Here is a 111,438-nt window from a genome sequence, read left to right as displayed (position 1 = left end):
ACGGCAGGCCCGACACGGCGTTCCTGTTCGAGCTCCTGGTGGATCCGTCCCGCCGCGGATGCGGGTACGGCCGCGCCCTGCGCGCCGCGGTGGAGGAGGCGACGCGCGCGGCCGGGGCCCCCGCGCTGGCGCTCAACGTCTTCGGCGCCAACCGGGTCGCGATCGCGCTGTACGCGTCGGCGGGCTACGGCGTGACGGCGCAGCAGATGCGGAAGGCGCTCTGAGGCGGATAGGGCCCTCCCCCGCTGCGCCCGCCTGGCCGCTCCCCGTCGCATCCGCCCCCGACCCGGTCGCGCGCGCCCGGACCTGGCAGGGTCGATGGGCCGGGATCCACCGATCCGCGCAGATCCCCCGAGGAGCACCATGCCGCTGATCCGTTTCCTGTTCGTCGCCGTCCCCGTGATCCGCCGCTTCCTGCGCAGCCGCCAGGGCAAGGCCGCCATGGCCAAGGGCAAGGCGCAGATGGCGAAGCGCTCGCAGAAGCGCGCCGCCCAGCGCGGCTCCACCGGCCGCCGCTGAGTCCTCGGGCCGCTACGTCCCGGGCGCGAGCAGCGCCGCGATCACCAGCAGCACCGGGATCGACGCGACCGTCGTGATCAGCACGGTGTCGCGCGCGAGGACCACGCCGCGCTCGTAGCGCGACGCGAAGTTGAAGATGTTCTGCGCCGTCGGCAGGCCCGCGATCACGGTCGCGGCGAACGTCTGCGGCGCGTCCAGGTGGAACGCGAACCGCGCCAGCAGGAACGCGGCGAGCGGCATGACCACCGTCTTGATCACCGAGGCCACGACGATCTCGCCGCGGCCGGATCCCGGCGCGAGCGGCTTCCGCCCCACGAGCGACATGCCGAACGCCATCAGCACGATGGGGATCGCCGCGCCGCCGATGAGGCGGAAGGGCTCGTAGATCGCATCGGGGACCTGCAGCCCGGTGATCGCGATGAGGATGCCGAGCATCGACGCGATGATCATCGGGTTCCGCAACGGCTGCGTGAGGATCCCGACCACCGACGCGGACCCGCGGCTCGAGATGTCGAGGACGGTGAGCGTGGTCGGCGCGAGCACCAGCAGCTGGAGCAGCAGCACGGGCGCGACGAGCTGCGCGTCGCCGAGCACGTAGATCGCGACCGGCAGGCCGATGTTGTTGGCGTTGACGTAGCTCGCCGAGGCCGCGCCGATGGTCGTCTCCGCGACCGGCCGACGGAAGAGGATCCGCGCCACGACCAGGTAGAGGATCGCCGCGACGGCCACCGCGCTCGCCGACGTGAGCAGGAAGGCCGAGAACACGACGTGCAGGTCGGCCTTGGCGAGCACCGTGAACAGCAGCGCGGGCGTCGCGACGAAGAACGCGACCCGGTTGAGGGAGTGCTGGGCACCGGGACCGGCGATCCCCGAGCGGCCGACGCCGTAGCCCACTGCGATGATGAAGCCGATGATGGCGAAGCCGGTCAGCACCCCGATCATCCGACTCCCCTCGCCCGCGTCCTCCCACCCTACGGGCGAGGCGCGGGCTCGACGGACGCCCCGCGCCCCGCCCGTTCAGCGCCGGGACACCGCCGCGTCACGCGATCCGCCTAGCGTCGGCCCCGTCGCGCCCGCGACCGACCCGCACCCGCCGCCGCGCCTCCCGCGCCGCGCCCGCTCCACCAGGAACCCATGCGCCTCCGCACCCGCCGCCGCCTGTCCGCCTCCGTCGCGCTCGCGCTGGCCCTCGGGATCGCCGCCGGCGGATCCGCCCTCCCGGCGCTCGCCGCGACCGGCGACGGCAGCGGCACCGGCGCCGCGACCGGCTCGGGATCCGCCGACCGCACGTACTACAGCAGCAAGACCCCCTACGCCCCGCAGGGCACCCCGGCCGACCTCGCGCCCGCGCCCGCCGGGTTCGCGCCCGTCTACACGGAGTCGGTCGCGCGCCACGGATCCCGCGCGCTGTCGAGCTTCAAGTACGACTCGCTCACCACGCAGGTGTGGGAGCAGGCGCGCTCCGAGGGCGCGCTCACGACCCTCGGCGAGACGCTCGGCCCGGAGGTCCAGAAGCTCACGGCCGCGAACCAGAAGCTCGGCTACGGCAACCTCACCGGCCAGGGCGCCGACCAGCACCGCGGCATCGGCGCGCGCGTCGTCCAGCGGCTCCCCACCCTGTTCGCCGGGATCGACGCGGGATCCGACACCGTCGCGCTCGAGAGCTCCGGCGAGGCGCGCGCCACCGCGTCGGGCAAGGCGTTCGCGGAGGGGCTGAAGCGCGCGGATCCGCTCCTCGCGTCGCACCTGCCGAAGGACATCGCCAAGGATCCCGACACGCTCTACTTCCACAAGTCGGCCGCCAACGCCGACTACCAGGCGTACGAGGACGGGCCCGCGGTGACCGCCGCGGTCGATGCCATCTACGCCCAGCCCCGCAGCCACGAGGCCGCGCGCCGCCTGCTCGAGCGCATCTACACGCCCGCCTTCGTCGACCGCCTCGCGGCCGGGCAGTACCACTTCGTCGACGGCGGCGACGGCGGCACCCACGTCGACGACGAGCTCGACGCCGCGATGATGCTCTACAACCTCTACATCATCGCGCCCGACATGACGGAGGAGGTCAGCGTCGACTTCGACCGCTACTTCACATCGGCTGGCGCGGGCGACGACGCGGACACCGAGTGGTTCGCGTACCTGCTCGACGCGGAGGACTTCTACTCGAAGGGCCCGGCGTTCCAGGGCAGCGACATCACCTACCGGATGGCGACGCCGCTCCTCGACGACTTCCTCGACTCGATGGACGCGCGCCTCGCCGGGTCCTCCACGGCCGCGACCTTCCGCTTCGCGCACGCCGAGACGATCATCCCGTTCGCGGCGCTCCTCGGCCTGCCGGGCTCGACGCAGCCGGTGACCCCCGAGGCCCCGTACACGTACGCGACCAACGCGTGGCGCGGCGAGACCGTCACGCCCATGGCCGCCAACGTGCAGTGGGACGTCTACCGGGACGCGACCGGCCGCGCCATCGTGCGCATGCTCTACGACGAGAAGGCGATCCCGTTCCGCGCGGGCTGCGCGCCCATCGCCCCCGGGTCGCTGTTCTACGACGCGGGCGAGGTGCGCCGCTGCCTGACGGCCGTTGCCGTGGTGGATCCCGGGACGACCGCGCCCGGTGCGTCCGACCCCGGCGCGCTCCCCGGATCGCCGGCCGCGATCGCCGCCGCCGACGCCTCCGCCTCCGCCGCCCGAGGCGACACCCTCGCCGCCACGGGCATGTCGGCCGACGAGCTGCCGTTCCTCGCGGTCCTCGCGTTCGCGCTCGGCGCGGCGGGGATCACCGCGGTCGGCGTGGTGCGGCGGCCGCGGCGCGAGCGGCCCGCCGACGACCCCCGCTAGGCGGTCGGCGCGACCAGCCCCTCCATCACGTCGAGGAACCCGCCCCAGCCCTGGATCGTCATCTCACGCTGCTCGGGCGTGAACTCGCCCGCGCGCTGCGTCATGGTCATGCGCGTGGCGCCGCCCGCGACCTCCTCGAGGTCGACCGTGAGCGGCGCGCCCGCGGGCTGGTCGGGCCGGTCCGTCATCGTCATCGCGAGGCGCGACGGCCGGTCGAGCTCGACATACTCCCCCGCCCAGTCGATCGATCCGCCGTCGGGCAGGCGCATCACCGCGCTCCACGCGCCGCCGACGCGCACGTCCATGCGCAGGGTGTCGAGCGGCACGTCGACCGCGGCGGTGCCGAACCAGGCGGAGAAGTCGGCCGGCGTGATCCACGCGTCGAACACGCGCTCCCGCGGGGCGGCGAACGTGCGGGTGATGACGATGGGCTCGGACACGGCGACCTCCGGCGGCTCTGCGGGACGGGACAGGCCGCCGCCCCTCAGGGGACGACGGCCCTGCCGTGAGTCGACCAGCCGCGGGCGGCCGTGTCAACGGGTGATCCCGTCGACGGGGATCAGCGCTCGGGGCGGCCGTCCCGCGCGTCGCTCGACGGCACCGCGATCCGCGACGCGTCGTCGGCCGCGTCCGGGCCGGTCGCCTGCGCCGGGCTCGTGCCGGCGCGGACGCCCGCGCGCTGCTCCGCCTCGAGCCGCTCGGCCTCCTCGCCGCCCACCGCCTCGCCGCGGGCGACGAGCCCGGCGACGTCCGACAGCGGGATCTGCTTGAGCACCAGCGAGAGCACGAAGGCGATCGCGATGAAGGGCACGAGGTACCAGAACACGGGAGCCAGCGCGTCGGCGTACGCGTCCACGATCCCGTCGCGCACGGCGTCCGGGAGCCCGTTCAGCGTCTGCGGGTCGATGCTGCTGGCCGAGGCCGCCGCATCCCCGGGCGCCGCGCCCGCCCCGGCGAACACGGTCGTGAGGTTCTCCGTCAGGCGCGTCGTGAACAGCGTGCCGAAGACGGCCGTGCCGAGCGCGGCGCCCACCTCGCGGAAGTAGTTGTTCGTGCTGGTCGCCGTGCCGATCTGCGCGGCGGGAACCGCGTTCTGCACGACGAGGACCACCACCTGCATGATCAGGCCGAGGCCCAGCCCGAAGATGAAGAGGAACACGCAGATCAGCCACACGGGCGTCTGGGCGGTGAGCGAGGTCATCAGCACGAGCGCGAGCATCGTCAGCAGCGTGCCGACGATGGGGAAGATCCGGTACCTCCCGGTGCGGCTGATGAGGATGCCCGACGTGATCGACATGCCGATGAGGCCAACCATCATCGGCAGGAGCAGCAGCCCCGAGACCGCGGCGGAGGTGCCGGTGGACATCTGCAGGAAGGTCGGCACGAAGCCGATGGCCGCGAACATCCCGATGCCGAGCGCGAGGCCGATGGCGGTCGCGTTCACGAATACGGGGTTCCGGAAGAGGCTGAGCGGGATCACCGGGTCGTCCGCCCGCGACTCCGTGAACACGAACAGCGACGCCGCGACCACGAGCCCGAGGCCCCACGCCCAGGTGGCGAGCGATCCCCAGCCGTAGGCCTTGTCGCCGCCGAAGTCGGTGAAGAAGATGAGGCACGTCGTGGCGAGCGAGAGCAGCACGACGCCGGCCACGTCGATCCGCTTGGTCGCCCTCTTGCTCGGCAGCGTGAGCGTGATGAACGCCACGACGAAGGCCGCGATCCCGATGGGGATGTTGATGTAGAACGCCCACTGCCAGGTGAGGTGGTCGACGAAGAAGCCGCCGAGGAGAGGTCCGCCGACCGCCGAGAGGCCGAAGATGCCGCCGAGCGGGCCGAGGTACTTGCCGCGCTGGTTGGCCGGGACGATGTCGGCGATGATCGACTGCGACAGGATCATGAGCCCGCCGCCGCCGAGGCCCTGCGCCGCGCGGAACACCACGAACGACCAGAAGTCGCCCGCGAACGCGCAGCCGACGGAGGCGAGCGTGAAGATCGCGATGGCCGCGAGGAAGAGGTTGCGCCGGCCGAGCACGTCGCCGAACTTGCCGTAGATGGGCATGACGATCGTGGTGGCGAGCAGGTAGGCGGTGGTGATCCAGACCTGGTGGTCGACGCCGCCGAGCTCGCCGACGATGGTCGGCATCGCGGTGGAGACGATGGTCTGGTCGAGGCTCGACAGGAGCATGCCGGCGATGAGGGCCGAGAAGATGATCCAGATGCGCCGCTGCGTGAGCAGGAGGGGCGCGGGGGCGGTGGCGGTCATGGGGTCCGTTCGTGCTGGCGGGTGGTCGCGGTGGTGGTGGGATGGGCAATCTCGCGGAGGGCGTCGAGGCGCCGCCGCAGGATGAGCTGTATGGGATCGGCGTTGCCGGGGGCGAGGAACTCGCGCGCGCTCGCCCGGCCGAGGGCGCCCATGATCTGGACGACGACGGACGCGCGGAGGTCGCCGGCCGGCAGCCCCTCGCGGCGTTCGACGAGGAGCACGTCCTTCGCCTCGTCCTCGACGGCGGCCTCGAGGGCGCGAACGAGGAGGCCGGGCTCACGGCGGAAGGCCGCGTGCATGTCCTGCATCGAGGTGCCGTCGGTGTCGAGGCGGGCCCAGCGCTCGAGGCACAGGTCCGCGAGGTCGTCGAGGAGGGTCGGCGAGAGCGCGGGATCCTCGGGGTCGCCGGCCGCGACGAACGCCTCCTCGAGGTCGGCGGTGTCGACGCGTGCGGAGCGCCCGAAGAGCGCGTCCTCCTTCGAGGCGAAGTAGTTGAAGAAGGTGCGGCGTGAGACGCCGGCCTGCTCGCAGACCTCCTCGACCGTGAAGCCCGCGAGGCCGTGCTGCGCGGTGAGGCGTCGGGCGAGCGTCGTGAGCTTCGCCGAGGTCTCCACCCGGCGGCGCTCACGCAGTCCCGTTCCCGTTGCACTCGTCGTCACGGAGTGCATCTTTGCACTACTGCAGCGCGAGTGCAAATCAAGCGACGGGGGCGCCGCTGTCGACCCCGGCACCGATCGTGGGGATGGTGGCCAGCACCCGGCGACGCCACGCGGATCCGAGATCCGGGCGGGTCGCACCTCCCGGAAGGCCGACCCGATGAAGTCCGACGCACTCGCCCGACGGCACCGCCCCGGCAGCCCGATCGCGGTGACGCGATGAGACGCTCGACGGCGCGGTTCGTCGCCGCGTTCGTCGTCATGATCGCCTCGGGCGCCGGCCTGATCGCGGTCATCCCCTCCGCCCTCGGGGCGGGCGTCCCGCTCGACGGGTGGATCCCGATCGCGCTCTGCGCCCTGTTCGCCGCGAGCGCCCTCGCGGCGTTCCGGGTCCGCCCCGCCGGAGGAGCGCGATACGACTGAGCCCCGGCGTCGCGGCGCCGCGGCGCGCGACTCAGATGCGGAAGCCCTCCGGCCAGCCGTGGGACTCGAGGTAGGCGCGCACGCGCTCGACGTCGGCGTCCGACGGCATCTCGGAGGTGACGCCCGCGATGGCGGAGGCGACGTCGAGGCGGCTGGCGGGCAGCCCTCCCTCGGACGCGAGCCGGGCGCTCACCTCCTGCACCTCCTCGTCGCTGAGGCGGCGGCGCAGGAGCGCGAGCAGCGGCACGAAGTCCTGCTCGGGCAGGCCGGCCGGGTAGCCCGCGCGCAGCCACGCGACGACGCGGGAGACGAGGCCCGTGCGCTCGGTCGCGCGCGCGTCGGCGGCGTCCGGCTCGTGCAGGTCCTCCGGGGATCCGAGCGGCCAACCCGCGGCCGCCAGCCGCGCCGAGACGCGCACCAGGTCCTCGGGCATCGCCGGGCCGAGCAGCATCGCCTCGACGCGCTCGCGGAGCCGGCTCCTGCCGATCTCCTCGCCGGCCGCGTCCGCCTGGACCGCGTCGTCGACGAGCTGGTCGACCACCTGCTCGAGCTCCTCGGCGGTGAGGCTGCGGCGGAGGATCCCGAGCAGCGGCACGTAGTCCTGGTCCGGCACGCCGGACGGGTAGCCCGCGCGCAGCCAGCCGACGACGCGCTGGACGATGCCGCGGTCGTGGCGGTCGGGGACGGCGACGCCGGTCGTGCCGTCGACGGGCCCGCCGGCCTCGGATGCGCTGTCGGTCATCGTCAGCCCTTCGAGGTGAAGGTCGGGATGACGTGCTCGAAGCTCACCGACTGGCCGAGGCCCGTCGCGATGATGAGCGTGAGTCCCGCGACCACGGCGAGGACGACGACCGCGTAGCAGAGGGCGCCGACCGCCTGGAGGACGACGGGCGGCATGCGGCGCGCGGAGTCGGATCCGGCGACGCGGCCGCTGGTGTCGGGACTGGCGAGCGCGAATGACCGCACGCCGAGCGCGAAGAGGGCGGGCAGGCCCGCGCCGAGGAGGAGGGCGACGAGCGCGACCTGGCCGACCGCGGAGAGGAAGAGGGGGAGCATGGCGGGGTCCTTCAGACGTCGGCGGGCTGGGCTGCGGGGCGGGCGGTCTTCTCGTCGGACCACTCGTCGTTGACGTTGTGCGCGCCGACGTCGTCCTTGCGCGAGCGGACGTAGACGGTGATCGACACGGCGACGAGCACGAGCGTCATCGCGATGCCGCCCGCCGCACCGCCGATGAGGTGGCCGAGCCACCACATGACCGCGCCGACGAGCGCGGCGGCCGGGAGGGTGATGATCCACGCCACGACCATGCGCAGCGCCACGCGCCAGCGCACCTGCGCGCCGGGGCGGCCGACGCCGGAGCCGAGGATGGATCCGGTGGCCACGTGCGTGGTGGAGAGCGCGAAGCCGAGGTGGCTGGAGGCGAGGATGACCGCGGCCGACGAGCTCTCGGCCGCCATGCCCTGGTGCGTGTCGATCTCGACGAGGCCCTTGCCGACCGTGCGGATGATCCGCCAGCCGCCGATGTAGGTGCCGAGGGAGATGGCGAGCGCGCAGCTGATCTTCACCCAGAACGGCACGGACTCGGTGTCGGTCCAGCCGCCCGCCGCGATGAGCGCGAGCGTGATGACGCCCATGGTCTTCTGCGCGTCGTTCGTGCCGTGCGCGAGCGAGACGAGGGAGGCGCTCCCGATCTGGCCGATGCGGAAGGTGCGGTCGAGGCCGCGCCCGGCGAGGTTGCCGATGATGCGGAACACCAGCCAGGTGCCGACGGCGGCCACCGCCCCGGCGAGGATCGGCGACATGAGCGCCGGCAGGATCACCTTGCCCACGACGCCGTCGAGCTTGGATCCGTCGCCCGCCCAGTTCACGCCGTTCAGCCCGAGGCCCGCGAGCGTCGAGCCGATGAGGCCGCCGAACAGCGCGTGCGAGGAGCTCGACGGGAGGCCGAGCAGCCAGGTGAGCAGGTTCCAGACGATGCCGCCGATGAGGCCCGCGAGCACGATGAGCAGCAGCGCGGATCCGCCGCCCTGGAGCAGCGCCGGGTCGGGGGCGCCCGACTTGTCCTGGATCTTCACGACCGCGTTCGTGACGGTGAGCGCGACCTCGATGCTGAGGAACGCGCCCACCAGGTTGAGCACCGCGGAGAGCGTGACCGCGACCTTGGGCTTCAACGCGCCGGTCGCGATGGACGTGGCCATCGCGTTCGCCGTGTCGTGGAAGCCGTTGGTGAAGTCGAAGGCGAGCGCCGTGATGACGACGAGCACGAGGAGAATGAATGGATCCACGGCGATGATCCTGCGCCCTGCTCGCGTGTCCCCTCTACGGGGGACCGTCGGGTTCACCGGCTGTTCACCCGCGCCTAAGGAGAAGCCGGCCCCGGCCGCCGTCGCTCGAACCGACCCGGAGGACCCGCATGCCCGACACCCCGCCCGCATCCCCGGCCGTCGCGCTGATCCCCGTCGACGTCGAGCGCGACCGCGACGCGCTCCGGGTGTTCCTGACCTCGAACGCGTTCCCGTTCCACGTGCGGCCCCGGCCGACGGCCGCGGACGTCGAGGCGCGCATCTCCGACGGCGACTTCGACGGCCCCGAGCACGCGGCCCTGTGGGTCGAGGTCGCGGGATTCGGTCGCGTGGGCCTCGTCGTGCTCGACGACCTCGAGGATCCGGGCGTGCTGTTCGACCTGCGCCTCGCGGAGGCGGCGCGCGGTCGCGGGCTCGGCGTGCCCGTCGTGCGCGCGCTCACGGACCACGTGTTCGGCTCGTACCCGCACGTGACGCGCGTCGAGGCGCAGACCCGCGACGACAACCGGGCGATGCGCCGCGTGCTCGTGCGCGCGGGCTTCGTGAAGGAGGCGCACTACCGCGACGGCTGGCCCGTGGTGGGAGGCGAGCCGCGCGCGTCCGTCGGCTACGCGGTGCTGCGCCGCGACCACGAGTCGGGGACCACGACGCCGGTTCCGACGGACGACGAGGCGTAGCCCTCCCCGCTCGCGCACGGATGCTGCGTGGCCGCGCCGATCCACGCGCGGATCCGGCACGCGGGACACGATCCCGCGCCGATCCCGCGGATACGGTGGAGGCACCGCACGCCACCCGCACGATCGGAGGTCGATCCATGTCCAGCGCCGCACCCACCGCAGCCGTCATCGGCGAGCCCGAGGTCGTCGAGGACGTCGCGACCGTCGCCTCCTCCCCCGCCTGGCTCGCCCTCAAGGACGCCGCCGTCGAGCTCCAGCCCATGCAGGTCAAGGACGGCTCGATCCCCGACGCCGCGCACCACGCGGAGGCCGCGCGGCTGATCCAGACCATCCGCGACGCCGTCCGCACGCTGGCCCCGCTCTTCCCGCACGACGCCACCTACCTCGCGGCGCTCGACGTGGACTTCGCGCGCTGGGTCGACGCGGGCCTCGGCGTGCCCGACTTCCTCGACTCCCTGAACGAGTTCCAGCCGCAGCGCGACCGCGTGGACGGGATCCGGCACCTCGTCGTCTTCCCGATGACCACGCAGAACGGCAGCGCGTCCAGGCTCGTCGAGGCCGTGCTCATCGAGGTCGTCTGGCCGGAGTTCGTGGCCGAGCTGGAGGCGGGCGACTACGGCAACGCGCTGTTCGTCCCCATCCGCTTCGTCGACTTCACGCCCGGGTACGACACCAACTCCGCGGTGCTGTTCCCCGAGACCGTCGCGATGCGCGAGATCCCGACCTTCACGTGGGGCGCGATCTTCGCCGACCGCGAGGCCGCCCGCTTCCGCCGCGTGGTGCGTCACGCCGCCGAGGTCACGAAGCTCGAGCTGCCGGACGACGCCCGGCGCCTGCTCGACGACCAGCGGCTCGCGGAGGAGACCTTCGTGATGTGGGACCTCATCCACGACCGCACGCACATGCGCGGCGACCTGCCTTTCGACCCGTTCATGATCAAGCAGCGGATGCCGTTCTTCCTCTACTCGATCGAGGAGCTGCGCTGCGACCTCACCGCGTTCCGCGAGGCCGTCGCGATCCAGCGCCGGCTCGCCGCGGTGGATCCCGCCGAGCGCACAGCCGCCGACGACGCGCTGCTCGAGCGCGCCGGCATGGTGCAGCACGCGGTGATCTTCGACCGGATCTTCCGCTTCGCCATCACCGGATCCCGCGTCCGCAACTACGACGGCCTCGGCGGCCAGCTGCTGTTCGCGTGGCTGCACCAGCACCACGTGCTGCACTGGACCGACACGCGCCTCACGATCGACTGGGACGACGTCGCCGACGTGGTCGTGGCGCTCGCCGACCGCGTGAACGACCTCTACTGGCGCTCCATCGACCGGCCGAAGACCGCGCACTGGCTGGCCGCGTACGCGATGGTCACCGAGACGGTCACGCCGCACCCGGCATCCACCTGGGCGAAGGGACCTGGCGCGCTGCCGCTCGACGGGCCGCCGAAGGGCCTCACCGACCTCGTGCTCGACGACGAGTTCCCGCTCAGCATGTTCTTCGAGGCGCTGGAGAAGAAGATGCGCGACGTCATCGGATCCACCGCCGGGATCACGGGGCAGGCCGCGTGAGCGTCGACGGCCGCGTGGTCGTGGTCGCGGGCGCCTCGAGCGCCGCGGGTCGCGCGGTCTGCGCGGAGCTGACGGCGGCGGGCGCGCGCGTCGTCGCGGTCGGCACCGACGCGGGCCGGCTCGCGGAGGTCGACTCCGAGCGCCGCGAGGTCTGCGACCTCGCCGACCACGCGGCCGTCGTGGAGCTGGCCGGCCGGATCCGCGCCGACCTCGGCGGCGTCGACGGCCTGATCCACCTGGTCGGCGGCTGGCGCGGCGGCAACGGGCTCGAGGGCCAGACCGACGACGACTGGGACTTCCTGCACGAGCGGCTCGTCACCACGCTGCGCAACACCACGCGCGCCTTCGACGCCGACCTGCAGGCGTCCGACGCCGGCCGTCTCGCCATCGTCTCGTCCACGGCCGTGCAGCGCCCGTACCCGGGCGGCGCGAACTACTCGACCGCGAAGATCGCGGCGGAGACGTGGGTGCGCGCGGTCGACCGCGGGTTCTCGAAGGCCGGCTCCCCCGCCCGCACGACGATCTTCGTGGTCAAGGCGCTCGGCGGCCTCGAGCGGGCGCTCGCCCGGCGGGTCGCGAGGCTGTGGACGGCCGTGCCGCCCGAGCGGGACCTGATCGAGGGCTGACGCGGCCGTTGCTCTAGCACACGGGGATCGCCCCGGATTGGGCACGTCCCGACCTCCCGTGGGCGCCGACGCGCGGTATACGTTCACGTGGTGACACCAGCCGCCAGAACAGCCGAGCACGACGCCTTCGGCCCGTGGATCGACACCGTCCGCACCCTCGACGAGGTCCCCCGCCTGTACCGCCCGCACGGCGTCGACCCCTTCGCCGTCCGTCTGGTGCTCAAGGTCCCGCGCGACATCCCGCGCCGCGACACCGACCCGACGATGGACCTGTACGACCACCTCCTCGTCGTCGGCGACCGCGAGCTGGAGGTGCTCTCGCGCGACGGATCCGCGTACACCGCCCGGCGCATCCCCTTCGCCGACATCGTGGCCGTGCGCGACCGCGTCGACCTGCTCGACGGCCTGCTCACGGTGCACGCGGTCGACGGCCAGGCCCTCCGTGTCCCGTTCAACGGAGCGTCCGCCGACGTCGTCGTGGAGCTGACCGAGCTGCTGATGACGCTCGCGGGCGAGTCCGCCGGGGTGCCGCACGCACGCCCGTCCGAGACCCGCGGTGCGACGCCCCGCATCGACGTGGGACAGGACGAGGCCGGCGTCGCGGCGGCGTACTGGGACCTGGCGGCGCGTGATCCGCAGCTCCGCTACCTCTCGTCGCGCCCCCGCACGCCGCTCGTGCCCACCGCCGACGGGCTCATGGGCGCGCTGCAGCGGCTCCGGCCGATGAGCCTCGCGGGTGCGGTGGCGGCGTGCTCGCCGCGCGAGCTGCTGATCCTCACCCGCCGCGACCAGGTCCTCCGCCGCCGCACCGCGACGCTCTCGATCGACCGCCTCCGGATCCTCCGCCACGCCATCTCCAGCACGACCGCCGAGCCGCACCCGCGCTGGGTCGGCATGTCGACGGTGACGATCCGCGCGGGCGCCGCGTCCTTCGAGGTGGTCGCGGCATCCGCGGACGAGCTCGAATGCGACCTCGTCACGGGCGGCTGCTGAGATGCGATGACGGACGCCGTGATCCTCACCGGCACCGTCGGCGCAGGCAAGACCACGACGATGCACGCGCTCGGCGCCCTCCTCGCCGAGCGCGGGATCCCGCACGCGCTGGTCGACATGGACGCCGTGCGCCTGCTCCGCCCGGCGCCGCGCACGGATCCGTTCCAGCAGGAGCTGGCGCTCCGCAACCTCGGCGACCTGTCGCGCAACTACCGCGAGGCCGGGGCATCGGTCGTGATCGTGGCGGCCGTGGTGGAGCGGGCGGAGGACCTGGTCAGCTACGCGGCCGCGCTCGGCTCGCGTGATCCGCTGCTCGTACGACTGACCGTCGACGCCGGTGAGGTCCAGGCCCGCATCGAGGAGCGCCATCTCGACGATGCGCACGCGCTGGCCTGGCACTCGGCACGCGCGCCCGAGCTGGCCGCGATCATCGACCGCGCTGGCCTCGGCGGCCACGCCATCGACACCACGTCCCGCACCCCCGCCGAGGTCGCCGCGGTCATCGCGGACCGCGCCGGCTGGTGAGCGCGCCCTAGGGTCGAGTGATGGCCGACGACCTCCCCCTCGACTTCACCGCGCCCCTCTGGGCGTGGGAGGCACGTCGCGCGCTCTGGACCTTCGTGAGCCTGCCCACCGACCTCGGCCCGATGCTCCGCGAACTGGGCGAGGCGGGCCGCCGCGGCTGGGGATCCGTCCCCGTCCGCGTCCGCGTCGGCACCACGACCTGGCGCACGTCCGTGTTCCCCCAGGGCGACGGCACGTGGATCCTGCCGATAAAGCGCGCGATCCGCGACGCCCACGGCCTCGAGGTCGGCGACGACGTGCACGTCGACCTCGAGCCGCTGCCCTGATGCCGGATCTCATCCTCCGCCGAGCCCGCGTATGGACCTCGCCCGACGAGACCATCTCCGGGCCTCAGGACGTGCTGATCCTCGCGGGCCGGGTCGCGGCCATCGGCGCCGTCGCGTCCTCCCCGGGCATCGCGGAGCTCGACCTCGGCGGCCGCGTCGTCACCTCGGGCTTCTGGAACTGCCACGTCCACCTGACCGGGCGCGTCTGGAGCCGCGCGTCGCGAGCGCCCGCCGAGGTGCAGGATTCTCTCGACGACATGCTGCTGCGCCGCGGCTTCGTCGGCGCCGTCGACCTCGGCTCGCTCCCCCGCACCACGAACTCTCTGATCCGCCGCATCGAGCGGGGCGCGCTGCGCGGTCCGCGGATCGTCACCGCCGGCGTCGGGATCCGGCCGGTGCGGGGGATGCCCTTCTACATGAGACCGATGGTGCCCTGGTTCCTGCGCGAGATGCTGCCCATGCCCGCCACCCGCCGGGGCGCGCGGCGGGCGGTCGCGCGGCAGATCCGCGGCGGCGCCGGCGTGGTCAAGCTCTTCACCGGCTCCTACGTCACGCCCGAGCGCGTGAAGCCCATGCGCCGGGCATTCGCCCGGGCCGCGGTCGAGGAGGCGCACCGTCGCGGGGCCCGCGTGCTCGCCCATCCGTCCGACCGCCGCGGGACCGCCGTCGCGATCGACGCGGGCGTGGACGCGCTGGCGCACGTCCCCGACGACACGGAGGGAACCGAGGCGCTCCTCGCCCAGGCCGCCGCCCGCGACATGCGCGTCGTCCCGACGCTGCACATGTTCGCCGCGACCGTCCGCCCGGACGAGGATTACGTCGGCCCCATCCGCACGGCCCTCGGCGGGTTCATCGCGGCGGGAGGGCACGTGCTCTTCGGCACGGACGTGGGCTACATGCCCGAGCGGGACACAGAACCGGAGCTCCTCGCCATGGAGCGCGCCGGGATGTCGGCCGCCGACGTCCTCCGCTCGCTCACCGTCGAGCCGTCCGCCTTCCTCGGCGAGGACGTGGCGGGGACCGGTCGCGTCGAGGTGGGCGGACGCGCCGACCTCACCGTCCTCGACGTCGAGTCGGCGCAGCGGCCGGCCGACCTCGCTCGGATCCGCGCGGTGATACGGGACGGCTCCCTCACGTGGTCGGCCGGCTGAGCGCTCGCCGCGCCTAGCTGGCGGGCGGCGTGTACAGCTGGAGGTCGTTGCCCTCGCTGTCCTGGAACGGGAGGATGCGGCCCCACTCGTGGTCGCTGATCTCGCCGGTGATCTCGGCGCCGCGGGCCTTGATCTTCGCGAGCTCGTCCTCGATGGAGCCCTCCGGCGTGAACGAGATGACCGCCCCGCCGCTCGACGAGCCGCCCGCCTCCTCGCGCGCGTTGAGCCCGATCATCAGGCCGTCCGCGTCGATCTCGCTCCAGTCCGCGTCCTCGCTCGTGATCGTGAGACCGAGCGTGTCGCGGTAGAACGCCACCGCCCGCGTCATGTCCTTGACGGGCAGCCAGACCGTCGCCACCGAATCGACCATGGGATTCCTCCTCGCATCGAGGCCGGTCGGTCGACCGGCTCTCCATCCCGGTCTACTCCGGACCGCGCGCCGCCTCCGGCCCGGGCAGCGGATCCACGGCCAGCCGAGATGGTTGACAACCATCCACCATCGGCATATGGTTGCCTGCAGTCAACTACCCGGAGGATCATGTCCCAGCACCACCCGGCCACCGCGCCATCCGCGAAGGCCCCCCGCCGCACCGTCTCGGCCGACGGATCCATGTCGAAGCGCCAGGTCCTCGAGTCCCTGTCGGGCCTCCTGCTCGGCATGTTCGTCTCGATCCTCGCCGGCACCGTCGTCTCGACCTCGCTGCCGATCATCATCAGCGACCTCAAGGGCGACCAGTCCGGCTACACCTGGGTCGTCACCGCGACGCTGCTCGCCACCACCGTGAGCACGCCGCTCTGGGGCAAGTTCGCCGACCTCTTCAACCGCAAGCTGCTCATCCAGCTCGCCCTCGGCACCTTCGTGCTGGGATCCGCGCTCGCCGGCTTCTCGCAGAACACCGAGACGCTCATCGTCTTCCGCGTGCTCCAGGGCCTCGGCGCCGGCGGACTCGCGGCGCTGAGCCAGATCATCATGGCCGACATCATCAGCCCGCGTGACCGCGGTCGCTACGCCGGCCTCTTCGGCGCCGTCATGGCCGTCGGCACCGTCGGCGGCCCGCTCCTCGGCGGCGTCGTGACGGACGCGTTCGGCTGGCGCTGGAACTTCTTCATCGCCCTGCCGATCGCCATCATCGCGATCATCCTGCTGCAGGTCACCCTCCACCTGCCCGCGCACCCGAAGCGCAAGGTGCACGTCGACTACCTCGGCGCGGTCTTCATCGCGAGCGGCGTCTCGCTCCTGCTCATCTGGGTCTCGCAGGCCGGCAAGCAGTTCGAGTGGGCCTCGGGCACCTCGTACCTCATGGCCGGCGGCGCGGTCGTCCTGCTGATCGCCGCGGTCGTCACCGAGCTCAAGGTCGCCGAGCCGATCATCCCGCTCACCATGTTCCGCAACCGCACGTTCACGCTCTCCGTGCTCGCGAGCCTCGCGGTCGGCATCTCGCTGTTCGGCACGTCGGTCTTCCTCGCGCAGTACATGCAGCTGTCGCGCGGCGCCACGCCGACCCAGTCGGGCCTGCTGACGATCCCGCTCATGGCCGGCCTGCTCATCTCGTCGACCGTGTTCGGCAACCTGATCAGCCGCCGCGGCAAGTGGAAGGCGATCATGATCACGGGCGCCGTGCTCATCGTCGCCGGCACCTCGCTGCTGTCCACGCTCCGCTACGACACCGACTTCGTGCTCGTGGGCATCTACATGTTCGTGCTCGGCGCGGGCCTCGGGATGCTCATGCAGAACCTCGTCCTCGTCGTGCAGAACGCCATCGAGGTCAAGAACCTCGGCGTCGCCACCAGCGCGGTCACGTTCTTCCGCAGCCTCGGCGGCACCGTCGGCGTCTCGGTGCTGGGCTCGATCCTCGGCACGATCATCGCGTCGGAGATCACCGCGGGCATCACGAAGCTCGCCCCCGCCGACCAGGCCGCCGCCGCGCAGGCGCTCGGCTCCGGCGTCATCCCGCAGGTCTCGCAGCTCAGCCCGGCCGTCCGCGTCGTGGTCGAGAGCGCGTACGGCGTGGGCATCGGCGACGTGTTCCTCTACAGCGTGCCGCTCGCGATCGTGTCGCTCATCGCGGTCATCTTCCTGCCCAACGCGCAGCTCGGCAGCAAGAACGCCGTGCAGCTGAAGAGCGACAAGGCCGCGTCGTCCGACGCCCGCGAGGTGCACCGCACCGACGCCGAGGACGCGCTGATCGGCGCGTCCGCCGGGGCCGTCGCGCTCACCCCCGCCGGCGAGGCGAACCCGACCGGGTCGATCCGGCTCCCCGAGGCCGAGGACGCCGGGGTCGACGCCCGCCGATGAGCGACGTCGACCGCTCCCCCGTGGGCGACGCAGCGGGTGACATCCCGGACGTCGCCGACGGGGCCGCCGAGGGGATCGCCGCCGGCATCGCCGAGGTGGAGGAGCAGATGACCGCCCTCGCCGCGCGCATCCGGGCGACGACCCGGGAGGCCGCTGCCAGGATCCACCCGGAGCTGCCGCCGATCGGCTACAAGATGCTCCGCGTGATCCGCCGCTGCGGCGCGGCCCACGCGAGCGCCGTCGCCGACCAGCTCGGGGTCGATCGCAGCGTGGTCAGCCGGCAGCTCCGCCAGCTCCAGGAGCTGGGGCTCGTGGAGGTCGGCGCAGACGCGCAGGACGGCCGGGTGCGCGTGCTCGCGCTCACGCCGACGGGCCGCATGGGGATCGAGGCGGACGACGCCCGGGGCGGCAGCCGCCTGATCCGCGGGCTCGGCGAGTGGACGCGCGCCGACCTCGACGCGTTCGCCGGCTACCTCGCGCGGCTCAACGCGGGGGCGTCGTCGGACGCCGTGCCCGGCCCGCTCGCCTGCGGCACAGACGCCGACGCGGCCGCCGAGGCCCCGTCCGCGTCCGTGCACGCGGCCTGACGCCGGGCGGGACGGCTCAGAGGATCACGACGCGCCGTCGGACGGGGATGCGCTCCCCGACCGGCGGCGCGTCGTCGCGTCCGGGGCGCAGTGCTGGATCACCCCTCTTCCTCTGCCAGTCCACGGGCGAATCCATCCAGCGCTCGCACCAGTCGCACCTCGTCGGCGTAGATGCCCCGCGAGATGAGCAAGCAGCTGTCTCCGACCTGCGACGCGTGGGGTTCGAGGATCGGGAGGACGATGATCGCGCCGAGGCCACGACCCACTGCCGCCACCGTGGCCGCCTGAGAGCGCTCCTCGTCTGCGTCGACGAGACCGTACGATGCGGCGGGGAGGCTCAGGAAGAACTCCGTGTAGCGGTCGAGGTCGAGGAGGGCTCCGACTTCCGGATCCCATCGAGGAGGTATGACCTCGCGGATGGCGGCGGAATCGCCCGCCTCCGCGGCGAGCCGGGTCGCGTGCAGTCGGTCAGTTCCTCCTGCGTGCCAGGCGATCGCCTCCAGCCAGTGACGTCGCACCTGCTGCCCGACCTCGACGCCGGCGACACCCTCGAGTCGAGCGGCAGGTGCTGCGGGCCAGCGAGACGGCGGGATCCCCGTGTCCGGCAAGGCCCAGACGTCACGGATGTACATGAGCTTCACGAGCCCGTCATCGTCGACGACGATCGACGGTCCGGACGCCGGCGAAGAGCGCATTCCTTCCTCGTTCAGCATCTCACGGGCCTCCCCACGAGCTCGCGGCTCTCGCCCTCGGGACCGTCGAAGACGAAGTCGACGCTCATCCGAAGGACGCCGTCGGCCCGGCCGAGTAGCAGACCCGGCCGTTGACCCCCACCACATGCGCAGTCAACGGGACGACCGCGACGCCTGGACCGACGAGCGTCGCAGCGGCCTGAGCAGACCAGGCGCCGCCGCTCGGCCCATCCCACGGGAACGTGTGAGAGGAGAACACCGACACGGCGTTCACGCGCCATGTCTTCTCAGCGACGGTGAAGGGGACTTTGTAGCCGGTCGTGACAGCCAGAGTGTCGTTGGACAGCTTGGCCGCGTTGACGAACGACGAGCCGCAGTCTCCCGGAGCGACGTTGTCGAGCACCGCCTGCCTCCTGGCTTCCGCGGAGACCGGCACGCTCGTCTGGCGCCCATCCGAGTTCGTCACGATGCGGTAGCCGTGCGCTTCGGCGACCGACGAGTCGGACCCGCGGAAGGACATGGGTGCACTCGCATAGGTGCCGGCGATGGGGGTCTCATCCCGGCTGGCGGCTTGGGCAGGAAGAGCCACGCAGGTCGATGCGGCGATGGCGGCCAGCGCCACGACGGTGGCGGCGCTTCGTAGACGGGCTCGCGATTCCATGGTGATCTCCTTTGATCAGGTTGCGGCGAGGGCACCAATATGACGTCCTGGCCGCCTGATCCGGCGATCCGTCCACAGGTGCCCGCAGGTCGCCACGACATCCCGCGCCTACTCCCATGCGACAGCTAATCGCCGCGGGTGGCCGGTCCGCCGGTGCGCCGGGGCTCTCCGCCGATCGCCGCGTGCAGGGCCTCGAGGGCCGGCAGCGCGCGGGCGATGGCGCGCCGCTCGTCGGCCGTGAGGCTGCGGAGCGCGCCCACGAGCACGCCCTCGGCCGAGCGGTCGAAGGTGCGCAGCAGATCCCGCGCGTGATCTGCGAGGCCCACCTCGGTGCTGCGGCCGTCGCCCTTCGCGAGGCGCCGGTCGACGAGGCCGTCCCGCTCCATGGCGAGGACGAGGTTGCTGATCGTGGAGCGCGCGAGGCCCAGCCCGCGGCCCAGCGCGGTGGGCGTCGCCCAGCCGGTGGTCTCGAGGCGGCGGAGCACCTCGACCTGCGCGTCGGGCAGGTCGGGGAGGTCGGCCGCGCTCCGCGACGCGTTCATGAGGCGGCGGCGGAAGGGTCCGAGCTCCGAGCCGAGGCGGCGGGCGACCGCCGCGAGCTCGGCGTCGGTCGGCTCGGAGGGCATGCCCCGAGGATACCCAGGCAGGTGCGCTTGTAACAAACGTATTCCGGTGTCAGGATCGTATGCATGGAGAACATCACCACGAGCGTCGAGCACCCCGTGCCCGCTCAGGACCTCAGCCCCCTCGTCGGACACCGTCTCATCTACACGTACGCCAACGGCTGGCAGTACGAGATGTACGTGAAGAACGCCACGACCATCGACTACCGCATCCACTCCGGCATGGTCGGCGGCCGCTGGGTGAAGGACCAGACGGTCGACCTCGTCGCCCTCGCCGACGGCGTCTTCAAGGTCTCATGGAACGAGCCGACGGGTACGAGCGTCGTCGTCAACATCATCCCGGCCGCGCGCGTGCTGCACGGCACGATCTTCTTCCCGCGCTGGGTCGAGGAGGACGGATCGAAGACGGTGCTCTTCCAGAACGACCACCTCGACCAGATGCGCGCGCACCGCGACGCGGGGCCCACGTACCCGATCTACGTCGTGCCGGAGTTCGCGCACATCACCCTCGACGAGTTCGTGGGCGCGGACGACGAGACCGTCGTCGACACGGCGCCCGGCGACCTCCCGGCCGGGTTCGCCGACCGACGCAACTGATGGCCCGGGCCGCCGGCCGGGTCGCCCCGCTCGAGCTCGACCACGGCGGGCTCACCCTCCGCGGTTGGGAGCACGGCACCGTGCGGCCCGGGGCTCCCGCGGCGCTCCTCGTGCACGGCTTCGGCGACTCGGGCACCGGCGGCCACGGCCTGTGGGTGCCCGTCGCCCGGGCACTGGCCGCGTCCGGCACGGCGGCGCGCGCCTACGACCGGATCGGGCACGGCGTGAGCGACGGCGACTTCGCCGACGTGCGCCTGCTCGACGAGGTCGACCAGGTGACCGCGATGATCCGCGCCCTCGCCCGGGACGCGGGCGGCCCCGTGCACGTGGTCGCCCACAGCCTCGGCGGCGTCGAGTCGGCGCTGGCCGCGGCGCGCGCACCCGAGCTCGTCGCGAGCCTCACGCTGTGGTCGCCGGCCGGTGTGGTGGTCGACGACATCACGGTGCACGGTCGCGTCATGAGCGTGCCGCTCGCGCCGTCCCGCGAGCGCGGCGTCGTCGACGTCGCCGGCATGGGCCTCGGCCTGGGCTTCCCGGACGAGGTGCTCGCGGGCGTCGACGTCTACGGGCCGGTCGAGGGATACCCGGGCCCGGTCGACGTGCTGCACGGCACGGCCGACGAGGTCGTGCCGGTCTCGTACGGCGCGCGCTACGGCGAGCTCATGCCGGGCGCGGCCTTCACCGCCGTGGAGGGCGCGGATCACGGCTGGTCGTCGGTGGAGCTGCGCCGGATGCTGGTCGAGCGGCTGCTCGCGCACGTGGCGCGGGCGTCGGGCGCGGCTGCGTAGCCGCCGTGCTGCTCGGCGGGGAGGATGGGGGCGTGCTCGCCGACCTCGCCCTCCCCGTCCCGCTCGCCGCGCGCGTCGACGGGGTGATCCTCCGCCGTGCGACCGTGGCCGACCTCGCGGAGCTGATGCGGCTGCTCGCCGACGACCCGGTGAGCGCAGGGCGCGGCGATCGGGCGGATCCGGGCGACGCCGACCTCTACCGCGACGCCCTCGCGCGCATCCTCGCCGACCCCGCGAACGACCTGCTCGTCGCGGCCGACGCGGGCGGCGCGGTCGTCGGCACGCTGCAGCTCACGCGGATCCCCGGCATGGCCCGGCGCGGCGCCTCCCGCCTCCAGGTGGAGGCCGTGCGCGTGCGGAGCGACCTGCGTTCGGCCGGCATCGGCGGCGCCATGATGCGGTGGGTCGCCGACGCCGCAGCGCCCGCCCTCGGCACGCCCCTCGTGCAGCTCACCTCGGACGCCGCGCGCGTCGACGCCCACCGCTTCTACGAGCGGCTCGGGTACGCGCGCTCGCATGTCGGGTTCAAGCTGCGGATCCCCGGCGGCGCGTAGCCGCGCGGATCAGCCGAGCGCCGACCGCATCGCCTCGAGCACCGACCGCGCCGCCGTCGGCCCGGTGTTGAGGTAGAACACGTCGTCGTCCACGAAGGTCACCGCGTCGTCCTCGACCGCCTGCAGCGTCGGCCAGAGCGGCAGCCCGGTGAGCGCGGTGTCGTCGCCGCCCTGGACGCCCGCGAACACGTGGTCACCCTCGGCCAGGTCGATCTGCTCCTCGCTGATGTCGCGCGAGGTCTCGTCCGTGAAGTCCTGCGCCGTGGGGCGCGGGAGGCCCGCGTCCTCGGCCACGGATCCGGCGAAGGACGCCACGCCGAAGACGCGGATGCGGTCGGCGGAGGAGCGGAGGAACGAGACCGTCGGGCGGTCGGCGAGGCCCGCGCCGAAGGCGGCGGCGTCGGACTGGTAGGAGTCGAGCCAGGAGGCGGCCTGCTGGGTGCGGCCGACCGCGTCGGCGAGGAGCAGGAGGTCCTGCTTCCAGTAGAGGCCCGTGCCCTGCGTCGCGACCGTGGGCGCGATGGCGGAGAGGCTCGCGTAGAGCGAGGCCGCGTCCTTGCCGGTGACGTTCATGAGGATCAGGTCGGGCTTCGCCGCCGCGACGCTCTCGATGTCGGGCGAGATGCGGTCGCCGAGCGGCGCGACGGCGGCGAGCGCGTCGGCGTCCTCCGGGAACGCGCGGGTGAGGTAGTCGGGGACGACGGCCGCGCCGTCGGCCGCGGTGGAGGCGACGGGGACGATGCCGAGGGTGAGCAGCGAGTCGGCCTGGCCGGTCGAGATCACGGCGACGCGCTGGGGCGCCGCGGGGATCGCGGTCGTGCCCGCGAAGTGGACGACGGTGCGCGGGAAGACGCCGTCGGGCTGGCCGCTGCCCTTGCCGTCGGGCATGGTGCGCGGCGTCGTGTAGCCGGTGCCGGCCGCGTCGGCGTCGGTGCCTGCGCTGCCGGATGCGGATCCGGTGCCGGTGGATGCGGCCGGCGCGGCGCACCCGGCGAGCGCGACGAGGACGGTGGCGGCGAGCGCGACGCCCGCGAGGCGGCGGCGGGTCGGACGGCGGTCGGGTCGGAGTGGGGAGGCGATGATCACCGAGGCAGCTTAGGGTAGCCTTACCCGGCCATGCCACCGACCCGACCCGCGCCCGTCGCCGCCACCGCGGTCGTGGCCCTCGCCGCGCTCGTGGCGCTGTGCGCGGTGAGCCTCGCGACGGGATCCCGCGACATAGCCCTCGATTCCGTGTGGCACGCGATCCTGCACCCGGACGACGGCAGCCGGGACGCGATCATCGTCTGGCAGCTGCGGGCGCCGCGCACGCTCCTCGCGGTGGCCGTCGGCGTGCTGCTCGCGGTCACCGGCGTCGTGATGCAGGCCATGACCCGGAACCCGCTCGCCGAGCCCGGCCTCCTCGGCGTCAACGCGGGCGCCTCGCTCGCCGTGGTGCTCAGCGTCGCGGTCCTCGGGGTCGGCTCGGCAGCCGGCTACGCGTGGCCCGCGTTCGCCGGGGCCGCGATCGCCGCCGTGGTCGTGGTGCTCGTCGGGATGCGGGCGGGGCCGCGCGCGGATCCCACCCGCCTGCTCCTCGCCGGCACCGCGCTCACCGCGAGCCTCGCCTCCGTCACGGGCGTGGTCACGCTCTCCGACTCGCGCACCTTCGGCGACTACCGCTCCTGGGTGGTGGGATCCGTGGCCTCGCGCGACCCCGCCGACCTCGTCTGGCTCCTGCCGCTCACGGCCGTCGTGGTCGTCGGGGCGCTGCTGCTCGTGCGCCCGCTCGCGGTGCTCGCGCTCGGCGACGACACGGCGACCGCGCTCGGCAGCTCGGTCGGGCGCGTGCGGCTGGCGGGGTTCGCCCTCGTGACCGTCGCCTGCGGTGCCGCCACCGCGGTCGCCGGGCCGATCTCCTTCGTCGGGCTCGTCGTGCCGCACGCCGTGCGCCTGGTCGTCGGGCGGCGCGAGCGGCCCGTGCTGCTCGGATCCGTGGCGGCCGGGCCGATGCTCGTGCTCGGCGCCGACGTCCTCGGCCGGATCGTCGCGCGGCCCGGCGAGCTGGAGGCCGGCATCGTCACGGCGTTCATCGGCGCGCCCGTGCTGCTCGCGCTCGTGCTCCGGCGGACGGGCGCGCGGTGAGGCCGCGCATCCCGCGGCGGGACCGCGTCGTGCTCGGGATCCTCGTGCTCGCCGTCCTCGGCGCCGCCGCGGTGGGCCTCGGCCCGGGCGCCTACCCGCTGTCGCCGGCGCAGGCCCTCGACGCCCTGCTCGGCGGCGGCGACGCGCAGGCCCGCTTCATCGTCGCCGACCAGCGGCTGCCGCGCGTGGTGTGCGCGGTCGCGGTCGGGGCCGCGCTCGGCCTCAGCGGGATGGTGTTCCAGAGCGTCTCGCGCAACCCGCTCGGCAGCCCGGACGTCATCGGCTTCAGCACGGGCGCGGCAACCGGCGGGCTCGTCGCGATCCTGGTGACGGGATCCACCGCGGCCGCCCCCTCCTCCGCCGGGTCCATCGCCCTCGGCACGGTGGTGGGCGGCTTCGCGACCGCGTTCGCCGTGCACCTCATGAGCTCCCGCACGGCGACCACGGGCGAGCGGCTCGTGCTGGTGGGCATCGCGGTCGGCGCGATGCTGGCGTCGGTGAACGACTTCCTCATCACCCGCAGCGACCTCGAGCTGGCGCAGGCCGCCGCGACCTGGCGCTTCGGCACGCTCAACGGGATCTCCTGGCCGCAGGTCGCGCCCGCCGTGCTGGTGCTGGCGGTGATCGTGCCGCTCGCGTTCCTCGGCGAGCCGCCGCTGCGCATGCTCGAGATGGGCGACGACACCGCCCGCGCGCTCGGCCTCGACGTGGGCAGGTGGCGGACCGTGCTGCTCGCGGCGGGCGTCGCGCTGGCCGCGGTCGGGGTCGCGGCCGTGGGCCCGGTCGGGTTCGTCGCGCTCGCCGCGCCCCACCTCGCCCGCCGCATGATGCCCGGGAGTCGCGGCCGCATGCTGCCCGCGCTCGTGGTCGGGGCGCTGCTGCTGAGCGTCGCCGACCTCGTGGCCGGCCGCCTGCTCAGCCCCTTCCAGATCCCGGTCGGGCTCGCCACCTCCGCGATCGGCGGCCTCTACCTGCTGTGGCTGCTCGCGTCGCCGGACACGTCGCGTCGGGCGGCATCGCGCGGCTGATCCGCCGGGCCGGCCTGTCCTCAGTCCTCGACGCGCACGCGGAACTGCCGCGCGAAGACCGGCCCGAGCGCCATGAGCTGGGTCGAGTCGAGCACGGCGCCGCGGAGGCCGTCGGGGGTGTCGAGGTCCATGATCTCGGCGCCGCGGAGATCGAGGTGCGTGAGCGACGAGTCGGCGAGGTCGAGCGTGCCGATGGTGGTGCGGGCGAACGCGACGCGCATGCCGGCGGTGCCGCGGAGATCCAGCTCCTCGATGGCGCAGTCGGTGATGAGCAGGTCGGTGATCTTCGAGCCGCGCAGGTTCACGAAGCCGAGCTGGCAGTCGGTGATGTGCACGGAGGAGAGCGACGCGTCGTAGAGCTCGGCGGATCCCACGCGCGAGCCCTCGAGGCGCACGTCGCGCATCCGGATGCGCGGCGCCTTCAGCACGGGCGCGTCGAGGCGTGAGGCGAGAACGTCCACGAGGCTCGCGGCGGTGAGGTCGGCCTCGTGCAGGCGGATCCGCTCGAGCGCGCACTCCTCGAACCCGATGTCGACGAGGTCGGCGTCCGTGAGGTCGGCGTCGGCGAAGCGCAGCCGCTCGAAGGACGCGTGCGCGTCGAGGTCGGACGGGTCGCCGTCGGCGAGCCCCTCGAGCCGCGGGTCGCTGATCCGGGGCGGGAGGATGCGGGTGGATGCGGCCATGCGGAGCCTCCGATGCTCGGGTGGGCGTCGTCCGGCTGGCGACGCCCACCACGGTACGGGAGACCCCCGCGGGTCGCGGGTGCCGACGGCATCGACCCGATCAGCGGCGCATTGCGGGAACGGAGCCCGAACTGGGTACACGACAGCACCTGGGAGGAGCCGGTAAGCATGCCCGACGGCCGCACCCGAAGCGGCCCCCGGATCCAGGAGCACCATGACAACCGCACGCCGACGCGCCCTCGTCGGCCTCCTCTCGCTGGCCCTCGTGGCCTCCGCGCAGGCGGGCATGGCGACCAGCGCCATCGCCGCCGACGCGCCCGCCGGCACCGCCGCCGTCCGCACCACCGCCGTCACCTTCACCACCGCGCCCCAGCCGTCGATCACCGGCACCGCCCAGGTCGGCTCCACCCTCTTCGCCGTCACCGGCACCTGGGCGCCGCAGCCCGACTCGTTCACCTTCAAGTGGTGGAGCAACGGGGTCGCGATCTCCGGCGCGACCGGATCCGCGTACACGCTCGTCGCGGCGGACCTCGGCAAGAAGATCACGCTGACCGTGACTGCGAACAAGTCCGGCTACACGTCGCTCGCCAAGTCGAGCGCCGCGACCGCGACCGTGGCGGCCGCGCCCTCCCCCGTCGCCTTCACCACCGTGCCGACGCCGACGATCACCGGGACCCCGAAGGTCGGCACGCCGCTCACCGCGGCCACCGGCACGTGGGCGCCCGTGCCGACGACCTTCGCCTACCGCTGGTTCGTGGCCAACGTGGCCGTCACCGGCGCCACGGCCTCCACCTACACGCCCGCCGCGGCCGACGTCGGCAAGCGCATCACGGTCACCGTCACCGGCAGCCGCTCGGGCTACACGACCGCGGCGAAGACCAGCGCCGCGAGCGCTGCCGTCGTGGCCGCGCCCGTCACCACGCCGTCGACGTTCACGACCGTGCCGACGCCCACCATCAGCGGGACGGCCCAGGTGGGCTCGACCCTCACGGCCGCGACCGGCACCTGGGCACCCGTGCCGACGACGTTCTCGTACCGCTGGTTCGTGGCGAACGTGGCCGTCTCCGGCGCGACCGCGTCGACCTACGCGCCCGTCGCGGCCGACGTCGGCAAGAAGATCACCGTCACCGTGACGGGTGCGCGCTCGGGCTACACGTCCGCGTCGAAGACGAGCGCGGCGAGCGCCGCGGTCGTCGCCGCGCCGGCCGCCAAGGCCTTCGCGGTCGCGTCGTCGCCCACCATCACGGGGACCGTCGCCGTCGGCGGCGTGCTCACCGCGACGACCGGATCCTGGTCACCCGCCCCGGCCTTCACGTACCAGTGGTCGGCGGGCAGCACCGCGATCTCCGGCGCCACCGGCTCGACCTACGCGCTCGGCACGGCCGACCTCGGCAAGACGATCACGGTCACCATCACCGCGAAGGCCACCGGCTACATCACGACCGCCAGGACGAGCGCTGCCACCGCGGCGGTCGGGAAGCCGGCCATCGCGTCGACGCAGCCGGTCATCGTGGGAGACGCCCGAGTTGGATATCCCCTCCGTGTGGTGCCGGGGATCTGGACGCCCAAGCCGTCATTTACGTTCGTCTGGTACGCGAATGACGTGAAAATCGACGGGGCCAATGCGCAGGACTACACGCCCGGCTCGGCCGACATCGGAAAGCGCATCACTGCGACCGTGACGGGGACCGCGCCTGGTTACTCGGCCGTCGCACGTACGAGCGGACGCACAGCAGGCGTCGTCGGAATGGACACACAGCCTCCCGAGCAGGTCTGGAACGGAAAAGTCGTCGGCAACGTCTACCTCGACTTCGTGGATCCGCAGAACCTGGTCACAGAAGGCAACATCGATCTGGTCAACCCCGAATACGGCTGGGCCGACTACTCGGCTGCTATCGGGAACGGCGCTTACTCCATGTCGGACATCCGGCCCCGCGAGTACGGGCTGCGTGTCGAGGTCGAGGTCGCCGGGGAGTACATCATCCAGTACTTCGGACAGACCAACGACCTCAAGTCAGCCCAGACCTTCGCCGTGCAGTCGAATGGCACGATGACCATTGACGTGGTCGTCAAGCGATACGCCTCGGTGAGCGGAACCGTCTCGGCTACTGACGAGTTGACGGGCGACGTCCCGGTCTCGATCTTCAGGGCTGATGGCGACGGCGCCGAAGTCGGCTCGACCCGGACAGACCGGGGTGGAAGGTTCACCTTGCGGGACATCGTCCCTGGTACATACAAGGTGCGCTTCGGCTCTCCCACGCCTAATGACGGCGCCGTGGTCGGCGAATGGTTCGGTGACTCGGACACCCGAGCGTCCGGAAAGACGGTCACGATATCTCAATGGGGCCAAGCCGCCATCGGCGTCAATGCGGTGCTGACACCCGGCACTCGTCTCGCAGGACAGATAACGTCGCTGACGGGTGCCCTTGGTGGTGCTCAAGTCTCACTAGTCCCCCAAGACGACGTGGAGGGTCTGACGACCATGAACGTCACCGCGGATGCCGGCGGTTACTACGCCTTCCCCGCGATAGCTCCTGGGAAGTACAAAGTACTGGTGAGCAGCAGCCGGTCGTCAGCGCCGGTCTACGAGACACGGTGGGCCGGCGGGACGGGTTCGTTGGAGACATCAACGACGTACACGGCCGCTCGCGGGACTACCCTGCCGCGGGTAGACGTGCAGTTGGCGGTCAGCCCGTCCGTGACGGTGCAAGTGACGGGTCTCGCGGCAGCAGGGTGGGACCCGGACAGAGCACTGGTGTCCCTATATCAGGACGGTGTACGCAAGTTCTACAGCTGGGCCTGGAACGGTGATCCTGCCTTCCTCCGCGATCTGCCGCCGGGCACCTACAACGTCGCGATCACTTACTACGACGACGATTTCAACGCCAAGGCCTACTGGTGGAACGGCGGCACCTACGCTGACAGGTCCGAGATCGTGGTGCGCGCCGGGGACTCGATCTCCATCGTCGCGAAGGCGATCACGCGGGTCGCTCCTGCGGGGGCGCGCCTGGTCCGCTAGCAGCACGAGCACGACCGACGGCGCCGCCGCCGCCGCAGCCCGGGGTGGTGGCGGCGCCGTCGTCACGCGGACCGGTCCGGGTGACCGGCAGCGCGTCCGACGCGCGCGCCGCCCGCACCGACACCGGCGGCCGCTGCCCCGACCCGACCCGAACTGGGTACGGCGCCGGAGGGCGAGCGCGCGATAGGACTGGGGCAGGCCGCACGGACGCGGTCGGGATCCAGGAGCGTCATGTCATCTGCACGTCGTCGGGCCGTCGTCGGCCTCCTCTCGTTGGCGCTCGTCGCCTCCGCGCAGGTGGGGATCGCCTCCGGCGCATCCGCCGCCGAAGCGCCCACGCCCGCCGCATCCGCCGCCCCCGATGCCTCACGGGGGTCTGCCCCCGCCGCCGTGCAGGCCGCCGCCGCGTTCACCGCGTCGCCTCGACCCACGATCACCGGCACCGCGCAGGTCAGCTCGCCGCTCACCGCGGTCACGGGCACGTGGACCCCGGCGCCCGACTCGTTCTCCTACCGCTGGTGGCGCGACGGGGTCGCGATCTCGGGCGCGACCGACGCCCGCTACGTACCGGTCGCCGCCGACCAGGGGAAGAGGATCACCGTCACGGTCACCGCCGCGAAGAGCGGCTACACGTCCCTGGCCCGCTCGAGCGGCCCGACCGCGGCCGTCACGGCCGCCCCCGCCGCGCTGCCGTTCACCGCGGCGCCCGCGCCGACCATCACCGGCACCGCGGCCATCGGCAGCCCGCTGACCGCGGTCCCCGGGACCTGGACCCCGTCGCCGCGCTTCGCCTACCAGTGGTTCGTCGGTGACAAGCCGATCTTCGGCGCCACCGCATCCACATACACGCCGACCTACTCCGACCTCGGTCGCGCCCTGTCGGTGTCGGTCGCGGGGTACCGCGACGGCTACGCGACCACCGTGCGCATGAGCGCTCCGACGCCGGCCACCGTCGGCCGCGGCACTCTCACCACGGCCGTGCCCACCATCACCGGATCGGCCGTCGTCGGCTCCGCGCTGCGCGCCGTGCCGAACGCCTGGAGCCCCGACCCGACCTTCGAGTTCCGCTGGTTCGCCGACGACGAGGCGATCTCCAACGCCACGGGCGAGTACTACACGCCCGTCGCCGCGGACATCGGCAAGCGCATCACCGTCACGGTCACCGGCAGCGCGGTCGGCTACAACCCCGCCGCCCGGACGAGCGCCCGCACGGCCGCGGTCGTCGCCGCCACCACCCCGCCTCCCGTACCGGCGACCGGCACGATCGTCGGCCGCGTCTACCTCGACTCCGTCGCCCCCGGCAACCTGATCTCGTCCGGCGAGGTCATCCCCTTCCGCGCCGGCGCAGCCCAGGCCACGTCGGCGCCCATCGTCGACGGCGCCTTCCGCGCCGAGGGACTCCTGCCGGGTGACTACCGGCTGTTCGCGAGCGTGACCGTGGGCGGGCGGGAGCTGCGTCAGTACTACGGCGAGGCGGACGGCGTCACGGACGGCCGCACCTTCACCGTGCAGGCCGACGGCACCGTGCGGCTCGACGTCGTGCTCAAGCGCTACGCGACCATCAGCGGCACCGCGACGCTGTCCGACGGCAGCCCTGCGGTCGGATCCCAGGTCGAGGTCTTCCGGGTGCGCGGTGGCCAGGTCTCCAGCGCGACCACGGATGCGGCCGGTCGCTTCCTCGCCGACGGGCTGACCCCCGGCCAGTACGAGGGGCACTTCACCGCCCCGTTCACGAACCCGGACGGCGTCATCGGCGAGTGGTACAGCGACACAGACGACCGCAACGCGGCCACGCGCTTCACGGTCGGCTGGGGCCAGGCCGTGACGGGCGTCGACCCGACGCTGGACGCCGGGACCCGGCTCTCAGGGCTGGTCCGCGGACCGGACGGGACGCCGTACGCGGGCGCCGGCGTGTACGTCGTCCCCGAGGCGACGGCCCTGCTCGGCGCCGACCCTCGGACGGCGAGCCGCGCCGCGGGGACCGATGCGGTGGGCCGGTTCCGCGTCACCGGGATCCTGCCCGGCCGGTACTACGTGTTCGTCACGGCCGACCGCTCCGAGGCTCCCTCGTACGCGTCCCAGTGGCTGGGCGGCAGCGGATCGCTCGCCTCGGCGACGGTCTACACCGCGACACGCGGCGCCGACCTCCCGGCCGTGGACACGCGCCTCGTGGTCAGCTCCTCTGTGACCGCCACGATCTCGGGCTCGCCGGCAGCCGGCTGGGCCGGCCACGCCCAGGTCACCCTGTTCCAGGGCGGCACCGCGAAGAGGACCACGTTCGTCTTCCCGGGAAGCGACGCGTTCCTCGACTCGGTGCCCGCCGGCACCTACCGCGTGCAGGTGACGTACTTCCGCGACTACGTGCCGTCGTCCCGGTGGTGGGACGGCGGGACCGGCGCCGACCGCTCGGAGCTGGTCGTGCCCGCCGGGAAGGACGTGTCCCTCGCGATCCGCTCGGCCCCGGCGGTCGCGGCGACGGGCGCGCTGCAGGTCCGCTGACCGGGACCGCACGGCCGCTGACGCCGCCACGACCGCACCGGGTCGTGGCGGCGTCGTCGTCGTCGTCAGTCCGCCGCGCCCCCGTTCCGCGCGACACGTCGACAGCGGAGCCCGCCGCGCGGTAGGCATGCAGCGGCACCGCGGTCGGCGGCGCCGGACCGGGGGATCCATGCACGCACCACGTCGACGCGCCCTGATCGGGCTGCTGTCGCTCTCGCTCGTCCTGTCCGCGCAGGCCGGCATCGCGGGATCCGCCACCGCGGCCGACGCGCGGACCAGCGCAAGCACCACCGCGAGCGCGACCCGCGCCACGCCCGCCTTCACCGCGTCGCCCAAGCCGACCATCACCGGTACCCCGCGCGTCGGCTCCACGCTCACCGCCGTCACCGGCGACTGGGCGCCGAAGCCGACGACCTTCGGCTACCGCTGGTGGCGCGACGGCGTGGCCATCGCGGGCGCGACCGGATCCACGCTGAAGCTGACCGCCGCCGACGCAGGCGCGCGCATCGACCTCACGGTCACCGCGCGCCGGGGCGGGTACGCGTCCCTCGCGCGATCGAGCGGGTCGACCGCCGCCGTCGCGCCCGCCGCCACGACGCCGACGCCGCCCGCCCCGACGCCCACGCCCACGGCCCCGACGCCGGACCCGACGCCCGCTCCCACCCCGACCCCGACCCCGGATCCGACGCCGACCCCCGACCCCACGCCTCCCGTAGCCACGGTCCCCTTCACCGAGGCCGCCGACCCGGTGATCACGGGCGACGTGCAGGTCGGCCGCCCGCTGCGCGCCGTCTCGGGCGTGTGGGCCCCGCGCCCGACCTCCTTCGCCTACGCCTGGCAGGTGGACGGCGTGGCCGTCGCGGGCGCGACGTCCATCTCCTACACGCCCGTCGACGCGGACGCCGGGAAGCGGATCACCGCGACGGTCACCGGCACGGCACCCGGGATCACGCCCACCACCCGCACCAGCGCGGCGACGCCGCCGGTCGCGGCCGCGGGCGTCGACCTCCCCGAGCAGCCGTCGACCGGGAAGGTGGTCGGGAACATCTACCTCGACTCCGTGGATCCGGCCAACCTCGTGTCCTCCGGCGAGATCTACCTCGAGCCGGCGCCCTACGAGTTCAGCGACGGCCTCGTCTCCGGCGTCGTCGGTGGCGCGTTCGCCTTCTCGGGCGTGCGCCCGGGCGAGTACCGGCTGCACGCCTTCTTCACCGTCGGCGGGAAGTACCTCTACCAGTACTACGGGCAGACGAACGACGTGAAGCGGGCGCAGACGTTCGCGGTGCAGGCCGACGGGACCGTCCGCGTGGATGTGGTCCTCAAGCGGTACGCCACCATCCAGGGCACGGTCACGACGACGGGCGGGGTCCCCGCGAAGGGCCTCTCGGTCGCCGCCTACCGCACGTACTACGGCCAGCTCCTCGACTCCACGACGACGGACGCGCAGGGCGGGTACACCCTCTCGAGCGCGGAGCCCGGCGACTACCTGATCAAGGTCGGTACGCCCGTCGGCGACTCCCGCGGCATCATCGGCGAGTGGTACTCGGACGCCTACGACAGGGAGAGCGCGACGCCGGTGACGGTCGCGCAGTGGGGCACGCCGGTCACCGGGATCGACGTGGAGCTCAACCGCGGCGCGAGCGCGAAGGGCCAGATCTACCGGTCCGACGGGGTGGGCACCCCCGCGGCGTCCGTGCGCTTCGTCCCCGTGGCCGCGGCCGTGGAGGGAGCGGCCCCGACCACCGGCCTCGTCGCGTTCGTCGACCAGTACGGCCGCTTCAGCCTGAACGGGATCACGCCCGGCGAGTACGTCGTCTACGTCGCCGCGGCCGGCGAGACCCCGCGGCAGCTCCCGCGATGGGCCGGAGGCACCGGCACCCTCGCCACCGCGACCCGCTACACGGCGACGCTCGACACCCAGCTGCCGGCGATCTACGTGCAGCTCGCGCCGGATCCGACCGCCCGGCAATCCCGCGCCGCGCCGACCGCGCGCTGACCGCCCCCATCGGGGGTCGTGACCTCGGGGCGGCGGCGGAGTAGACCGGTCTCCCGACCGGCATCCCGCCGGTCCGAGCATCGGAGCGCCCATGCCATCCGTCCGCCGACGCGGTCTCGTCGGCCTCATCGCCCTGGCCCTGATCACCGCCGCTCAGGCCGGCCCCGCCTCCCCCGCGTCCGCGGATCCCGTCCCGCCCACGGCTGGCGCGACCGACAGCGCCACCACCGCCACCGTCGTCGGCCGCGTCTACCTCGACCGCGTGGATCCCCGGAACCTCGTCCGCACGGGCGAGGTCTCCCTCGAGCTGTCCGACATCCCGTTCGGCGACAGCGTCGACATCGTCGACGGCGCGTTCCGCTTCGAGGGGATGCGCGCCACGCGGTACACGCTGCGCGCCTGGGTCGCGCTCGGCGGCACGCCCGCGTCCCAGTACCTCGGCCAGGTCAACGAGTGGCGGGACGCGCGCTTCTTCACCGCGCCCGCCGGCCGCGAGACCCGCGTCGACATCGTGATCCGCACCCCCGCGGGCATCGGCGGCACGGTCACGCTCCCGGGCGGCGCGCCCGCCGCGGCCGCTCCCGTCGACGTCCTGCGCGCGACCGGCGACGGGCGCCTGGAGGCGTCCGGCTTCACGGACGCGTCCGGCCGCTACGCGCTCGGCAACCTGGAGCCCGGCTTCTACGTGGTGCGCTTCGGCACGCCGTCGTCGGATCCGCGCGCCTACCTCCCCGAGTGGTCAGGCGACCGCACGCAGCGCGCGCTCGCCACGCGCATCGCCGTCTCCCGCTGGGGCCAGGTGGTCACGGGAGTCGACGCGACGCTCGCGCCGGCCCCGTGATGCGGTCGCCCGACGTCGGCTGACGTCGGGCGGCCGCCGCGCGCCGCGGCTCAGGCGTTGTCGTCGCCGGTGTCGATCGCCGTCTGCCGCGTCGGATCCGCGAACGGCAGCCCCTCCGCGCCCGACACGTCGGCCATGTCCTCGCCGTGCTCGCGCGTGAACACGCGGTGCGCGATGCGCTCGTCGTCCATGCGCTGCGAGAGGCCCGCGTAGGTCGTCTCGAGGTGCGGCACGCGGCGGATCACGTCCATCACGAGCCGGAACCGGTCGAGGTCGTTGAGCATCAGCATGTCGAACGGCGTGGTCGTGCCGCCCTGCTCCACGAAGCCGCGCACGTGCATGTTCTCGTGGTTGTGCCGCTTGTACGTGAGGCGGTGGATGAGCGACGGGTAGCCGTGGAACGCGAAGACGACGGGCTTGTCGCGCGTGAACAGGGCGTCGAAGGATCCGTCGTCGAGGCCGTGCGGGTGCTGGGTGGAGTCCTGCAGACGCATCAGGTCGACCACGTTGACGAACCGCACGCGCAGCTGCGGGATCTCCCGCTTGAGGATCTGCACCGCCGCCATCGCCTCCACCGTCGGGATGTCGCCCGCGCACGCGACCACGACGTCGGGCTCGAGCCCGGGCACCTCGGTGCCCGCCCACTCCCACACGCCCACGCCGCGCGCCCCGTGGGCTCTGGCCTCCTCGAGCGACAGCAGGCTCGCGGTCGGCTGCTTGCCGGCGATGACCACGTTGATCAGGTCGGTGCCGCGGAGGCAGCGGTCCATCGTCACGAGCAGCGAGTTCGCGTCGAACGGCAGGTACACGCGCACGATCTCGGCCCGCTTGTTCACGACGTGGTCGAGGAAGCCGGGGTCCTGGTGCGAGAAGCCGTTGTGGTCCTGCCGCCAGACGTGCGAGGAGAGCAGGTACGTGAACGACGCGACCGGCCGCCGCCACTCCACCTTCGAGCTCGACTCGAGCCACTTCGCGTACTGGTTGAACATCGAGTCGACCACGTGGATGAACGCCTCGTAGGAGGTGAAGAGCCCGTGCCTGCCGGTGAGCAGGTAGGCCTCGAGCAGCCCCTGCGTGATGTTCTCGTTGAGGATCTCGATGACCCGGCCCTCGTGCGCCAGGTGCTCGTCGACCGGCAGCACCTCGCCCTGCCAGGCCTTCGCCGTGACCTCGTACACGTCGTCGAGCCGGTTGCTGGCGGTCTCGTCGGGGCCGAAGATCCGGAAGTCGAGCGGATTGCGGGCGATCACGTCGCGCAGCCAGCCGCCGAGCACGCGGGTCGGCTCGGCGATGACGCCGCGGCCGTCGCTGAGGTCGATCGCGTTGACCTCGAGCGGCGGGAGGCGGAGGTCGCGACGGAGCAGGCCGCCGTTCGCGTGCGGGTTCGCGCTCATCCGCCGGTCGCCCTCGGGACGGTTCGGCTGGAGCGCGGGGGTCAGGCGCCCGTCGCGGTCGAACAGCTCGTGCGGGCGGTAGCTCTCCAGCCACTCCTGGAGCTGGCGGAGGTGGTCCGGGTCGTCGCGGACGCCGGACAGCGGCACCTGGTGCGCACGCCACGTGCCCTCGACCTGCTTGCCGTCGACCTCCTTCGGGCCGGTCCAGCCCTTGGGCGTGCGGAGGATCAGCATCGGCCAGGCCGGTCGCTCCTCGCTGCCGCCCGTGCGGGCCGCGAGCTGGATCCGGCTGATGTCGTCGAGCGCCTCGCCCAGCGCGAGCGCGAACCGCTCGTGCACCGCGGCGTGGTCCTCGCCGTCGAAGCCGCCCGAGACGATCCGCGGGGAGTAGCCGTAACCGGTGAAGAGCGCGAGCAGCTCCTCCTCGGGGATGCGCGCGAGGATCGTGGGGTTCGCGATCTTCCAGCCGTTGAGGTTGAGGATCGGCAGCACCGCGCCGTCGGTCTCCGGGTCGAGGAACTTGTCGAGGTGCCAGCTGGAGGCGAGCGTCGCGGTCTCCGCCTCGCCGTCGCCGATCACGCACGCGACCACGAGGTCGGGGTTGTCGAGCGCGGCGCCGAAGGCGTGCACGAGCGAGTAGCCGAGCTCGCCGCCCTCGTTGATGGATCCGGGCGTCTCCGGCGCCGCGTGCGACGGCACCCCGCCGGGGAACGAGAACTGGCGGAACAGGTGGCGCATGCCCGCGCGATCCGGCGTCGCCGCCGAGAACAGCTCCGAGTACGTGCCGTCGAGGTACGCGTTCGCGACCATGCCCGGGCCGCCGTGACCGGGGCCGGCGATGTAGATCATGTCGAGGTCGCGCTCGATGATCGCCCGGTTGAGGTGCGCGTAGACGAAGTTGAGCAGCGGGGTCGTGCCCCAGTGCCCGAGGAGGCGCGGCTTGATGTCGTCGCGCGTGAGCGGCCGTTCGAGCAGCGGGTCGTCGAGCAGGTAGATCTGGCCGACGGAGAGGTAGTTGGCGGCGCGCCACCAGCCGTCCACGACGTCGAGGTAGAGGGGCGCGGCGGGGTCTCGGGGTGCGGGGTCGGAGGCCATGCATCAGCCTACGGCGGAGCCCCGGCGGGTGTCCCAGGGTCGGGCGATCCGGTCAGGGGGCTCGCAGGGGCGTGCCGGGTGCCAGCTTCGTTAACCGGCGCGCCTCCGCCGTGGCATCAATTATCACCCGAGGGAACCTCCAGGCAGTCGCATAGGACAGCGCGCCTGAACGTCAGATGCCACCAAGGCCCAAGAGCTTACGGACGCTTTGACTTCCACCCGCTCGGCACAGCTTCGAGGAGCCACTTATTAAGCCACTTCATGCCCCAGCCCGCTTCCTCGAGGCGCGTTTCAAGCCCATGTAGACCCTCGTGATACTGCCGCTCTGAATGAGCGTCTAGCTCTGCTGCTTTTTCAGTCAGCATGGCAACCGCCTGATCCGAGACCTCGGCAGTTTTCTGCGCACGATAACCCAAAAGTATCGACCCAATCAGCCCCAAGACGCCCCCAATACCCAACACCGCGTTACCCACCTTGAGCGCGAATGCATAGGTTCCATTGGGCAGAAGTGCATCAATTTCGCCCGCCCCCATGGCAACAAGGGAATAGTAACAGAAAACAAGCCAGCTTGGCTCGACCGCAAACCGGTATTGCTCTCCAGCAACTTTCCAAACTCCATAGTTGGCTACCGCAAAAACGTAGACTATCTGCACCACAGCAACAACTATGGTCGCGACATTAGCGACCACAATAGTTGCGCTCTTGCGGTACTGATCGAGAGCATATGCCCAGACATAGAGCAACCTGTGCACGAGCAGCGTCAGACCCGCGGCGTCGCGGTACTTTGTGGCGTCGTCCGCCGTCCAGTCATGAATAGAGGCTTTATCAGGCTGAACGGGGCTTATCAGTAGTTCGATGAAGTTCCGTCTGAATACAGCGCCGACAAACTGCTCCTGAGCGGCCCCAAACACTGAAGCGTTGAGCATGTCCTTGGCCGTAACCACCAGAGACCATACTAGCGTGGCCACGAGACACGCTGATGCCGCAAGCACCAACCCCTTAGTGTTCGACGCGGTTATTACGAAGGTCGCCAGCAATGCGATTGCAAGAGCACATACGACGAACTTTACACGCGCAAAAGCACTTACAACTAATCCCGCGAGCCCAATTGCAAAAGTAACACTCTTTTGCTTTAGAACATACTTTGGTAGCTTCCAAAAAAGCAGGACAAGGGGGTATCCGGCCACATAAGCTACAGCCAAGCCGAGAGTCCTCCTCTTCACGAGGAGTAGAACCAGCGCTATCAGGCAGAGCGCGACGATCGCGCGAATATCGGATAACCAGATATATTCGGGAGCCACATAGCTTATTATGAGTCGGTCAATATCCGTAAAAAATAGCTTAACGATAGCAAAGAGCCAAGCGGCTACGCCAAGAATATCGAGCAACAGCACGAGCCTGCGCCGCTTATTCTTTTTTCGAGAGGATCCGCGCTTTCGTATCGTCGGCTCGCGTGTCTGAGAAGTTGTGGTAACTACACTCTCCGTAAGAGCAGTTATTCGGCTCCAGATCTCATCTGCACTTGCTGCAGGCGGGTCGACAGTAGGCCTACGGGCCACATTTTGCGAACGCGCCAGCACCTTTTTATTTCGCCGCTCGTCCTTCTTTGTCATTTCACTCTTCTTCCCAGACATCCAAATGCTGCCGACATTGGCATGTCCGGACGAGCCCTGTGCGCGCACTATTGCTGCATCCGTAAGTTAGCACTTCACGGAAACACCATGTGCGGTGCACTCCCCCGAAGTGGGGGTCTTTCCGGCCGAAAATGTTGAAGGCGTGGGTGGTCGCGTGAGGGCAAAGGACGACAAATCACGTGCTCCGAAGTCGCCTATATCGTGATTAGCTTCATACTGAAGCGCTCATCACTTGCTGCCGGTGCGGAAATGGATCAGCTACAGGCGCGTGGCGCCCCGCACACGACGACGGCGCCGCCTCCCGAAGGAGATGGCGCCGCAGCGTGGTTCAGGCGGAGCGGATCAGGCCTTCGCGGTCGGCCCGTAGAACGCCTCGACCTCGGCCAGCTCGCGCTCGGCCGTCTCCTGGATGAGCGCCAGCAGGTCCTTGTCGAGACCCGGAGCGAACTCCTCGAGCCGCTCCGGCGCGATGGTCGACGGGACGCCGACGGGCGCCTGCTCGGTCGCGGTGAGGTCGGTGCCGTCCTTCGAGGGCGACGTGCCCTGGAAGATCCGGCCGGCCTCGCTCTTGCCGTCGAGGTCGAAGCTGTACTGCTTGCTCTGGAGGCCGAGGTCCACCAGCTTCTTCACCTCGGGGAACTGCTCCGCGTTTGTCTTCGGGATCGGCAGGAGCTTGCCCCAGTCGACGCCGAGCGTCTCGAGCGCCTTCGCGTAGGCGTTCTCGTGCGCCTGGTCGCGCACGATGAGGTACGCGACGGTCGCGCGGGCGACGGGGTTGTCCGTCATCTCGTAGATGCGGCACTTCTGCAGGCGGCCGGTCGACTCGAGCATGACGTTGTAGAGCAGGTCGAGCGGGAGGTTGCCCGAGTTGTAGACGTAGCTGCCGCTCCACGGGTTGCCGGCGGCGTCGACGGGCAGCGCGCCCTGGGCGCCCACGAGGTGGTGGTGGATGTTGCCGTGGTCGAGCGCGATGCTCAGCGGCGTCGCCCCGCCCTTGCCCGGGGTGTCGAGCGGGTCGGTGAGCCTGCCGGTGTACTCGGGCGAGCCGTCGAGCAGGCGCGAGATCGTGGTGCCGATGAGCTCGACGTGGCTGATCTCCTCGGTGCCGACGCCCTGGATCAGGTCGCGGTACGGCTTGGCCGCGGCGCCGCGGAAGTTCATCGCCTGGAAGAGGTACTGCATCATCGTGCGCATCTCGCCGAACTGGCCGCCGAGGCCCTCCTGCAGCGCGTTCGCGGCGGCGGGGTCGGGCTCGCCGTCGGCGATCTCGTTGATCCAGGTCTGTGCGTGGAAGTACATAGGGGCTCCTATTTCTCCGTGCGGCGAAACCGTCGCCCCTTCACCCTGCTCCGGATGGCGAGCGCTGTCCGGCCCCGCCGAGGGGGTTGCCAGGCGCGACACGGTCGGGTAGGCCAGCACCGCTGTCCGGCGGGCTCCGCTCCCGGGCCCCGCGCGGATCCGCCCCGGTAGGGTGTGCGCAGCGACGGGGGATCCGACCAGCCCGCGCCCCGGCGGGCGCGACGGCGGTCGCCGCCTCGGAGGATGCCGGATGGAGCACGGGTGAGCGTCAGGAGCGGCGGCGAGCGGCTCGGCCTCCGCGAGGTCGCGGAGCGGGCAGGCGTCTCGCACATGACCGTGTCGCGCGTGCTCAACGGGCACCCGCAGGTCAAGGAGTCGACCCGGCAGCGCGTGCTCGAGGTCGTCGCCGAGCTCGACTTCCGGCCGAACAGCGCGGCCCGCCAGCTCGTCACGCAGCAGGCGCTGCGCATCGGCGTGCTCATCGAGAGCGCCGTGGAGTTCGGGCCGTCGAGCATCCTGCGCGCCATCGAGCGGTCGGCGCGCGACGGCGGCTACTCGGTCGCCTCGTTCGCGCTGCGCGACGACGAGGACGCGACGCCCGAGGAGGCCGTGCGCCACCTCACCGGCCAGGGCATCGACGCGCTGTGCGTGGTCGCGCCGCGCTCGTCGTCGGTCGCCGTGCTCCGCACCATCACGACCGGGCTGCCGACGCTCGTGGTGAAGGCCGAGAAGGATCCGGCGTTCCTCACGGTCTCGGTCGACCAGTCCGCGGGCACGCGACTCGTGGTCGACCACCTCGCGAGCCTCGGCCACCGCGACGTGCTGCACGTCTCCGGCCCGCTCGACTGGCTCGACGCGCGTGCCCGCGAGCGCGCCTTCCACGCCCGCACCCGCGCCTGGGGCATGCGCGAGCGGCCCATCGTGATCGGCGACTGGTCGAGCGACTTCGGCTACGACTTCGCGAGGGGGCTCACCGCGGTGCCCGAGTACACGGCCGTGTTCGTGGCGAACGACGAGATGGCGCTCGGCGTGATCCACGGGCTGCACGACCGCGGGATCCGCGTGCCGGAGGACCTCAGCGTCGTCGGCTTCGACGACCTGCCCGTCTCGCGCCACTTCCTGCCGCCGCTCACGACCGTGAAGCAGGACTTCCCGGCGCTCGGCACGCTCGTCGTCGACGTGCTCATCGCGGCGATCGAGGGGCGCGAGATCCCGCAGGCCAGCCGGATCCCGGCCGAGCTCGTGGTGCGCGACTCGAGCGCCGCCGCCCGCCGCGTCGACTGAATCCGGCACCCGGGGGATCCGCGCCCGCCACCCCTCGCCCGCGCCGCCGACCGGCGGCTACAGTCGAGCACACCGGGCCCGCCCGGCACGCGGCCGCCACCCGGCCCGGAACCCGAGGAGCACCAGGTGCGTCACGCACGGGGATCGACGACGATCCGCCCGACCGGCCCGACCGCCGTTCCCGCGCCCGGATCCGCGCAGACCGCGCGCCCCCACGCACCGGCGCGCCCCACCGTGCGCATGCGGGGCATCACGGTCGCCTTCCCGAACGGCGTCGCGCTCGACGGCGTCGACCTCGACCTGCACCCCGGCGAGGTGCACGCGCTCCTCGGCGAGAACGGCGCGGGCAAGTCGACGCTGATCAAGGCGCTGCTCGGGGTGCACCGGATCGACGCGGGCGAGATCCTCGTCGACGGCGAGCCCGTGCGGCTCGGCGGGCCGGCGGATGCGCGGGCCCTCGGCATCCAGGCCGCGTTCCAGGAGTCGCACCTGGTCGAGAACCTCAGCGTCGGCGAGAACGTGATGCTCGGCCACGAGGCGCGCGGCCGGCTCGGCATCTCGTGGCGCGCCACCCACGCGCGCGCCGCCGCGATGCTCGCGGAGCTCGGCCTCGCCGACCTCGATCCCCGCGACCGCCTCGCCGACCTCTCCCCCGCCAGCCGCCAGCTCGTCTCCATCGCCCGCGCCATGGTCGACCGGCCGCGCGTGCTGGTGCTCGACGAGCCCACCTCCAGCCTCGACGCCGACGACGTGGCGCGCCTGTTCCAGGTGATCCGCCGCCTCCGCGACCAGGGCGTCGCGATCCTGTTCGTCTCCCACTTCCTCGAGCAGGTGCTGGCCCTCAGCGACCGGATGACGATCCTCCGCGGAGGCGTGAAGGAGGGCGACCACCTGCCCCACGAGCTCGACCGCGCCGAGCTCGTCGCGCGCATGATCGGGCAGGACGTCGCGCACCTCAAGCGCATCGGGTCGGAGCGACGGGCGCACCGCGTGGATCCGGTCGGGCCGCCGCTCTACCGCGCCGCCGGCGTCGGCCGCCGCGGCATGCTGCGGCCGGTGGACCTCGAGCTGCACCCGGGCGAGGTCGTGGGCATCGCCGGTCTCCGCGGATCCGGTCGCACCGAGCTCGCGCGCCTGCTCGCGGGCGCGGACCGGGCCGACGGCGGGGTGGTCACGCTCGGCGGGCGCGACGTCGTGATCGACCGACCGGCCGACGCGCTGCGGAACCGCGTCGCGCTCTCCGCGGAGGACCGCGGTGCCGAGGGACTCATCGGCGAGCTGAGCGTGCGGGAGAACATCGTGCTCGCGCTGCAGGCGCTGCGCGGCTGGGCGCATCCGCTCGCGAAGGCCGAGCGCGAGGACCTCGTCGAGCGGCACATCGAGCACTTCGGCATCACGCCGGCGGATCCCGCGACGCCCGCCGGGCAGCTCTCCGGCGGCAACCAGCAGAAGGTGCTGCTCGCGCGCTGGCTCGCGATCCGGCCGCGCGTGCTGATCCTCGACGAGCCGACCCGCGGCGTCGACATCCGCGCGAAGGTCGACATCCAGGCGCACATCGCGCAGCTCGCCATCGAGGGCGTCGCGGTCGTCTTCATCTCCAGCGCGTTCGACGAGCTCGTGCGCGTGAGCGACCGGATCGTCGTGCTCAAGGACCGGGAGAAGATCGGCGAGCTGGCCAACGGGCCGGGCGTGACGGTCGACACGCTCGTCGAGCTGATCGCGGCGCCCGCCGACGAGGACGACGAGGCGGACTTCCCGCTGCCGGAGCTGCCCGAGCGGCCCGACCCGCCTCGACGCTGATCCCGCGTCCCGTGATCCCGCGCTCGCGGGGGCAGCGCCCTTGTGCGGTCAGAACTGTTACCGGTAACATCCCGAGCACGCGGCAGCACCCCGCGCCACCGCAGCACGGCCGACCCCCGGGTCGGAACGGGACGCCGACGTCCTGACATCTCAAGGAGGAGATCCCATGTCCACGAAGAGGCGCATCGCCACCATCGCCGCAGCCGGGGCCATCGCCCTGAGCCTCGCGGCCTGCAACAGCAACTCCGGCACCGGATCCACGGCGGGCGGCGCCGCCGACAGTGGCGGCGAGACGGCCACCGTCGGCTTCGTCGCGGTCGGCCCCGAGGGCGCGTGGCGCCAGGCCAACGAGAAGGACATCCAGGACACCTTCACGAAGGAGGCCGGGTTCGACCTCAAGTACGCGCCCGCCACCAACAACGACCAGAAGTCGCAGATCGACGCGTTCACGTCGTTCGTCGACGAGGGCGTCGACGTGATCCTGCTCTCGGCCACCGAGGGATCCGGCTGGGAGGACTCGCTCGAGCGCGCCAAGGAGGCCGAGATCCCCGTGGTCCTCATCGACCGCGGCATCGAGCCCGACGACGACTCGCTCTACGCGACCCGCATCGCGCCCGACAACATCGCGGTGAGCTCGTCGGTCGCCGACTGGGCGAAGACCGCGCTGCCCGATGGCGGCAAGTACTTCACCCTCGAGGGCCCGGCCGGCGTCTCGGTCGTCAACGAGCGCAACGAGGGCTGGGACGAGGTCATCGGCGCCGAGAGCTCCTTCACGAAGGTCGGCGCGCAGACCGCGAACTGGTCGACCGAGGAGGCCAAGAGCGTCTTCGAGACCGTGCTCAAGTCGAATGCGAACGACGTGCAGATGGTCTTCGCGCAGAACGACGAGATGGGCCTCGGCGCCGTCCAGGCCGTCGAGGAGGCGGGCCTCACGCCCGGCCAGGACGTGAAGATCGCGACCATCGACGGCACGAAGAACGCGCTGCAGGCGCTGGCCGACGGCAAGCTCAGCTTCGTCGCCGAGTACAACCCGCTGTTCGGCGGCACCGCGCTCGAGGCCGTGCAGAAGCTGCTCGACGGCGAGAGCGTCGAGTCGTCGATCATCGTCCCGTCCGACGTGTTCGACTCCGCCGAGAAGGCCGCCACCGCGCTGCCCGACCGGAAGTTCTAGCCGCCCGCACGGACACCTGCGGCGGGGCGGATCCATCCGCCCCGCCGCCCCACCCGCCAGGCGACGACGCCGGCGGAGGAACGGAGCACGCGCATGCAGGCATCCAGCCCCATCGTCGAGATGCGGGGCATCACCATCTCCTTCCCCGGCGTCAAGGCGCTCGACGGGGTGGACCTCCGGCTCTTCCCCGGCGAGGTCCACACGCTCATGGGCGAGAACGGCGCCGGGAAGTCGACGCTGATCAAGGCGCTCACGGGCGTCTACGGCATCGACTCGGGCCGCGTGGTGGTCGCCGGATCCGAGCGCCGCCTCTCCGGCACCGCCGACGCGCAGGCCGCCGGGATCTCGACGGTCTACCAGGAGGTCAACCTCTGCGGGAACCTCACGATCGGCGAGAACGTCATGCTCGGCCACGAGAGGCGCGGCCGCTTCGGCATCGACTGGAAGGGCACGCACGCCGCCGCCTCCGAGGTGCTGGCGCGCGTGGGGCTCGGCCACCTGGATCCGCGCACGCCGCTCTCCACCATCAGCCTCGCGCTGCAGCAGCTCGTGGCGATCAGCCGCGCGACCGTGCTCGACGCGAAGGTCCTGATCCTCGACGAGCCGACCTCCAGCCTCGACGCCGACGAGGTCGAGGGCCTCTTCCGCGTGATGCGCCGCCTCCGCGACGAGGGCGTCGCCATCCTCTTCGTCTCCCACTTCCTCGACCAGGTCTTCGCGATCAGCGACCGCCTCACGGTGCTCCGCAACGGCAGGCTCGTGGGCGAGCACCTCACGCGCGACATCGACCGGGCCGGGCTCATCGCCGAGATGATCGGCAAGGACCTGCAGACCCTCCGCTCCCTCGACCGCGAGCGCGCCTCGCGCCAGGTCGCCACGGGCGAGCCCGTGTACCGGGCCACCGGCATCGGACGGAAGGGCTCGCTCGACGCGACCGACGTCGAGCTCCGCCGCGGCGAGGTCGTGGGCCTCGCCGGGCTCCTCGGCTCCGGCCGCACCGAGCTCGCGCGCCTCCTCTACGGCGTCGACAAGCCCGACACCGGATCCGTGACCATGGACGGCGCACCCGTCGCCATCTCCTCTCCCGCGAAGGCGCTGAAGCACCGCATCGCGTTCTCGAGCGAGAACCGGCGCGACGAGGGGATCATCCGCGACCTCAGCGTGCGGGAGAACCTCGTGCTCGCCGTGCAGGCGAAGCGCGGCTGGGCACGTCCCCTGCCGCGCAAGGAGAAGGACCGGATCGTCGCCAAGTACCTCACCGAGCTCAACGTGCGGCCCGCGGATCCCGACCGGCCCATCCGCAACCTGTCCGGCGGCAACCAGCAGAAGGTGCTGCTCGGCAGGTGGCTGGCGACCGAGCCGGAGCTGCTGATCCTCGACGAGCCGACCCGCGGGATCGACGTGGGCGCGAAGGCCGAGATCCAGGAGCAGGTCGCGGCCCTCGCCGACACGAGCGTCGCCGTCGTGTTCATCTCCTCGGAGCTCGAGGAGGTGGTGCGGCTCAGCGACCGGATCGTCGTGCTCAAGGACCACCGCAAGATCGCCGAGCTGGAGGCGGGACCCGACGTGACGGCGCAGTCGATCGTCGCCGCCATCGCGGAGGAGGGCGTCTCCGACATCGCGCTCGAGACCGTGCCCGACACCGCGCCCGAGGAGGCAGCCCGATGAGCGACACCACCACCGCGAAGCGGAGCGCACGCGGCCGCGGCGACGTGCTGCACCGGCCCTGGTTCTGGGGCACGGTCGCGATCCTGCTGCTGCTCGCGATCAACGTGGCGAAGGACCCCGGCTACCTCGCGCTGTCGGTGAATCCGGACACGGGGAACCTCGTGGGCAACCTCGTCGACATCCTCCGGGCCGCAGCACCCGTGCTGATGATCGCGGTCGGCATGTGCCTCGTCGTCGCCACCGGCGGCATCGACCTCAGCGTCGGCTCGATCATGGTGGTCGCCGGCGCCGTCTCCATGGAGTTCCTGAAGGCCGCCGGTTCCGACTCGCTCGGCGTCGCGCTCGGCGCGATGGGCCTCGCGCTCCTCATCGCCGGGATCCTCGGCGCGGTCAACGGCATGCTCGTCTCCGTCGTGGGGCTGCAGCCCTTCATCAGCACGCTCGTGATCATGCTGGCCGGCCGCGGCCTCGCGAAGGTCATCACGGCGGGCCAGAACACGGCCGCGTCCAACGAGCCGTTCCGCTGGGTCGCGAACGGGTACCTCGTGGGGCTGCCGGTGGTGTTCCTGCTGGCCGTGCTGATCACGATCGGCGTCGCCGTGCTCGTGCGGCGCAGCGCCCTCGGCCTCATGATCGAGGCGATCGGCATGGATCCGCAGGCCGCGCGCCTCGCGGGCCTCGACCGCCGCGCGCTCCTGTTCACCGCCTACATCGCGAGCGGCCTGCTCGCGGGCGTCGCCGGGATCTTCGCCACCGCCAGCGTCATGACGGTCGACGTCTCCCGCACCGGCTACCAGCTGGAGCTCGACGCGATCCTCGCGGTCGTCATCGGCGGCACCTCGCTCGCGGGCGGCAAGTTCCACCTGCTCGGGGCGGCCGTCGGCGCGCTCCTCATCGCGACCCTCGACAAGACGGTCGTGTTCCTCGGCATCTCGTCCTCAGCGACGCCCGCGTTCAAGGCCATCGTGATCGTCGCGATCGTGCTCCTGCAGTCCCGGCGCGTCCGCGCGCTGTTCACGAGGCGCCGCCCGCCGGCGCCCACCCCCGTGCCGACCGAGAAGGAGGCCGTGCCCGCATGAGCGCCACGACGATCCAGCCGCCCCTGACCCCGACGCCCGCGCCGGGACCCGGCACCGCATCCCGGCCGCCGCGCCGCCGCATGCGCCTCCGCCTCGACTCGCTGCCCACGGTCGCCGCCCTGGTGATCCTGCTCGCGATGCTGGCCTACGGCGAGATCGCGTACGGCCGCATCCTGCAGGCCGCGACGCTGTCGAACCTCCTCATCAACAACGCGCACGTCATCGTCCTCGCGGTGGGCCTCACGTTCGTGATCCTCACGGGCGGCATCGATCTGTCCGTCGGCGCGATCGTCGCCGTCAGCAGCGTCGCGGGCGTGATCCTCGCCAACGCGGGCTGGGACCCGTGGGTGGTGATGGTGCTGATGATCCTCATCGGCACGGCCTCCGGCGTCGTCTCGGGCGTGCTGATCCAGTTCTTCGACGTGCAGCCGTTCATCGCGACGCTCGCGATGATGTTCCTCGGCCGCGGCCTCGCGTCCATCCTCAGCACCGTGCCCGAGCGCCTCGACGACGAGTCGCCGCTGCGCTCGCTCGCCACGAACATGAAGGTGGTCGACGGCCCGAAGGTCAACGACGTCGTCACGACGCCCGGCGTGCTCATCGCGCTCGTGGTGGTGGCGGTCGCGTTCTTCGTGCTGCACCGCACGCGCCTCGGCCGCACCGTGTACGCGACGGGCGGATCCGAGCAGTCGGCCGCGCTCATGGGCCTGCCCGTGCGCCGCACGAAGCTCGCCGTCTACGTGATCAGCGGCACGCTCGCCGGGCTCGCCTCCGTGATCTACACGGCCCGGCTCGGCAGCGCGCAGAACATCACCGGCATCGGCTGGGAGCTCGACGCGATCGCCGCGACCGTCATCGGCGGCACCCTCCTCACGGGCGGCGTCGGCTTCGTGCTCGGCTCGGTCGTCGGCGCGCTCGTGCTCGGCCTGATGAACGTGCTCATCACGCGCGACGGCGGCATCCCGCCCGAGGCGACCACCATCATCACGGGCGGGATCCTGCTGGTCTTCGTGCTGCTGCAGCGCGCGGTGATGGCCAGGCGGCGGCGGACCTAGCCGCCGCGGAGGCGACGCGAGACCATGAGGGAACCGCGCCCGCCCGCCACGTCAGGATCCGCATGACCCACCCGCTCCCCCTGCACGTCACCGACGCCGACCTCGACGACCTGCGCGACCGGATCCGCCGCACGCGCTGGGCGCCCGCGTGGCCGGTCGAGCCGTGGGAGGCCGGCACCGACCAGGCGACGTTGCGCCGCCTCGCCGCCGTCTGGGCCGACGGGTTCGACTGGCGGGCGCGCGAGCGGGAGATCCGCGCGCTGCCGTGGGCGGTCGCCGACCTCGACGGCACCCCGGTCTCGTACCTGCGCTTCGAGGCCGAGCACTCCGAGCGCGCCGGCGGCCTCCCGATCGTGCTCACGAACGGCTGGCCGAGCTCGGCACTGGAGATGGTGCCGCTCGCCGAGCGGCTGTCGTCGCCGTCGCGCTTCGGCGGCGATGCGGCCGACGCGGTCACCGTGATCGTGCCCGCCCTGCCCGGCTTCCCGTTCTCGCCGCAGCGGCCCCGGATCGACGAGCGGACGCACGAGCTCTGGCACCGGCTGATGACGGAGGAGCTGGGCTTCGCGCGGTACGCGGCGCACGGAGGCGACCTCGGCGCGGGGATCACGTCACGGCTGGCGGAGGCGCACCCGGAAGCGGTCGCGGGGATCCACCTGATGGCCGTCGCCGCGCCGCACGACCTCGACGAGGCGACGCTCACGGACGAGGAGCGCGCGCACGTGGCCGAGATGCGCGCGTGGGAGGCCGCGGAGGGCGGGTACGAGCACCAGCAGCAGACGCGTCCGCTCACGCTCGCGCCCGCGCTGCAGGACTCGCCCGTGGGGCTGCTGTCGTGGATCCTCGAGAAGCACCGCGCGTGGAGCGACTGCGGCGGCGACGTCTCTCGGGCCTTCAGCGACGACCACCTGCTGACGCTGGCCTCCCTCTACTGGTTCACTGGATCCATCGGCACCTCGCTCCGCCCGTACTTCGCGTACGGCTCCGGACGCACCGCGCCCGTGCGGCGCGTGCAGGTGCCGACCGCGGTCGCCGTCTTCCCGCACGACCTGGTGCACCCGCCCCGGAGCTGGGCGGAGCGCACCTACGACGTCGTGCGGTACACGACGATGCCGCGCGGAGGCCACTTCGCGCCGCACGAGGAGCCGGGGCCGCTGGCGGACGACATCGCGGCGTTCCTGCGGATGCTGCGGTAGCGACGTCCGGTCAGGCGCCTGCCGGGATCGGATCCATGTACCCGAGCTCGATGACGTTGCCGTCGGGATCGCGGAGCTGGCGCTGGTACATGAAGCCGAGGTCGACGGCGCGCCGGGGCTCGGATCCGCCGGCGTCGAGACCCGCGGTCGCGCGCGCGTCGACGTCGGCGCGGCTGTCGAGCATGACCGCGGTGATCGCCGCGGCGCTCGACGACGGATCCCCCACCGGCACGTCGAGGAACGACTGGAAGAAGTCGCGCGTGAGGAGCATGAACGCGCTGCGGTCGGCCTCGACGACGAGGCACGCGGCCTTCTCGTCGGTGAAGTCGGGGTTGACGGCGCAGCCGACGGCCTCGTAGAACGTGATCGCGCGAGGCAGGTCGGTGACGGGCAGGTTGACGAAGATCATGGGCATCGGTCTCTCCTTCGAGACGCAGGGACCGCGGGTGGTGCGGATGCGCCCATGCTGGCGACGCGCGACCGCCCCCGTCAAGACGGACGGCCACCGGTCCCCCTACGGGATCCGGTGGCCGTCGTCGTGCGCGCGGCGGGTCAGCGCTTCCGCAGCGCCCCCGTCGACCACAGCGCCAGCGCGATGAGCACCGGCTGGAAGAACAGGCGGCCGAGGCGCTTGCCGTCGGTGTCGAGGCCGAAGCCGTCGCGCTTGTGCACGTACTGGGCGATGTTGCCCGGGAATATCGCCGTGAAGAACGCGGCGGCCGCCCAGCCGGCGAGGCCGCGGCGCGAGCGCGCGAACAGCAGGGCCGAGCCGAGCGTGATCTCGACGATGCCGGATCCGACGACGGTCACGTCCTCGGGCACCGGCAGCGACTTCGGGACCTGCGCGCGGAACTCCTCCCGCGCCACCGTGAGGTGCGAGACGCCGGCGAATGCGAGGAACGAGCCGAGCACCACGCGCGCGGCGGTGCGCGGGAAGGACGTGCGGGCGAGGCCGGCCATCAGTCGTCCGAGACCGTGACGTCGACCTCGATGTTGCCGCGGGTCGCGTTCGAGTACGGGCAGACCTGGTGCGCCTGGTCGGCGAGCTCCTGCGCGAGGTCGTGCTCGACCCCGGGGATGACGACCTCGAGGTGCACGGCGAGCTGGTAGCCGCCCTGCCCGTTGGATCCGATGCTCACGCGGCTGCCGACGCTGGAGTCGGCGATCTTCACCTTGCGCGCGCGGGCGACGCCCTGCAGCGCGGAGTGGAAGCACGCGGCGTAGCCGGCGGCGAAGAGCTGCTCGGGGTTCGCGCCCTCGCCGGATCCGCCCATGGCCTTGGGGATGGAGAGGTCGAGCGCGAGGTCGCTGTCGCTGACGGCCACGCGGCCGTCGCGGCCGGCTCCCGTGGCGAGGGCCTCCGCGGTGTAGAGGGCGTCCATGTCGATTCCTTCCGTTCGTGGCCGCTCGTGGCGGCCGGTTCGCCGCGGCGGATGCGCGGCCGGTGGGTGGTGCGGATCAGGGGGTGCGGGTGCGCGCCGACGCCTCGGCCGGCCGGGTCGCCGGGTGCGCGAGCGCATCCGCCGTGGCCTCCTGCATCCCCGCGGTCAGCAGGTGCAGGGTGGCGAGCAGCTGGCGCGCACGATCGAGGTCGAGGCCCATGCCGCGGATGATGGCCGCGGGCACGTGCGCGAGCTCGGCCCGCACGGTGCGGCCGCGCTCGGCGAGCGAGACGGTGACGACGCGCTGGTCGGCGGAGATGCGGCGGCGGGCGATGAAGCCGGCCTCCTCCATCCGCGCGAGCAGCGGCGACAGCGTGCCCGAGTCGAGGTCGAGCTGCTGCCCGAGCTCGGTGACCGTCCGGTCGTCGCCGGACCACAGCAGCACGAGCACGAGGTACTGCGGGTAGGTGAGGCCCCACGGCGCGAGGAGCGCGCGGTACGCCTGGGTCGTGGATCGCGACGCCGTGTAGAGCGAGAAGCAGACGAGCTCGTCGGCGATGCGCGCGGGGGGCGCGGTCTCGTCGGCGGGCGGGCAGCTCTCGGTTCCGGTCATGCTCCGACCCTGCCATGGAACAAGATTGTGCGCAATCCATCTCGGCCGACGCTCAGCGGACGAACGCCGCCCAAGTACCCTGGAGCGACATGATCACGAGACGAGAGGCCGCGCTGCGGCTGGGCATCCCGCTGGAGATGGCCACGCGCCACGGCATCCCGGGGCGCGTCCCCGAGTCCGAGATCGCGGCGATGGACCAGGATCCGCCGCCCTGGCTCGCGCAGTCCCGGGCCAACACGACCGGCAAGCGCCCCGTCTGGGTGCAGCTGACGTGCGAGGTCTGCGGCTTCACCGAGGCCGTGCGGCCGAAGAAGTGGTGGCCGGAGTTCTCCTACCTCTCCTGCGAGCGGCACTCCCCCGACGAGCTCCCCGAGCCCGCTCTCGGCCTCGCCCGCCGCGAGGTGGACGGCATCGGCAGCCGGTTCGTGGGCGTGGTGGACGAGCGGCCGTAGGGGCCACCCGAGCGCGCCGGCGGATCAGTCCGCGACGCCGGTCGGACGCCATGCGAAGAAGAGGGACCTCGTCGTCAGGCGGGGTCCCTCTCGTGCGACGGGTCGCCTACGCGCTCTGGGCGAGCTTCTTGATCCAGTCCTCGGTCTTGCGACCGCGCTTCTTGTCGACCACGATCCGGATCCGCGCCGCCGAGGCACGTTCCGCGTCGCTGATGGGATCGGCCTTCCCGGCCTGGATGCGCTTCTCGAGTGCGCTCGGGCTCGGGTTCCTCTGATCCATCGTCATGGCGGTACCTCCTTCATCCATTCTCAGCGCGTGTGGGAACGGTGTCCACCTCGGGCGGACGGACGCCCAGGCCGCATGCCGCGATGCTCCTCCGCTCCCCGTCCAGACGAGACGACGACGTCACGGCATCGATCATCTCCGCTTCGGTCGTCGTCGCCTCCGCTACGAGCACCTCGATCGCGGCCAGTCCCACTTCACGATCCGCCTCGTCCGACGACATGACGAGATCGAGGGCCCACTTCGCCCGATCCCACCACTCCTGGCGCTCCGCCGACCGTCGCGAGACCCGCGCGGCGACAGTGGCCGCCCCGTAGGCGAGGCCGGCTCCGACGAGCGTGAAGATGCCGGCAGCAGGAGGCCCTGTCCAGAAGTCCCGCACGAACTCCTCGTCCACGATGCCGCGAGCGAAGAGCCACACGACCACAGCCGCCAGAGCTCCGCAGGCGCTGGCCACCGCAGCGATAGCTCCCAGTCGCATGATCACCAGCCGTCCTCCCCACGATGTCCCAGCGGCAGACCATATGCCTCGCCACCGTCATCGCCACATCCAGCTGGCTGCGGCCCGCCCCATCGCGCACGGCAGCCAAGCAGCCCCCGGATGGGCTCCTCGAGCCAGTGGACGCCTGGCGGCCCTTCTCCCATCACCCGCGGGGCCGGGATCGCGACGCCTCCGTCAGGCCGCGACGCTCTCCTCGCGCGCACCGGCGTGCGCCGCCCCGCCCTCGCGCAGCGCCGGGCAGTGCTCCGGCGTCGGGTGCAGGCAGATGTCGATGACGCGGGTGAGCTCCTCGCGGGCGCGCTCGAGCTCGGCGATGGCCGCGGTGATCCGGTCGCGCTCGGAGCGGAGCAGCGCGAGCGACTCGGGTGCCGCGACGCCCGAGTCGACGCTCGGGAGCAGCTGGCGGATCGTGCGGCTCGGGAGTCCCGCGGCGAACAGCCGCTGGATGAGCTGCACGCGCTCCACGGCCGCCTCCGGGTAGACGCGCTGGCCGCTCGTGGTGCGCTCGGCCGGCAGCAGGCCCTGCTCCTCGTAGTAGCGGAGCGCCCGCGTGCTCACGCCCGCTCGCCCCGCCACGTCGCCGATCCGCAGCATGCCGCCCTCTTCCCTCGTGGTGGTGATCCCGTCGATCCGCCGGGCGGACTTGCCCTTCACGTCGACGTCAAGTCCTAGCGTAAGCCGCGCCGCACCGCGCGAACGACGCGGGCGGCAGGAGGAACAGCACGCATGGACATCCAGGATCAGGTCGCCCTCGTCACCGGCGCCAACCGCGGCATCGGCCGCACCTTCGTCGAGGAGCTGCTCGCGCGCGGCGCCCGCAAGGTCTACGCGACCGCGCGCCGGCCCGAGGCGATCGACATCCCCGGCGTCGAGGTGCTGCGCCTCGACCTCGCCGACCCGGCATCCGTGGACGCCGCCGCCGCGGCCGCGCAGGACGTGACGCTCGTCGTCAACAACGCGGGCATCTCGACGGGTGCCGCGCTCATCACGGGCGACATGGCGGAGATCCGCCGCGAGATGGACACCCACTTCTACGGGACGCTCGGCGTGATCCGCGCGTTCGCGCCCGTGCTCGCCGCCAACGGCGGGGGCGGGATCGTCAACATCCTGTCCGCGCTGTCGTGGTTCTCGACCTCGGGCGCGGGCGGCTACGCGGCGGCGAAGGCAGCCGAGTGGAACATGACCAACGCGGTGCGGCTGGAGCTCGCCGGGCAGGGGACGCTCGTGCAGGGCGTGCACCTCGGGGCTGCCGACACCGACATCATGGCCGGCTACGACGGGCCGATGATCGCCCCGCGCGACGTGGCCCGGGCGTCGCTCGACGGCGTGGCCGCGGGATCCGTCGAGGTCGTGGTCGACGACTGGAGCCGCATGGTGAAGGACTCGCTGAGCGGCGACCCGGCCCCGTTCTACGAGAAGCTGCGCGCGATCCTCGGATGATCCCGGAGCGCTCCTAGCCCGCCGTGACGCGCACGGATCCGCCCTCGAGCACGAACTCGAGCGCCGTGCCCTCGGGGAACTCGTCGCGGAGCTCGGCGGGCATGTCGCCCGTGACCGTGAGGACGCCGCGCGCCGGGAACGAGCCCGCCGCGCATCCGCCGACCGGGTTCGTGCCGCGGGCGAACCGCGGGGCGACGACGGTGACGCACGCGGCGGCGTCCTCGGGGTTCTCGAGGCCGATCACCGTGAGGCCGTGGAACTCGCCGACGCCCGTCGCGACGTCCTGGTACCAGTCGTCCCAGCGGTCGGGGACGGGGCGGTCGGGATCCAGCGCGACGGTGCCGACGTCGCGGCCCGTCATCGACGCGAGGCCCGAGGTGAGCGCGACGGTCGCGCCGACCGCGACGAGCACGGACGCGGCCCAGAGGATCGCGGTGCGACGGCGGGGTGCGGGAGCGCGGGATGCGGGGGCGTCGTCATCGTCGGCGTCGCGCTCGTCGATGGCGGGATCCGCGGGGGCGGGACCCCCGGGGTGGGCCGTGGACGGAGCGACAGGAGGGACCGCGCCCGCCGAGTGCGGATCCGACGCGGCGCCGGCCGCCCCGCCCTGCCGCGCCTCGAGCTCCCGCAGCCGGTCGAGCTCGGCGTCGTCGAGATCGGGTGCGGGTCCGTACGCGCGACGGCGGAGCTCCCGGAGCTCGCTGCCCTGCGCCTCGTCCATGTGCCGATCCTGTCACCGTGCGCCGCGCACGTCCCGGGTCCCGCCACGCCCCTGTCCGCCGGGCGCACGCGCGCCTACGCTCGGCCCATGCTCACCGAGACGGATCTGTGGCTCCCCGACGGCCGCACACTGCACTGCTACGACACGGGTCCGGGTGACGGCGCCGACCTCGTGGTCGTCTACCACCACGGCACGCCGAACGTCGGGCCGCCGCCCGCGCCGCTGGTCGAGGCACCGGCGGGCCGCGGGATCCGCTGGATCTCGTACGACCGGCCGGGGTACGGCGGATCCACCCGGGACCCGGGCCGCACCGTCGCGACCACCGCTGCCGACGACGCGGCCGTCGCCGACGCGCTCGGGATCGACCGGTTCGCCGTGCTCGGCCACTCGAGCGGCGCGGTGCTCGCCCTGGCCGCAGCGGCCGCGCTCCCGGGGCGCGTGCTCGGCGCGCTCTGCGGCGCGGCCCTCGCGCCGATCCGCGCCGAGGGCCTCGACTGGTTCGCCGGCATGCACGCGGGCGGCGAGCGCGAGCTGCGGGCCGCTGTGGCCGGACGCGAGGCGCTCGAGGAGGAGCTGTCCGCGTCGACGTTCGACCCGGCGATGTTCACGGACGGCGACCTCCGCGCGCTGGAGACCGAGTGGGCGTGGTTGAACGAGGTGGCCGGTCGCGGGCTCGACGCGGGGATCGGCGGCATGGTCGACGACGACCTCGCTCTCGTCGCCGACTGGGGCGTCGACCTGGCGGCGGTCCGTGCCCCGGTGATCCTGCTGCACGGCGATGCCGACCGGATCGCCCCGGTCGCCCACGCGCGCTGGCTCGCCGACCGCGTGCCGGGCGCGGAGCTCGTGATCCGGCCGGGCGACGGCCACATCTCCGTGCTGCACGGAGCGGCGGACGCGCTCGCCCGGCTGCGGGGGCGGATCGCCGCCGCATAGAAGAGGTACGCACCCACGGAAATGGCTCTCGCCGACCCGGACGGATCCGGATCGGCGAGAGGTGGAGCGGCAGGAGCGGCGCGGGTCAGTGCCCGCGCGACACCCGCCGCGGCAGGGCGAAGACGAGCGCGAAGGCGACGACCGCGAAGATCGCGCTGACGCCCATGGCCGAGGCCGACGCGTCGGTGAACGCCTGCGGCACCATCTGCGGTCCGCGGATCCCGGCGCCGGCCACGCCCGCGAACAGCACGCTGCCGATCACCGCGATGCCGACCGCCGAGCCGACGCGCTGCACGGTGCCGATGACGCCGGACGCCGCGCCCGCCTCGGCCGGGTCCACCGTCGCGACGATGAACTGCGCGTTCGGGGCGATGAAGAGGCCGTTGCCGATGCCGGCGAGCAGCAGCGGGACGAGGAGCATCCAGCTGGTGAGGTCCGCGGCCTGCGTGTTCAGCAGCACGAGCCACAGCCAGATGAGGCCGACGCTCACGAGCGCGGTGCCGATCACGAGCACGGTGCGGCCGAGGCGGTTGGTGAGCCGGTTGCTCTGCGAGGAGCCGACGATGCTGCCGATCGCGAACGGGATCGAGACGAGGCCCGACTCGAGCGCGGAGTTGCCGAGGCCCGACTGCCAGAGGATCGAGATGGTGAAGAAGATGCTCGTGAACGCCGCGAAGTAGACCATCGCGAGGATCACGCCGCCCGTGAAGGCGGGGTGCGTGAACAGGTGCGGCGGCACGAGGACGCCCTTCGAGCGCTTCGTCTGCATGACCTCCCACGCGCCGAAGAGCGCGAGGAGCACGACGCCGCCGGCGAGGGAGAGGTAGGTCCAGAGCGGCCAGCCCTGGTCCTGGCCGTCGATGAGCGGCACGAGCAGGGCCACGAGGCCGGCGCTCACGAGGAGGATGCCGACGAGGTCGACGCCCGAGGCGGCGGGGGCCTTGGCGGGCGCGGCCGCGCCCTGCTTCGTGCCCGCGCGCTGCCCGGACTGCGCGCGCACGTCGCCCGCGACCTGCTCGGCCACCTGGCGGCTCGGGAGCAGGAAGATCGCGGCGATCACGGTCGCGAGGCCCACGGGCAGGTTCACGAAGAAGACCAGGCGCCAGCCCGACTCCTCCCCCGCGGCCTGGATGATCAGGCCTCCCACGATCGGGCCGAGCGCGGAGGAGACGCCGATGACGGCGCCCATGATGGCGAACGCCTTGCCGCGCGCCTGCGGCGGGAACAGCAGCTGGATGAAGGCGGTCACCGCGGGCACGAACAGGCCGCCGGCGAGCCCCTGCACCACGCGCGCGATCACGAGCTGGAGGTCGTCCTGAGCCACACCGCACGCGAGGCTGGCGAGCGTGAAGAGCGCGATGCCGGTCACGAACACCCACTTGTGCCCGTAGCGGTCGCCGAGGCGGCCCGCGGGGATCAGCGCGAGGCCGAACGCGAGCGCGTAGCCGGAGATGATCCAGCTCAGCGTCGACTCGGAGGCGTCGAGGCTCGTGCGGATGGTGGGCAGCGCCACGTTCACGATGGTCGTGTCGAGCAGCGCGATGAACATGCCCGCGAGCAGCACGATGAGCGCCTGCCAGGCGCGGCGGGAGACGACGGGGGCGGAGGAGGATCCGGATGCGCCAGGCGCGCCGGATGCGCCGGCCGCCGGGCGGGCGGATGCGGTGGTGTCGGACATGGGGTCCTTTCGTGCCGGCGCGGGCGTCGGCGGTGGTGCGAGCGGATCCGGCCGGTGAGCGCGCGAACGGGCGACGAGGGCACGGGACGGGAGGTCGGGCGCCTCTCGTGCGGGCGGACGGCGTGCACGGAGGAGGATCCGCGGCGGTGCGGGAGAGACGGCCGGGCGGATGCGCCCGTGCCGCCAGTCTGGCACCGGTTGACCCGTGCGGCCTATCCCGGTGTCCGGCCACAGCCTCCCGTCATCGGCGGGCGTTCCGTCATCCGGCGGATGCGGCGCGCCGGGCCGCGTCGATACCGTGGGCGGATGAGCGCCGCATCCGCCCCCGACAGCGTCGACCGCTTCTGGGTGCGCCCGCGTCCCGACCGCGCGGGGCTGCGCTTCGACGTGCTCCTCGCGCTCGTCATGCTCGTGCTCACGACGGGGAGCTGCATCCTCTACTACGCGATCGGCATGTATCCGACGCGCCCGCCGCTGTGGGTCATCGCGGCGTGGATCCTGCTCATGACCGCCCCGCTGGCCCTCCGCCGCCTGCAGCCGGAGGCCGTGACGCTCGTGATCGGCGCCACCTTCATCGTCGGCGCGTACCAGTTCGTGCCGGAGGTGCTGTTCTCGAACATCGCCATGTTCATCGCCATGTACTCGCTCGGCGCCTGGGGGCGGAACCGCCTGCGGGCGAACGTCGTGCGCGGGATCGTCGTGGTCGGCATGTTCGCGTGGCTGTTCAGCGCTCTGCTGCAGGCCTCGGGGTACTTCTCGCTCGCGGGCTCGACCTTCGAGCGGGCCCCGGACGACGCGTGGGTCCCCGCCCCCGTCGCCGCCGGCCTCATCTCCATCATCACCAACCTCCTCTACTTCGGCGGCGCCTGGTACTTCGGCGACCGCGCGTGGGCGTCGGCGCGCGACCGCTGCGCCCTCGAGACGCGCACGGCCGAGCTCGCGACGGAGCGGGAGCGGGTCGCGGAGCAGGCCGTCACGCTCGAGCGGGTGCGCATCGCGCGGGAGCTCCACGACGTCGTCGCGCACCACGTCTCCGTCATGGGCGTGCACGCGGGCGCGGCGCGGCGGGTCCTCGCACGCGACGCCGACAAGGCCGCGGCCTCGCTCGGCATCGTGGAGGACAACGCGCGCAGCGCCATCGAGGAGCTGCACCGCATGCTCGTCGCGCTCCGCCAGGACGAGGACGACGTGGCATCCGACGGGCGCGCCGACGCCGACCCCACCCGCACGGCGTCGACCCGCGGCGTCGACCAGCTGTCGGAGCTCGTGGCGGACGCGTGCGGCGCGGGCCTGCAGGTCGCGTTCGACGTGATCGGGACGCCGCGGCCGCTGACGCCCACGGTCGACCTCATCGTCTACCGTGTCGCGCAGGAGTCGCTCACGAACGTGCGGAAGCACGCGGGGACGGGTGCTCGCGTCGACCTCCGGCTGCGCTACCTCGCCGACCGCGTCGAGGTGGAGGTGAGCGACGGCGGACCGGCGGGTGCTGCGGCGGCCGCGGCCCAGGGATCCGTGCGGAACGGGCCGGGCGGCCTCGGCCAGCGCGGCATGCGGGAGCGCGTGGCGGCGGTCGGCGGATCCATCGAGATCGGTCCGAAGGCGCGCGGCGGCTACCTCGTGCGGGCCTCGGTGCCCACGGGGCGTGCGCCGGTCGTGCCGCCCGTGCCGATGCCCGTGCCGCTCGACGCGTCGATCCCCGCCCCGACCCCCGAGGAGACCCGCGCATGAGCACCGAGCCGACCGCCCCGACCGCACCCGCACCCGCCGCGCCCGCGTCCGTCCGCGTCCTCCTCGTCGACGACCAGGCGCTCGTGCGCGCCGGCATCCGCGTGATCCTCGAGAGCGAGGACGGCATCGAGGTGGTCGGCGAGGCCGCCGACGGCGAGGAGGGCGTGCGCCTGGCCGCGGCGCTCGCGCCCGACGTGATCTGCATGGACGTGCAGATGCCGCGCGTCGACGGGCTCGAGGCCACGCGCCGCATCGTGGCGGACCCCGCGATCACGGCCGGTGTCCTCATGCTCACGACCTTCGACCGCGAGGACTACCTCTTCACCGCGCTCGACGCGGGCGCGAGCGGCTTCGTGCTGAAGAGCGCGTCGCCGGAGTCGCTCGTGGAGGCCGTGCACGTGATCGCGCGCGGCGACGCGCTGCTCTCGCCGGACGTCACGCGCCGGGTCATCGAGCGCTTCGGCCGCGGATCCGCCGACGCCGCCTCCACCGCGCCGATCCCCACGATCCCGACCGACCCGCGCGTCGCCACCCTCACCGACCGCGAGCTCGAGGTGCTGCGCCTCCTCGCCGAGGGGCTCGCCAACGCCGAGATCGCGGAGCGCCTCTACCTCGGCGAGGCCACCGTGAAGACGCACGTCTCGCGCCTCCTGCTGAAGCTCGGCGTGCGCGACCGCGTGCAGGCCGTGGTGTTCGCGTACGAGCGCGGGATCGTGGTGCCGGGCGCGAGCTGACGCGCGCCCGGCACACCCCGGGTCAGCGGGCCGCGATGTCCCCGCGCTCCTCGCGCCGGCGCCGCAGCGCCGATTCGTCCTTGCCGACGATCGCGAGCAGTACGATCGCGAGCGCCACGCACACGAGGATCAGCACGAAGGTCACGTCCCAGCCGAACGCGTGCACCGAGGCGCCGATGCCCGTCGATGCGAGCGTCGCGCCGAGCACGTAGCCGAACAGGCCCGTGAAGCCGGCCGCGGTGCCCGCGACCTTGCGGGGGCTGAGGTCGAGCGCCTGGAGCCCGATGAGCATGACCGGGCCGTAGATCAGGCCGCCGATGAGCACGAGCGCCGCGAGCGACACCCACAGCGGGCCGTCGGCCGGCGAGAGCCAGTAGATCGCGACGGCCACGCCGACCGCCGCCATGAACAGGATCCCCGTGGGCGAGCGCCGCCCGCGGAACACCTTGTCGCTGATGTACCCGCAGAGCAGCGTACCGGGGATCCCCGCGAGCTCGAACAGCGAGAACCCGGCGATGCCCTCGCCGAGGCTCGCGCCGCGGACGTCCGCGAGGTAGATGGGCGCCCACACGAGCACGCCGTAGCGGAGCGTGTAGACGAAGACGTTGGCGAGCGCGAGGTTCACCATGGTGCGGTTGCCGATGACGTAGCGGCGGATGGTGGTCCAGGTCGACGCGCCCTCGTCGGCTGCGTCGGTCTCGACGGGCGCGGGGTCGTTCCGGTGCTCCTCGATGGGCGGCAGGCCCTCGGACTCGGGGGTGTCGCGGAGGAGCACGAAGGCGATCAGCGCGATCACGATGCAGACGATCGCCGGGAACCAGAACGCGCTCTGCCAGGTGCCGAAGGTCGCGATGGCGAGACCCGCGAGGCCGCCCGCGCCGGCGCCGCCGACGTTGTGGGCGACGTTCCAGATGGCCGTCTTGCCGCCGCGCTCGGAGGTCGAGAACCAGTGCACGAGGGTGCGGCCGGACGGCGGCCAGCCCATCCCCTGGAAGAAGCCGTTGACGATCATGACCACCGCGAACAGCGCCACGGACGCACCGACGGCCGGGACGAACGCGACCACCAGGTTCGCGAGGGCCGACAGCAGCAGGCCGATGGGCAGGAACCAGCGCGCGCTGCTGCGGTCGCTGACGATCGCGCTGAGGAACTTGCTGAAGCCGTAGGCGAGGAGCACGCCGTTGGTGAGGATCCCGAGGCCGAGGGCGCTGAAGTCGTTCTCGTCGCGGAGGATCGTGGCCACCAGCGGCACGTTGTTGCGGATGAGGTAGTAGGCCGCGTATCCGATGAAGATGCCCATGAACACCTGCAGGCGGAGTCGCGGATAGCGGCGCGCGACGGTGGCGTCGTCGAGGCGGGGTGCGGGCGGCGGGGCCGCCATGAAGGTGAGGAGCCCGCGTCGGACGGCGGACCCGTCGGATCGCGTGCGCTGGTCGGTGGTCATGGTGGTGCCTCCTGGTCGTCGCATCGTTGCGACGAGAGACCACTCAACGCCTTCGCGAGACGATCGCCTAGGGAAGGGGGCCGGATTCGATCCCGCCGGGGCATGGGGACCGCGCGCGCCGACGGACCCCGGATTCTGCGATGCTCCCCCGTGCCCGCCGCCGATCCCGACGCCCTCCCCGTGACCATCCCCGAGCCGCGGGTCTCCGACGCCCCCGACGCGCATCCCGATGCGGCCCGGCTGCTCGACCTGTGGCGCGAGCGATGGCCCGAGCCCTACCCGCCGTACAGCGGCTGGTACCGGCCCGGCATGCGGTTCCACACGCTCCCCTGGGGGAGGCAGGAAGCTCGGCAGGCGCGCGATCGGCGCGCGGCACGCCGGCGGTACGCGAGCGTCGTCACCACCCTCGAACGACTGACGGGGGTCCGCGGCACCCTGGTCATCGAGCTGTGGCGCGGCGGCCTCAGGGAGCCGGACACCGTGCTGCCGGGCCTCGTCTCGTGGGCGGCGTTCACGGAGCCGAGCGCGTCGACGGCGGAGGACGTCGAGGACTGGACGCAGGAGTTCCGGATCCGCGTCGGCCGTCCCCCGCTGGGGGACCTCTGCGACCTCGGGCACCAGGAGGAGGGACGCTACCTCCTCGTGGCCGAGGACATGACCTGGAGCGTCTGCTGCTACGACGGCGGGATCGACGTGTCGATGCTCGACGCGGCCGTCGAGAGCGCGCTCGTGGACGCGCATGAGCGGTGGCTCCCGCCGGATTCGTGGGTCGTGGAGCACGCCTGGATGCGCGCGGCGACACGGGGGGACCTCCGCCGGAAGGCCTTGGTGGCTCGGCGGAACGACATCCGGAACGCGCGGTGGCACCGGAAGCACGACCCGGATGGGACGCTCGGGCGGGGCTACGGCGAGGACGACGACGAGGACTGAGCGCGTCAGATCACCCGGTCAGAACCCGCCGCGCTGCGACATCGGGGACAGCACCAGCTCGTCGATCCGCACGTGCGGCGGCGAGGCGAGCACGAACATCGCGGCGCGGGCCACGTCGTCGGGCGTGAGCATCGCGGCGCGCTCGGCCGCGTCGGGCACGGTCGGCCGGAGCGCGAGGAAGTCGCTGTCGATGGTGCCCGGGCAGAGGTGCGTGGCGCGGATCCCGGCGCCCGCCTCCTGCGCGTTGAGGTCGCGCACCAGGGTCCCGAGCGCGGTCTTCGAGGCGCTGTAGGCGACGCCCGCGCCCGGCGAGTGGGTCCACGCGGCGTACGAGGAGACGAGCACGACCGTGCCGCCGGATGCGCGCAGCAGCGGGAGCGCGGCCGCGACCTGGTGCGCGGGGCCGGTGAGGTTGGTCGCGACGATGCGGTCGAAGTCGGCGATCTCCTGCTCGGCCCACGAGCGCCGCGGGGCGTTGAGGCCGGCCGCGACCACGACGCCGTCGAGGCGGTCGAGGTCCGCGACGATGGCGGCGAGCGCGGCGTCGTCGGTCACGTCGAGCGGGGCGACGACCGCGGTGGATCCGAGGTCGTCGACGAGCGCGCGCGTCTCCTCGAGCGCCTCCCGGCGGCGCCCCGAGAGCACGAGGCGCCAGCCGTCGCGGGCCGCGGCCACCGCGGTGGCCCGGCCGACGCCGGATCCCGCGCCGCTGATCCACAGCGTCCGCGGGCTCGCCGATCCCTCCCCACGCGCATCGAGGTCGTGGTCGTCGTGCTGGTCGTGCGTCCGTGCTCCGGACATGGCGGTCTCCCCTACGTTGAGGGAAACGCTATTGGGACCGAGGGGAACACGCATGCTCATCGACCTCCGCGACAGGGTCGTCGTCGTCTCCGGTGCCGCCCAGGGTATCGGCCGCGCCATCGCCGAACGCTTCCTGGAGGAGGGGTGCCGGGTCTTCGGGCTCGACCTCCGCTTCCGAGACGCGCTGCCGGAGGGGATCACCGCGATCGTCGCCGACGTCACCGACCAGGCCTCCGTGCGGGCGGCGATCGCCCAGGTGGTCGAGGCGGCCGGCCGGGTCGACGTGCTCGTGAACAACGCGGGCATCAACGTGGAGGGGTCGGTCGAGACGCTCGATCCCGCGCGCTTCCAGGCCGCGTTCGACGTGAACGTGGGCGGGGTGTTCCTGCTCTCGCAGGCCGTCATCCCGGCCATGAAGGCGGCGGGGGGCGGGCGCATCATCAACGCGGCGTCGTTCGCGGCCGTCATCCCGAGCGTCGGGGCGGCTGCCTACGGCGCGTCGAAGGCCGCGGTCGTGCAGTTCACGCGCGTGCTCGCGAGCGAGCTCGGGCCGTGGGGCATCACCGTCAACGCGTACGCGCCCGGCATGATCCCCACCGCCATGAACGGCTTCGCCGAGATGCCGGAGCCCGCGCAGGACCGCCTGCTCGACACCCTCAGCATCCGCCGGTGGGAGCGGCCCGACGACGTGGCCGACCTCCTCGTGTTCCTCGCGAGCGACCGCGCCGGCTACATCACGGGCACGCTCGTCGACGTCAGCGGCGGCAAGCTCGCGACGCAGATGCCGCAGCGCGCCTACGAGGGCGAGGGCGCCCCGGAGCGCGGGCCACGGGACGGCGCGCGATGACCGTCAGGACCTGGGAGGCGCAGCCGCTCGACACCGTGCGCTCCGAGCACGCGGAGGCGCCGCTCTGGGACGAGGCGCGCGGCACGCTCCTCTGGGCCGACCAGTACGTGGGCATCGTGCGCGAGGCCACGCTGGATCCGGTCATCCTCGCGGTCGGCCCCGTCACGGAGACGCACGTGGGCGGCCCGGTCGGTGCGGTCGTCCGGCACGCGGACGGCGGGCACGTGCTCGCCGCGCGCGACGGCTTCGTCCGCCTCACGGCCGAGGGCGAGCTGATCCCGATGGTCGACGTGCTCCCGGCCGACGGCATCCGGCGCCGCATGAACGACGGCGAGGTGGATCCGCGCGGCCGGCTCTGGGCGGGATCCATGGCCTTCGACAAGACGCACGGCGCCGGCGCGCTCTACCTCCTCGACGGGGGCGCCGCGACGACCGTGCTCGAGGGCGTCACCATCTCCAACGGCACGGCGTTCTCCGCCGACGGCGCCGAGATGCTCTACATCGACACGACCACGCAGCAGGTGCGGCGCTTCCGGGTCACCGACGACGATGGCAGCGGCCGGCCGGGGCTGGCGGATCCCGAGGTGGTGGTCGAGATCGACCCCGCCGACGGCCACCCCGACGGCATGTGCCTCGACGACGCGGGGTTCCTGTGGGTCGCGCTGTGGGGCGGCAGCGAGGTGCGCCGCTACTCCCCGACCGGCGAGCATGTCGGATCCGTGCGGGTCGACGCGCCCCAGGTCTCGAGCTGCGCCTTCGTCGGCCCCGACCGCGACGTCCTCGTGATCACGACCTCGCAGGAGGGCTACACGCCCGAGGACTCGGCCCGGCATCCGCGCGCGGGGATGCTGTTCGCGGTGCGGCCGGGCGTCACCGGTCCGGCAGCGAGCGCCTACGCGTAGGCGGTGACGGTCGCGGAGTCGACGAAGCCCGTGCGGCTGTCGACGCCGGATCCGCGGCCGGCGCGGCGGGCGGCCCCTCCCGCGAGCGCGAGCGACGTGACGCCCACGACGACGCCGACGATCGCCGCGGTCGCGACCGCCCCGACGGACGAGTGCGCGAGCACCAGCCCCGCGACGAAGGCGAGGCACTGCACGATCCAGAGGGCGTGGATCCACCGGGTCCACGCACCGCGACCCCGATCGAGGAGCGCGAGCCGGCGCCGAGCCCACACGATCGCGACGACCCGCACGATCGCGGACAGCCCCAGCAGCGCGAGCCCGCCGATCGCGAGCGGCGCGGTGCCTATGCCCGTGGCGATCAGCGCGAAGAGCACGCATCCCGCCGCGGAGGCCCCGTCGGCGACGGCCTGGACGAGGGTGGGGAAGCGCATGCCCCGACCCTAGGAGGAACCGGGCCGCGGATCACCGCCGGCCGCGCCCCCATCCGCCGCGCCCGCGCCCCCATCGCGCCCCGTCGCCGCGACGCGCGCCCCCATCCCCCACCCGGTTCCCCCTCATGGCGGACTCCCCCGCGCACCCCCGCACCTAGCGTGAGCAGCACGGATCACCCACGCCCACCGAGGAGGCCCTCCGTGCTCGAAGTCCAGAACGTCACGCGATCGTTCGGGGACCGCAAGGTCCTCGACGACGTGTCCTTCACCGTGCGGCCGGGGAGGCTGACCGGCTTCGTCGGCGGCAACGGCGCCGGCAAGACCACCACCATGCGGATCATGCTCGGCGTGCTCACCGCCGACTCCGGCACCGTCTCGCTGAACGGCAGCGACCTCGGCACCTCGAGCCGCCGCACCTTCGGCTACATGCCCGAGGAGCGCGGCCTCTACCCGAAGATGAAGCTGCAGGAGCAGATCGTCTACCTCGGCCGCCTGCACGGCATGACCGCGGCCGACGCGACCGCCAGCACGGAGCGCCTGCTCGATCGGCTCAGCCTCGGCGAGCGCCGGAACGACCCCATCGAGTCGCTCTCGCTCGGCAACCAGCAGCGCGCGCAGATCGCCGCGAGCCTCGTGCACGACCCCGAGGTGCTCGTGCTCGACGAGCCGTTCTCGGGCCTCGACCCGATCGCCGTCGAGACCGTCCTCGGCGTCCTCACCGAGCGGGCCGCGCAGGGCGTGCCCGTGCTCTTCTCCTCGCACCAGCTCGACATCGTGGAGCGCCTCTGCGACGACGTGGTCGTCATCGCCGAGGGCCGGATCCGCGCATCGGGGGACCGCGAGGAGCTGCGCGAGCAGCACAGCCGCCCCCTCACGGAGCTGCAGATCGACGGCGACGGCGGCTGGGTGCGCGACGTGCCCGGCGTCGAGGTCGTCGAGTTCGACGGCGGCTACGTGCTCTTCGAGGCCGAGGAGGAGGCGCGCCAGCGCGTGCTCGCCGAGGCCGTCTCCCGCGGATCCGTCACCTCGTTCACCCGTCGCCGCCCCACCCTCAGCGAGATCTTCCAGGAGGTCGTCCAGTGAGCACCACCAGCAGCACCCGACCGGGCACGGCCCCGACGTTCGCCCAGTCCACGATGCTCGTGACGGGCCGCGAGGTGCGCATGCGCCTGCGCAGCAAGTCGTTCCTCATCAGCACGGGGATCCTGCTCGTCGGGATCCTCGCCTCCATCATCGTCAGCGGCTTCCTCACCGCGAACGGCGGCCTCGGCGGCAGCGGCGACCCCACGCGCGTGGCCGTGGTCGGCTCCGCCCAGCAGGCCGTGTCCGGCGCCGAGTCGCTCGAGGGCGTGCCCGCCGACAGCGTCGAGGACGCGCAGGCCATGGTCCGCGACGGCGACGTGGAGGCGGCGGTCGTCCCCGACACCCAGGCCGACTCCGACGGCGCCGTGCTCGTGATCGGCGACACCTCCGCACCCGACGGCGTCGTGAGCGCCCTGACCGACACCCCGCGCGTCGAGCTCCTGGAGGAGCCGACCACGAACCCCGCCATCGCCTACATCGTGGCGATCGCGTTCGGCCTCGTGTTCTTCATCTCCGCGCTGACGTTCGGGCAGATCATCGCCCAGAGCGTCGTCGAGGAGAAGCAGACCCGCGTGGTCGAGCTGCTCATGTCGACCATCCCCGTACGGGCGCTGCTCGCCGGCAAGGTGCTCGGCAACAGCATCCTGGCGTTCACGCAGATCGCGCTCATCGCCCTGATGACGGGCGTCGGCCTCCTCGTGACAGAGCAGACCGCGCTGCTCGCTGTCGTCGGACCCGCGGTGATCTGGTTCGTCGTGTTCTTCCTGTTCGGGTTCGTGCTGCTCGCGTCGCTCTTCGCGGCCGCGGCCTCGCTCGTCTCCCGCCAGGAGGACGTGGGAGCCGTCACGGCCCCGGTCACGTACCTCGTGATGATCCCGTACTTCGCGGTCATCTTCTTCAACGACAACCCCGTGGTGATGACGATCATGTCGTACGTGCCGTTCTCGGCCCCGGTCGGGATGCCGATGCGCCTGTTCCTCGGCGAGGCCCAGTGGTGGGAGCCGCTCGTCTCGCTCGCCGTGCTCATCGCGACGACCGCCGTGGTGGTGGCGCTCGGATCCCGCATCTACAGCAACTCGCTGCTCCGCACCGGATCCCGCGTGAAGCTGCGCGAGGCGCTGAGGGCATGATCGACGCGCTGCAGGACTTCACGAACGGGCTGCCGGAGGTGCTCCGCTGGTTCGGGGTCATGGTCACCGCGATGATCCCGTTCCTCGAGGTCGAGTTCGCCGCCGTGCTGGGCGTGATCAGCGGCCAGCACGTCGCGATCGCGGTGCTCGCGGCGGTGGTCGGGAACGTCGCCGTCGTGGCGCTGATCGTGCTGGTCGCCTCGCGCACGCGGAGCCGGCTCACGCGCGACAGCGCGAAGGAGGAGACGCCCCGGCGCGCGAAGATCCGCCGCACGTTCGACCGCTACGGCGTGCCGGGCGTCAGCCTCCTCGGCCCGCTCCTGGTGCCGACGCACTTCACGTCGGCCGCGATGGTCTCCTTCGGCGCCCGGCCGCGCGCGGTGCTGATCTGGGAGACGATCGCCATCGCCGTCTGGGGCGTCGCGTTCGGGGCGCTCGCGGTGCTGGGGCTCACGGTGGTGTGATCGCGCCCGGGCTGGGAAGCCCGGGCCCGACCCTCGGTCTCGGCCCGAACCGTGGCGGGTGTTCAATAATCGGCGGTGTTCATGGATGATGAACACGTGCATCCATCGAACACCTCCGTGCTCCTCCGGGACGTCATCGCGATCGAGGCGTGGCTTCAGGAGCATGCTCTGCACCTCGTCACGCCCGGCCCGCATCGGACCGCGCTCGATCTCACCAGCTTGGAGCCCCAGCGTCCCGCGGATGCCGTCCTGGAGCACGCGGACGGCACCCCAGTGGCAGAGCTGGTCGTGCTGCCCCTCCTCGAGATGACTCATTCGGCAGCTGTCCTCCACGCTCCGAGCGCAGCCACGGACGGCCGACTGCTCCTCCTCGGTCCGCACACCTCGAGCCGCGGCTCCGCCGTCCTCCGGAACGCGGGCATCCACCACATCGACGGCGCGGGCAACGCCTGGCTGCGTCTCCCCGGAGTCGTCGTCGACATCCGGGGACGCCCGTCCCCGAGGCCCGCCTCCCCTCGGGGATCCTCGCAGGCGCACCTCTTCAGCCCGAGCCGCGCCAGCGTCGTCTGCGCGTTGATCTCCTGGCCGGAGCTCGTCGAAGCTCCTGTGCGGACCATCGCCGCCTCAGCGCGCGTGTCGGTCGGGCTCGCCCAGGACACCTTGAAGATGCTCGAGGCCGACGGGCATCTGACGACGTGGCCGACACGTGGCCTGGAACGCATCCCGCAGCTCATCGACAGGTGGGCCGCCGCCTTCCCCGCGGGTCTCGGTTCGCCCGCTCGCACCCGCGGCTATCACGCCGAGAGCCTCGACGTCGAAGCAGCTGACGCGGGAGTCGTCCGCCTGAGCGGAGAGGCCACGGCCCCGGGCATCCGCGGCCTCAGCGCCGTCGTCTATACGGACGAGTCGTCGATGCGGCTCGCCATGCGGAACCGGTGGCGCACCGATCGCGAGCCCAACATCTTCGTGCGCAGCCTGTTCTGGAGGGAACCGGACGAGGCCGATGCCTCCTCGCTGATGGGTGTCGCCCCGCCCCTCGTGGTCTACGCGGATCTCCTCGCGTCCGGCGAGGGTCGTCAACGTGAAACCGCTCGAGCCATGCGGGAGGCGGACGGTGGACTTCGCGCGCGTTGATCCCGCGCGCCTCGCCGTCGTCGACGCGATCGTGACCGAAGTGCTCGGCGTGACGGGGGCGGATCCTGGCGCCATCCTCCTGATCGGGGCCGAGGCGCGCGACGTTCTTCATGCCGCCCAAGGCCACACGACGGCGCTGCGTGGCACGACCGATGTGGACATAGGCATCGCCCTGAGTGGTTGGAGCGCGTACGAGGGGGTCCGTCAGGCATTCGTTCCGGTCGGTCACACGGGCATCAGGTTCAGGATCGCGGACATGGCGGTGGACGTGGTGCCGTTCGGCGGGGTCGAGGATCCGCGGGGCCTCGCTCGCCCCCGTGGTCGGGAGGACGAAGCGATCGTCGTATTCGGGTTCGTCGAGGTGATGCGACGGGCATGGATCCTGCCCCTGCCCTCGGGCGTGGGCATCCGCGTGCCCCGGGTCGAGGGGTATGCCGCCTTGAAGATGCGGGCGTGGATCGACCGTTCCCCGGATCACGAGGAGAAGGACGCCGACGACCTCGCACTGGCTCTGCACTGGTACCTCGAGGATCCCGACGTCCTGACGCGCGCGTGGGAAGAGGGAGAGCGGCTGGACGAGGCAGACGGGGACGTCACCCTGGTGATCGCATCGCTGCTCGGATCCGATGTCGCGGCAGCCCTCTCCGACGCGACGCCGCCCGGATCCCGCACGCACCTCGAGCTGCCGCTGTACGGCGCGTCCTGGCAGGAGGCGATGCGGAGGTTCTTCCTCAAGTACGCGACGTTCCGCGGGCGCGCCAGCCGGGGCGAGTTCTGGTGGTGGATCCTCACGAGCGTCGTCGGCACGTCCGCCCTCCAGACCCTGAGCAGCGTGAACGCGGACCGCCGGGAGCCGCTCGGGGGCCTCGGGTTCCTCGACGAGCTGACCATCGTCGACTCCTGGAGCGCCGTGCTCGCCGTGCTCCAGCTGGCGGTGTCCATCCCATCTCTGGCCGTCTCGTGGCGGCGCCTGCACGACGTCGACCGCAGCGGCACGTGGACGTTCATCACCTTCATCCCGATCCTCGGGCTGATCGTCTACGTGGTCATGACCGCGGGGCGGTCGCGGCCTGGCGGCGCGCGGTTCGACTGACGCCGCGGATCCCGCGCGCGGAACTCCAGCGCGCAGGCGAGCAGCGACGCTACGGTGAGCCCGATCCGCTCCCCGAACCCGAGGACCCCCATGGCCGTCGCCGCCCGCCGCATCCTGCCCTCCGCGTTCGCGGCCGTCCTCCTCGCCGCCGCGCTCAGCGGATGCTCGCTGCAGCAGCTGGCCGACCTCGTGCCGCACGCCGAGACGCGCGACGACGACGGATCGATCACGGCCGGCGGAACCACGGACGTCTTCACGCTGCGCGCGGGCGACTGCCTCGACGACGCGGCGTCGGCCGCCGTGATCGAGCAGGACGCGGCCGATGCGCACCCCGCGAGCGACGACGACTCCGCGCACTCGCACGAGGTGGGCGACGTGAGCACGGTGCCGTGCTCCGAGCCGCACGACTTCGAGGTCTACGCGGTCCCCACGCTGACGAGTGATGACTACCCCGGGGACGACGCCGTGGACGCGCAGGCCGACGACCTGTGCGGCTCGGCCTTCGGGCCCTTCGTCGGCTTCGACTACCAGGACTCGATCTACGACTACCTGGGGCACAAGCCGACGAGCGAGAGCTGGAGCACGGGCGACCGCGTCGTGGACTGCGTCATCGGCGATCCCGCGGGGAAGACCGTCGGCTCGCTCGCGGGCATCGGGCGGTAGCGGCGTGGGGCCTTCGCGGCCCGGCCCGCCGACCGCTAGGAGCGGTCGGCAGCCTCGGCGTCGTCGCGGGGCACGGCGGCCCCGTCGACCTCGACGCGGTCGCCCTGGACCTCCACCGTGGCGGGGCCGTCTACCTCCACGCGGGTGGTGCCGTCGCCGTGCCCGTCGACGACCACGGTGACCTCGGGCGCGGATCCGGCGTGCGTCGCGTACGTGTCGAAGTCGGCCGCGTCGTCGGCGGAGTCAGCGGCGGCGCGCTCGTCGCGCTCCTCGGCCGCATCCCGGGTCTCCTCGACGTCCGCCTTCGCGGAGTCGGCGAGCACGGCGCCGGCGGCCTTCGCGCGGTCGGCGGCCTCCGCGCCGATCTCCTTCGCGGCGTCGGCGGCGCGCGATCCGGCGTCCTGCGCGCGGGCGGCGGCGTCGGCGGACGCGTCCTGGATCCGGTCGCCGGCCTCACGGGCACGGTCGGCCGCCTCGGACCCGGCGGCCTTCGCCTTCTCGAGCCCCTCGGATCCGGCCGCCTTGGTCTTCTCGAGCGCGTCGGATCCGGCGTCCTCGGCCTTCTCGAGCGCGTCGGATCCGGCGTCCTTCGCCCTCTCGAGCGCGGCGCCCGCGGGCGACTGCTCGTCGTCGAACGGGCCGTGCACGTCGGTCACGCGGATGTTCACGCGCACGGAGCCTGCCGCGATCTGCCGGGCGGCGCGGGCCACCTGCTCGCGCGTCTCGTCCACGACGTCCTGCACGGGCGTCGGGTACTCGACCACGAGGTCGATGTCGATCACGGTGTCGCCTGCCTCCTCGGAGACCGTGACGCCGGGGCCGGTGCTCGTGCCGCGGATCGCCCGGGACGCCGCGTCGAGCGCCCGCGCGGCCGCGCCGCCGAGGTGGTGGACGCCCGTGACGCCCGCCGCGGTCTCGGCCGCGGCGACGCCCACGCGGTGCGCGGTCGTCTCCCCCTCCGGGTGCGCGGCGTCGATGCCGGTCAGGTCGATGGGACGGATGGCGGGTGCGGCGTCGTTCACGGCGGTGCTCCTTCGGTGGTGCTGTGCGGTGCGGGATGGGTGCGGGTGCCCCGCCGCCGCGCCCGGCGGGGCGCGGCGGCAGGGCGGGGGCGGATCAGGCGGGGACGTCGGCGGCGCGGGTCAGCGCTCGGTGCGCGAGGCCGGCGATCGCGGCGCCGACCAGCGGCGCGACGATGAACGCCCACACCTGGCCCAGCGCGACGGGCCCGCCGTAGATCGCGGCCGCGATGGAACGGGCCGGGTTCACGGACGTGTTGCTGACCGGGATGCTGATGAGGTGGATCAGGGTGAGCGTCAGCCCGATGACGATGGGCGCCACGGCCGCGTACGCCTTCTGGCCGGTTACGGCGAGGATGACGGTCACGAAGACGGCGGTGAGGATCACCTCGACGAGCAGCACCGCGCCGAGGCCGAAGCCGCCGGGCGATGCGTCGCCGAAGCCGTTGGACGCGAAGCCCGCGTCCTGGGCCGACGCGAGGTAGCCGGCCGGGCCGTCGGCGGCGATGAGCGCGAGGGCGCTGGATCCGAGGATCCCGCCGACGAGCTGCGCGACCACGTAGCCGGGCACCTCGCGCCAGCCGATGCGGCCCGCGAACGCGAGTCCGACGCTGACGGCGGGGTTGAAGTGGCCGCCGGAGATCCCGCCGACCGCGGCGACGCCCGCCATGATCGTGAGGCCGAACGCGAGCGCGACGCCGAGGAAGCCGACGCCCGTGGCATTCCCGTCGTCGGGGAACGCGGACGCGTAGAGCGCGGTGCCGACGCCGCCGAACACGAGGAGGAACGTGCCGAACGCCTCGGCGCCCCAGCGCGCGGCGGTGGACGGGCGGTCGCCGGCGGATGCGGCCTTCCGACCGCGGCCCTGGGCCGGGGTGTCGCGGGGTGCCTTCGTGGTGGCGGTGGACTTGCTCATCGGTTCGTGTCCTCTGACTGGAGCGTGGATCGTGCGTCGATGCCCGACGGGAGCGCCGGATGGCGCTCCCGTCGGTGGGTGGGGATGCTCCGGAGGGTGCTGCGTGCGCGGTGCGGGGTGCTGCGGGTGGTGCGGTGGTGCCGACGCGCGGGACGGGACGCCCGAACGCGGCGACGGGACCGGGCGTGCCCGGTCCCGTCCGCGGGCGGTGCTACTGGACGCGGCTCTTCGAGTCGTCGTCGTCCTTGTCGTCCGACGGGATGTGCACGTCGGAGACGGTGACGTTGACCTCGGTGACGTCCATGCCGACTACCTGCGAGATCGCGTCGGTGACGGACTCGCGGATCCGGTCGGCGAGGTCCTGCAGCGCGACGGGGTACTCGGCGACGACGACGATGTCCGCGGCGACCTGCTTCTCGCCGACCTCGACGGAGATGCCCTGGCCGCGGTCCTGCTGGCCGATGACGTTGCGGATCGCGCCGACGGCACGGGCCGCGCCGTTGCCGAGGTCGTGCACGCCGGGCACCTGGCGCGCGGCGATGCCGGCGACCTTCTCGACGACGCCGTCGGCGATCGTGTTCTTGCCCGCGGCTGAGTCGGCGGGCGTGTGCTTCGCGGCGGCGCGGCTGGATGCGGTGGCGGGGGTGACGTCGGTCATGTGGTGCTCCTGTGGTGGATGGGGCGCGCTCCCGTCGGGGATCGCGGTGCCGGCTGGATGACCGGCACGTCAAGGAGACGGGCCGGGCACCCGGCTCGTCCCGCACGTCCAGCATTCCTCCAGGCGGGAGCGGCCGGGCTTCGCTGGGCGGCCACCTGGCGGCATCCGGCATGCGCTTTCCGGCCAGGGGCGAGCCCGGCCAGGGCGCGAGCCCGCCCAGGGCGCGAGCCCGCCCAGGGCACGGATCCCGTGGTGCGCGCCGCCGGGCGGCCGGACGACGGCCGGACGGATGCCGCGCACCCGGCCTAGGTTGAGCCCATGACCGATGCCCCCGGCACGACCCCGCACCACGACGTCCTCGTCATCGGCGGGGGGAACGCCGGCCTGTCGGTCGCGGGCCGGCTCCGGCGGTACGGCGTCGACGACGTGGCGGTCATCGAGCCGCGCGACACGCACTACTACCAGCCGATGTTCTCGCACGTCGCGGGCGGCACCGCGCGGGCGTCGCAGGCCACCCGGCCGCAGGGATCCGTCACGCCGAAGGGCGTCACATGGATCCGGGACCGCGTCGCCGGCATCGACCCGGTCGCGAAGACGGTGACGCTCGAGTCCGGCGCGCGCCTCTCCTACGGCGACCTCATCGTGTGCCCCGGCATCCAGAAGGACTGGGACCGGGTGCCCGGCCTCGCCGAGGCGATGGACTCGCCCGTCGGCATCTCGAACTACGAGCATCACTACGCGCGCAAGGCCTCGCAGGTGCTGCGGGACGTGCGCTCCGGCACGGTCGTCTTCACGCAGCCCGACGGCCCCGGCACCTGCTCGGGCGCGGCGCAGAAGCCCATGTACCTCGCGTGCGACCACTGGCGCACCATCGGCGTGCTCGACGACATCCGCGTGGTGCTGGTCGTGCCGACGCCCACCATGTTCGGCATGCCGCTCGTCGACGCCGAGCTCGAGCGCAAGGTCGCCGAGTACGGCATCGAGGTGCGGTACGGGCGCGAGCTCGTGGGCGTGGATCCGGTCGCCCGCACCGTGGAGATCGCCGTCGTCGACCGCGCCCGCGCGCTCCTCGGGCCCGACCACGCGGCGCAGCAGGGCCTCGCCGACGCCGATCGCGAGACGCTCCGCTACGACGTGCTGCACGCGGTGCCGCCGCAGTCGGCGCCCGACTGGCTGGCCGGCACGGGCCTCACGGCGCCGGGCGACGCGGGCGGCTTCGTCGAGGTGGATCCGCTCACCCTTCGCCACCCGCGCTTCCCCGACGTGTGGGCGCTCGGCGACGCGGCCGCCACCACCAACTCGAAGTCCGGCGGCGCGCTCCGCCAGCAGACCACGACGGTCGCGAAGAACCTCGTCGCGGCGCTCAAGGGGAAGCCGCTGCCGCAGACGTACGACGGGTACTCGGTGTGCCCGTTCGTGGTCTCGCGCTCCACCGTCGTGTTCGCCGAGTTCGACGACCGCTACCGCCCGAAGCCCACGATCCCCGGCTGGAAGGGCCTCGCGAAGGAGCGCCGCATCACGTTCCTCGCCGACCGGTACGTGCTGCCGTGGGTGTACTGGAACCTGATCCTGCAGGGGCGCGCCTGAACGACGTCGTCCGCCCCGCGGATCCGCCGTCGGACGGACGCGCCGCCGCCTCGCGCCCCGCGAGGATGGCGGCATGACGCGCCCCGGTGAGACCGTGCCCGACTCGCGGGGCCGCACCGGCCTCCACCTACGCGGGACGGACCTCGACCGGAACCCCGACGTGGTCGTAAAGCGCGTGGAGGTCACCTCCGACGGCTGGCATGTGCTCCGCCGGACGACGCTCGACCTGCGGCTGCGCGACGGATCCTGGCAGGAGCAGCAGCGCGAGACCTACGACCGGGGCGACGGCGCCACCGTGCTGCTCTATGCGGCCGGCACGCACCGGATCCTGCTCACCCGCCAGTTCCGCTACCCCGCCTACGTCAACGGCCACCCCGACGGCATGCTCGTCGAGGCGGCGGCCGGGCTCCTCGACGAGGACTCCCCGGAGGACGCGATCCGCCGCGAGGCCCGCGAGGAGCTCGGCGTCGAGATCGTCGCGCTGACGCACCTGTTCGACCTGTTCATGAGCCCCGGATCCGTGACCGAGCGCGTGCACCACTACCTCGCCGCGTACGCGCCCGCCGACGTCGTGGGCGCGGGCGGCGGCGTCGCCGAGGAGGGCGAGGACATCGAGCGGATCGAGGTGACGCTCGACGAGGCGCTCGCGATGGTCGCCGACGGCCGCATCGCCGACGGCAAGACGGTGATCCTCCTCCAGCACGTGGCGCTGCACGGGTTCCCGGCGTAGTCGCAGCGCAGGCGGACGCGCACGGGCGGCACGGCCCGTAGGCGAGGATGGACACGTGACCGCCGCCTCCCCTGTCTCCCCCCTCCGCCTCCACGACACCGCCGCCCGCGGCTTCGCCTCCGACAACTACTCCGGGATCCACCCCGAGGTGCTGGAGGCCATCGCGGCCGCGAACGGCGGGCACCAGGTCGCGTACGGCGGCGACGCCTACACGGCCCGGCTCCAGGAGGTCGTGGGCGAGCACTTCGGCCGCGGCGCCGAGGCGTTCCCCGTCTTCAACGGCACGGGCGCCAACGTCACCGGCCTCCTCTCGATGCTGCCGCGCTGGGGCGCGGTGGTCTGCGCGACCACCGCGCACATCAACACCGACGAGGGCGGCGCCCCCGAGCGCGTCGCCGGCATCAAGCTGCTCCAGGTGCCCACCGACGACGGCAAGCTCACGCCCGAGCTCATCGACCGCGAGGCGTGGGGCTGGGGCGACGAGCACCGCGCGCAGCCGCTCGCCGTGAGCATCACGCAGACCACCGAGCTCGGCACCGTCTACACGCCGGCCGAGGTGCGGGCGATCGCCGACCACGCGCACGAGCGCGGCATGCGCCTGCACATGGACGGCGCGCGCCTCTCCAACGCGGCGGCCACGCTCGACGCCCCGTTCCGCGCCTTCACCTCGGATGCCGGCGTCGACGTCGTCAGCTTTGGCGGCACCAAGAACGGCCTGCTCTACGGCGAGGCGATCGTGGTGCTCGACCCGGAGGCGTCGGAGGGCCTCACCTACCTCCGCAAGCTCAACATGCAGCTCGCCTCGAAGATGCGGTTCGTGAGCGCGCAGCTGCTGGCGCTGCTCGGATCCGAGGTCGACGGCGTGCCGCTCTACCTCCGCTCCGCGCGCCACGCGAACGGGATGGCCGCGCGCCTCCGCTCCGCGCTCGACGGCGTGGACGGCGTCGAGTTCACGCAGGAGACGCAGGCGAACGGCCTCTTCGCGATCCTCCCCGAGGGCGTCGCCGACCGCCTCCGCGGCGAGTTCCGCTTCTACGACTGGGACCCGGCCCGCCGCGAGGTGCGCTGGATGTGCTCCTTCGACACCACCGAGGACGACATCGACCGGTTCGCGGCGGCGATCCGCCGGGAGGTCGGGGCGGGGTAGCGCGGCGCCGTCTTCGGTGAGCAGCAGGAGCCGATGGCCCGGATCCCTCGGCTCGGCCTGCCCGGGAGCACCCTGTCGGGTGGATGTCGGGCCGTAGTCGGGTCGATGTCGTGGCCGGCGCGGTGGCCCGTGCGTAGCGTGGGCACCATGAACGAGACACGGATCGTCGACCTCCGCACGCAGCGCGGCTGGACCCAGGAGCGACTCGCCGAGGCCAGCGGCATCACCGTCCGCACCGTGCAACGCCTGGAAGCCGGCAACGACGCCAGCCTCGACACGCTCACCCGCGTGGCCAAGGCGCTCGAGGTCCAGGTGCGCGACCTCTTCACCACCGTCGACGAGAGCGGCTACGGACGCGCCGTCACCGCCCTCGACCCCCGCGCCGCACGGCAGCAGGAACGCCGCGACACGATCACCGACGGGCTCGAAGCCCTCTACTACGGCGTCGGCGCGTTGCTCACGATCGGCGTGATCGTCGGCATCAAGACGGACGCGTTCGCGAATCACGCGATCTATCTCATCCCCGCCTACTGGATCGCCGGATGGCTGCTGTCGCTGTTCCTGTTCCTCGTGGTCCTCAGTCCGCGCCTGGACCGGCGGTTCCCGCTCTCGCGCGACCGCAGGGAGCCGACGCCCGACGGTCGGACCTGATCCGCACACGTCGGAGCCTGCTGCGCCGACGCGTCCCGACCCGCAATGCCTCCCCGGGCGGGCGGACGGACGGACGGACGCGCGATGACAGCGCGCTCGGCGGGGAGAGCGCCCACAGCAGGCTCCCATGGGCTCGGAGCCGAGACGCCCTCGAGGGCGCGGGGCCGGCCCTCGTCGCAGGGGGAGCGAGCGCGGCGGCCCGCACCCGCACCCGGATCACCCCGTGTTCTGCAGCCCCGCCGCGATGCCGTTGACCGTGAGGAGCAGGAGCCGGTGGTCCGGATCCGTCGGGTCGGCCTGGCCGGGAGCGCCCTGGCCCGCCGCATCGGAGGCCGACGTGCGCAGCGCCCGGAGGGCCCGCAGCTGCAGCAGCGAGAGCGCGTCGACGTACGGGCTGCGCAGGCGCACCGCCCGGCGCAGCACCGGTCGGCCCTCGAGGATCTCGCCGCGACCCGTCGCCTTGCGCACCCACTCGCGCGTGCGCTCCATCTCCTCGGTCACGAGCGCCGCGAGGTCGGGCCGGTCGCCGAGCGCGAGGTAGCGCTCCGCGAGGCGGCCGTCGGTCTTGGCGAGCGACATCTCGACGTTGTCGATCATCGAGGTGAACAGCGGCCACTCCTCGTAGGCCTTCCGGAGCACCGCCTCGTCGCCGACGGCGGCCAGCGCGGATCCCAGGCCGAACCAGCCGGTGAGGTTGATGCGCGCCTGCGTCCACGCGAACACCCACGGGATCGCCCGCAGGTCCTCGAGCGACTCGACGGACAGGCCGCGGCGGGCGGGCCGCGAACCGAGCGCGAGCAGCCCGATCTCCTCCATGGGCGTGACCTGCGCGAACCACGGCGCGAAGCCGGGCGCCTTCACGAGCTCGAAGAAGCGGGCGCGCGAGGCCTCGTCCATCGTGCGGACCATCTCGGCGGACCCCTCGGCGGCCACCGCGTTGCGCTCCTCGTTCGAGGGCGCGGAGGCCAGCAGGGTCGCGGCGGCCATCTGCTCGATGTGGCGGGCGGCGATGCGCTTGTCGCCGTAGTGGGCGAAGATCACCTCGCCCTGCTCGGTGAGCTTGAAGCGGCCGTCGACGGATCCCGGCGGCTGGGCCCGCACGGCGCGGTCGGCCGGGCCGCCACCCCGGCCGAGGGCGCCGCCGCGGCCGTGGAAGAGCGTGAGCTCGATGTCGTTCTCGCGCGCCCACGCGGCGATGCGCGCCTGCGCGTCGAACAGCGCGAACGTCGCGGAGACGGGCCCGACGTCCTTCGACGAGTCGGAGTACCCGAGCATGACCTCGAGCTTCCGGCCCGTCTGCGCGAGGCGCGCCGCCACCTGGGGCAGGCGGATCATGCCGTCGAGGATCTCCGTGCTCGCGTTCAGGTCAGCGAACGTCTCGAACAGCGGGATGACGTCGAGGACGGGCGCGGCCTCCGCCGAGCCGAGGGCGAGCGCGGCCAGCTCGTGCACCGTGCGGATGTCGTCGGCCGACTGCGTGAACGAGACGATGAAGCGCGAGAACGGCGCGACGCCGTGCCGCTCCTGGAGGCGCGCGAGCGTGCGGAACACGTCGAGCACCTCGACCGTCATGGGCGCGAGCTCGGGCGCCTGGTCGCCGGACGCGTCCGCCGCGGCGACGGCGAGGACCTCGCGGAGCGCCTCGCGGTGCACCTGCGAGTGCTGGCGCACCTCCATCTCGGCGAGGTGGAACCCGAAGGTCTCCGCCTGCCAGACGAGGCCCTGCAGCTCGCCGCCCGCGATGCGGTGCGCGCCCGCGCTGCGGAGCGACGCCTGCAGCACGCGCAGGTCGGCGAGCAGCTCGGCGGCGGACGGGTAGGCGATGGGGTCGTCGTGGCGCTCGCGCGTGGCGGAGAGGCGGCCGGCGATCACGAGGAGCACGCGGCGGTGCAGCTCGGCCGGGGCGCGCGTGCCGATGCGGGCGGTGAGGTGCGGCGCGAGCGCGTCCTGCGCGGCGGCAAGCTCCCGCAGCTCGGCGCTCGGCGGGGTGTCGGCGTCGCCGAGCGTGAGCGAACGGCCGACGCGGAGGGCGACGCGCTCCAGCCCGAGGAGGATGTGCTCGCTGGCGATGCCCGCGGCCTCCTCGGTGACGGCGGCCGTGACGTAGGGGTTGCCGTCGCGATCCGCCGCGATCCAGTTGCCGAGCCGGAAGAACGCGGGCGCGACCGCGTCGCGCACGCCCGCCTCGTCGCCCAGGAGCCAGTCGTCGAGCAGGCGGTAGACGCGCGGCACGACCTCGAACAGGGTCTGGTCGAAGACGCCCATGGCCGTGCGGACCTCGTCGAGCGGGGTGGGACGCGTGGTGCGCAGCGGCGAGGTGCGCCACAGGCCGTCGATCTCCTCGAGCAGCCGGCGGTCGACGTCCTGGCCCGTGAGCGTGCCGGCCATGGCGCCGTCGCGCTCGGTGAGCAGGTCGCCGATGCGGCGGATCCCCGTGGCCACCGCCCGCCGACGCGCCTCGGTGGGGTGCGCCGTGAGCACCGGGTGGAAGCGCATCTCGCCGAGGCGGCGCATGGCCTCCTCGCGGCCGAGCTCCTCGGTGAGCTTGCCGACCGCGTCCGGGATGGAGTCGGGCACGAAGCCCGCCGCGGCCTCGCGCTCGCGGAGCACGCGCACGCGGTGGTGCTCCTCGGCGAGGTTCGCGAGGTGGAAGTAGCAGGTGAACGCGCGGGCGACCTGCTCCGCGCGCTCGGGCGTGAACGTCGCGACGAGCCGCTCGGCGTCGTCGATGGAGGCGTCGCGCGCGCTCTCGTACGCGTCGATGACCAGCTCGCGCAGGCGCTCCACGTCGCGCAGCAGGTCATCCCCGCCGGACTCGCGGAGCACCTGGCCGAGGAGGCCGCCGAGGTGGCTGACGTCGGAGCGGAGCGCCGGCTCGACGGCGTCGCGCGTGCCGTCGCGGGTGGAGTCGTGCTCGAGGGGAAGCGGCTTCTTCGGGGGAGTCGTCACGGTGTCGAGGATACGGACAGCGCGCGGCAGATCCTGCGCATGACGTCCGAGGACGGACGCCCCGACCGCGGATCCGGCTGTGGAGGGTGGGCGGGGCGACCGGATCAGCTCGCGGCGGGCGCCGCCGCGCGCTCGTCCCGCGGCATGCGCAGCAGCGCGTACGCGGATGCGGCGAGCAGCAGCACGGCGCCCGTCGCGAAGGCGACCGGGTACGAGAACGCGTCCGCGAGGAAGCCGGCGACGAGCGGGCCGACGATGGCCCCGAGGTCCGACACCATCGAGAACACCGCGACGGGCCGGCCGCTGCGGGCGCCGGCGGCGTCGCCGACCGCGGCCGCCGGGGCGGTGCCCATGAACGAGGCCGCCGCGCCGTACACGCAGAGCAGCACGGTGAGCACGACCATGTCGGGCGCGAACGGGATCGCGATCATCAGCAGCCCGGCGACCCCGTACGCGCCGACGATCGCGGGCCGGCGACCGACCGTGTCCACGAACCGCGCGGCCGGCGCGAGCGCGAGCGCCTGCACCACGGCGGCGCACGCGAACGCGATGCCGGCGGCCGAGGGATCCGCGCCGATCACGGCCACGACGAGCAGCGGGATCAGCGCGCTGCGCACGCCCATCGACGCCCACCCGTTGCCGAGGTTCGCGAGCAGCGCCGCCCGGTAGCGGGGGTCGCGCAGCACGCGGCCGAACGGGATCACGACCTCGTCGGCGCCGGTCGCGGCGACGTCGCGCGTGCGCGGCCGGAGCAGCAGCAGCCCGATGACGCTGGCGACCGCGAGCGTGGCCGCGTAGAAGAAGAAGGGAGCGGTCAGGGAGATGGTCGCGAGCACGGCGCCGAGCGCGGGCCCCGCCATGCCGCCGATGAGGAAGCCGCCCTGGTAGAAGCCGATCGCGCGGGCGCGGCGGGTCGGATCCGTGGAGCCGAGCAGCAGCGTCATCGCGGCCACCGAGAACATCGCCGACCCGATGCCGCCCGCCCCGCGGAGGAGCAGGAGCTGCACGTAGTCCTGCGCGAGACCGGCGAGGCCCGAGGAGACGGCGACGATCCCGATGCCGACCGCGAGCACCGTGCGCTCCCCGCTCCAGTCGATGAGGCGCGCGACGAACGGGCTCATCACGAACCGCATGAGCGCGAACGCGGAGATCACCGCGCCGACCTCGAAGCTGCCGACCCCGAAGCTCTCGGCGTAGACGGGCAGCACGGGCACGACCACGCCGAAGCCGACCATCACGAAGAACGCGATGACGCCGAGGACGAGCACGTCGCGGGGCAGCTTCGCGCGGGGCGCCTTCGCGGGGCCGCGGGTGTCGGGCATCGATCCGTCGCCGGGCTCGGGGGTGCGTGCGGATCCCGCACGTCGGAAGGACCGCATGCGTTCAGCGTACGTCCGCGGCGGCGGCGGTCAGCCCGCCGCCTAGGCCCTGCTGTGCTCCACGTCGAGCTCGACGCGGTCGGCCGCGAAGCGCGTGACGTTGATGAGCAGCGGCGTGCCGTCGGGCAGCGTGTTGAGGGCGCGGACCACGAGCACGACCGCGCCCGACGACAGCTGCAGCTCCGCGGACTCGGCCGCCGTCGCGAGGCGGCCGGTGACGGTGGTGGCGGAGCGCAGGTAGTCGTCGACGCCGACCGCGCGGAGGGCGTTCGTCATCGACCCGTCGGGTCCGTAGCGGTCGACGATGCCGGGCACGAGCTCCTCCACGAGCCACGACGTGCCGCGCACCACGGGCCGGCCGTCGACGAGCCGCAGCGTCTCGAGGCGGAGGGCGGGGCGACCGGCGAGGGCGAGGCGCTCGGCGACGTCGGCGGGCGGATCCTCGACGGCCCACTCGAGCAGCTCGCCCGTGGACGCGGATCCGCGGCCGGCGAGACTGTCGCTGAGCCGCGTGCGCAGGCCGATGCGGTGGACGATGACGTCGTGCGCGGTCACGAACGTGCCGCTGCCGCGCCGCGAGACGACGAGCCCGTCCGTCGCGAGCGCCGCCACGGCCTGCCGCACGGTGTGGCGGTGGACCTGGAAGCGCTCGGCGAGCTCGCTCTCCGACGAGAGCTTCGCCCCGGCGGGCACGGTGCCCTGCAGGATCTCGGCGCGCAGCTCCTCCGCGATGAGCCGCCAGGCGGAGTACCCGCTCGTGGATCTGCTCTGCGTCGCCATGTCCCGTCGACCCTATCGGGCGGTCGCGGCGCCGGATCCGGTCGCCGTCGCGGATCCGCGGGCCGCCGCCTGCCCGGTCGCCGCCCGCGTTCCCCACCTGTTCACCTGCTCGCGTCCGACTCGTCGCGTGCGGGCGGGTTCCCGCGTCCCCTCGGCCACTACGTTCGACTTATCTAGATCAGCAGACAACTTGGAGGGATCGCGGCCATGACGACGACCACGACCAGCAGCACCGGACGGGAGGACGTCGCCGCCCGGCAGCGCTGGATGCGCGTCCTCTCCGCCGCCGACGTGGGGGCCCTCGACGCCGCGTGGACCGCGTGGGAGCCCAAGCCCTGCGTGCAGCACATCCGGGGTCCGGAGGCCGGGCTCGTCATGGTGCGCGGCCGCGTCGACGCCGGCGGCGCGCGCTTCAACCTCGGCGAGGCCACCGTCACGCGCGCCACGCTCCGCCTGCACGGGCCCGTCATGGCGGCGGACGCGCTCGGCAGCTCGTACGTCCTCGGATCCGACCTCGAGCACGCCCGCCTCGCGGCCCTGTTCGACGGGATGCTCCTCGACGCGGGCCTGCACGACCGTGTGCTCGCCGAGGTCGTCGCGCCGCTCGAGCGCGCGCGCGCCGCGGCCGACGACGTCCGCGCCGCCGAGGCCCGCAGCACGCTCGTGGACTTCTTCACGGTCGCCCGGGAGAACGGGTGACCGCGGCGACGGGCCGCGCGCCCGGCATCCCCGCTCCCGGCATCCCCGCTCCTGGGTTCGGCGACGCGACGCGCGGCGCGCAGGCCGCGTTCCGCGCGCTCCTCGACGCGCTCGCGCACCCGACGCGGATCCAGCCGCTCACGGGCCCCGCCGAGGCGCCCGCCGGTCTCGGCCCGGGCCTCGGCGCCGTCGCCCTCACCGTGCTCGACGAGGAGTCGGCGCTGTGGCTCGACCCGCGCCGCGCGGCCGACGACGAGGTGACCTCCTGGCTCACCTTCCACACCGGCGTCCGCCTCGTCACCGCGGCCTCCGACGCGGACTTCGTGCTCGCCGACCCGGCGTCCCTGCCCCCGCTCGCGGCGCTCGCCGCCGGCACCGACGAGGAGCCGCACCGCTCCGCGACCGCGCTCCTCGACGTCCGCGACGCCGCCGGGACCATGCGGATCCGGGCCGAGGGCCCCGGCATCGACGGGCACGCGATCGCCGACGCCCCCTGGGCCGACGAGGGCTTCCTCGACGCCTGGCGGGCCAACGGCGAGCGCTTCCCGCGCGGCGTCGACCTGCTGCTCGTCGACGCGGGATCCGTCGCCGCCCTCCCCCGCACCACCCGCCTCCGGGCGGCCGACCCCCGATCGGAGGCCTGATGTACGTCGCCGTCAAAGGCGGGGAGAAGGCGATCGCGGCCGCGCACGCCCTGCTCGCCGCCGAGGGCCGAGGCGCCCCCGGATCCGCGCGGATCGAGGCCGGGCAGGTCGCCGGCCAGCTCGGCGTCCTCGTGTCCCGCGTGATGACGGAGGGGTCCCTGCACGACCCGGAGCTCGCGGCGCGCGCCCTCATCCAGGCGCAGGGCGACGTGCTCGAGGCCGTGACCCTGCTCCGCTCCTACCGCACGACCCTCCCGCGCTTCGGGTGCACGCTGCCGGTCGACACCGCCGGGCTCCCGCCGCAGCGCCGCGTCTCCGCGACGTTCAAGGACCTGCCGGGCGGCCAGCAGCTCGGCGCGACCTTCGACTACACGCACCGCCTCTTCACCGACGCCGAGCCGGCCGCCGTGACCTCGCGTGCGGCCGACGCGGGCGCCACCATGCCGCGCGTGGCCGACCTCCTCGGCCAGAGCGCGCTCATCGAGCCCGACTCGCACCCCGGCCAGGACGACGAGGAGCCCGCGGACATCACGCGCGAGCCCACCGTGCACCCGATGACGCGCGCCGAGCGCCTGCAGGCCCTCGCCCGCGGCGACGAGGGCTTCCTCCTCGGCCTCGGCTACTCCACGCAGCGCGGATTCGGCACGACGCACCCGTTCGCGGGCGAGATCCGCGTGGGAGAGGTCGAGGTGGAGCTCGACGCCCCCGAGCTCGGATTCGCGGTGCCGCTCGGCCGGATCGAGGTCACCGAGTGCCAGATGGTCAACCAGTTCACGGGCAGCGCCGACCGGCCCGCCCAGTTCACGCGCGGCTACGGCCTCGCCTTCGGGCGCAGCGAGCGCAAGGCGATGTCGATGGCGCTCGTCGACCGGGCGCTCCGGGCCGACGAGCTCGGCGAGCGCGTGACCGCCCCCGCGCAGGACGAGGAGTTCGTGATCAGCCACTGCGACAACGTGCAGGCGACCGGGTTCGTCGAGCACCTCAAGCTCCCGCACTACGTGGACTTCCAGGCCGAGCTCGTGCTCGTGCGTCGGCTGGCCCGCGAGTGGCGCGAGCGGCAGGAGGCGCCGGAAGCCTCGTCCGATGCGCCGGCCGGAGCGGGGGCCCGCGCATGAGCGCCTCCCTCATCGGCTACAACCTCGGCTACCTCGACGAGCAGACCAAGCGCATGATCCGCCGCGCGCTCCTCAAGGCCGTCGCGATCCCCGGCTTCCAGGTGCCGTTCGCGAGCCGCGAGGTGCCCATGCCGCGCGGCTGGGGCACGGGCGGCGTGCAGGTCACGGCGGCCGTGATCGGCGAGGACGACGTGCTGAAGGTCATCGACCAGGGCGCGGACGACACCACGAACGCCGTCTCCATCCGGCAGTTCTTCGCGTCCGTCGCCGGCGTCGCCACGACCACGCGCACCGACGAGGCCACCGTGATCCAGACGCGGCACCGGATCCCGGAGACGCCGCTCGCCGAGGGCCAGGTCATCGTCTACCAGGTGCCCATGCCGGAGCCGCTGCGCTTCCTCGAGCCCCGCGAGACGGAGACCCGGCGCCTGCACGCGCTCGAGGAGTACGGGCTGATGTACGTGAAGCTCTACGAGGACATCGCGCGCTTCGGGCACGTCGCCAAGACGTACGACTACCCCGTGATGGTCGCGGGCCGGTACCTCATGGCCCCGTCCCCCGTCCCGAGCTTCGACAACCCGAAGATGCACATGAGCCCGGCGCTGCAGCTGTTCGGCGCCGGCCGCGAGAAGCGGATCTACGCGGTGCCGCCGTACACGAGCGTGGAGAGCCTCGGCTTCGAGGACCACCCGTTCGAGCCGCAGTCCTTCGAGGATCCGTGCGCGATCTGCGGATCCACGGGCGTGTACCTCGACGAGGTCATCACCGACGACCGGGGCGCGTCCATGCACGTCTGCTCCGACACCGACCACTGCGAGCGCACGGTCGAGGCCGCCCGCGCCCACGACGAGGAGGCGCGCGCATGAGCGACGACCGACCGCTGCTCGAGGTCCGCGGGGCCGCCCACCGCTACGGCGACCGCTACGGCTGCCGCGACGTCGACCTCGACCTGCACCCCGGCGAGGTGCTCGCGGTCGTGGGCGAGTCGGGATCCGGGAAGTCGACCCTGCTCGGCACCCTCTCCCAGCGGCTCGCGCTCAGCGAGGGCAGCATCCGCTACCGGCTGGCCGACGGCGAGGTCGTGGAGCTCGCCGACCTGTCCGAGAGCGCGGTGCGCCGGCTGTGGCGGAGCGAGTGGGGCTTCGTGCACCAGGATCCCGCCGACGGCCTGCGCATGCACGTGAGCGCGGGCGGCAACGTCGGCGAGCCGCTCATGACGAACGGGTGGCGGCACTACGGGCGGATCCGCGAGACCGCGGCCGAGTGGCTACGGCACGTGGAGATCCCCGTCGACCGCATCGACGACCACCCGACGACGTTCTCCGGCGGCATGCGGCAGCGGCTGCAGATCGCCCGGAACCTCGTCATCTCGCCGCGGCTCGTCTTCATGGACGAGCCCACGAGCGGCCTCGACGTCTCCGTGCAGGCGCGCCTGCTCGACCTCATCCGCGGCCTCGTGGCGGAGCTCGGCCTCGCGGTCGTGATCGTCACCCACGACCTCGCCGTCGCCCGCCTCATCTCGCACCGCACGCTCGTGATGAAGGACGGCCGCGTCATCGAGTCCGGCCTCACCGACCGGGTCCTCGACGACCCGCAGGCCGCCTACACCCAGCTGCTCGTCTCCTCGATCCTGCAAGGATGATCCGCCCCATGACCGGAAGCACCCCCGGACCCGTGCCCGCGACCGCCCCGATCCTCACCGTCGACGACGTCGCCAAGACCTTCACGATGCACCTGCAGGGCGGCCAGCGGCTCGCCGTGCTGGACGGCCTCTCCTTCGTCGTCGGCCGCGCCGAGGCCGTCGTCCTCGGCGGCGCCTCCGGGGCCGGGAAGTCCACGGTCCTGAAGCTCGTCTACGGCAACTACCTCGCCGACCGCGGCCGCATCGTGGTGCACGCTCCGGGCGGCGACGTCGACATGGCGACCGCCCCGCCGCGCGCCGTCCTCGCCGCCCGCCGCGACGCGGTCGGCTACGTGAGCCAGTTCCTCCGCTGCGTCCCGCGCGTCGGCACGCTCGACGTGGTGGCCGAGCCGCTCGTCGCGCGCGGGGTCGACGCGGAGGACGCGCGCGACCGGGCGGCGCGCATCCTCACGCGGCTGTCGATCCCGGAGCGGCTGTGGTCGCTGCCGCCCGCGACCTTCTCGGGCGGCGAGCAGCAGCGCGTGAACGTCGCGCGCGGGTTCCTGCCGGAGCTGCCCCTGCTCCTCCTCGACGAGCCGACCGCGTCGCTCGACGCCAGGAACCGCGACGTGGTGGTCGAGCTGATCGCCGAGAAGCGCGCCGCCGGCGTCGGAATGCTCGGGATCTTCCACGACGCCGAGGTGCGGGCCGCGGTCGCCGACCGGGCCGTGGACGTGGAGGCGTTCGTGCCGGCCGTCGCGGTGGCCGCCCGATGACCCGCGTCGCGGTCTACGCCATCCCCGGCGTCGGCTCGGACGGCCCCGTCGCGATCCTGCTGCGGGAGCGCGCCGAGGCGTGGCTCGGGCGGTCCGTCGTCGGCGGATCCGCCGCACCCGCCCCCGGCGCGCCCGCCGGCTGGACGCGTGCCGAGGTGGACGCGGTCACGGTCGACGCCCGCCGCTACGGCTTCCACGGGACGCTGAAGGCGCCCTTCCGCGTCGCCGACGGACGCGACCTCGACGGGCTCGAGGCCGCGGTCGCCGACCTCGCGGGCTCCCGTGACCCCGTCGCGCTGCCCGGCCTCCGGGTCGCCTCGCTCGGCGGCTTCCTCGCGCTCGTACCGACCGGTCCGGTCCCGGCGCTGGACGCGCTCGCCGCCGACGTCGTCATGCGGCTCGACGGGTTCCGCGCGCCCCCGACCGACGCGGAGACCGCCCGCCGGGATCCCGCCTCCCTCAGCCCGCGGCAGCGCGAGCTGCTCGCGACCTGGGGCTACCCGCACGTGCTCGACCGGTTCCGATTCCACCTGACCCTCACCGACCGGATCCCGGCCGCCGCACGCCCCCGCGCCGAGGCCGCCCTGGTCGCCTGGTTCGCCGACGCCACGGACCGCCCGGTCGCCGTCGACGCCCTCGCCCTCGTGGTCGAGGACGCCCCCGGCGCCCCCTTCCGCCTGCGCTCCGTGCACCCGCTCCACCCCCGCGCCACCCCGGCGCCCGACCCCGAAGGACCCCGATGAGCCGCGAGACCGTCCTCCGCAACGCCCGCATCGTCCTCGACGACGAGGTGCTGCACGGATCCGTCCTGATCCGCGACGGCCTCGTCGCCGACATCTCCCCCGGCACCGCCGGCGAGGTCGGCGGCACCGGAGACGACCTCGACGGCGACCTCCTGATCCCCGGCCTCGTCGAGCTGCACACCGACCACCTCGAGTCGCACGCGCAGCCCCGGCCGGGCACGCGCTGGGATCCGATCGCCGCGGTCCTCGCGCACGACGCCCAGCTGAGCGGCGCCGGCGTCACCACGGTCTTCGACGCGATCCGCATCGGCACCCTCGAGGGCAGGGACGACGCCACCACGCTGTCCCTCTCGCTCGCGGAGGCCATCGAGCACGCCGTGGCCGCCGGGCTGCTGCGCGCGGAGCACCTCATCCACCTGCGCTGCGAGGTCGCGGCGCCGGGCACGGTCGCCGAGTTCCGCGAGTTCGACCGCATCGCGTCCGTCCGCCTGGCCTCGCTCATGGACCACACGCCCGGGCAGCGCCAGTACGCGGACGTCGAGGCCTTCTCGCGCTACATGGTGGGCCGCGGACGGGTGTCCCAGGCCGGGATCGGCGCCCTCATGGAGGAGCTGCAGGACGTCGCCGCGGAGCACTCGACGCCCAACCGCATCGCCATCGCCGAGCTCGCCACCGCGCGCGGGGTGACGCTCGCGGCCCACGACGACGCCACCGTCGCGCACGTCGAGGAGTCCGCGGCGCTCGGGGTGCGCATCTCCGAGTTCCCGACGACCGAGGTCGCCGCGCGCGCCGCCCGCGAGCACGGGCAGCTGATCGTCATGGGCGCGCCGAACATCGTGCGCGGCGGCAGCCAGTCGGGCAACGTCGCGGCCGCCGAGCTGCTCGCGCTGGGGCTGCTCGACGTGCTCTCGTCCGACTACGTCCCCGCGAGCCCGCTGCAGGCGATCGTGCAGCTCGACGCCGACGGGATCCTGCCCATCACGCGCGGCGTGCGCCTCGTAAGCGGCGACCCGGCGCGGGCCGTCGGGCTCGACGACCGCGGGTCGATCCGCGTGGGCGCGCGCGCGGACCTCGTGCGCGTGCACCGCCACGTCGTGCCCGCGAGCGAGCGGCACCCCGGCGGCCGCACCGTGCCCGTCGTCCGCGGCGTGCACCTCCGGGGAGCGCGGGTGTCGTGAGCGACGCCGTCTCCGCGGGCACCTCGCCGGCCGCCGCCTCTCCCGCCGCTCCGGCTCCCGTTCCCCTCGGCCCCGGCCCGTTCGTCGCCGTCGTCGGCGCGAGCGGGGTCGGCAAGGACGCGCTGCTCGCCGCGGCCCGCGCGCGCAGCGGACCGGACGCGCACTTCCCCCGCCGCGCCATCACCCGCCCGCCCGGGCCCGGCGAGGACTTCGACGCCGTCGGCGACGAGGAGTTCGCCGCGGCGGCCGCGCGCGGCGACTACGCCGTGACCTGGCGCGCGCACGGCCTCTCGTACGGGATCCCCGCCACGGCCGACGACGCCGTCCGCGCGGGTGCCGCCGTGGTCGCGAACGTCTCCCGCAGCATGCTCGACGTGCTCCAGGCGCGCTACGCGCGGCTGGTCGTGGTGCGGATCACGGTGTCCGAGGACGTGCGGGCCGCCCGGCTCCGGGAGCGCGGACGAGAGGCCGCCGACGACATCGCCCGGCGGCTCGCCCGCCAGGATCCGGCGCCCGACCGGGTGGCCGACCACGAGGTGCGGAACCACGGCACGGTCGCCGAGGGCGGCGAGGCCCTGCTCCGCGCCATCCGGGCGGCCCGCGCGTCCGCGCTGGCCGCCTCCGCGCCGGCCGCCTCCCCGCTCCCCCACCCCATCGACCCCGCGCCCCGCGGACGGACGGAGACCCCATGACCACGAAGCTCACCGAGGAGCCCCTGATCGCCCCCGACGTCGTCATGTCCGGCAGCGACCTCGGCCGCTGGACGCAGATCGGCGCGAGCACGCGCCTGCTCGACACCGTGATCGGCGACTACAGCTACTGCGACCGCCTCTGCGACTTCGCGCACACCGACGTGGGCCGCTTCTCCAACATCGCGAGCGCCGTGCGCGTCGGCGCCACCGACCACCCGCTCGACCGGGCGACGCTGCACCACTTCATGTACCGCAGCACCATGTACTGGGACGACGTCGAGGACGACGCGGAGTTCTTCGAGCACCGCCGATCCCGCCGCACGAGCATCGGGCACGACACGTGGATCGGCCACGGCGCCATGATCAAGCCGGGCGTGCGCGTGGGCGACGGCGCGGTCGTCGCGTCGGGTGCGGTCGTCACGCGCGACGTGCCGGACTACGCGATCGTCGCGGGCGTCCCCGCGACCGTGATCCGCTTCCGCCAGCCCCCGGAGATCGCCGAGCGCCTGCGGCGGCTCGCGTGGTGGGACTGGGATCACGCGACCCTCCGCGCGCGCCTGGACGACTTCCGGGCCCTGCCGACCGAGGCGTTCCTGGAGCGGTACGAGGGCTGACGCGCGACCGGAAGGCTCAGCCGGGCCCGTCGCTCGCGGCCGCCAGCAGCGGCACGAGGACGTCGCCGATCGGCGTGGGCAGGCCGTGCGCCCGGGCCCGACGCAGGATCACGCCGTTGCGCGCCTCCCACTCGAGCGGCCGACCCGCCTCCCGGTCGGCGAGGATCGAGGTGCCCTGGTCGGCGGGGGCCGCGCGGAAGTCGTCGACGATCCGGTCGGCCACCCCGTCGTCGAGATGGGCGCCCTCGGCCCGGGCCACTGCGAGGCACTCGCGCGCGTACCCCCGGGCGAGCCCCGCCACGTCGTCCCGCCGGAACACGCCGGCCCGCCGCCCGGTGGCGGCCATGATCCCCGCCACCGCGTTCTGCACGAGCTTCCGCCAGGCCACCGTCCGGAAGTCGGCCGCGAGCTCGACCCGGCACCGCCCGCCGGCGAGCGCGTCCTCGGCGACCCGCGACGCCGGCACGTCGGGCAGCGTGATGCGCGGGTCGCCGCGGAGGAGCACCGACCCGTCGGCCCGCGCCTCCGCGGGGAACCACACCACAGCGGGCACGACCGGGCAGCCCGGGACGTGCGGCGCGATGTCCCCGACCTGCTCGATCCCGTTCTGCAGGACCACGACCACCGTGCCCGCGTGGCACAGCGCCCGGAGCCACGGCGCCGCCGCCTCGACCTGCGTGGCCTTCACCGCGAGGAGCACGAGGTCGACGGGCGCGCTGATCCCCGCCGGATCCGTGCGCACGGGCCCCGGGACCACGACGGTGGCGTCGTCGGCGACCAGCACGAGCCGGTCGCGCGCCGTGCGCCCGCAGAGGAGCACGGGCACCCCCGCCTCGTGCAGCGCGGCGGCGACGGACGTGCCGATCGCGCCCGGGCCGACGACGGCGACGGCAGGTAGGGCGGGCGTCACCGGAACACGCGGCGCAGCCAGGCGGCGAGCGCCTCGACCGCGAGCACGCTCACGAAGACCATCGCGACGAGCGTGGTCACCTGCCCGTGCAGCGTCATGACGGAGGAGGCGTTCGTCAGGTGGAACCCGATCCCGCTGCCGCCGACGATGCCGAGGATCGTGGCCGCCCGGATGTTCGTGTCCACGAGGTAGAGCGAGTTCCCGACGAGCGACGGCAGCCCCTGGGGCCAGGTGGCCGCGAGGAAGCGCTGCCCGCGGGTCGCGCCGACGGCGGTGAGGGCGCGCTCGGGTCCGGCGCCCACCTCCTCGAAGGAGTCGGCGATGAGCTTGCCGAGGAGCCCGACTCCGCCGAACGCGAGCGCCACGACGCCCGCTTGGTTGCCGAGCCCGGTGATCATGATCAGCAGGATCGCGAGCACCAGCTCGGGCACGCCGCGGAACACGACGAGCACGGTGCGCGCGGCGTTCCGCACGGCGGGGCTCGGCGCGACGTTGCGCGCGGCGAGGGACCCGACGACGAGCGCGAGCACGACCGACAGCAGCGCCGCGGCGAACGCCACCTGGATCGTCACCAGCAGCGCCTCGGCGAACTCGCCGAACGTGTGCGACCCGGTGCTCGGCGGCCAGAAGCTCTGGAAGGTGGGGCCGACGTACTCCCACGTGATCTGGCCGAGGTCGATGTCGGCCATGAGGTAGCCGCCCACGACGACGACCACGGCGAGCGCCGACCACGCGACGGTGCGCACCCGGTCGGGCGTCCACGGCCGGCGCTGCATCGACTCGACGGTCACGGCGCGCGCGGTGCCGGCGCTCCCGGCCCGCTCGGGCAGGGCGCGCCCGCGCGTGAGGCGCCGCACGATCCGGTCGCCCAGCCCGCGCCCGGCGGGTCGCACCCCGAGCGCGCTGCGGCGGATGGACGACGACACGACCTCCAGCAGCACGCACAGCGCGAAGATGACGATCGCGATGCCGATCCCGCGGCCGTAGCCCTCCGGGAACTGGCCGAACGCGACCTTCATCGCGTAGCCGAGCCCGCCCACGCCGGCGTAGCCGAGGATCGCGGAGCCGCGGAGGTTGATGTCGAAGCGGTGCAGCACCGTGGCGATCCACGACGGCAGCACCTGCGGGAAGACGCCCGCCCAGAACTCCTGCGCGCGCGTGCCGCCCGTGGTGCGGATCGCGCGCTGCGGGCCCTCGTCGACCTGCTCGATGGCGTCGGCGAAGAGCTTCGAGATCATGCCGATCGAGTGGATCCCGATGGCGAGGATGCCGGGCAGCGGGCTGCCGAGGGCGAAGGCGAGCGCGAACGCGAGGGCCAGCACCACGTCGGGCACCGCGCGCGTCACCACGCCGATCGTGCGGCCGAGCCCGCGCAGCCACGGCGCCGGCGTGGTGTTGCGCGCCGACGCGTAGGCGACGGGCACGGAGACGAGCGCGGCCGCGAGCGTGCCGAGCACGACGATCCCGAGCGTGAGCCCGATCAGGTACGCGAGGTCGCCGGGCGCCGGGAAGCTGATCGGGTCCATGCGCGAGAAGACCTTCGCGGCGTTGCCGACGCTGCGGAGGACGTTCGACCAGGTGAAGTCGAGCGTCGTCAGCGCGTGCACCGCGAAGGCGACCATGGCGAGGACCACGACCAGCGCGAGCGCCTTCTGCCGGTCGGGCCGCCGACGCGGTGCGCGCTCGTCGACGTCGGGTCGGACGCCGGGCGGGGCCTCCCCGGGGCGCTCGGCGACCGCAGTCACCGGGTGCCGTCCGCGCGCCGACCGCGGGCGAGGCCCTGGTCGCCGAGCGCACCGGCCGAGCGCACCCCGACGGGCTCGTCGAGCGGCAGCACGTCGCCGAGCTCGGTCGCGATGGCGGCGAGCGCGGACGTCGTCGACGCCACGCGGCCGTAGATCTCCATCACCTCGGCCTTGCCTATGCCGCGCGTGGGGGTGTCGAGCACGACCTCGCCGTGCCGGAGCCCGACGATGCGGTCGCCCCAGCCGAGCGCGAGGTCCACCTGGTGCAGGCTGCACACCACCGTGAGGCCGTCGTCGGCGGCGATCTCGCGGATGAGGCGCATCACCTGCTCGCTGGACTCGGGGTCGAGGCTCGCGACGGGCTCGTCGGCGAGCAGGATCTCGGGCCGCTGCATGAGCGCCCGCGCGATCGCGACGCGCTGCTGCTGCCCGCCGGAGAGCCGGTCGGCCCGCTCGTAGGCCTTCTCGAGCAGGCCCACGCGGTCGAGGTGGCCGAGCGCCTCGGTGCGCGCGGCGCGGGGGTAGGTCCAGATGCCGAGGCGCGGGCCGCGGAGCCGGCCGAGCGCGCCCGTGAGCACGTTCTCGAGCACCGTCAGCGAGGGCACGAGCTCGAACTGCTGGAAGATCATCGCCACCCGACCGCGCAGGGCGCGCAGGTCCTGCTGGCCGAGGGATGCGACGTCCTGGTCGAAGACGCGGACGCTGCCCGCGGTCGGGAGCTCGAGGCCGTCCAGGTGCCGGAGGAGGGTCGACTTGCCCGAGCCGGACAGGCCGAGGAGCACCACGACCTCCCCGCGCTCGACGGTCAGGTCGACGTCGTGGAGCGCCCGCGTGCCGCCGAAGTCCTTGGTGACGCCGGAGACGGAGACGAGCGGGGAGGTCGTGGTGCCGGTCATGGTCGGATCAGTCCGTCCGGGTCACTTCGCGCACTTGGCGGCGGCGATGGAGTCGCAGAGGTCCGCGATCCCCTTGTAGTACGTCGTGTCCTCCGGCTGGGCGCCGAAGTAGCCCTTCGTGAAGCCGTCGGTCAGCGGGACGCCGGAGGCCGTGATCGCGTCGAGAGACGCGCCCTGGAGCGTCGTCGTGAGCTTCGCCTTGACGTCGGCGGGCAGCGCCGAGGAGATCGAGAGCGGGCCGCCGGGCACGTACTCCTTGCCGATCGAGGTGAGCTGGCCGGCGGCCACGGCGGGCTCGACGATCGAGTCCTCGGCGAACCCGACGTCGCACTGGCCGGACGCGACGGCCTGCGCCGACTTGTCGTGCGCGCCCGCGAAGTAGGGCGTGAAGTCCGCGAACTGCGGGTTGCCGTTGGCGTCGGAGCCCGTGCTCGTGACGTCGATGCCGGCCTTCTGCAGCTGGTACAGGCCGAAGAGGAAGCCGGAGGTCGAGTTCGGGTCGACGAAGCAGACGGTCTTGCCCTTGGCGCCCGCGAGGTCGGTGATCGTGGACCCCTTCGGCACGATCGCCTCGGAGTAGTAGCCGGGGTCGGTGACGTCCTTCGAGGTGAGCATCGCGGCGACCGGCTCGATCTCGGCGCCCTTGTTCGAGGCCATGACGTACTGCAGGGCGCCCGAGCTCATCAGGTCGATCTTGCCGGCGACGGCAGCCGCGATGAGCGCGGTGTAGTCGGCCGTGGGGTAGTACTCGACCTTGAGCCCGGTCTCCTTGGCGATGTAGTCCTCGAGCGGCTTGCTGTTCGAGTCGGAGCCGGCCTGGTCGGGCGTGGCGCCGAAGACGAGGGTGCCCTCGGACTTGGCCCAGGTGCCCGAGGAGTCGGCGGATGCGGCCGACGCGTCGGATCCGCCGGCGGAGCAGCCGGTGAGCGCGAGGGCGGCGACGAGCGCGGAGGCCGCGAGGGCTCCGATGCGGGTGCGGGGGGACAGGGACATGGAGGTGCCTCTCGAGTCGGTACCCGCGAGCGGTGAGGGGGATGCGCGGGTCGATCTCGAAGCTAGGAACGCGGGATGGAACCGCCGTGGTGCCGAGATGGCGCGTCCGTGAACTTGTCCGGAAGAGCAGACATCTCCATCCTGGGCGGCCGCCCTCAGCCCATGTCGGAGCCCAGCTCGACCTCCGTGAAGATCGAGCCGAGCAGCACGCCCGCGGGCGGCGACGTGTCCTCCCCGAGCTCCGGGAAGCGGTGCGCGAACACCTCGGCGTCGTCCTCCGGGTGGTAGCCGATCGCCTCGCCCGCGGCGAGCGACACCCAGCGCCGGGTGTTCCGCGAGACGCCCCACACGATGCGGTGGCCGGGCTCGTCCCACCGCAGCACGGCCTCCACGAGCCGCGCCGCGTCGCCCGGCGAGAGCCAGGTCGAGACGCTCCGGGCCTGCGACGGCTCGGGCTCGGCCGTCATGATCCGGACGCTCACCACGACGTGCCCGTGCCGGTCGGCGTACAGGCTGCCGAGCCCCTCGAGCAGCACCTTGCTCAGGCCGTAGAAGGTGTCGGGCCGAGGAGCGGGCACGTCCTCGCGCGCGGCCTCGGTCGCGGGCAGGAAGCCGACCGCGTGGATGGAGCTGGCCGCGAGGATCCGCGGCACCCCCGCCCGCACGACCGCCTCGTGCACCGCGTGCGCGCCGTCGTTGTTGACGGCCTGGATCGCCTCCCACGGCCGCTCGGCCGCGTGCGCGGCGAGGTGCACCACGAGGTCGGATCCGCGGAACGCCTCCGTGCACGCGTCGACGTCGGTCGTGTCGACGATGGCCGAGGTCTCCCCCGGCGCGAGCGGCGTCGGCGGCGCGACCACGTCGAGCAGCCGCAGCTCGTGCCCGGCCGCGAGGAGGAGGGGGCGGATGCTCGTGGCGATGCGCCCGGATCCTCCCGTGATCGTGATCGTGGCCATGCGGATCCCCTCGTCGTCGAAGCGCCGCGGTCCCGCGGCCGTCCTCCCATCCTGGGCGACGGGCGGGGCCCCGCCTAGAGGGGAGCCGCGTCGAACAGGACGCGCGAGCAGCCGACCGCCGCATCGTGCGTCACGACCGCCCGCACCCCGTAGACGTCGGCGATGAGCTCGGGCGTCAGCACCTCGCGCGGATGCCCGCCCGCCACCACGCGCCCCTCGCGCAGCACGAGCACGCTGTCGCAGAACATCGCCGCGAGGTTGAGGTCGTGCAGCGCGACCACCGTGGTCACCGGCAGGTCGCGCACGAGGGCGAGCAGCTCCAGCTGGTGGCGGATGTCGAGGTGGTTGGTCGGCTCGTCGAGCAGCAGCTCGCGCGGCTCCTGCGCGAGGGCGCGCGCGATGTGCGCCCGCTGCCGCTCGCCGCCGGAGAGCGTGCGCCAGGCGCGGTCGGCCTTCGCCTCGAGGCCCACGTGCGCGATGGCCCGGTCGATGGCCGCCGCATCCTCCGCCGTGTCCCCGCCGAGCAGCGTGCGGTACGGCGTGCGGCCGAGGCGCACGACGTCGCGCACCGCGATGTCGACCTCGGTCTCGCCGTGCTGCGTCACGGTCGCGACCCGGCGGGCGACGTCGCGGCGGCGGATCCCCGCGAGGTCGGCGCCGTCGAGCGTCACGCGGCCGGAGTCCGGAGACGCAGCCCCCTGGAGCAGCTTGAGGAGCGACGACTTGCCGGACCCGTTCGGCCCGAGCAGCCCCACGGTGGATCCGGGCGCCGGCTCCAGCGTGACGTCGTCCACCACGATCCGCCCGCCCCGCGACCAGCTGACGCCCCGCGCCTCGAGCGTCATGCGCGCCCCCGATCGCGCATCAGCAGCAGCATGAACACGGGCACGCCGACGAGCGCCGTGCCGACGCCGACGGGCAGCGGCGTGGGCGCGAAGGCGAGGCGCGAGAACGCGTCCACCCACACCATGAACACCGCGCCGAGCACGAGGGTCGCGGGGACGACGCGCGCGTGCCGCTGGCCGAACAGCAGCCGCGCGGCGTGCGGCAGCACCAGGCCGACGAATCCGATGGCGCCCGCGATGCTCACGAGCGTCGCGGTGAGGAGGGCCGTGACGACCAGGAGGATCATGCGGGTGCGGCCCACGTGGATCCCGAGCGACGACGCCACCTCCTCCCCGAACGCGAAGGCGTCGAGCGAGCGGGCGTAGGCGAGGCAGACGACAGCGCCGACCGCGACCACGGAGACGCTGAGGCCGACCTCGTCCCAGCGCATGCCCTCGAGCGAGCCGAGGAGCCAGAACGTGATGCCGCGCGTCTCGTCGGAGTCGGCGAACGCGAACACGACGAGCGAGGTGAGCGCGGAGAACAGCTGCGTGCTCGCGACGCCGGCGAGGATCACCCCGGCCGTGCCCGCGGACGAGAACCGGGCGAGCAGCAGCACGAAGCCGAAGGCCACGAGCGCGCCGATGAAGGCGCCGCCCGACATGCCGATCGCGCCGCCGCCGAGGCCGAGCACCCCGATGAGCACGGCGCCCGTGGAGGCGCCGGACGAGACGCCGAGCACGAACGGATCCGCGAGCGGGTTCCGCAGCAGCGACTGCAGCACGACGCCGCAGAGGCCGAGCCCCGCGCCGCACGCCGCCGCGACGAGCGCGCGCGGGAGGCGCTCCTGCCAGACGATGGCGTCCTCGGAGACGCGCACGGGGATCCGCGCCAACCCCGCGTGGTTGAGCAGGATGTCGCGCACGTTCACGAGCGACACGTCCGCCGGGCCGAGGGTCACGGCGACGCCCACCGAGAGCGCGAGCGCGACGATCCCGAGCACGACCAGCAGCGCGACGCGGAGGGCGTGCGGCAGGGCGCGCACCCGCGCGGCGGCCGTCGCGAACGGCGCCCGCGGGGCCGCCGCGCTCAGAGCTCCGCCCCGCGCGCGTCCCACCAGGCCCGGATCTTCTCGAGCCCGTCCACGAAGCGGATCGACGGGTTCAGCTCGGCGCCGTGCAGCGCCACCATCCGGTCCTCCTTCACGGCCGTGAGGTCGCGCGTGAGCGGATCGCTCTTCAGGAAGTCGATCTTGTCCTGCAGCCTGTCGCCCGGGAACCGGTCCCGCTGCAGGTCGCCGAGCACGAGGATGTCCGGGTCGCGGTCGACCACGGTCTCCCATCCCGTCGCGATGAAGTCGTCGCGCACCTCGGGGAACGCGTCGGTGGCGCCGACCTGGCGCGACAAGAGGGACGTGGCTCCGAACCCGCCGCCCATGTACGGCGTCTTCGTGTCGGCGAACCAGTACATGACCTTCGCGCCGCCGAGGTCCATGCCGTCGGTGGCCGCGGCCGCGCGCTGCTGGAGCGAGGAGACGAGCGCCTCGCCGCGGTCCTTCACGTCGAAGACCTCCGCCATCTCGCGGATCTCCTGGTACAGCGCGTCGACCGTGAGCGCGGTCGTGCGCTGGCCGCCGCCGTTGATGCTGATGTCGGAGTCGCAGTCCGTCGGCGACAGGTAGGAGGGGATCCCGGTCTCCGCGAGCCGGTCGCGCGTGACCACGCCGCCCGTGCCGTAGTGACGCCCGAAGGAGGCGGTGACGAAGTCGGGATCCGCGCCGAGCAGCACCTCGTAGGTGGGCGCGTTGTCCGCGAGGCGCGGCACCTGCGCGTTCGCGTCGGCGAGCGAGTCGAGCACGGGATCCGTCCACGACGCCGTGCCGACCATGCGGTCCTGGAGCCCGAGCGACAGCAGGATCTCGGTGGAGTCCTGGTCGAGCGACACCACGCGCGACGGCGCCTGGTCGACGGTCACGTCGTGCCCGCAGTTCGACAGCGTCAGCGGATAGGTCGTCGACCCCTCGCCGGCCTCGGCGACGGAAGCGGCCGGGACCTCCTCGGAGGCGCCGCAGCCGGTGAGGGCGACGAGCACGAGTCCCGTGACGGCGGTGGCGGTGAGGCGGGCGAGGGCGCGAGCGCGGGGCATGGGTCTCCTGGTGTCGAGGCCGGCGGCCCGGCGGGGAGCCCGGGCCGCCGGTAAGCATAGCCTTACCTCACCACGCGGCTCGACCGCTCGACCGCCGGGCGGCCGGCCCTCACGCCACGGGATCGCCCTCCGGCAGCCGCACCTCCACGGCCGCGCCCGCGCGCACGAAGATCGGGATCACGTGCAGCGGCGCATCCGCGACCACCCGCTGGCCGCCCTCGTGCCGGGCACCGGTCGATGCCTCGATCCACGACGTCCCCGCGGGCAGGTGCACGCTCCGCGAGCGCGCGCCGGCCTCGAGCACGGGCGCCACGAGCACGTCGGCGCCGAGCATGTACTGGTCGCCGAGGGTCCAGCTCGCGGCGTCGTCGGGGAAGACGTGGAACATGCCGCGCATCACCGGCTGGCCGTCCTCGTGGGCCTCGCGCATCACGTCGCGGAGGTAGGGCCGCAGCCGCTCGCGCAGGTGCACGTAGCCGGCGAGGATCCCGTAGACCTCCTCGCCGAAGCTCCAGAGCTCGTTGCCGGATCCGCTCGGAGCCCGGCGCGACCCGTCCGCCGCGCGCACCTCGACGCTCGGGCCGCGGTCGCCGTGCAGCCGCATCACGGGCGAGAAGGCGCCGAACTGGAACCAGCGCACGAGCAGCTCGTGGAACGCCGGGTCGTCGGTGCGGGCGCCCGCGAAGCCGCCGATGTCGGTCGTGAACCAGGGGATGCCGGCGACGCCCATGTGGATCCCCGCGGTCACCTGCCGCGCGAGCGCCTCGAACGTGGAGTGGATGTCGCCCGACCAGACGAGCGCGCCGTAGCGCTGGCTGCCGGCCCACGCCGCGCGCACCAGGTCGACGCCCGGCTCCTGCCCCGCCTGGATCCGCCCCTCGTGCATCGCGCGCGAGAACATCTGCGGGTACACGTTGCCGACCCGCACGTTGGGTCCCGCGTGGTACCGGTAGTTGTCGTAGTCGTAGACGCCGTACTCGGGCTCCGCCTCGTCGAGCCAGAACAGCCGGATCCCGTGCGCGCCGTAGCCCCGCTGCGCCGTCTCCCAGAGGTGGCGGCGCGCGTCCGGGTTCGTGACGTCGACGAAGGCGCTCGGCCCCTCGAACTGCATCTGCACGTCGATCCCGCGCTCGCTGCGCACCAGGAGGTTCTCCTTCTTCATGCGCGCGTAGTTCTCCGACTCGAGCGACACCTGCGGCCAGATGGAGACCATGAGCTCGATGCCCATGCTGCGCAGCTCCTCGACCATCGCGGTCGGATCCGGCCAGAACTCCTCCTCGAAGCGGAGGTCGCCCATCTTCGGCCAGTGGAAGAAGTCGGCGACGATGACGTCCATCGGCAGCCCGCGCCTGGTGTGCTCGCGCGCCACCTCGAGCAGCTGCTCCTGGTTCCAGTAGCGCAGCCTGCACTGCCAGAAGCCGAGGCCGTGCTCGGGCATCATGGGCGCGGATCCGGTGGCCCGCGCGTACGCGCGGCTGATGTCAGCCGGGGTGTCGCCCGCGGTGATCCAGTAGTCGAGCTGCTCGCTCGTCTCCGCCGTCCATTCGACGCGGTTCGCGGCGAAGGTCGCGCGGCCGATCGCCGGGTCGTGCCAGAGGAAGCCGTAGCCGCGGCTCGACATCACGAACGGCACGCTCGCCTGCGAGTTGCGGTGCGCGAGCTCGAACGTGGATCCGGCGAGGTCGAGGATGTCCTGCTGGTACAGCCCCATGCCGTACAGCCGCTCGTCGGGCCCGGTCGCGAACGACGCCGTGATGCGGAAGTCGCCGCCGAGGTGCGGCCGCTGCTCGCGCGCCCGCAGGTGCAGGGCGCCGCCCGTGCCGATCTCCTCGAGCAGCACCTCGCCGTGCCGGTCGAGATACGTCACGTGGCAGCGGTTCTCCTCGTAGCCGGTCTGGTAGCCGTAGGAGGACTCGGAGACGAGCACGGCCGTGATGCCGCCGTTCGTGATCCGGGCCGTCGCGCCGTCGACCTCGATGCGCGGGCGCTCCTCGGGCTGCGGCAGCAGCGCCCAGTCGGCGTCCGCCACGGGCGCCATGATGCGGGAGCGCACGCGGAGGCTGTCGGGGCCCCACGGCTCCACGACGAGGGTCTCCCCGTCGCCGCGCCAGACGAGGTGCGTCCCGTCGGTCGTGAAGTGCTGGTCGTCGTCGATCATGCGTGCCCGTCCTCGGTGTCGTGGTGCGTCGTGTCGTGTCGTGTCGTCGTGCCCGGGTGCGGCGCCGGGTGCGCCCCGCTCAGTCCTTCACGGCACCGGCGGTGACGCCCGCGGCCACGAAGCGCTGCGCGACGACCAGCAGGACGGCGGCGGGGATGGACGCGATGACGGCGGTCGCCATGATCCCGTTCCAGTTCGTCGTCGTGGACCCGATGTAGCGGTACAGCCCGAGCGTGAACGGCACGATGCTGTTGCCCGAGGTGAGCGAGTTCGCGTTGAGGAAGTCCGCCCAGGCGAACAGGAACGAGAAGAGCGCGGCCGTGACGATGGCGTTCCGGCTGAGCGGCACGACGATCGAGACGAACGCGCGCCAGCTCGAGGCGCCGTCGATGCGGGCGGCCTCGAGCAGCTCGTCGGGGATCCCGAGCATGAAGGCGCGCAGCACGATCACCGCGAACGGCACGGACGCGGTGGCGTCCGCGAGGATCAGCCCGGGGTACGTGTTGAGCAGCCCGAGCGCGTCGTAGATCGCGAACAGGGCGGTCACGAGCACGATGCCCGGGATCATCTGCGCGAGCAGGAACACGAACATCACCGCTCCCGTGCCCCGCACCCTGAACTTCGCCATCGCGTAGGCCGCGGGGAGCGAGATCAGGAGGGTGAGGATCACGCACCCGATCGAGATGACGAGGCTCGTCACCAGATTCGGCAGCTGCGTCGAGATGGCCTGCGCGTACCCGTCGAGCGTGGGATCCGCGGGGAACAGGCTGGGCGTGCTCGAGATGAGGTCCTGGGGCTTCGTCAGCGAGACGTTGAGCATCCAGTAGAGGGGGAACAGCAGGACCGCGCAGATGACGAAGCCGATGACGGCGTTCGTCCACCGGCGGACAGGGGTGTCGATGGTGTTCACGACTGCGCCTCCTTGCGCTGGGCCCTGACGTAGATGAGGCCGAAGACGAGGGCGACGACCACGAGGATCTCCCCGGCCGCGGCGCCGACTCCGAAGTCGAGGTCGGTGAACGACTTCTCGTAGGCCCACGTGCTGAGGGTGTGCGAGCTGTTGGCGGGGCCGCCCTTGGTGAGGATCCAGATCACGTCGAAGACCTTGATCGTGTACACGAGCCCGAGCAGCAACGTCACCGCGGTCACGGGGCGCAGCAGCGGCCAGGTGATGCTGCGGAAGGTGCGCCAGCGGCCGGCGCCGTCGAGCGCCGCGGCCTCGTAGAGGTTCTCCGGGATGCCCTGCAGGCCGCCGTAGAGCAGGATCATGTTGAACGGGATCCCGAGCCAGATGTTCGCGATGATCACCGACCAGAGCGACACCGACGGGTCGCTCAGCCAGCCGATCGGCGTGCCGAGCACCGAGTTGATGATGCCGAACTGCTGGTCGAACATCCACCGCCAGGCCGTCGCCGAGACGATGAGCGGCAGCAGCCACGGCAGCAGGATGAGCGACCGGAACGTCGTCGACAGCGGGAACCGGCGCGTGAAGAACACGGCGAGCGCGAGGCCGATGGCGAACTGCCCGGCGAGCGAGACCACCGTGAAGACGACCGTGTGCCAGGCGATCGTGGCGAACAGGCTGTCGCTGAGGATCGTCACGTAGTTCTGGAAGCCCACGTAGGGCGCCTCGCCCGTCACGAACGCGCGCGGCCCGTACTCCTGCAGGCTCAGGAGGAAGCCGCGGATGATCGGGTAGACGAAGAAGATCGCCAGGAACGCGACGACCGGCGCCATGAACCCGATCGCGGCGACGACGCTCACCGTCCGGTACGGCCGGCGGCGCGGGGGCCGCCCCTCGGCCGGGCCCGCCGTCCCCGCGCCCCGGCTGGGGGCGAGGGGACGGTCGATCACGCGGCCGCTCACTTCTTCAGCGTCGCCGCGGCGTCGTCGAGCGCGGCCTGGGGCGTCTTGCTGCCCGTGAGCGCCTCCTGGATGGCCTGGTACAGCGCCTTCGAGGTGTCCGGGTAGGCGATGCCGAGGTCAGCGGTGCGGCCCTGCGCGACCGACACGGCGTCGACCCACGGCACGAGCTCCGGGTCCGCGGACGCCTGCTGGGCGGCCGCGTCGGCGTACGGGGAGATGTACGACTGGCCGGCGGTCCAGTCGGCCAGGTTGGCGGGGTCGATCATGCACTGCGCGAACCTCGCCGCGGCGTCCTGCTTCGCCTCGTCGCTCACGACCACCTCGACGAACTCGCCGCCGAGGGGGCTGGGCGCGGCGCCGCCGTCCTCCGCGGGCAGCGGGACGACGCCGTAGTCGATGCCCGCCTCGTCGAGGGCGGAGAGCTGCCACGTGCCGTTGACCATCATCGCGAGCTTCCCGGCGAGGAACTGGTCGCGGATGTCCTGCTGGTTGGCGTTGACGTTGGCGCTCGACGCCTGCCCGTCCTTCACCATGTCGGTCCAGAGGGTGAGCGCGCGCACGGCGGCGGGTGAGGAGATGTCGGACAGGTCGGCGCCGGCTCCCCAGAAGAACGGCAGGAACTGGAACGTGCCCTCCTCGGTGCCGATCGCGGAGAAGCCGAGGCCCTGCACGTCGCCCTGCGTGGTCTTCGCGGCGGCGTCCTCGAGGCTCGCCCAGTCGGTGGGCGGCTGGACCCCGGCGGCCGCGAGCTTGGCCTTGTCGTAGAACAGCGCGAGCGTGTTCGCGCCGATGGAGGATCCGTAGGTCTTCCCGTCCAGCTGACCGGCGGCGAGCACGTTGGGCAGCACCTTCGAGGTGTCGAGGCCCGACTCGTCGTTGGCGACGAGCAGGCCCGTGTCGGCGAAGCGGGCGATGGCCGGGTTGTCGAGCACGATGAGGTTCGGCGTGGTCTTCGACGAGGCGGCCTGCAGGAACTTGGTCTCGTTGTCGGGGTTCTGCGTGCGGTCGATGGTGATGCCGGTGCTGGTCTCGCAGCCGCTGATGAGCTTCCCGTACGGCGACGACGCGTCGTACTGGGTGAAGCTGTCCCAGAGGGTGAGCGAGTCCGGATCCGACGAACCGCCTCCCCCCGTGGAGCAGCCGGTGAGGGCCAGGCCTGCGGTGACGACGACGGTGGCCGCCAGGGCGGCGCGGGTGCGCGTGTTGATCACGGTATTCCTCTCTGAATACGTACTCGTGCGCCGGGAGCCGTCTCCGTCCACGGCGGCGGTGCCGGGGAGGAGCGGCCCGTCACGGCGGCTTCGCGGCGAGCCTAGGTGGTTTGGAGAACCGGTTCAACACTTTCGGCGAACCGGTTCTCCGATCGTGATGATCGGCACTCGACGCGCGGGCGCCGAGCCGCGCTCAGGCGGAGGCGCTCACGGAGCGGAACGCGGATCCGCTCTCGCCCGGCACATGCGGTCCGGTGGATCCGAGCTCGACCAGCACCGCGGGCAGCAGCTCGAGGACGCCGGGCTCGGCCGCACCCGCGAGCTCGTCGACCGCGAGGCCGGTGGCGCGGCGCACCATCTCGTCACCGGGCAGGTCGATCACGGTGAGCGGCAGGGCGGCCGCGCGCATGACCACCTCGGGTGCGACCGTGATGAGGGAGCAGTCCTCGGGGATCCGGATGCCGCGCGCCCGGAGCGCCGCCGCGATCGGCTCGAGCTCGCCGGGCGTGTGGGCGACGATCGCGCTCGCGGCGGGCAGGGCCTCGCGCGCCGCGTCGAGCCAGCGCTCCGCCGCGTCGTCACCGCCGCCGACGGAGGGGACGACAGCGCCCTGGATGCCGTGGTGCGCGCACCGCTCCGTGAAGCCGCGGCGGAAGCGCACGGCGAAGCCCATCTCCGTCCGGGCGGCGGGCGCGCCCGATCCGAGCAGCGCGATCTCCCGGTGCCCGAGCGCGACGAGGTGGTCGACGGCGACGCGGCCGGCCTCCTCGAAGTCGAGGTCCACCGCGCTGAACGCGGACGAGCGGCCCGGGTGCCCGACGAGGACCGTGGGGAGGCCGATGGCCTGGAGCACGGGGATCCGCGGGTCGTCGTCGCGGATGTCCATCACCACGAGCGCGTCCGCGAGCACGTCCCCGCGCAGCTCGTCCTCGCCCTTGCCCATGATGAGCAGGTCGAACCCGCGCGTGTTGGCCTCGTACATCCCGGCCCGCACGAAGCGCATGAACACCTCGATGTCGGACTCGCGCGACGCCGGGTCGATGGAGGCGAGGAAGCCGAGGATGTTGGTGCGCCGGAGCGCGAGCGCGCGGGCGGCGGGGTCCGGCCGGTAGCCGAGCTTGCTGACGCTCGCGAGCACGCGCTCGCGGGTGGCGTCGGGCAGCTTCTTCTTGCCCGAGAGGACGTAGGAGACCGTGCTGCGCGCGACGCCCGCGTCGGCAGCGACATCGCGGATGGTCACCATGCGCTCAGGGTACCCAGCATGCGCGGGCACGCTCGGCCAGCAGGCGACGGGCGCCTCGATCCGCTCCGCCGACCTCGCGAGGGCGGGCACCTGTCGCCGGGGCCGCGCACGCCGAGGGGCCCTGGCGATCCCGCCCGGGCCCCTCGCGTCGTGCGTCGCCGACTACGCGGAGACGGCCTGCAGGTTCTTCTCGATGTGCGCGTGGAACGCCTGGAGCCAGCCGACGAGGAACTCCTCCGTGCCGGCGTTCGAGATCTCGCCCTCGGGGGAGATGAGACCCTCGGTGGTCTGGATGTACGCCTCGGGCTGCGAGAGCTCGGGCGACGCCAGGAACGACAGGATGCTGCGCAGGTGCTGCTGCGCGACGGCCGTGCCGACCGCGCCGATGGACGTGCCGATGACCGCGCTGGGCTTGCCCTGGAACGCGTTCTCGCCGTAGGGGCGGCTCGCGAAGTCGAGCGCGTTCTTCAGCACGCCGGGCACCGAGCGGTTGTACTCGGGCGTGACGATGAGGACGGCGTCGGCGTCGGCGATGGCCGCCTTGAACGCGTTCGCGACCTCGGGGTACTCGCCGTCCATGTCCGCGCTGTAGAAGGGCAGCGGCTGGATGGGGATCTCGGTGAGCTCGAGGCCGGCCTGCGCGCCGAGGCGCTTCAGCGCGAGCGACAGGGCCCGGTTGATGGAGGTGGACGACAGGCTGCCGACGAGGTAGCCGACGCGGTATGTGGTGCTCATGGGGTGCTCCTTCTCGCACGGATCACTTCCATGCGCGCGCATGGAGCCTAGCGCCAGCGGGTGGGCGGATCCCGGTGCCGTCGCGGAGCGGATCCGTCGACGCGGGGACCGCGCACGAGCGCACCGGGAGCGGGACGCGGCCCACGCCATGTGGACCGCCGCCGCGCGCCGCCGACCGGATCCGTAGCGTCGTGCCCAGCGCCCGGACCCGCCCCGACGGAGGGCGGCGTCGCCCTCCCCGCGAACGGAGAACCGTGAACCTCTACCTGCGCCTGCTGCTCATGCGCCTCACCGCCCGCCGCCGAGGACGCCTGGGCATCTGGGACACCGCGCGGACGGCCTTCCGCGTGCTCCCCCACGACCTCGACCTGTTCGGCCACGTGAACAACGGCCGGTACCTCACGATCATGGACGTCGCACGCCTGGACCTCCTCGTCCGCTCCGGCCTGTGGTCCCGGATCCGCGCGCGCGGCTGGTACCCGGTCGTCGCGGGGCAGACCATCACCTACCGCCGATCCCTCACCCTCGGGCAGCGGTTCGTCGTCGAGAGCCGGGTCCTCGGCACGTACGACAGGTGGTCGTACGTCGAGCAGACCTTCCTCGTCGGGGATCAGGTCGCCGCGCGCGCCGTGGTCCGCAACCGCTTCCTGCACGAGGGCGGCGGCACCGTGTCGGCGGCGGAGCTGGACGAGCTCGTCGGCCCGGCCCCCGACGGCACGCGGATGCCGGACTGGGTCGCCGGCTGGACGAGCTCCACCCGCACGATCTGACGCGGCGCGCACCCGTCGACGCGGGTGCCCGCATCCGTCGTGCGTGGCCGGACGCGCCGGCCCGCGGTGCTACCCCAGCAGCACCTCACACGTGCGCAGCGACGGCCAGAGCGCGTGGCGCGGGAGCACGTCGGGGCCGCACGCGCGCGACCCCAGGCCGTGCTGGGCGTCGTCGATGAAGAGGTGCAGGCCGTCGGGGGCGGGCAGCTCGTGCGGGTGGCCGACGTCGGTCATCTGCTGCGGGGTCCAGCGGGAGAGCTGGAAGCCGGGGCGGTGGCCGGATCCGTCGGGCACGGTCGTCAGGGTGAGCGGGGTCGTGCATCCGTCGCCGACCACGAGCGAGCGCAGCTCCGGCCGGTGGCCCGTCTCCTGCGGGCGGGCGTAGGCGACCGCGAGGCCGTCGACGCTCGACGCGAAGCGGCCGACGCGCGCGGCCGTGCGGCTGTCCGCGTAGGACTCCCCCGGCCCCGTGCCGTGCCAGGCGACCGGATGCTCGGCGAGCGCGCCCGGCAGGTCGATGCGCACGCCGACGCGCGGCCACGTGCAGTCCCACGCGCCGAACGGCACGACCTCGGTGGCGAGCAGGAGGCCGCGATCGGTCGCGGTCCAGCGGAAGGCGACGTCGACGCCCGCGCCCGAGTGCGCGGCCTGCACACGCATCCGCGTCTCGAGGCCGCCGTCGGTGCGGCTCGTGCCGAGGAGCCGGTGGGTGAGCCGGTGCAGCCCGCGCTCCCTCCACCGGTCCGCCGACGGCGGCGTCTCCTCGGCGCCGCGGCCGCGGGTGAGCTCGGGCTCGGCCAGCTCGTAGGACCCCTGGCCTGCCCCGCGGTCGTTCTCGGTGGGCGCGCGCCACAGCTCCAGCCGCGGGCCGCGCACGGGCACGCCGGCCCACGCGACGAGGTCGCCGCGGGCGTCGAAGGTCCCGGCGCCGAGGGAGTCGCCGCGCCAGCGCCCGGCAGGCCGCGGTCGGGGCGCGGGCCGGTCGCGCACGAGCGCCTGGTGCGACGACACGACGTGCCCCGCCTCGGCCCAGGGCGCGTCGTGGCGCGTGACGACCTGCACGGTCACGTGCGCCTCCTCGGCGTGGCCGGCGGCGCGCGCCTCGACGGGCAGCGGGATCGTCGCCGCATCGCCGGCGGCCAGCGGCGTGTGCTCGAGGATCCCGCGGGCGACGGGCCTGCCGTCGTGGGCGAGGATCCACACCAGGTCGACGTCGTCGGTGGATGCGCTGTGCCGCCGGTTCTCGACCCGCACGCCGGATCCGTCGGCCGCGACCCGCACGCGCACCGGCGCGATGACCGCGGCGAGCTCCTCGAGGCCGGGCGTGGGCGTGCCGTCGGAGAGCAGCAGGCCGTCCATCACGAAGGGGCCGTCGTGCACGGGCTCGCCGAAGTCGCCGCCGTACGCGTGGAAGGGCCGGCCGTCGGCGGTGCGCGCGAGCAGCCCGTGGTCGCGCCACTCCCACACGAAGCCGCCGTGCAGGCGCGGCCAGCGGTCGATCGCGTCCTCGTAGTCGGCGAGGGATCCGGGGCCGTTGCCCATCGCGTGCCCGTACTCGCACAGGATGAACGGCTTCGCGCGCTGCTTCGCGCCGGTCGCGCCCGTGGTCTCGTGGATGCTCGCGACGGGCGTGCCGCACACGGAGTCGATCTCCTCGAGCGTCGGGTACATGCGCGAGTAGACGTCGGTGTGCTCGCCCGTGAGGTCGCCCTCGTAGTGCACGGGACGGGTCGGATCCGCGCGCCGCACCCACGCCGACATGGCCGCGATGTTGCGCCCGGTGCCGGACTCGTTGCCGAGCGACCACATCACGATCGACGGGTGGTTGCGGTCGCGGCCGACGGTGCGCGCGATGCGGTCGAGGTAGGCGTCGCGCCAGCGCGGGTCGTCGGACGGGTTGTCCCGCCACTCGACGTCCCAGAAGCCGTGCGTCTCGAGGTCGCACTCGAGCACGACCCACAAGCCGAGCTCGTCGGCGATGTCGATCAGGCGCGGATGCGGCGGGTAGTGCGAGGTGCGGATCGCGTTCACTCCGCTCCGCTTCATCAGCTCCAGGTCGGCGCGCGCCTCGGCCTCGTCGAACACGCGGCCGCGCTCGGGGTGCGACTCGTGCCGGTTCACGCCGCGGAAGGTGAGGCGGCGGCCGTCGACGAGCAGCGCGTCGCCGTCGATGCGCACCGTGCGGAAGCCGATCCGCAGGCTCGCGGTCTCCCCGGGCGACGACACGGTCGCGTCGTAGAGGCGCGGCCGCTCGGCGCTCCAGGCGTCGACCGCGGGGATCGCGACGGGCGCGACGTCGGCCGCGGTCTCCCAGGTCGCGTGGATCCCCAGCTCCGGCACGCGCACCACCACGGGGAACGCGCCGTCCACCTGCACGTCCAGGCGGCCGGATCCGTCGGCCGGATCGCGGTCGGCACGCACCCGCACATCGTCGAGCGCGCCGGCGGGCCGCGCGAGCAGCTCGACCGGGCGGAAGATGCCGGGCAGCCACCACTGGTCCTGGTCCTCGAGGTAGGAGGCGGCGGACCACTGGTGCACGCGGATCCCGAGCACGTTCTCGCCGGGGACGAGCAGCTCCGTCACGTCGAGCTCGGTCGTGAGGCGGCTGCCGGTGGTCCAGCCCGCCTCGACGCCGTTGACCCAGAAGGTCGCGAGCCCCTCGATCCCGTCGGTGCGCAGCAGCACGCGCTCGGCGTCCGCGAACGACGCCGGCAGCTCGAACGTGCGCCGGTGCTCGCCGGTCGGGTTCGCGTCGGGCACGTGCGGCGGGTCGATGGGGAACGGGTACTGCAGGTTCGTGTACGCGGGCGACCCGTGGCCGTGCAGCACCCAGTGCGACGGGACGGGCAGCGTGGTCCAGCCGGCCGCGTCGAGCGCGGCGTCGTCGAGCGCCGGATCCGCGACCGCGGGTGCGCGGCCGGCGGCGTCGACCGGCGCCTCAGGCAGCAGGCGGAACCGCCAGTCGCCGTCGAGGGAGTGGACGGGCGCGTCGCTCGCGAACCGGGCGCGCGGCTCGAGCCTCGAGGCGGATCCGGGGGCGACGTCGTCGAGGTGGGACATGCGGGTCTCCCGTGCAGGTCGGTGCGCCGAGGCGCGGGGGCGGCAGGTGCTGATCGGCCGGTGCGGTGCGGTGCGGGTCAGGCGAGCGCCACGAGCCCGGCGAGCGCGGCCCGGTCGGCGACGACGGTCACGCGAGGGTGCCGCTGCAGGATCGAGGCGGGCACGTCCTCCGTGACCGGCCCGACGAGCGCCGCCGCGAGCGCGTCGGCCTTCCGCGCGCCCGAGGCGACCAGCAGGATCCGCCCGGCCGACATGATCGTCGCGATGCCCTGCGTGATGGCGTGCGTCGGCACGCGGCGGGGATCCCCGCCGAAGTACCGCGCGTTGTCGCGCCGCGTGCCCTCCGCGAGGCGCACCACGCGGCTGACCCCGTCGAACGGCGAGCCCGGCTCGTTGAAGCCGAGGTGCCCGTTGGCGCCGATGCCCACGATCTGCAGGCCCGCGCCGCCGAGCCGTCGGATCCGCCGCTCGTGCTCGTGCGCCGCCTCGCGCGGGTCGGCCGCCGTGCCGTCGGGCACGATCACGCGCGCGCTCGGCACGCCCAGGGGCTCGGCGATGCGCGCGAGCACGAACGCGAGGTACGACTGCGGGTGCCCGACCGGGAGCCCCACGTACTCGTCGAGCGCCACGAGCGAGAGGCCGTCGGTGACGAGGCCGCGCTCCCGGTGCCGCCGGGCGAGCTCGGCGTAGAGCGGCTCGGGGCTGGATCCGGTCGCCACCCCGAGCACGCCCGCCGGGTCCCCGCCGAGGAACGCCTGCACCGCGTCGGCCGCGGCGACCCCCAGGGCGGCCGCGTCGTCCACGCCCACGATCCGCGGCGGCCGCGTCGACGCCGCCGTCACTTCAGCGCGCCCTTCGCGATGTCGCCGATGAACTGCTTCGCGCCGATGAGGAACACCACGATGAGCGGGATCACCGCGAGCAGCGCGCCCGCCATGACCATGCCGTAGTCCTTGCCGTGGGCGCTGTTCAGCTGGCTCATCGCCACCTGCAGCGTCAGCGTGCCCGGGTCGTTCAGCACGATGAGCGGCCAGAGGTAGTCGTTCCACGCGGCGATGAACGTGAAGATCCCGAGGAACCCGAGGCCCGGCCGGATGAGCGGCAGGCACACCGTGATGTACTGCCGGAAGAACCCGGCGCCGTCGATGCGGGCCGCGTCGATGAGCTCGTCCGGCACGCTCGAGATGATGAACTGCCGCAGCCAGAAGATGCCGAACGCGTTCGCCGCCGCCGGCACGATGAGCGCCTGCAGCTGGCCGACCCAGCCGAGGTTGATCATCGTGACGAACTGCGGGATCACCGACAGCTGCGCCGGCAGCATGAACGTCACGAGCAGCAGCGCGAACAGCGCGCGGCGGCCGGGGAACTCGTACTTCGCGAACGTGAACGCGGCGATCGAGTCGAAGAACAGCACGAGCACCGTGACGGACACGGCCACGATCACCGTGTTCATGAGCGATCCGCCGAAGTCGATCGTGCGGAACACGGCCTGGATGTTGTCCCACAGGTACGGCCCCGGCACGAGCACGGGCGGCGACTTGTAGATGTCGCTCGTGGTGTTGCTCGCCATCACGACGAGCCAGTACAGCGGGAAGAGGCTGACGATGGATCCCGCGAACAGGATCCCGTGCAGGATCACCCGGCCGGGCGGCAGCTGGCGCCGGCCCGCGGGCCGGCCGGTGCGCTCCGCGCGCGGACGCCCGGACGCCTGGTCGGCGACCCGGGCCGCGGCGGATCCCGCGGCGTGGACGGTGGCGCTCATGCGCGGTGCCCCTTCCTCGTGCCGGGCGCCCGCACGACCTTCTCCTTCTTCTCCGACCCGAGCCGGAAGCTGATGATGGAGAAGATCACCACGAGCAGGAACACGCCCCACGCGATGGCGGCGCCGTAGCCGAAGCGGTTGTAGTTGAAGGCCTGCTGGTAGAAGTACAGGACGGTCGTGAGGCCGGCCTGGCCCGCGCCGCCCGAGTTCGGGTTCGTCGTGCTGGAGGAGGCCGTGAGCACCTGCGCCTCGGTGAAGCTCTGCAGGCCCGTGATGGTCGAGACCACCAGCACGAACAGGATCGTGGGGCGCAGCAGCGGCAGCGTCACCGACCAGAAGGTGCGGATGGCGCCCG

The 111,438-nt window shown here is 73.1% G+C and carries 110 protein-coding genes (2 of these 110 running past the window's edge); 58 read left to right on the top strand and 52 right to left on the bottom strand.

The genetic code is table 11. From position 1 onward, the window contains the following. Both K0V08_RS13365 and K0V08_RS13360 read left to right on the top strand, forming a co-directional pair. Nucleotides 1-224, top strand: the 3' portion of a protein-coding gene (locus K0V08_RS13365; RefSeq protein ID WP_079533624.1) for a GNAT family N-acetyltransferase. 253 nt of this gene lie to the left of the window's left edge; the window shows 224 of its 477 coding nt (coding positions 254-477); its start codon lies off the left edge, out of view; it ends in the stop codon at nt 222-224. A 139-nt stretch (nt 225-363) separates the two neighbouring features. Beyond that, nucleotides 364-519, top strand: a complete 156-nt coding sequence (locus tag K0V08_RS13360) for a hypothetical protein (RefSeq protein WP_167435179.1) — start codon at nt 364-366, stop codon at nt 517-519. A gap of 12 nt (nt 520-531) precedes the next feature. On the opposite strand, the gene K0V08_RS13355 is transcribed toward K0V08_RS13360, so the two are convergent. Next, nucleotides 532-1,461, bottom strand: a complete 930-nt coding sequence (locus tag K0V08_RS13355; protein ID WP_011931681.1) for an AEC family transporter — start codon at nt 1,459-1,461, stop codon at nt 532-534. Between the two features lie 192 nt (nt 1,462-1,653). Between K0V08_RS13355 and K0V08_RS13350 the strand changes: the two genes are divergently transcribed. Then, nucleotides 1,654-3,354: a histidine-type phosphatase gene (locus K0V08_RS13350; RefSeq protein WP_079531386.1), complete on the top strand. Its 1,701-nt coding sequence runs from the start codon at nt 1,654-1,656 to the stop codon at nt 3,352-3,354. Here K0V08_RS13350 and K0V08_RS13345 read toward each other — a convergent pair. From K0V08_RS13345 to K0V08_RS13335, 3 genes are all read right to left on the bottom strand, one after another. Continuing rightward, nucleotides 3,351-3,794, bottom strand: a complete 444-nt coding sequence (locus K0V08_RS13345; RefSeq protein WP_079531383.1) for an SRPBCC family protein — start codon at nt 3,792-3,794, stop codon at nt 3,351-3,353. The genes K0V08_RS13350 and K0V08_RS13345 overlap by 4 nt on opposite strands. A 119-nt stretch (nt 3,795-3,913) precedes the next feature. Then, nucleotides 3,914-5,617: an MDR family MFS transporter gene (locus K0V08_RS13340; RefSeq protein ID WP_079531380.1), complete on the bottom strand. Its 1,704-nt coding sequence runs from the start codon at nt 5,615-5,617 to the stop codon at nt 3,914-3,916. Next, nucleotides 5,614-6,285, bottom strand: coding sequence for a TetR/AcrR family transcriptional regulator (locus tag K0V08_RS13335; protein WP_050976283.1), 672 nt, complete (start codon nt 6,283-6,285; stop codon nt 5,614-5,616). The genes K0V08_RS13340 and K0V08_RS13335 overlap by 4 nt, the downstream gene beginning before the upstream one ends. Nucleotides 6,286-6,492: 207 nt before the next feature. On the opposite strand from K0V08_RS13335, the gene K0V08_RS13330 reads away from it, so the two are divergent. Beyond that, nucleotides 6,493-6,696, top strand: a complete 204-nt coding sequence (locus K0V08_RS13330) for a hypothetical protein (protein WP_011931676.1) — start codon at nt 6,493-6,495, stop codon at nt 6,694-6,696. Between the two features lie 31 nt (nt 6,697-6,727). On the opposite strand, the gene K0V08_RS13325 is transcribed toward K0V08_RS13330, so the two are convergent. The 3 genes from K0V08_RS13325 to K0V08_RS13315 are packed head-to-tail and all read right to left on the bottom strand — an operon-like array spanning nt 6,728 to nt 8,981. Then, nucleotides 6,728-7,438 (bottom strand): DUF3349 domain-containing protein, encoded by a 711-nt coding sequence (locus K0V08_RS13325; RefSeq protein ID WP_079531377.1) that lies wholly within the window; start codon nt 7,436-7,438, stop codon nt 6,728-6,730. 2 nt (nt 7,439-7,440) lie between these two features. Further along, a complete protein-coding gene (locus K0V08_RS13320) occupies nt 7,441-7,752 on the bottom strand; it encodes a hypothetical protein (RefSeq protein WP_011931674.1) in 312 nt (103 codons plus the stop codon). Between the two features lie 11 nt (nt 7,753-7,763). After that, nucleotides 7,764-8,981, bottom strand: coding sequence for an inorganic phosphate transporter (locus K0V08_RS13315; protein ID WP_011931673.1), 1,218 nt, complete (start codon nt 8,979-8,981; stop codon nt 7,764-7,766). Between the two features lie 128 nt (nt 8,982-9,109). Between K0V08_RS13315 and K0V08_RS13310 the strand changes: the two genes are divergently transcribed. The 7 genes from K0V08_RS13310 to K0V08_RS13280 all read left to right on the top strand — a co-directional run bounded on the left by K0V08_RS13310 (nt 9,110) and on the right by K0V08_RS13280 (nt 14,856). Further along, nucleotides 9,110-9,676, top strand: coding sequence for a GNAT family N-acetyltransferase (locus K0V08_RS13310; RefSeq protein ID WP_079531374.1), 567 nt, complete (start codon nt 9,110-9,112; stop codon nt 9,674-9,676). Between the two features lie 137 nt (nt 9,677-9,813). Next, on the top strand, nt 9,814-11,235 hold the full coding sequence (locus K0V08_RS13305) for a DUF6421 family protein (RefSeq protein ID WP_079533622.1): 1,422 nt from the start codon (nt 9,814-9,816) through the stop codon (nt 11,233-11,235). Further along, on the top strand, nt 11,232-11,861 hold the full coding sequence (locus K0V08_RS13300) for an SDR family oxidoreductase (RefSeq protein WP_079531371.1): 630 nt from the start codon (nt 11,232-11,234) through the stop codon (nt 11,859-11,861). Before K0V08_RS13305 ends, K0V08_RS13300 begins: the two co-directional genes overlap by 4 nt. A gap of 90 nt (nt 11,862-11,951) precedes the next feature. After that, nucleotides 11,952-12,854 (top strand): hypothetical protein, encoded by a 903-nt coding sequence (locus K0V08_RS13295; protein ID WP_011931669.1) that lies wholly within the window; start codon nt 11,952-11,954, stop codon nt 12,852-12,854. Between the two features lie 6 nt (nt 12,855-12,860). After that, nucleotides 12,861-13,379 (top strand): adenylyl-sulfate kinase, encoded by a 519-nt coding sequence (locus tag K0V08_RS13290; RefSeq protein WP_079531369.1) that lies wholly within the window; start codon nt 12,861-12,863, stop codon nt 13,377-13,379. Nucleotides 13,380-13,399: 20 nt separating this feature from the next. After that, nucleotides 13,400-13,705 (top strand): DUF1905 domain-containing protein, encoded by a 306-nt coding sequence (locus K0V08_RS13285; protein ID WP_079531367.1) that lies wholly within the window; start codon nt 13,400-13,402, stop codon nt 13,703-13,705. Further along, nucleotides 13,705-14,856 carry an amidohydrolase family protein gene (locus K0V08_RS13280; protein ID WP_079531364.1) on the top strand — a complete coding sequence of 384 codons (1,152 nt, stop codon included), beginning with the start codon at nt 13,705-13,707 and terminating at the stop codon, nt 14,854-14,856. The genes K0V08_RS13285 and K0V08_RS13280 overlap by 1 nt, the downstream gene beginning before the upstream one ends. Nucleotides 14,857-14,869: 13 nt before the next feature. On the opposite strand, the gene K0V08_RS13275 is transcribed toward K0V08_RS13280, so the two are convergent. Then, nucleotides 14,870-15,226 carry a VOC family protein gene (locus K0V08_RS13275; protein ID WP_011931665.1) on the bottom strand — a complete coding sequence of 119 codons (357 nt, stop codon included), beginning with the start codon at nt 15,224-15,226 and terminating at the stop codon, nt 14,870-14,872. 168 nt (nt 15,227-15,394) lie between these two features. Here K0V08_RS13275 and K0V08_RS13270 point away from each other — a divergent pair, with 168 nt between their 5' ends. Together K0V08_RS13270 and K0V08_RS13265 are read left to right on the top strand one after the other, a co-directional pair. Then, nucleotides 15,395-17,152: an MDR family MFS transporter gene (locus tag K0V08_RS13270; RefSeq protein ID WP_172405748.1), complete on the top strand. Its 1,758-nt coding sequence runs from the start codon at nt 15,395-15,397 to the stop codon at nt 17,150-17,152. Beyond that, a complete protein-coding gene (locus tag K0V08_RS13265; RefSeq protein WP_079531362.1) occupies nt 17,149-17,739 on the top strand; it encodes a MarR family winged helix-turn-helix transcriptional regulator in 591 nt (196 codons plus the stop codon). Before K0V08_RS13270 ends, K0V08_RS13265 begins: the two co-directional genes overlap by 4 nt. A 98-nt stretch (nt 17,740-17,837) precedes the next feature. On the opposite strand, the gene K0V08_RS13260 is transcribed toward K0V08_RS13265, so the two are convergent. The 3 genes from K0V08_RS13260 to K0V08_RS13250 all read right to left on the bottom strand — a co-directional run bounded on the left by K0V08_RS13260 (nt 17,838) and on the right by K0V08_RS13250 (nt 19,718). Continuing rightward, nucleotides 17,838-18,452, bottom strand: a complete 615-nt coding sequence (locus tag K0V08_RS13260; RefSeq protein WP_011931662.1) for a hypothetical protein — start codon at nt 18,450-18,452, stop codon at nt 17,838-17,840. Between the two features lie 64 nt (nt 18,453-18,516). After that, a complete protein-coding gene (locus K0V08_RS13255) occupies nt 18,517-19,092 on the bottom strand; it encodes a hypothetical protein (protein WP_079531359.1) in 576 nt (191 codons plus the stop codon). Nucleotides 19,093-19,217: 125 nt separating this feature from the next. Further along, entirely contained in the window at nt 19,218-19,718 is a 501-nt protein-coding gene (locus K0V08_RS13250; protein ID WP_079531357.1) for a MarR family winged helix-turn-helix transcriptional regulator, read from the bottom strand. 63 nt (nt 19,719-19,781) lie between these two features. Between K0V08_RS13250 and K0V08_RS13245 the strand changes: the two genes are divergently transcribed. Genes K0V08_RS13245 through K0V08_RS13235 form a run of 3 tightly spaced genes read left to right on the top strand, consistent with a single transcriptional unit; the run spans nt 19,782 to nt 21,654 of the window. After that, complete coding sequence (locus K0V08_RS13245; RefSeq protein ID WP_011931659.1) at nt 19,782-20,312, top strand: phenolic acid decarboxylase; 531 nt, start codon at nt 19,782-19,784, stop codon at nt 20,310-20,312. Beyond that, complete coding sequence (locus tag K0V08_RS13240) at nt 20,312-21,100, top strand: alpha/beta hydrolase (RefSeq protein WP_079531354.1); 789 nt, start codon at nt 20,312-20,314, stop codon at nt 21,098-21,100. Before K0V08_RS13245 ends, K0V08_RS13240 begins: the two co-directional genes overlap by 1 nt. 32 nt (nt 21,101-21,132) lie before the next feature. After that, nucleotides 21,133-21,654, top strand: a complete 522-nt coding sequence (locus K0V08_RS13235) for a GNAT family N-acetyltransferase (protein ID WP_079531353.1) — start codon at nt 21,133-21,135, stop codon at nt 21,652-21,654. Between the two features lie 9 nt (nt 21,655-21,663). Here the strand turns inward: K0V08_RS13235 and K0V08_RS13230 are convergent, their stop codons facing one another. Beyond that, nucleotides 21,664-22,740, bottom strand: a complete 1,077-nt coding sequence (locus tag K0V08_RS13230) for an ABC transporter substrate-binding protein (protein WP_079531351.1) — start codon at nt 22,738-22,740, stop codon at nt 21,664-21,666. 30 nt (nt 22,741-22,770) lie between these two features. Between K0V08_RS13230 and K0V08_RS13225 the strand changes: the two genes are divergently transcribed. Further along, nucleotides 22,771-23,778: a FecCD family ABC transporter permease gene (locus tag K0V08_RS13225; protein ID WP_079531350.1), complete on the top strand. Its 1,008-nt coding sequence runs from the start codon at nt 22,771-22,773 to the stop codon at nt 23,776-23,778. After that, nucleotides 23,775-24,806 carry a FecCD family ABC transporter permease gene (locus tag K0V08_RS13220; protein ID WP_079531349.1) on the top strand — a complete coding sequence of 344 codons (1,032 nt, stop codon included), beginning with the start codon at nt 23,775-23,777 and terminating at the stop codon, nt 24,804-24,806. Before K0V08_RS13225 ends, K0V08_RS13220 begins: the two co-directional genes overlap by 4 nt. A 20-nt stretch (nt 24,807-24,826) precedes the next feature. Here the strand turns inward: K0V08_RS13220 and K0V08_RS13215 are convergent, their stop codons facing one another. Next, nucleotides 24,827-25,489, bottom strand: a complete 663-nt coding sequence (locus K0V08_RS13215; protein ID WP_079531346.1) for a pentapeptide repeat-containing protein — start codon at nt 25,487-25,489, stop codon at nt 24,827-24,829. Nucleotides 25,490-25,703: 214 nt separating this feature from the next. Here K0V08_RS13215 and K0V08_RS13210 point away from each other — a divergent pair, with 214 nt between their 5' ends. The 4 genes from K0V08_RS13210 to K0V08_RS13195 all read left to right on the top strand — a co-directional run bounded on the left by K0V08_RS13210 (nt 25,704) and on the right by K0V08_RS13195 (nt 33,844). Further along, nucleotides 25,704-28,508: a carboxypeptidase-like regulatory domain-containing protein gene (locus K0V08_RS13210; RefSeq protein ID WP_079531344.1), complete on the top strand. Its 2,805-nt coding sequence runs from the start codon at nt 25,704-25,706 to the stop codon at nt 28,506-28,508. Nucleotides 28,509-28,739: 231 nt separating this feature from the next. Beyond that, a complete protein-coding gene (locus K0V08_RS13205) occupies nt 28,740-31,007 on the top strand; it encodes a carboxypeptidase regulatory-like domain-containing protein (RefSeq protein WP_079531340.1) in 2,268 nt (755 codons plus the stop codon). Nucleotides 31,008-31,176: 169 nt separating this feature from the next. Further along, entirely contained in the window at nt 31,177-33,003 is a 1,827-nt protein-coding gene (locus tag K0V08_RS13200) for a carboxypeptidase-like regulatory domain-containing protein (RefSeq protein WP_079531338.1), read from the top strand. A 91-nt stretch (nt 33,004-33,094) separates the two neighbouring features. Beyond that, nucleotides 33,095-33,844, top strand: coding sequence for a carboxypeptidase regulatory-like domain-containing protein (locus K0V08_RS13195; RefSeq protein WP_079531335.1), 750 nt, complete (start codon nt 33,095-33,097; stop codon nt 33,842-33,844). Nucleotides 33,845-33,894: 50 nt separating this feature from the next. Here K0V08_RS13195 and K0V08_RS13190 read toward each other — a convergent pair whose 3' ends face one another. From K0V08_RS13190 to K0V08_RS13180, 3 genes are all read right to left on the bottom strand, one after another. Then, on the bottom strand, nt 33,895-36,333 hold the full coding sequence (locus K0V08_RS13190; protein ID WP_079531332.1) for a phosphoketolase family protein: 2,439 nt from the start codon (nt 36,331-36,333) through the stop codon (nt 33,895-33,897). A 197-nt stretch (nt 36,334-36,530) separates the two neighbouring features. After that, entirely contained in the window at nt 36,531-37,946 is a 1,416-nt protein-coding gene (locus K0V08_RS13185; protein ID WP_128516956.1) for a hypothetical protein, read from the bottom strand. A gap of 363 nt (nt 37,947-38,309) precedes the next feature. Next, nucleotides 38,310-39,266 carry a manganese catalase family protein gene (locus tag K0V08_RS13180; protein ID WP_079531329.1) on the bottom strand — a complete coding sequence of 319 codons (957 nt, stop codon included), beginning with the start codon at nt 39,264-39,266 and terminating at the stop codon, nt 38,310-38,312. Nucleotides 39,267-39,527: 261 nt separating this feature from the next. Here K0V08_RS13180 and K0V08_RS13175 point away from each other — a divergent pair, with 261 nt between their 5' ends. The 7 genes from K0V08_RS13175 to K0V08_RS13145 all read left to right on the top strand — a co-directional run bounded on the left by K0V08_RS13175 (nt 39,528) and on the right by K0V08_RS13145 (nt 48,519). After that, the gene (locus K0V08_RS13175) at nt 39,528-40,550 is read left to right on the top strand and encodes a LacI family DNA-binding transcriptional regulator (RefSeq protein WP_011931645.1); all 1,023 of its coding nucleotides are present in this window, start codon (nt 39,528-39,530) and stop codon (nt 40,548-40,550) included. Nucleotides 40,551-40,676: 126 nt separating this feature from the next. Continuing rightward, nucleotides 40,677-42,350 (top strand): sugar ABC transporter ATP-binding protein, encoded by a 1,674-nt coding sequence (locus K0V08_RS13170; RefSeq protein WP_079531327.1) that lies wholly within the window; start codon nt 40,677-40,679, stop codon nt 42,348-42,350. A 166-nt stretch (nt 42,351-42,516) separates the two neighbouring features. Then, the gene (locus K0V08_RS13165) at nt 42,517-43,521 is read left to right on the top strand and encodes an ABC transporter substrate-binding protein (protein WP_079531324.1); all 1,005 of its coding nucleotides are present in this window, start codon (nt 42,517-42,519) and stop codon (nt 43,519-43,521) included. A 93-nt stretch (nt 43,522-43,614) separates the two neighbouring features. Next, entirely contained in the window at nt 43,615-45,189 is a 1,575-nt protein-coding gene (locus K0V08_RS13160; protein WP_079531322.1) for a sugar ABC transporter ATP-binding protein, read from the top strand. After that, nucleotides 45,186-46,268, top strand: coding sequence for an ABC transporter permease (locus K0V08_RS13155; protein ID WP_079531320.1), 1,083 nt, complete (start codon nt 45,186-45,188; stop codon nt 46,266-46,268). The genes K0V08_RS13160 and K0V08_RS13155 overlap by 4 nt, the downstream gene beginning before the upstream one ends. Next, nucleotides 46,265-47,323 carry an ABC transporter permease gene (locus K0V08_RS13150; protein ID WP_079531317.1) on the top strand — a complete coding sequence of 353 codons (1,059 nt, stop codon included), beginning with the start codon at nt 46,265-46,267 and terminating at the stop codon, nt 47,321-47,323. The genes K0V08_RS13155 and K0V08_RS13150 overlap by 4 nt, the downstream gene beginning before the upstream one ends. Nucleotides 47,324-47,385: 62 nt before the next feature. Then, nucleotides 47,386-48,519, top strand: coding sequence for an epoxide hydrolase family protein (locus tag K0V08_RS13145; RefSeq protein WP_079531314.1), 1,134 nt, complete (start codon nt 47,386-47,388; stop codon nt 48,517-48,519). 10 nt (nt 48,520-48,529) lie between these two features. Here K0V08_RS13145 and K0V08_RS13140 read toward each other — a convergent pair whose 3' ends face one another. From K0V08_RS13140 to K0V08_RS13125, 4 genes are all read right to left on the bottom strand, one after another. After that, nucleotides 48,530-48,934: a VOC family protein gene (locus tag K0V08_RS13140; RefSeq protein WP_079531312.1), complete on the bottom strand. Its 405-nt coding sequence runs from the start codon at nt 48,932-48,934 to the stop codon at nt 48,530-48,532. A gap of 137 nt (nt 48,935-49,071) precedes the next feature. After that, complete coding sequence (locus K0V08_RS13135; protein WP_079531309.1) at nt 49,072-49,479, bottom strand: DoxX family protein; 408 nt, start codon at nt 49,477-49,479, stop codon at nt 49,072-49,074. Beyond that, a complete protein-coding gene (locus K0V08_RS13130) occupies nt 49,479-49,901 on the bottom strand; it encodes an organic hydroperoxide resistance protein (RefSeq protein ID WP_079531306.1) in 423 nt (140 codons plus the stop codon). The genes K0V08_RS13135 and K0V08_RS13130 overlap by 1 nt, the downstream gene beginning before the upstream one ends. Before the next feature lie 76 nt (nt 49,902-49,977). Beyond that, nucleotides 49,978-50,514 (bottom strand): MarR family winged helix-turn-helix transcriptional regulator, encoded by a 537-nt coding sequence (locus tag K0V08_RS13125; protein ID WP_011931634.1) that lies wholly within the window; start codon nt 50,512-50,514, stop codon nt 49,978-49,980. A gap of 89 nt (nt 50,515-50,603) precedes the next feature. Between K0V08_RS13125 and K0V08_RS13120 the strand changes: the two genes are divergently transcribed. Beyond that, nucleotides 50,604-50,966, top strand: a complete 363-nt coding sequence (locus tag K0V08_RS13120; protein WP_011931633.1) for a hypothetical protein — start codon at nt 50,604-50,606, stop codon at nt 50,964-50,966. A 106-nt stretch (nt 50,967-51,072) separates the two neighbouring features. On the opposite strand, the gene K0V08_RS13115 is transcribed toward K0V08_RS13120, so the two are convergent. From K0V08_RS13115 to K0V08_RS13105, 3 genes are all read right to left on the bottom strand, one after another. Beyond that, nucleotides 51,073-51,252, bottom strand: a complete 180-nt coding sequence (locus K0V08_RS13115) for a hypothetical protein (protein ID WP_011931632.1) — start codon at nt 51,250-51,252, stop codon at nt 51,073-51,075. Between the two features lie 13 nt (nt 51,253-51,265). Beyond that, on the bottom strand, nt 51,266-51,730 hold the full coding sequence (locus K0V08_RS13110) for a hypothetical protein (protein ID WP_174239498.1): 465 nt from the start codon (nt 51,728-51,730) through the stop codon (nt 51,266-51,268). A 195-nt stretch (nt 51,731-51,925) separates the two neighbouring features. Further along, a complete protein-coding gene (locus K0V08_RS13105) occupies nt 51,926-52,405 on the bottom strand; it encodes a MerR family transcriptional regulator (protein WP_227324979.1) in 480 nt (159 codons plus the stop codon). A gap of 72 nt (nt 52,406-52,477) precedes the next feature. On the opposite strand from K0V08_RS13105, the gene K0V08_RS13100 reads away from it, so the two are divergent. Then, the gene (locus K0V08_RS13100) at nt 52,478-53,191 is read left to right on the top strand and encodes an SDR family oxidoreductase (RefSeq protein WP_079531300.1); all 714 of its coding nucleotides are present in this window, start codon (nt 52,478-52,480) and stop codon (nt 53,189-53,191) included. A 13-nt stretch (nt 53,192-53,204) separates the two neighbouring features. Here K0V08_RS13100 and K0V08_RS13095 read toward each other — a convergent pair whose 3' ends face one another. After that, nucleotides 53,205-53,912 (bottom strand): hypothetical protein, encoded by a 708-nt coding sequence (locus K0V08_RS13095; RefSeq protein WP_079531296.1) that lies wholly within the window; start codon nt 53,910-53,912, stop codon nt 53,205-53,207. A gap of 87 nt (nt 53,913-53,999) precedes the next feature. Between K0V08_RS13095 and K0V08_RS13090 the strand changes: the two genes are divergently transcribed. Then, entirely contained in the window at nt 54,000-54,848 is an 849-nt protein-coding gene (locus tag K0V08_RS13090) for an alpha/beta fold hydrolase (RefSeq protein WP_079533618.1), read from the top strand. Nucleotides 54,849-54,933: 85 nt separating this feature from the next. On the opposite strand, the gene K0V08_RS13085 is transcribed toward K0V08_RS13090, so the two are convergent. Further along, the gene (locus K0V08_RS13085) at nt 54,934-56,526 is read right to left on the bottom strand and encodes an MFS transporter (RefSeq protein WP_079531293.1); all 1,593 of its coding nucleotides are present in this window, start codon (nt 56,524-56,526) and stop codon (nt 54,934-54,936) included. 306 nt (nt 56,527-56,832) lie between these two features. Here K0V08_RS13085 and K0V08_RS13080 point away from each other — a divergent pair, with 306 nt between their 5' ends. Together K0V08_RS13080 and K0V08_RS13075 are read left to right on the top strand one after the other, a co-directional pair. Then, nucleotides 56,833-58,254 (top strand): sensor histidine kinase, encoded by a 1,422-nt coding sequence (locus K0V08_RS13080; RefSeq protein WP_079531291.1) that lies wholly within the window; start codon nt 56,833-56,835, stop codon nt 58,252-58,254. After that, the gene (locus tag K0V08_RS13075; RefSeq protein WP_079531288.1) at nt 58,251-58,988 is read left to right on the top strand and encodes a response regulator; all 738 of its coding nucleotides are present in this window, start codon (nt 58,251-58,253) and stop codon (nt 58,986-58,988) included. The genes K0V08_RS13080 and K0V08_RS13075 overlap by 4 nt, the downstream gene beginning before the upstream one ends. Nucleotides 58,989-59,010: 22 nt before the next feature. Here the strand turns inward: K0V08_RS13075 and pgtP are convergent, their stop codons facing one another. Beyond that, the gene (gene pgtP, locus K0V08_RS13070) at nt 59,011-60,432 is read right to left on the bottom strand and encodes an MFS transporter (protein WP_079531285.1); all 1,422 of its coding nucleotides are present in this window, start codon (nt 60,430-60,432) and stop codon (nt 59,011-59,013) included. Nucleotides 60,433-60,582: 150 nt separating this feature from the next. Here pgtP and K0V08_RS13065 point away from each other — a divergent pair, with 150 nt between their 5' ends. Then, entirely contained in the window at nt 60,583-61,362 is a 780-nt protein-coding gene (locus K0V08_RS13065; RefSeq protein ID WP_228510786.1) for a DUF3885 domain-containing protein, read from the top strand. A gap of 18 nt (nt 61,363-61,380) precedes the next feature. Here K0V08_RS13065 and K0V08_RS13060 read toward each other — a convergent pair whose 3' ends face one another. Further along, on the bottom strand, nt 61,381-62,163 hold the full coding sequence (locus tag K0V08_RS13060; RefSeq protein WP_079531282.1) for an SDR family oxidoreductase: 783 nt from the start codon (nt 62,161-62,163) through the stop codon (nt 61,381-61,383). A 52-nt stretch (nt 62,164-62,215) separates the two neighbouring features. Between K0V08_RS13060 and K0V08_RS13055 the strand changes: the two genes are divergently transcribed. Beyond that, a complete protein-coding gene (locus tag K0V08_RS13055; RefSeq protein WP_079531279.1) occupies nt 62,216-63,010 on the top strand; it encodes an SDR family NAD(P)-dependent oxidoreductase in 795 nt (264 codons plus the stop codon). Next, complete coding sequence (locus K0V08_RS13050; protein ID WP_079531276.1) at nt 63,007-63,912, top strand: SMP-30/gluconolactonase/LRE family protein; 906 nt, start codon at nt 63,007-63,009, stop codon at nt 63,910-63,912. The genes K0V08_RS13055 and K0V08_RS13050 overlap by 4 nt, the downstream gene beginning before the upstream one ends. On the opposite strand, the gene K0V08_RS13045 is transcribed toward K0V08_RS13050, so the two are convergent. Beyond that, nucleotides 63,903-64,343 (bottom strand): hypothetical protein, encoded by a 441-nt coding sequence (locus K0V08_RS13045; protein ID WP_079531271.1) that lies wholly within the window; start codon nt 64,341-64,343, stop codon nt 63,903-63,905. The two genes, K0V08_RS13050 and K0V08_RS13045, sit on opposite strands and share 10 nt — an antisense overlap. A gap of 201 nt (nt 64,344-64,544) precedes the next feature. Here K0V08_RS13045 and K0V08_RS13040 point away from each other — a divergent pair, with 201 nt between their 5' ends. The 6 genes from K0V08_RS13040 (at nt 64,545) to K0V08_RS13015 (ending at nt 69,910) form a co-directional block, all read left to right on the top strand. Continuing rightward, on the top strand, nt 64,545-65,426 hold the full coding sequence (locus tag K0V08_RS13040; RefSeq protein WP_011931617.1) for an ABC transporter ATP-binding protein: 882 nt from the start codon (nt 64,545-64,547) through the stop codon (nt 65,424-65,426). Then, nucleotides 65,423-66,556, top strand: a complete 1,134-nt coding sequence (locus K0V08_RS13035; protein WP_011931616.1) for an ABC transporter permease — start codon at nt 65,423-65,425, stop codon at nt 66,554-66,556. The genes K0V08_RS13040 and K0V08_RS13035 overlap by 4 nt, the downstream gene beginning before the upstream one ends. Beyond that, entirely contained in the window at nt 66,553-67,020 is a 468-nt protein-coding gene (locus tag K0V08_RS13030) for a hypothetical protein (protein ID WP_011931615.1), read from the top strand. Before K0V08_RS13035 ends, K0V08_RS13030 begins: the two co-directional genes overlap by 4 nt. Nucleotides 67,021-67,116: 96 nt before the next feature. Then, the gene (locus K0V08_RS13025) at nt 67,117-68,154 is read left to right on the top strand and encodes a type IV toxin-antitoxin system AbiEi family antitoxin (protein ID WP_158218993.1); all 1,038 of its coding nucleotides are present in this window, start codon (nt 67,117-67,119) and stop codon (nt 68,152-68,154) included. A 256-nt stretch (nt 68,155-68,410) separates the two neighbouring features. Then, nucleotides 68,411-69,247 carry a DUF805 domain-containing protein gene (locus K0V08_RS13020; protein WP_228510788.1) on the top strand — a complete coding sequence of 279 codons (837 nt, stop codon included), beginning with the start codon at nt 68,411-68,413 and terminating at the stop codon, nt 69,245-69,247. Between the two features lie 90 nt (nt 69,248-69,337). Further along, nucleotides 69,338-69,910: a septum formation family protein gene (locus K0V08_RS13015; protein ID WP_079531266.1), complete on the top strand. Its 573-nt coding sequence runs from the start codon at nt 69,338-69,340 to the stop codon at nt 69,908-69,910. Between the two features lie 35 nt (nt 69,911-69,945). On the opposite strand, the gene K0V08_RS13010 is transcribed toward K0V08_RS13015, so the two are convergent. From K0V08_RS13010 to K0V08_RS13000, 3 genes are all read right to left on the bottom strand, one after another. Then, on the bottom strand, nt 69,946-70,932 hold the full coding sequence (locus K0V08_RS13010) for an Asp23/Gls24 family envelope stress response protein (RefSeq protein WP_079531263.1): 987 nt from the start codon (nt 70,930-70,932) through the stop codon (nt 69,946-69,948). Between the two features lie 94 nt (nt 70,933-71,026). Next, nucleotides 71,027-71,845, bottom strand: a complete 819-nt coding sequence (gene aqpZ, locus K0V08_RS13005) for an aquaporin Z (protein ID WP_079531260.1) — start codon at nt 71,843-71,845, stop codon at nt 71,027-71,029. A gap of 211 nt (nt 71,846-72,056) precedes the next feature. After that, nucleotides 72,057-72,503, bottom strand: coding sequence for an Asp23/Gls24 family envelope stress response protein (locus tag K0V08_RS13000; RefSeq protein ID WP_011931608.1), 447 nt, complete (start codon nt 72,501-72,503; stop codon nt 72,057-72,059). 318 nt (nt 72,504-72,821) lie between these two features. On the opposite strand from K0V08_RS13000, the gene K0V08_RS12995 reads away from it, so the two are divergent. The 4 genes from K0V08_RS12995 to K0V08_RS12980 all read left to right on the top strand — a co-directional run bounded on the left by K0V08_RS12995 (nt 72,822) and on the right by K0V08_RS12980 (nt 76,618). Continuing rightward, on the top strand, nt 72,822-74,090 hold the full coding sequence (locus K0V08_RS12995; RefSeq protein WP_079531258.1) for an NAD(P)/FAD-dependent oxidoreductase: 1,269 nt from the start codon (nt 72,822-72,824) through the stop codon (nt 74,088-74,090). A 73-nt stretch (nt 74,091-74,163) separates the two neighbouring features. Next, the gene (locus K0V08_RS12990) at nt 74,164-74,820 is read left to right on the top strand and encodes an NUDIX domain-containing protein (RefSeq protein ID WP_079531255.1); all 657 of its coding nucleotides are present in this window, start codon (nt 74,164-74,166) and stop codon (nt 74,818-74,820) included. A gap of 55 nt (nt 74,821-74,875) precedes the next feature. After that, nucleotides 74,876-75,967, top strand: coding sequence for a threonine aldolase family protein (locus K0V08_RS12985; RefSeq protein WP_079531252.1), 1,092 nt, complete (start codon nt 74,876-74,878; stop codon nt 75,965-75,967). Nucleotides 75,968-76,114: 147 nt separating this feature from the next. Then, a complete protein-coding gene (locus K0V08_RS12980; protein ID WP_079533612.1) occupies nt 76,115-76,618 on the top strand; it encodes a helix-turn-helix domain-containing protein in 504 nt (167 codons plus the stop codon). A gap of 216 nt (nt 76,619-76,834) precedes the next feature. Here K0V08_RS12980 and K0V08_RS12975 read toward each other — a convergent pair whose 3' ends face one another. The 3 genes from K0V08_RS12975 to phnF all read right to left on the bottom strand — a co-directional run bounded on the left by K0V08_RS12975 (nt 76,835) and on the right by phnF (nt 81,726). Next, nucleotides 76,835-79,567, bottom strand: a complete 2,733-nt coding sequence (locus tag K0V08_RS12975) for a phosphoenolpyruvate carboxylase (RefSeq protein ID WP_079531249.1) — start codon at nt 79,565-79,567, stop codon at nt 76,835-76,837. 104 nt (nt 79,568-79,671) lie between these two features. After that, nucleotides 79,672-80,946, bottom strand: a complete 1,275-nt coding sequence (locus K0V08_RS12970) for an MFS transporter (RefSeq protein WP_227324960.1) — start codon at nt 80,944-80,946, stop codon at nt 79,672-79,674. Between the two features lie 42 nt (nt 80,947-80,988). Further along, nucleotides 80,989-81,726 (bottom strand): phosphonate metabolism transcriptional regulator PhnF, encoded by a 738-nt coding sequence (gene phnF / locus K0V08_RS12965; RefSeq protein ID WP_011931601.1) that lies wholly within the window; start codon nt 81,724-81,726, stop codon nt 80,989-80,991. A 207-nt stretch (nt 81,727-81,933) separates the two neighbouring features. Between phnF and phnG the strand changes: the two genes are divergently transcribed. Genes phnG through K0V08_RS12915 form a run of 10 tightly spaced genes read left to right on the top strand, consistent with a single transcriptional unit; the run spans nt 81,934 to nt 89,808 of the window. Further along, nucleotides 81,934-82,425 carry a phosphonate C-P lyase system protein PhnG gene (gene phnG, locus K0V08_RS12960; protein ID WP_079531246.1) on the top strand — a complete coding sequence of 164 codons (492 nt, stop codon included), beginning with the start codon at nt 81,934-81,936 and terminating at the stop codon, nt 82,423-82,425. Next, entirely contained in the window at nt 82,422-83,069 is a 648-nt protein-coding gene (gene phnH, locus K0V08_RS12955; RefSeq protein WP_011931599.1) for a phosphonate C-P lyase system protein PhnH, read from the top strand. Before phnG ends, phnH begins: the two co-directional genes overlap by 4 nt. After that, on the top strand, nt 83,069-84,184 hold the full coding sequence (locus K0V08_RS12950; protein ID WP_011931598.1) for a carbon-phosphorus lyase complex subunit: 1,116 nt from the start codon (nt 83,069-83,071) through the stop codon (nt 84,182-84,184). Before phnH ends, K0V08_RS12950 begins: the two co-directional genes overlap by 1 nt. Further along, the gene (locus K0V08_RS12945) at nt 84,181-85,050 is read left to right on the top strand and encodes an alpha-D-ribose 1-methylphosphonate 5-phosphate C-P-lyase PhnJ (protein WP_011931597.1); all 870 of its coding nucleotides are present in this window, start codon (nt 84,181-84,183) and stop codon (nt 85,048-85,050) included. The genes K0V08_RS12950 and K0V08_RS12945 overlap by 4 nt, the downstream gene beginning before the upstream one ends. Beyond that, entirely contained in the window at nt 85,047-85,826 is a 780-nt protein-coding gene (phnK, locus tag K0V08_RS12940) for a phosphonate C-P lyase system protein PhnK (protein ID WP_079531244.1), read from the top strand. Before K0V08_RS12945 ends, phnK begins: the two co-directional genes overlap by 4 nt. Before the next feature lie 8 nt (nt 85,827-85,834). Next, nucleotides 85,835-86,581: a phosphonate C-P lyase system protein PhnL gene (phnL, locus tag K0V08_RS12935; protein WP_169716118.1), complete on the top strand. Its 747-nt coding sequence runs from the start codon at nt 85,835-85,837 to the stop codon at nt 86,579-86,581. Next, the gene (locus K0V08_RS12930; RefSeq protein WP_079531239.1) at nt 86,578-87,324 is read left to right on the top strand and encodes a DUF1045 domain-containing protein; all 747 of its coding nucleotides are present in this window, start codon (nt 86,578-86,580) and stop codon (nt 87,322-87,324) included. Before phnL ends, K0V08_RS12930 begins: the two co-directional genes overlap by 4 nt. Continuing rightward, on the top strand, nt 87,321-88,502 hold the full coding sequence (locus tag K0V08_RS12925; RefSeq protein WP_079531236.1) for an alpha-D-ribose 1-methylphosphonate 5-triphosphate diphosphatase: 1,182 nt from the start codon (nt 87,321-87,323) through the stop codon (nt 88,500-88,502). Before K0V08_RS12930 ends, K0V08_RS12925 begins: the two co-directional genes overlap by 4 nt. Further along, entirely contained in the window at nt 88,499-89,194 is a 696-nt protein-coding gene (gene phnN / locus K0V08_RS12920) for a phosphonate metabolism protein/1,5-bisphosphokinase (PRPP-forming) PhnN (RefSeq protein WP_079531233.1), read from the top strand. Before K0V08_RS12925 ends, phnN begins: the two co-directional genes overlap by 4 nt. Beyond that, on the top strand, nt 89,191-89,808 hold the full coding sequence (locus K0V08_RS12915) for a DapH/DapD/GlmU-related protein (RefSeq protein ID WP_011931591.1): 618 nt from the start codon (nt 89,191-89,193) through the stop codon (nt 89,806-89,808). The genes phnN and K0V08_RS12915 overlap by 4 nt, the downstream gene beginning before the upstream one ends. 16 nt (nt 89,809-89,824) lie before the next feature. Here K0V08_RS12915 and K0V08_RS12910 read toward each other — a convergent pair whose 3' ends face one another. The 14 genes from K0V08_RS12910 to K0V08_RS12845 all read right to left on the bottom strand — a co-directional run bounded on the left by K0V08_RS12910 (nt 89,825) and on the right by K0V08_RS12845 (nt 105,491). Next, complete coding sequence (locus K0V08_RS12910) at nt 89,825-90,718, bottom strand: oxidoreductase (protein WP_079531231.1); 894 nt, start codon at nt 90,716-90,718, stop codon at nt 89,825-89,827. Then, nucleotides 90,715-92,463 (bottom strand): PhnE/PtxC family ABC transporter permease, encoded by a 1,749-nt coding sequence (locus K0V08_RS12905; protein ID WP_079531228.1) that lies wholly within the window; start codon nt 92,461-92,463, stop codon nt 90,715-90,717. The genes K0V08_RS12910 and K0V08_RS12905 overlap by 4 nt, the downstream gene beginning before the upstream one ends. Next, entirely contained in the window at nt 92,460-93,359 is a 900-nt protein-coding gene (gene phnC, locus K0V08_RS12900; RefSeq protein ID WP_011931588.1) for a phosphonate ABC transporter ATP-binding protein, read from the bottom strand. The genes K0V08_RS12905 and phnC overlap by 4 nt, the downstream gene beginning before the upstream one ends. 21 nt (nt 93,360-93,380) lie before the next feature. Then, complete coding sequence (locus tag K0V08_RS12895) at nt 93,381-94,352, bottom strand: phosphate/phosphite/phosphonate ABC transporter substrate-binding protein (RefSeq protein WP_079531226.1); 972 nt, start codon at nt 94,350-94,352, stop codon at nt 93,381-93,383. 155 nt (nt 94,353-94,507) lie between these two features. Continuing rightward, the gene (locus K0V08_RS12890; protein WP_079531223.1) at nt 94,508-95,308 is read right to left on the bottom strand and encodes an NAD-dependent epimerase/dehydratase family protein; all 801 of its coding nucleotides are present in this window, start codon (nt 95,306-95,308) and stop codon (nt 94,508-94,510) included. Between the two features lie 74 nt (nt 95,309-95,382). Beyond that, nucleotides 95,383-96,153 carry an ABC transporter ATP-binding protein gene (locus K0V08_RS12885; RefSeq protein WP_079531221.1) on the bottom strand — a complete coding sequence of 257 codons (771 nt, stop codon included), beginning with the start codon at nt 96,151-96,153 and terminating at the stop codon, nt 95,383-95,385. Beyond that, complete coding sequence (locus tag K0V08_RS12880; RefSeq protein ID WP_043560458.1) at nt 96,150-97,250, bottom strand: FecCD family ABC transporter permease; 1,101 nt, start codon at nt 97,248-97,250, stop codon at nt 96,150-96,152. The genes K0V08_RS12885 and K0V08_RS12880 overlap by 4 nt, the downstream gene beginning before the upstream one ends. After that, nucleotides 97,223-98,278 (bottom strand): ABC transporter substrate-binding protein, encoded by a 1,056-nt coding sequence (locus tag K0V08_RS12875; protein WP_079531219.1) that lies wholly within the window; start codon nt 98,276-98,278, stop codon nt 97,223-97,225. Before K0V08_RS12875 ends, K0V08_RS12880 begins: the two co-directional genes overlap by 28 nt. Before the next feature lie 109 nt (nt 98,279-98,387). Continuing rightward, nucleotides 98,388-100,436 (bottom strand): glycoside hydrolase family 31 protein, encoded by a 2,049-nt coding sequence (locus K0V08_RS12870; RefSeq protein ID WP_079531216.1) that lies wholly within the window; start codon nt 100,434-100,436, stop codon nt 98,388-98,390. Nucleotides 100,437-100,515: 79 nt separating this feature from the next. Next, the gene (locus K0V08_RS12865) at nt 100,516-101,346 is read right to left on the bottom strand and encodes a carbohydrate ABC transporter permease (protein WP_079531214.1); all 831 of its coding nucleotides are present in this window, start codon (nt 101,344-101,346) and stop codon (nt 100,516-100,518) included. Further along, nucleotides 101,343-102,302 carry a carbohydrate ABC transporter permease gene (locus K0V08_RS12860; RefSeq protein ID WP_079531211.1) on the bottom strand — a complete coding sequence of 320 codons (960 nt, stop codon included), beginning with the start codon at nt 102,300-102,302 and terminating at the stop codon, nt 101,343-101,345. Before K0V08_RS12860 ends, K0V08_RS12865 begins: the two co-directional genes overlap by 4 nt. Further along, nucleotides 102,299-103,513, bottom strand: coding sequence for a sugar ABC transporter substrate-binding protein (locus K0V08_RS12855; protein WP_158218994.1), 1,215 nt, complete (start codon nt 103,511-103,513; stop codon nt 102,299-102,301). Before K0V08_RS12855 ends, K0V08_RS12860 begins: the two co-directional genes overlap by 4 nt. A 193-nt stretch (nt 103,514-103,706) precedes the next feature. Then, the gene (locus K0V08_RS12850) at nt 103,707-104,756 is read right to left on the bottom strand and encodes a LacI family DNA-binding transcriptional regulator (protein ID WP_079531203.1); all 1,050 of its coding nucleotides are present in this window, start codon (nt 104,754-104,756) and stop codon (nt 103,707-103,709) included. Between the two features lie 162 nt (nt 104,757-104,918). Continuing rightward, entirely contained in the window at nt 104,919-105,491 is a 573-nt protein-coding gene (locus K0V08_RS12845; RefSeq protein ID WP_079531200.1) for an NADPH-dependent FMN reductase, read from the bottom strand. A gap of 254 nt (nt 105,492-105,745) precedes the next feature. Here K0V08_RS12845 and K0V08_RS12840 point away from each other — a divergent pair, with 254 nt between their 5' ends. Beyond that, on the top strand, nt 105,746-106,261 hold the full coding sequence (locus K0V08_RS12840) for an acyl-CoA thioesterase (RefSeq protein ID WP_011931576.1): 516 nt from the start codon (nt 105,746-105,748) through the stop codon (nt 106,259-106,261). Between the two features lie 69 nt (nt 106,262-106,330). Here K0V08_RS12840 and K0V08_RS12835 read toward each other — a convergent pair whose 3' ends face one another. From K0V08_RS12835 to K0V08_RS12820, 4 genes are all read right to left on the bottom strand, one after another. Next, nucleotides 106,331-109,321: a glycoside hydrolase family 2 TIM barrel-domain containing protein gene (locus K0V08_RS12835; protein ID WP_079531198.1), complete on the bottom strand. Its 2,991-nt coding sequence runs from the start codon at nt 109,319-109,321 to the stop codon at nt 106,331-106,333. Between the two features lie 77 nt (nt 109,322-109,398). Next, nucleotides 109,399-110,163 (bottom strand): glucosamine-6-phosphate deaminase, encoded by a 765-nt coding sequence (locus tag K0V08_RS12830; RefSeq protein ID WP_079531195.1) that lies wholly within the window; start codon nt 110,161-110,163, stop codon nt 109,399-109,401. Continuing rightward, complete coding sequence (locus K0V08_RS12825; protein ID WP_086503468.1) at nt 110,160-111,083, bottom strand: carbohydrate ABC transporter permease; 924 nt, start codon at nt 111,081-111,083, stop codon at nt 110,160-110,162. The genes K0V08_RS12830 and K0V08_RS12825 overlap by 4 nt, the downstream gene beginning before the upstream one ends. Continuing rightward, nucleotides 111,080-111,438, bottom strand: the final stretch of a protein-coding gene (locus K0V08_RS12820; protein ID WP_011931572.1) for a carbohydrate ABC transporter permease. 640 nt of this gene lie beyond the right edge of the window; 359 of the gene's 999 nt are visible here — the last part of the coding sequence; its start codon lies beyond the right edge, outside the window; the stop codon is at nt 111,080-111,082. Before K0V08_RS12820 ends, K0V08_RS12825 begins: the two co-directional genes overlap by 4 nt.

The sequence above is a fragment of the Clavibacter michiganensis genome (genome assembly GCF_021216655.1).
In the GTDB taxonomy this organism is placed as follows: Bacteria; Actinomycetota; Actinomycetes; order Actinomycetales; family Microbacteriaceae; genus Clavibacter; species Clavibacter michiganensis.
This window is presented reverse-complemented; position numbering and strand designations above follow the sequence as displayed.

Coding starts and splice junctions, on each gene's coding strand:
- K0V08_RS13205 (WP_079531340.1), top strand. CDS start 28,740: ATGTCATCTGCACGTCGTCGGGCCGTCGTCGGCCTCCTCTCGTTGGCG.
- K0V08_RS12915 (WP_011931591.1), top strand. CDS start 89,191: ATGACCACGAAGCTCACCGAGGAGCCCCTGATCGCCCCCGACGTCGTC.
- phnC (WP_011931588.1), bottom strand. CDS start 93,359: ATGACCGGCACCACGACCTCCCCGCTCGTCTCCGTCTCCGGCGTCACC.
- K0V08_RS13225 (WP_079531350.1), top strand. CDS start 22,771: ATGCCACCGACCCGACCCGCGCCCGTCGCCGCCACCGCGGTCGTGGCC.
- K0V08_RS13020 (WP_228510788.1), top strand. CDS start 68,411: ATGGCGGTGGACGTGGTGCCGTTCGGCGGGGTCGAGGATCCGCGGGGC.
- pgtP (WP_079531285.1), bottom strand. CDS start 60,432: ATGACCACCGACCAGCGCACGCGATCCGACGGGTCCGCCGTCCGACGC.
- K0V08_RS13190 (WP_079531332.1), bottom strand. CDS start 36,333: ATGGCCTCCGACCCCGCACCCCGAGACCCCGCCGCGCCCCTCTACCTC.
- K0V08_RS13095 (WP_079531296.1), bottom strand. CDS start 53,912: ATGGACGAGGCGCAGGGCAGCGAGCTCCGGGAGCTCCGCCGTCGCGCG.
- K0V08_RS13115 (WP_011931632.1), bottom strand. CDS start 51,252: ATGACGATGGATCAGAGGAACCCGAGCCCGAGCGCACTCGAGAAGCGC.
- K0V08_RS12825 (WP_086503468.1), bottom strand. CDS start 111,083: ATGAGCGCCACCGTCCACGCCGCGGGATCCGCCGCGGCCCGGGTCGCC.
- K0V08_RS13255 (WP_079531359.1), bottom strand. CDS start 19,092: ATGGAATCGCGAGCCCGTCTACGAAGCGCCGCCACCGTCGTGGCGCTG.
- K0V08_RS12945 (WP_011931597.1), top strand. CDS start 84,181: ATGAGCGCCTCCCTCATCGGCTACAACCTCGGCTACCTCGACGAGCAG.
- K0V08_RS12835 (WP_079531198.1), bottom strand. CDS start 109,321: ATGTCCCACCTCGACGACGTCGCCCCCGGATCCGCCTCGAGGCTCGAG.
- K0V08_RS13140 (WP_079531312.1), bottom strand. CDS start 48,934: ATGCCCATGATCTTCGTCAACCTGCCCGTCACCGACCTGCCTCGCGCG.
- K0V08_RS13000 (WP_011931608.1), bottom strand. CDS start 72,503: ATGACCGACGTCACCCCCGCCACCGCATCCAGCCGCGCCGCCGCGAAG.
- K0V08_RS13015 (WP_079531266.1), top strand. CDS start 69,338: ATGGCCGTCGCCGCCCGCCGCATCCTGCCCTCCGCGTTCGCGGCCGTC.
- K0V08_RS13145 (WP_079531314.1), top strand. CDS start 47,386: ATGACCCACCCGCTCCCCCTGCACGTCACCGACGCCGACCTCGACGAC.
- K0V08_RS13120 (WP_011931633.1), top strand. CDS start 50,604: ATGATCACGAGACGAGAGGCCGCGCTGCGGCTGGGCATCCCGCTGGAG.
- K0V08_RS13110 (WP_174239498.1), bottom strand. CDS start 51,730: ATGCGACTGGGAGCTATCGCTGCGGTGGCCAGCGCCTGCGGAGCTCTG.
- K0V08_RS13100 (WP_079531300.1), top strand. CDS start 52,478: ATGGACATCCAGGATCAGGTCGCCCTCGTCACCGGCGCCAACCGCGGC.
- K0V08_RS13130 (WP_079531306.1), bottom strand. CDS start 49,901: ATGGACGCCCTCTACACCGCGGAGGCCCTCGCCACGGGAGCCGGCCGC.
- K0V08_RS13045 (WP_079531271.1), bottom strand. CDS start 64,343: ATGCGCTTCCCCACCCTCGTCCAGGCCGTCGCCGACGGGGCCTCCGCG.
- K0V08_RS13165 (WP_079531324.1), top strand. CDS start 42,517: ATGTCCACGAAGAGGCGCATCGCCACCATCGCCGCAGCCGGGGCCATC.
- K0V08_RS12850 (WP_079531203.1), bottom strand. CDS start 104,756: ATGGTGACCATCCGCGATGTCGCTGCCGACGCGGGCGTCGCGCGCAGC.
- K0V08_RS13215 (WP_079531346.1), bottom strand. CDS start 25,489: ATGGCCGCATCCACCCGCATCCTCCCGCCCCGGATCAGCGACCCGCGG.
- K0V08_RS13270 (WP_172405748.1), top strand. CDS start 15,395: ATGTCCCAGCACCACCCGGCCACCGCGCCATCCGCGAAGGCCCCCCGC.
- K0V08_RS13155 (WP_079531320.1), top strand. CDS start 45,186: ATGAGCGACACCACCACCGCGAAGCGGAGCGCACGCGGCCGCGGCGAC.
- K0V08_RS13355 (WP_011931681.1), bottom strand. CDS start 1,461: ATGATCGGGGTGCTGACCGGCTTCGCCATCATCGGCTTCATCATCGCA.
- K0V08_RS13325 (WP_079531377.1), bottom strand. CDS start 7,438: ATGACCGACAGCGCATCCGAGGCCGGCGGGCCCGTCGACGGCACGACC.
- K0V08_RS13310 (WP_079531374.1), top strand. CDS start 9,110: ATGCCCGACACCCCGCCCGCATCCCCGGCCGTCGCGCTGATCCCCGTC.
- K0V08_RS13350 (WP_079531386.1), top strand. CDS start 1,654: ATGCGCCTCCGCACCCGCCGCCGCCTGTCCGCCTCCGTCGCGCTCGCG.
- K0V08_RS12870 (WP_079531216.1), bottom strand. CDS start 100,436: ATGATCGACGACGACCAGCACTTCACGACCGACGGGACGCACCTCGTC.
- K0V08_RS13150 (WP_079531317.1), top strand. CDS start 46,265: ATGAGCGCCACGACGATCCAGCCGCCCCTGACCCCGACGCCCGCGCCG.
- K0V08_RS13335 (WP_050976283.1), bottom strand. CDS start 6,285: ATGCACTCCGTGACGACGAGTGCAACGGGAACGGGACTGCGTGAGCGC.
- aqpZ (WP_079531260.1), bottom strand. CDS start 71,845: ATGAGCAAGTCCACCGCCACCACGAAGGCACCCCGCGACACCCCGGCC.
- K0V08_RS13245 (WP_011931659.1), top strand. CDS start 19,782: ATGGAGAACATCACCACGAGCGTCGAGCACCCCGTGCCCGCTCAGGAC.
- K0V08_RS12950 (WP_011931598.1), top strand. CDS start 83,069: ATGTACGTCGCCGTCAAAGGCGGGGAGAAGGCGATCGCGGCCGCGCAC.
- K0V08_RS13320 (WP_011931674.1), bottom strand. CDS start 7,752: ATGCTCCCCCTCTTCCTCTCCGCGGTCGGCCAGGTCGCGCTCGTCGCC.
- K0V08_RS13250 (WP_079531357.1), bottom strand. CDS start 19,718: ATGCCCTCCGAGCCGACCGACGCCGAGCTCGCGGCGGTCGCCCGCCGC.
- K0V08_RS13180 (WP_079531329.1), bottom strand. CDS start 39,266: ATGTACTTCCACGCACAGACCTGGATCAACGAGATCGCCGACGGCGAG.
- K0V08_RS12995 (WP_079531258.1), top strand. CDS start 72,822: ATGACCGATGCCCCCGGCACGACCCCGCACCACGACGTCCTCGTCATC.
- K0V08_RS13050 (WP_079531276.1), top strand. CDS start 63,007: ATGACCGTCAGGACCTGGGAGGCGCAGCCGCTCGACACCGTGCGCTCC.
- phnF (WP_011931601.1), bottom strand. CDS start 81,726: ATGGCGACGCAGAGCAGATCCACGAGCGGGTACTCCGCCTGGCGGCTC.
- K0V08_RS13085 (WP_079531293.1), bottom strand. CDS start 56,526: ATGTCCGACACCACCGCATCCGCCCGCCCGGCGGCCGGCGCATCCGGC.
- K0V08_RS12895 (WP_079531226.1), bottom strand. CDS start 94,352: ATGTCCCTGTCCCCCCGCACCCGCATCGGAGCCCTCGCGGCCTCCGCG.
- K0V08_RS13135 (WP_079531309.1), bottom strand. CDS start 49,479: ATGGCCGGCCTCGCCCGCACGTCCTTCCCGCGCACCGCCGCGCGCGTG.
- K0V08_RS12970 (WP_227324960.1), bottom strand. CDS start 80,946: ATGCGGTCCTTCCGACGTGCGGGATCCGCACGCACCCCCGAGCCCGGC.
- K0V08_RS12875 (WP_079531219.1), bottom strand. CDS start 98,278: ATGCCCCGCGCTCGCGCCCTCGCCCGCCTCACCGCCACCGCCGTCACG.
- K0V08_RS13285 (WP_079531367.1), top strand. CDS start 13,400: ATGGCCGACGACCTCCCCCTCGACTTCACCGCGCCCCTCTGGGCGTGG.
- K0V08_RS13055 (WP_079531279.1), top strand. CDS start 62,216: ATGCTCATCGACCTCCGCGACAGGGTCGTCGTCGTCTCCGGTGCCGCC.
- K0V08_RS13030 (WP_011931615.1), top strand. CDS start 66,553: ATGATCGACGCGCTGCAGGACTTCACGAACGGGCTGCCGGAGGTGCTC.
- K0V08_RS13200 (WP_079531338.1), top strand. CDS start 31,177: ATGCACGCACCACGTCGACGCGCCCTGATCGGGCTGCTGTCGCTCTCG.
- K0V08_RS13195 (WP_079531335.1), top strand. CDS start 33,095: ATGCCATCCGTCCGCCGACGCGGTCTCGTCGGCCTCATCGCCCTGGCC.
- K0V08_RS12885 (WP_079531221.1), bottom strand. CDS start 96,153: ATGACGCTCGAGGCGCGGGGCGTCAGCTGGTCGCGGGGCGGGCGGATC.
- phnK (WP_079531244.1), top strand. CDS start 85,047: ATGAGCGACGACCGACCGCTGCTCGAGGTCCGCGGGGCCGCCCACCGC.
- K0V08_RS13330 (WP_011931676.1), top strand. CDS start 6,493: ATGAGACGCTCGACGGCGCGGTTCGTCGCCGCGTTCGTCGTCATGATC.
- K0V08_RS13160 (WP_079531322.1), top strand. CDS start 43,615: ATGCAGGCATCCAGCCCCATCGTCGAGATGCGGGGCATCACCATCTCC.
- K0V08_RS12890 (WP_079531223.1), bottom strand. CDS start 95,308: ATGGCCACGATCACGATCACGGGAGGATCCGGGCGCATCGCCACGAGC.
- K0V08_RS13125 (WP_011931634.1), bottom strand. CDS start 50,514: ATGACCGGAACCGAGAGCTGCCCGCCCGCCGACGAGACCGCGCCCCCC.
- K0V08_RS13275 (WP_011931665.1), bottom strand. CDS start 15,226: ATGGTCGATTCGGTGGCGACGGTCTGGCTGCCCGTCAAGGACATGACG.
- K0V08_RS13075 (WP_079531288.1), top strand. CDS start 58,251: ATGAGCACCGAGCCGACCGCCCCGACCGCACCCGCACCCGCCGCGCCC.
- K0V08_RS12925 (WP_079531236.1), top strand. CDS start 87,321: ATGAGCCGCGAGACCGTCCTCCGCAACGCCCGCATCGTCCTCGACGAC.
- phnG (WP_079531246.1), top strand. CDS start 81,934: ATGACGACGACCACGACCAGCAGCACCGGACGGGAGGACGTCGCCGCC.
- K0V08_RS13090 (WP_079533618.1), top strand. CDS start 54,000: ATGCTCACCGAGACGGATCTGTGGCTCCCCGACGGCCGCACACTGCAC.
- K0V08_RS12980 (WP_079533612.1), top strand. CDS start 76,115: ATGAACGAGACACGGATCGTCGACCTCCGCACGCAGCGCGGCTGGACC.
- K0V08_RS13305 (WP_079533622.1), top strand. CDS start 9,814: ATGTCCAGCGCCGCACCCACCGCAGCCGTCATCGGCGAGCCCGAGGTC.
- K0V08_RS12990 (WP_079531255.1), top strand. CDS start 74,164: ATGACGCGCCCCGGTGAGACCGTGCCCGACTCGCGGGGCCGCACCGGC.
- K0V08_RS13080 (WP_079531291.1), top strand. CDS start 56,833: ATGAGCGCCGCATCCGCCCCCGACAGCGTCGACCGCTTCTGGGTGCGC.
- K0V08_RS13360 (WP_167435179.1), top strand. CDS start 364: ATGCCGCTGATCCGTTTCCTGTTCGTCGCCGTCCCCGTGATCCGCCGC.
- K0V08_RS13240 (WP_079531354.1), top strand. CDS start 20,312: ATGGCCCGGGCCGCCGGCCGGGTCGCCCCGCTCGAGCTCGACCACGGC.
- K0V08_RS13060 (WP_079531282.1), bottom strand. CDS start 62,163: ATGTCCGGAGCACGGACGCACGACCAGCACGACGACCACGACCTCGAT.
- K0V08_RS13260 (WP_011931662.1), bottom strand. CDS start 18,452: ATGCTGAACGAGGAAGGAATGCGCTCTTCGCCGGCGTCCGGACCGTCG.
- K0V08_RS13185 (WP_128516956.1), bottom strand. CDS start 37,946: ATGACAAAGAAGGACGAGCGGCGAAATAAAAAGGTGCTGGCGCGTTCG.
- K0V08_RS12845 (WP_079531200.1), bottom strand. CDS start 105,491: ATGAGCACCACATACCGCGTCGGCTACCTCGTCGGCAGCCTGTCGTCC.
- K0V08_RS13340 (WP_079531380.1), bottom strand. CDS start 5,617: ATGACCGCCACCGCCCCCGCGCCCCTCCTGCTCACGCAGCGGCGCATC.
- K0V08_RS13210 (WP_079531344.1), top strand. CDS start 25,704: ATGACAACCGCACGCCGACGCGCCCTCGTCGGCCTCCTCTCGCTGGCC.
- K0V08_RS13290 (WP_079531369.1), top strand. CDS start 12,861: ATGACGGACGCCGTGATCCTCACCGGCACCGTCGGCGCAGGCAAGACC.
- K0V08_RS13265 (WP_079531362.1), top strand. CDS start 17,149: ATGAGCGACGTCGACCGCTCCCCCGTGGGCGACGCAGCGGGTGACATC.
- K0V08_RS13280 (WP_079531364.1), top strand. CDS start 13,705: ATGCCGGATCTCATCCTCCGCCGAGCCCGCGTATGGACCTCGCCCGAC.
- phnL (WP_169716118.1), top strand. CDS start 85,835: ATGACCGGAAGCACCCCCGGACCCGTGCCCGCGACCGCCCCGATCCTC.
- K0V08_RS12930 (WP_079531239.1), top strand. CDS start 86,578: ATGACCCGCGTCGCGGTCTACGCCATCCCCGGCGTCGGCTCGGACGGC.